Raw genomic sequence first — 113,840 nt, 5'->3', positions numbered from 1 at the left:
TGCCGGGCAGCCCGGCAGCGGGCGTGCATGCGATGGCGCTTGCCGGCGATGGCAGTGTGTGGCTGTCCGAAGAGGGCAAGCTGTCGCACTACCGATGGCAGGACGACCGGATGACCCTGCAGGAGGTGATCGGCAGCAGTGCCGGCTACCCGGCGATCACGGCGACCGGCCTGGTCGTGGATCTGCAGGCGGTGGTGTGGGCCGCGAACGCGCGCGGCCTGGTGCGGGTCGATCCGGATGCCGGCAGCGTGCGCCAGTACGGCGTGCACGATGGCCTGCCCAGCCAGGAGTTCCGGCGGCGTACGTTGACGCTGACCGCAAGTGGCCGCATCGTCGGGGGCACGCCGGCCGGCGTGGTGGTGTTCGATCCGGCCCAGGTCAAACCGGCGACGCGGCGGGCGCCGTTGGTGATCGAGCGGGTCGAGGTTCGCCGTGGCGAGCACGTCCTGGACCTCACCCATGCCGTGCCGCTGGACATCGCCGACGGCGACCGCGATCTGCGGATCGTGGCGCGGCTGCTGTCCTTCGCCGACTCCACCTCGAACAACTATCGTTATCGCCTGGCCGGCTACGACCCGGATTGGGTGGAAGTGGGGCCGGGCGGCGAGCGCCTGTTCTCGCGCCTGCCGCCGGGCCGGCATCGGCTGGAAGTGCAGGCGCGCTCGGCCGACCACATCTGGTCGCGGGTGCAGGTGCTGGAGTTCCGCGTATTGCCACCGTGGTGGCGCAGCCTCTCGGGCGTGTTGCTGCTGACCTCGGCGGTGTTGCTGTTGCTCAGTCTGTTCGCCTGGCTGTACCGGCGCCGGCTGCAGCGCCGGCATGCCTATCAGTTGGCACTGCAGAAACAGGAGCTGGCCGAGCAGGCCTCGATGGCCAAGACGCGCTTTCTGGCAAACCTGGGTCATGAGGTGCGCACGCCGATGACCGGGGTGCTGGGGATGAGCGAGTTGCTGTTGTCCTCGCCGTTGAATCCGCAGCAGCGCGGCTACACCGAGTCGATCCGGCATGCCGGCGAACATCTGCTGCATCTGGTCAACGACGCGCTCGACCTGGCCCGTATCGAGTCCGGGCGACTGGAGCTGCAGGCACAACCGTTCCAGCTGCAGCGGCCGATCGACGACGTCTGCGCGTTGATGGCCGCGCTGGCCGAGCAGAAGGGGGTGCGCTTCGTGGTCGACAATACGGTGCCCGCGGGGACCCGCACGCTCGGTGATGAACTGCGTGTACGCCAGATCCTGCTGAACCTGCTCGGCAATGCGGTCAAGTTCACCAGCCACGGCGAAGTGCGCCTGACCTTGCGGGCGATCACGCCCGGCCGCGGGCTGCACATCGAGGTGTCCGATACCGGGCCGGGCATCAGCAGCGATCAGCAGGAGCGGCTGTTCCGTCGCTTCGAGCAGGCCGATGGCGCCCGCACCGCTGCACAGTACGGCGGCAGCGGGCTGGGCCTGGCGATCTGCCGTGAGCTGGCGCTGGCGATGCAGGGGCAGATCGGCGTGCAGAGCCAGCTCGGCGTGGGCACGCGTTTCACGGTGACCCTGCCGTTGCCGCTGGAGCCCGGACTCGCCGGCACAGCCGGGGAGGGCGAGGGCGAGCAATGGGTGTTGCCGCCGATGCGGATCCTGCTGGTGGAGGACGATCTGACCGTGGCCGAGGTGGTCAGCGGGCTGTTGTCGGCGCGTGGCCACGACGTGGTGCACGCCGAGCACGCGCTGTCGGCGTTGCGCGAGGTCAGCGAGGCAGCGTTCGAGGTGGTGCTGATGGATCTGGATCTGCCCGGGTTGGGCGGGATCGCGCTGGCCGAGCATCTGCGCAGCCAGGGATTCGAGATGCCGCTGATCGCGGTGACGGCGCGCACGGACCCATCGATCGAGCAACAGGCACGCGACGCGGGCTTCGATGCGTTCCTGCGCAAGCCGGTGACCGGGGATCTGCTGGTGGAAGCGATCGCACGGGTACTGCGCGCCCCTCGTTAGCGGCGATCCGTTGCTCCGCTGCCCCGCTGTCGGCGGTTACTCGGCCACCTCTTCAACGTCGCGCGGCGAGGGCCGCGTGTCGGGCAGCTGCCAGAAGATCAGCGTGGAGGTGAGGGTGATGGCACCCACGCAGACGAAGGTGGCGTGCAGCGCGGCCGTGGCACCGTGCGAAGCATCGAGGTGATTGAAGGCCGCGAGCAGGCTGCCGGCGGCAGCGGCACCGAAGCCGGTGGCGAGCATCATCACCATCGAGAGCAGGCTGTTGCCGGCACTGGCGAAATCGCGGTCCAGGTCGCGCAGAGTCACAGTGTTCATGACGGTGAACTGCAGCGAGTTGACGGCGCCGAACACCGCCAGCTGCACGATGCGGATCCACAGCGGCTGGCCGGGGGTCATGAAGATGAAGCTGGCCATCGCCAGGCCGACGAGCACGGTATTGACCATGAGCACGCGGCGGTAGCCGAAGCGTTCGACCAGCTTGACCGCGTAGCGTTTGGAGACCATGCCGGCCGCGGCGACCGGAATCATCAACAGGCCGGCATTCATCGGACTCATGCCCATGCCGACCTGCAGCAGCAGCGGAATCAGCAGCGGCATGGCGCTGCTGCCGATGCGTGAGAACAGGTTGCCGAGGATGCCGATGCGGTAGCTGGGCACGTGGAACAGCGCGAGCGAGAACAGCGGCGCCGTGGAGTTGGCGGCGTGCAGCCAGTAACCGACGAGGGCGGCGAGGCCGGCGACGGTCATCAGCATGACCAGGGCATGGGGCGTGGCCATGCCGGAGATGCCGTCCAGCGCGAGGGACAGCACGACCATGCCGAACGCGAGCATGAGGTAGCCGGCGATGTCGAAGCGGGTGCGGTGTTCGGCGTAGTGGTCGGGCATGATCTTCATCGCCGCGACGTAGCCGATGATGCCGATCGGCAGGTTGATCAGGAACACCCAGTGCCAGGAGGCGACTTCGACCAGCCAGCCACCCAGGGTGGGGCCGATGAGGGGGCCGATCAGGGCGGGGATGGCGATGAAGCTCATGGCGCGAAGGAATTCTTCGCGGGAGACCGAGCGCATCACGGCGAGGCGGCCGACCGGCAGCAGCATGGCGCCGCCGATGCCCTGCAGGACACGTGCACCGACCAGTTGGTGCAGGGTCTGGGCCAGGGCGCAGGCGAGCGAGCCGAGGGTGAACAGGATGATGGCGACGAGGAAGGTGCGCCGTGTGCCGAAGCGGTCGGCGATCCAGCCGGAGGCGGGGATGAAGGTGGCGACGGCGAGGGCGTAGCTGAAGACGACGGACTGCATCTGCAGCGGGCTTTCGCCGAGGCTGCGGGCCATGGCAGGCAATGCGGTGTTGACGATGGTGGAGTCCAGCATCTGCATGAAGATGGCCAGCGATACGAGCCACAACAGGGGCCGGATCGAGGCGTAGCTGCTGGTCGTCATGGTGCGGGGCCTTCGTCAACGAGGGCGATATGATCGCCGATGTGGGATCAGGGTGTGGTCAAGAGCCGGAGCCGAAGCCGAAGCCGGAGCGAAGCCGAAGCCGAAGCCGAAGCTTTGGTGCGGTCGGTGTCGCGGAGAGGGTGCGGCACGGGTGGGTCGGCGGGACACGCCGTAAATCCGTCCATGGAGGCTCATGTCGCGCCATCCATGGCGCTCATGGTCCCGCCAACCCACCCGTGCCACACCCATGACCGTTGTCTGGCTGTCTGGGGAAGAGCGGAAATGCAGGCAATCAGGCGCTCGTTTGCCTGGAATGGACGTGTGTCGGAAATGACAGGGTAGATGCACGCCATGCGTGGATGGCCGCGCGCAGCGCGGCAATGATCGACCGATCGGGCACTCGACGGGAGGCTCACGTCCTTTCGATGTGCAAAAAAAGAAAGCACGCGTCCTGGATGCAGAACGCGTGCGTCGTCGGCCATGCCCAGGCAGTGCCGGCCGCTGGCCGCTGGCCGGCTACCTGGCGATGGCGATCAGCGTCGGCTCAAGCGGTGGACGGCGTCGACCAGCACCTGCACGTGCTCGGGGTTCATGTCCGGGGACATGCCGTGGCCGAGGTTGAAGACGTGGCCTTCGCGGGAGCCGCCGTTGCCTTGGGCGTAGCTGTCGAGCACCTGCCCGGCGGCGCGTTCGATGGCGGCCGGGTTGCCGTAGAGCGTGGTTGGGTCGAGGTTGCCTTGCAGGGCGACGCGGCCGCCGGTGCGGGCGACGGCGTCGGCGAGGTCGAGGGTCCAGTCGACGCCGAGGGCGTCGGCGCCGGTGTCGGCGAGGGCGCCGAGGTGCAGGCCGGTGCCTTTGCCGAACAGGATCAGCGGGGTGCGGTCGCTGCCTTCGCCGCGTTCGAGTTCCTGGGCGATGCGGGTCAGGTAGCGCAGGGAGAATTCGCGGTACATGCCGGGGCTGAGCACGCCGCCCCAGGTGTCGAAGACCTGCAGCACCTGCGCGCCGGCCGCGCGCTGGGCGGCGAGGTAGGCGATCACCGCGTCGGTGACGACCGAGAGCAGCTGGTGCAGGGCGGCCGGTTCGTTCAGGGCCATCGCCTTGATGCGGGCGAAGTCCTTGCTGCCGCCGCCTTCGACCATGTAGCAGGCCAGCGTCCACGGGCTGCCGGAGAAGCCGATCAGGGGCACGCTGCCGTTGAGTTCACGACGGATCACGCGCACGGCGTCCATCACGTAGCGCAGTTCGGTTTCCATGTCCGGCACGGCCAGCCTGGCGATGGCCGCAGTGTCACGGACCGGGTGGCGGAACTTCGGGCCTTCGCCTTCGACGAAGTACAGCTCCAGGCCCATCGCGTCGGGAATGGTCAGGATGTCCGAGAACAGGATCGCGGCGTCGAGGTCGAAGCGGCGCAGCGGCTGCAGGGTGACTTCGCAGGCGATGTCGGGGTTCTTGGCCATGGCCAGGAAGCTGCCGGCCTTGGCGCGGGTGGCGCGGTACTCGGGCAGGTAACGACCGGCCTGGCGCATCAGCCAGACGGGGGTGCAGTCCACCGGTTCGCGGCGCAGGGCGCGCAGCAGGCGATCATGGCGGGAGGGGCTGGTCACGGAACGCTTCCTTGGGATCTGGTGGCGCGGGGCCGAATGGGGCAGGGCAGAGCGGTGGTGGCCGCTCAGTGCGGCGGATCGCCGCTGGTGTAGGTCACTTCGTAGCCGCGGTGCAGGTGCGCATCGCGCGCCTTCTCGAACGCGGCCAGCGCCTGGTCTTCCTCCAGGTACAGCTCGCGGCGCAGCTGCCCGCGCCCGCCGATCGGGCCGGACTCCAGCAGCAGCTCCCAGCCACCGAACAGGTCCGGTTGCAGGGTGAGCTGGAGATAGCGGGCCGGATCGGCACCGCGGGCGTGTTGGTGCAGGAAGACGCGCATGCCCCGATTGTAGCCGTGAACGCCGCAGGCGGCCGTCGGCGACGCGGCAGGTGCGGCGGAACGTCGCAGGCTCAGCCGGCGGCGAGCACGTGCAGCACGTCCGCCTCGTCGACATCGGCGACCACTTCGGCGCGACCGACCCCGCGCCACAGCACCAGGCGCAGGCGGCCGGCGACGTTCTTCTTGTCCAGCCGCATCCGGGCCAGCAGGGCCTCGGGCTGCAGGCCGGCCGGAATCGCCACCGGCAGTTCGTAGCGCAGCAGCAGCTCGCGCAACTGCCCGGTGTCGGCGTCCTCGCTCATGCCCAGCCGGGCCGACAGGCGCGCGGCCAGCACCATGCCGACCGCGACCGCTTCGCCATGGTTGAGGTTGTCGTTGCCCGGCGCGCCGTAGCCTTGTTCGGTCTCGATCGCGTGGCCAAAGGTGTGGCCGAGGTTGAGCAGGGCGCGTTCGCCTTTTTCCAGCGGATCGCGCGCGACGATCTCGGCCTTGTGCTCGCAGCTGCGCGCGATGGCCTGGGCCAGCGCCGTGTCATCACCCGCCAGCAGCGCGCCGTGTTCGGCCTGCAGCCACTGGAAGAACAACGGATCGCGGATCGCGCCGTACTTGATCACTTCGGCCAGGCCGGCGCGCAGTTCCCGGGGCGGCAGGGTGCGCAGGGCAGCGGTGTCGGCGATGACGGCGCGCGGCGGGTGGAACGCGCCGACCAGGTTCTTGCCTTCAGGGATGTCCACCGCGGTCTTGCCGCCGACCGAGGAATCGACCATCGCCAGCAGCGAGGTCGGCAGCTGCACGCAGTCCACGCCGCGCATCCAACAGGCCGCGGCGAAGCCGGCCAGATCACCGGCGACGCCACCGCCGAGGGCCATCACGCAGGCATCGCGGGTGGCGCCGAGGGCGGCCAGCGCCGTGATCGCATCGCCGAAGTGGGCCAGGGTCTTGGAGGCTTCGCCGGCTGGCAGCACCAGCTCACCGATCAGCAGGTCCGGGCGCGTGGCCAGCAGCGCGGCCTTCACCCCGGCCAGATAGAGCGGCGCGACCGAGGAGTCGCTGAGCAGCAGCACATAGCGACCGCGCACATGGCGCGCCAGCAGCTCGCCCTGGCCGAGCAGGCCCGGGCCGATGTGGATGGTATAGGGGGTGTCGCCGCTGACGGCAACGGTACGCGGGGAGGGGGTCATTCGGGTGTTTCCTGTCGCTGCCACTGCGCGGCCAGGCGCAGCACCAGCTGCGCGGTGGCCTCGGCGGGCGTGTAGAGATCGGTATCCAGGGTAAGGTCGGCCAGGCCCTGGTAGAGCGGATCGCGGGCGGCGGCCATCGCGTGCAGCACCTGCTCGCGGTCCGGGCGCTGCAGCAGCGGGCGGCTGCGGTCGCGGGCCAGCCGCTCCAGCTGGGCCGGCACGCTGACCCGCAGGTAGACCACGAAGCCACGCCGGGCGATCGCCGCGCGGTTGTCCGGATCCAGTACGGCGCCACCACCGGTGGAGATCAGTTGGCCGTGGCCGTCCAGCAGGGCGTGCAGGACCTGGCGCTCGTGCTGGCGGAAGCCGGCTTCCCCGGCGTGTTCGAAGATCGCCGGAATGCTGGCCCCGGTACTGTCCACGATGGCCTGGTCGGCATCCACGAAGCCCAGCGTGAAGCGCTCGGCCAGCCGGCGCCCGATGCAGGTTTTGCCGGCGCCCATCGGGCCAATCAGGATGAGGTTCGGAGCGGGATTCATTACCCTCGATCCTAACATCTCCGTGCCATCGCCTTTACGCGGCGGCCCCCATGGTGGGGCGGCGCGGAGTGTCCCGCGCGCCACTGGAGCGACCCATGTCCGTAGCCAAAATCATCGAGATCAACGCCTCCTCCAAGACCAGCGTCGAGGACGCGGTGCGCAGCGGCCTGAAGAAGGTGTCCGAGACAGTCAAGGGCATCCAGGGCGCCTGGATCAATGAAACCAAGGTCGTCACCGATGGCGAGGGCAACATCACCGAGTGGCGGGTGAATCTGCGGGTGACCTTCCTGGTCAGCTGATCCGGGGCTCGCTGCGCTGACGCGATCAGCGCGTCGAGATGATCCGGCGTTGCTCGTCGAGCGCGATCACCGTGTCTGCCAGCGCAGGCAGGGTGCGCAGCGCCTGGCGGCTGACCCGCTCGTAGTACTGCACGAAGCGCTCCAGCTGGGCGCGGCTCATGCTGCTGCGGTCGGGCTGGGCCGCCTGCAGGTTCTGTTCCTGCTGCCAGCGCCAGCGTGGGATCACCGAGAAGTCCGGCGGCTGCAGGAACCAGAGCCGGTCGCAGCGCTGCCACAGCGCGGGATAGTCGGCCGCAAGCGCCTGGTTGCACCAGCGCCGCCAACGCCCATCCGTGTCCGCGTCGCGCTCGAGCGCGTTGAGCGGCGCCTCCAGCTCGGCGTCGTCCTGCGCCGGCGTGCCCAGGAACCAGCCTTCGAACACCAGCAGGTCGAGCGGACCGTCGACGTGTGTCCAGTCCTTTTCCGGCAGGCGCTCGTCGGCGAGCTTGTCGAAACGGGGCAGGGCCACCGGGCCGCCGGCTGCGACCGCATCCAGCGTGGCGTGGGCCAGGGCGAGGTCATGGGTGCCCGGCGGACCGCGGGTGAGCAGCAGCGGGTGCACCTGCCGGGCCAGGCGTTGTCGCTGGGTCCGGGTGAGGTAGACATCGTCGATGGAGAGCATCGCCGCACGCAGGCCGTGCGCGTCCGCCAGGGCCACCACCTGGGCGGCCAGCGTCGATTTGCCGCTCCCCTGCAGGCCGCTGATCGCCAATACTGGAATGGCGGCATCGCAGCTCAGTGCGTCGTCCAGCGCCTGTGCGACCAGCGCATCCGGGAATCCTTTCATCGGGGGCATGTACGCAGGTGCAGGCATGCAGCGACAATAAACCCAAACCGCGTGACAAGAAAACCGCCATGACCGATCTGTATGCCGAAGCGTTGTCCACCTTTGCCGGGCTGTTCGAAGAAGCCAAGGCGAGCCGCGAAGTCGAACCCAATGCGATGACCGTGGCCACCGCCGACCAGAACCGCCAGCCGTCGGCGCGTACCGTGCTGCTCAAGGCCTTCGATGAGCGCGGCTTCGTGTTCTACACCCACCTGGACAGCCACAAAGGCCGCGAATTGCAGGCCAATCCGCAGGCCGCGCTGCTGTTCCTGTGGCGCAGCCTGCGCGAGGCCGGCATCCAGGTGCGCATCGAAGGCCGCGTGGAGCAGGTCAGCGATGCCGAGGCCGATGCGTATTTCGCCTCGCGCCCGCGCATGAGCCAGATTGGCGCGTGGGCATCGCTGCAATCGAAGACGCTGGCCTCACGCGAGGAGTTCGATGCACGCGTGGCGACTACCGAGGCCAGCTTCGACGGCCGGGACGTGCCGCGCCCGGAAGGCTGGAGCGGGCTGCGCGTGGTGCCGCAGCGGATCGAGTTCTGGTATGGCGCGCAGTTCCGTCTGCACGAGCGCTGGTGCTACGAGGCCGGCACCGATGGCCGGTGGAGCAAGCGGATGCTGTTCCCGTAATCAGCCCGGTGTTGCCTCGCGCAGCCACCGCCACAGCGTCGTCCGTGACACCCCCAGCTGTGCGCATGCCCGCTCGCGGTTGCCGCCGCAGTCGGCCAGCAGCTGCTGCAGCACCTGCGCATCCGGACGCCCCGCCGCGGCACCGGCGATCGCCGCGGGCGCGGTGATGGATCGGCTCGCGGGCAGGCTGTGCACCGCATGCAGCTCCGGCAGCCATTGCAGCATCTGCGCCAACGTCAGTTCGCCGGGCTGCTGCCAGTGGATCCGCAGCCGGTCCACCATGTTGCGCAGCTCGCGCACGTTGCCAGGCCAGGGGTAGTCGCGCAGTCGTGCCAGCGCCTCGGCGGACAGCGGTGCCTCCGTGCCGGACAACTGCCGGAAGAAATGCCCGACCAGCAGCGGGACATCGTCACGGCGCGCGTGCAGCGTCGGCAGCGCGATGCGCAGCGCGGCCAGGCGGTAGTAGAGATCGCGGCGGAAACGCTGCGCGTCCACCAGCGTTTCCAGGGTCTGCAGCGTGGCCGCGACCACGCGCACGTCCACCGGGGTCGGCTCGGTGGCGCCGACGCGCAGCACTTCACGCTCTTCCAGCACCCGCAGCAACCGGGTCTGCAGCGGCAACGGCAGTTCGCCGATCTCATCAAGGAACAGGGTGCCGCCGTCGGCCGCTTCCACCAGGCCGACGCGCCCGCCACGACGCGCGCCGGTGAAGGCCCCTTCGTTGTAGCCGAACAGCTCCGCTTCGAGCAGGGATTCGCTGATCGCCCCGCAGTTCAGTGCCACAAAGCGGCCACGGCGGCCACTGCCGGCATGCAGTTGCCGCGCCACCAGTTCCTTGCCGGTGCCGGTGGCGCCGGTGATCAGCACGGTACTGTCGTAAGGCGCATACAGTGCGATGTGCTCGCGCACCTGCTGCATCGCGGCGCTGTCGCCGAGCAGGGCATGATCGGTATCGCGCTGCCTGGCCGGTGTCCGTCGCCGCGGTGACGGCGCGCCGGAGCGGGCCAGGGTCTGGGTCAACTCCAGCGCGTGTTCGAACGCGTGCCGCACCGAATCGGCCGAGTACAGCAGCACGCCGGGCAGACCGACCTGTTCGGCATGGTCGATCGCCATGCCGGTGCCGACGATCACTTCGATGCCATTGGCGCGCATGTCCGCGATGCAGTCGCGCGCGTCCTCGCGGGTGACGAAGCGGCGATGCTCGATGTCCAGCCCGAAGCTGTGCTGGAAACTGCCGAAGGTCGGCACATCGGTGGCGTGCGTGACCAGGCCGATCCGCGGGGCGATCCGGCGCGCGCGCGCGAGCGCTTCCATCAGGTCGAAGCCGTTGGCCTGGATCGGCACCAGGGGCACCTCCAGCCGGCTGCGCAGGTAGGCCGCATTCGAGCCGCCGGCGATCACCACGTCACAGTGTTCGCGGCGCAGGCGCTGGCCGATCACATCCACCGCCTCTTCGAAGCCGAGGTTGATCGGCACGATGCGGGCGCGGCGGTCGAATTCCGGGATCACATCGCCGAGCAACCCGGTCAGGCGCGACACGCTGACGGTCCAGATCACCGGCAGCTGTCCGGCATCCGGATCAGACGGGCGGGAACGGTGGCGGGGCAGGCTGATCGACATGGTGATGTTTCAACGTTTCAGTTGCAGCCATGTTACAGACGTTTCAATGTTTCAAGGTGAAACGTCCTGGGCCCGGTGTTGACGTAATGAAGTCAGACACTTGCAGGCTGGCACGGCCCTTGCGCTCATCAACCTGTCAACCACGATGGAATGCCGCATGAGCACCCCTGTTTCCTCCGCTGGCGCCCGTTTCCGCGCCGCACTGGCCGCCGAATCGCCGTTGCAGGTGATCGGCGCGATCAACGCCAACCACGCGCTGCTGGCCAAGCGCGCCGGCTACCGGGCGATCTATCTGTCCGGCGGCGGCGTCGCGGCCGGCTCGCTGGGCCTGCCGGACCTGGGCATCAACACCCTGGAAGACGTGCTGATCGACGTGCGCCGCATCACCGATGTGTGCGACCTGCCGCTGATGGTGGACATCGACACCGGGTTCGGCCCGAGCGCGTTCAACATCGCGCGTACCGTCAAGTCGCTGATCAAGGCCGGCGCGGCCGCCTGCCACATCGAAGACCAGGTCGGCGCCAAGCGCTGCGGTCACCGCCCGGGCAAGGAGATCGTGTCGCAGGGGGAGATGGTGGACCGGGTCAAGGCCGCCGCCGATGCCAAGACCGATCCGGACTTCTTCCTGATCGCACGCACCGACGCCATCCAGGTCGACGGTGTGGATGCGGCGATCGAACGGGCCATCGCCTGCGTCGAGGCCGGTGCCGACGGCATCTTCGCCGAGGCCGCCTACGATCTGGACACTTACCGCCGCTTCGTCGATGCGGTGAAGGTCCCGGTGCTGGCCAACATCACCGAGTTCGGTGCCACGCCGCTGTTCAGCCGCGATGAACTGGCCTCCGCCGGCGTCGCCATCCAGCTGTTCCCGCTGTCCGCGTTCCGTGCTGCCAACAAGGCGGCCGAGAACGTGTATGAGACCATCCGCCGCGAGGGCCACCAGCGTAATGTGGTGGAGGCGATGCAGACCCGCGAGGAACTCTACGACCGTATCGGTTACCACGCCTTCGAGCAGCAGCTCGATGCGTTGTTCGCCGCCAAGAAGTAAGACCGCACACTGTTTTCTGGAGGGATCATGAGCGACACCACTACCGCCTCCGGCTTCAAGCCGAAGAAATCCGTCGCCCTGTCGGGCACCGCCGCCGGCAACACCGCGCTGTGCACCGTCGGCCGCAGCGGCAACGACCTGCACTACCGCGGGTACGACATCGCCGATCTGGCCAACACCAGCGAGTTCGAGGAAATCGCGCATCTGCTGGTTCACGGCAAACTGCCGACCCGCGCCGAACTGGTCGCCTACAAGACCAAGCTGAAGTCGCTGCGGGGCATCCCGGCCGCGGTCAAGGCCGCGCTGGAAGAACTGCCGCCGTCGGCGCACCCGATGGACGTGATGCGCACTGGCGTTTCCGTGCTGGGCTGCGTGTCGCCGGAGAAGGACGACCACAACCATCCGGGCGCGCGCGACATCGCCGACAAGCTGATGGCCTGCCTGGGCTCGATGCTGCTGTACTGGTATCACTGGAGCCACAACGGCCGTGCGATCGACGTGGAGACCGACGACGACTCCATCGGCGGCCACTTCCTGCACCTGCTGCACGGTGAGAAGCCGCAGGATTCCTGGGTCAAGGCGATGCACACCTCGCTGATCCTGTACGCCGAGCACGAGTTCAACGCCTCGACCTTCGCCTGCCGCGTCATCGCCGGCACCGGCAGCGACATGTACAGCGCGATCACCGGCGGTATCGGTGCACTGCGCGGTCCCAAGCATGGCGGCGCCAACGAAGTGGCGTTCGAAGTGCAGAAGCGTTACGACAGTCCGGACGACGCCGAGGCCGACATCAAGGCCCGCGTGGAACGCAAGGAAGTCGTGATCGGTTTCGGCCACCCGGTCTACACCGTCAGCGACCCGCGCAACAACATCATCAAGGAGGTCGCGCGCGACCTGTCCGCCGAGCAGCAGAACGTCAAGATGTACGACATCGCCGAGCGTCTGGAATCGGTGATGTGGGACATCAAGAAGATGTTCCCGAACCTGGATTGGTTCAGCGCGGTCAGCTATCACATGATGGGCGTGCCGACGGCGATGTTCACCCCGTTGTTCGTGATCGCGCGTACCTCCGGTTGGAGCGCGCACATCATCGAGCAGCGCATCGACGGCAAGATCATCCGCCCGAGCGCGAACTACACCGGCCCGGAAGACCAGGCCTTCGTGCCGATCGACCAGCGCAGGTAAGACAGACGTACCGCACCCGTTCGCGGGTGCTTTGCGGAACAGGCCGGCGCGATGCCGGTCTGCTCCGTTGCGGCGTCGCTACTCCTTCTTCGCCGGTGTCACGACGCCCCGGCCCGCCAACAAGCAGCTATCGCCAGCCATGAATACTCAGTACCGCAAGAACCTCCCCGGCACCGCGCTGGACTATTTCGATACCCGTGCCGCCGTCGATGCGATCCAGCCCGGTGCCTATGCCACGCTGCCATACACCTCGCGCGTGCTGGCCGAAAACCTGGTGCGCCGCTGCGACCCGGCCACGCTGGAGCCCTCGCTGCGCCAGCTGATCGAGCGTCGCCAGGACCTGGATTTCCCGTGGTTCCCGGCACGCGTGGTGTGCCATGACATTCTCGGCCAGACCGCCCTGGTGGACCTGGCCGGCCTGCGCGATGCCATCGCCGATGCCGGCGGTGACCCGGCGCAGATCAATCCGGTGGTGCCGACCCAGCTGATCGTCGATCACTCGCTGGCGGTGGAATTCCCGGGCTTCGACAAGGCAGCGTTCGAGAAGAACCGCGCCGTCGAAGACCGCCGCAATGAAGACCGGTTCCACTTCATCAACTGGACCAAGAAGGCGTTCAAGAACGTCGACGTGATTCCGCCGGGCAACGGGATCATGCATCAGATCAACCTGGAGAAGATGTCACCGGTCGTGCAGGTGCGCGACGGCGTGGCCTTCCCGGATACCTGCGTGGGCACCGACAGCCACACCCCGCACGTGGACGCCCTGGGCGTGATCGCGATCGGCGTGGGCGGCCTGGAAGCGGAGAGCGTGATGCTCGGCCGTGCCTCCTGGATGCGCCTGCCCGACATCATCGGCGTGGAGCTGACCGGCCGCCCGCAGCCGGGCATCACCTGCACCGACGTGGTGCTGGCGCTGACCGAGTTCCTGCGCAAGGAGCGCGTGGTCGGTGCGTGGATCGAGTTCTACGGCGAGGGCGCCAATGCGCTGACCATCGGTGACCGCGCCACCATCTCCAACATGACGCCGGAGTTCGGTGCCACCGCGGCGATGTTCTACATCGACCAGCAGACCCTGGATTACCTGCGCCTGACCGGCCGCGAGGACGACCAGGTCGCACTCGTGGAAACCTACGCCAAGGCCACCGGCCTGTGGGCCGACGATCTGGTCACCGCGCAGTACGAGCGCGTGCTGCAGTTCGACCTGTCCACCGTGGTGCGCAACATGGCCGGCCCGTCGAACCCGCACAAGCGCGTGGCGACCACCGACCTGGCCGCGCGCGGCATCGCCGATGAAGGCAAGCTGGCCTCGGGCAAGCAGGAGCAGGCCGATGGCCTGATGCCCGATGGTGCGGTGATCATCGCCGCGATCACCAGCTGCACCAACACCAGCAACCCGCGCAACGTCATCTCCGCGGCATTGCTGGCCCGCAATGCCAACCGCGCGGGGCTGACCCGCAAGCCGTGGGTGAAGAGCTCGCTGGCGCCCGGTTCCAAGGCCGTGCAGCTGTATCTGGAAGAAGCCGGCCTGCTGACCGAACTGGAACAGATGGGCTTTGGCATCGTCGCCTTCGCCTGCACCACCTGCAATGGCATGAGCGGCGCGCTGGACCCGAAGATCCAGCAGGAAGTGATCGACCGCGACCTGTATGCCACCGCCGTGCTTTCGGGCAACCGCAACTTCGACGGCCGCATCCACCCGTACGCCAAGCAGGCGTTCCTGGCCTCGCCGCCGCTGGTGGTCGCCTATGCGATCGCCGGCACGGTGCGCTTCGATATCGAAAAGGATGCGCTCGGCCATGACGCCGACGGCAACCCGATCACGCTGAAGGACCTGTGGCCGAGCGATGCCGAGATCGACGCAGTGGTCAAGGCCTGCGTCAAGCCGGAACAGTTCCGCAAGGTCTACGACCCGATGTTCACCTTCAAGGTGGAACACGGTGCACCGATCAGCCCGCTGTACGACTGGCGCCCGCAGAGCACCTATATCCGCCGCCCGCCGTATTGGGAAGGCGCGCTGGCCGGGGCCCGCAGCCTGACCGGCATGCGCCCGCTGGCGGTGCTCGGCGACAACATCACCACCGATCACCTGTCGCCCTCCAACGCGATCATGGCCAGCAGCGCGGCCGGTGAATACCTGGCGAAGATGGGCCTGCCCGAGGAAGACTTCAATTCGTACGCGACGCACCGCGGCGATCACCTCACCGCGCAGCGTGCGACGTTCGCCAACCCGAAGCTGATCAACGAAATGGCCGTGGTCGATGGCCAGGTCAAGCAGGGGTCGCTGGCGCGCGTGGAGCCGGAGGGCGAGGTCACCCGCATGTGGGAAGCGATCGAAACCTACATGGATCGCAAACAGCCGCTGATCATCATCGCCGGTGCCGACTACGGCCAGGGCAGCTCGCGCGACTGGGCCGCCAAGGGCGTGCGCCTGGCCGGCGTGGAAGCGATCGCCGCCGAAGGCTTCGAACGCATCCACCGCACCAACCTGATCGGCATGGGCGTGCTGCCGCTGGAGTTCAAGGAAGGCGTCAACCGCAAGACCCTGGGCATCGACGGCACCGAAACCTTCGACGTGCTGGGCGAGCGCGTGCCGCGTGCCGAGCTGACCCTGGTCATCCACCGCCGCAACGGTGAACAGCTGCGGGTGCCGGTCACCTGCCGCCTGGATACCGCTGAAGAAGTCTCGATCTACGAGGCCGGCGGCGTACTGCAGCGGTTTGCCCAGGACTTCCTGGAATCGGCGCAGTCGATGTGACGGTATGCCAGGCCCGCCCGCGAGGTGCGGGCCTGGCGCGTCGCTGGCATGGGGCCATCGGCGCGTAGGTTCCACAATAACCGGGACAGGCGGCGACATGTTTTACACCGTGGCGGGCGCGATCAATACCGCCTTCATCCTGCTGAGCCTGGTGGGTGTGTGGGCCCAGCTGCGCAAGGTGTGGCAGCGCCGCGCGAGCGCGACGGCGGGCGCAATCGCCACCGATATCCTGTCGCTCAACCAGTTCACGGTCAGTTTCCTCGCCTACCTGTCGTTCTTCGTCTACGGCTACAGCATCCAGCCGTTCAACCACTTCATCGTGTGGCCGCGCCTGCTTGCCTCGGTGCTTGTGCTGCTGATCTGAGAGAGATCTGGACGGACCGGCGCAGCCGCGCTGCGACCGCCAGCCTTGTCCTGGCGTGCGTGGCGCTGTTGTGCGCACTGCTGGGCCTGGTGTGGGGGCAGCGTCACGTGGATGAGGGTCGCGTGCTCGCCTCGGCGATGATCGTGGCCGTTACCGCGCTGCTGGCCCAGGGCTATGCGCACCAGATCCTGCTGATCTGGCGCTCCGGCCGCACGGGCGCGGTGTCGCTGCGGATGAGCCAGCTGATCCTGCTGATGGACATCTCCACCATAGTGTTCGCCTTCGCCATGGGCCTGCGTCTGGGCTGGCCGTTGCTGCTGCTGGCCGTGGTCAGCGGAAGCACCAAGTTGATCATCCTGTGGCTGTTCCGCTGGGAGCGTCGTAGCGCGGTGGCCGAAATAGCGGAGCGGCGGGATGAACGAGGCGGAGTTGCGATCAATGAGATGTAGGCGCACACTTTTATGGCAAAAATTGCCAAAGAGGTCCGGTCATGGCCACGATGAACATCTCGCTCACCGATCCGCTCAAGCAGTTCGTCGATGAGGAAGTCAGCCAAGGGGGGTACTCCAGTACGTCCGACTACGTGCGCGACCTGATCCGCCAGCGCCAGCGGCAAAAGGCCGAAGAGCTGCTGCGCCGGTTGATTGCGGAGGGCTTGGCGTCTGGCCCAAGTGCCCCGGTCACCTCGGCAACTTTCGAGCGGATGCGCCGTGACCTGGCAGAGCGGTTGGACCGTGAAGCGGATTGAGTGGCGGCCACGCGCGGAACAGGACGTGGCCGACGCTGCGCTCTGGTTCGCGCGTCAGGGAGGGTTGGCGCTGGGCGAACGGTTCATCGCGACGGTGGATGCCACACTGCTGCGGATCGCGGCATTTCCTGGGGCAGGGTCCGCCCGGCACGCTTGGGTCAGCGATGACCTGCCGGTCGCACTGCGATTCGTGATCTTGCCCATCTTTGATCGCTGTTTGGTCTATTACCTTGACCTTCCGGACCGCGTTGACATCCTTCGCGTCTGGGATACCTCGCGCGGGCTCGATGCATTGATGGATCAGACGCCATGACCGTCCTCCGGTGCACGCAGCGCCATTCAAGCGGATGACGCATCCGCTCGTCCCCATCCATCCTGCACGGACATGATTTCATGACCCATCTCCCCCAGCTTCGCATCCCTGCCACCTACCTGCGCGGCGGCACCAGCAAGGGCGTGTTCTTCAAGCTGACCGACCTGCCTGCCGCCGCACAGCTGCCTGGCCCGGCGCGCGATGCGCTGCTGATGCGCGTGATCGGCTCGCCCGACCCGTATGGCAAGCACACCGATGGCATGGGCGGCGCGACCTCCAGCACCAGCAAGTGCGTGATCATCTCCGCGCCGTCGGTGCCGGATCACGACGTGGACTACCTGTACGGCCAGGTCTCGATCGATACGGCGTTCGTGGACTGGAGCGGCAACTGCGGCAACCTCAGCACCGCGGTGGGGCCGTTCGCGATCAGCAACGGACTGATCGATCCGGCCCGGATCCCGCACAACGGCCTGTGCACCGTGCGGATCTGGCAGGCCAACATCGGCAAGACCATCCTGGCGCATGTGCCGATCGTGGAGGGCCAGGTGCAGGAAGACGGTGATTTCGAACTGGATGGCGTGACCTTCCCGGCCGCCGAGATCCAGCTGGAGTTCCTGGATCCGTCCGATGATGGCGAGGGCGGGGCGATGTTCCCGACCGGCAACCTGGTCGATACGCTCGACGTGCCCGGCGTGGGCAGCTTCCAGGTGACGATGATCACCGCCGGCATTCCCACCATCTTCCTCAATGCGGCCGACCTGGGCTACACCGGCACCGAACTGCAGCCGGCGATCAATGAAGACAAGGCGGCGCTGGCACGCTTCGAGGCGATCCGCGCCCACGGCGCGGTGCGCATGGGGCTGATCGAGACCATCGAGCAGGCCGCGACCCGCCAGCACACGCCGAAGGTCGCGTTCGTCGCCCCGGCGCAGGACTACGTGTCCTCCAGTGGCAAGCAGATCGCGGCCGCTGCCATCGATCTGCACGCGCGCGCGCTGTCGATGGGCAAGCTGCACCACGCGATGATGGGCACTGCCGCAGTCGCCATCGGCACTGCCGCCGCGATCCCGGGCACGCTGGTGAACCTGGCCGCCGGTGGTGGTGAGCGCGAATCGGTGAGCTTCGGTCATCCCTCCGGCACCTTGCGCGTGGGCGCGCAGGCGGCCCTCGTTGACGGGCAGTGGACGGTCACCAAGGCCATCATGAGCCGCAGTGCCCGCGTATTGATGGACGGTGCCGTACGGGTGCCTGCCACGACGTTGTAACCCCAACAGGAGAATCACGATGTCCGGTCATGACAGCCACAGCAACCAGCGTCCCGCATGGGACACGGTCCTGACCGACATCGTCGATTACGTCCGCGACTACCAGGTCAGCTCGCCGCTCGCGTACACCACCGCGCGGCACTGCCTGATCGATACGCTGGGCTGCGGGCTGGCCGCGCTCTCGTTCCCGGCCTGCAGCAAGCTGCTCGGGCCGCTGGTGCCCGGGATGCGGGTGATCAACGGCGCGCGCGTGCCAGGGACGCGCTTCGAGCTTGATCCGGTGCAGGGCGCCTTCAACATCGGCGCGATGATCCGCTGGCTGGATTTCAACGACACCTGGCTGGCGGCGGAGTGGGGGCACCCATCCGACAATCTCGGCGGCATTCTCGCCACCGCCGATTGGCTCAGCCGCAATGCCGAGGCGCTGCGCCGCGCCCCGTTGACCATGCGCGATGTGCTTGCGGCGATGGTCAAGGCGCATGAGATCCAGGGCTGCCTGGCGCTGGAGAACGCCTTCAACCGGGTCGGGCTGGATCATGTGGTGCTGGTCAAGGTTGCCTCCACGGCCGTGGTATCGCACATGCTCGGGCTGGATCGCGAGCGCATGCTCAATGCGTTGTCGCTGGCCTGGGTGGATGGGCAGTCGCTGCGCACTTACCGGCACGCGCCCAACACCGGCTCGCGCAAGAGCTGGGCGGCGGGCGACGCCACCAGCCGGGCGGTGCGCCTGTCGTTGATGGCCGCGGCCGGGGAGATGGGCTACCCCAGCGCGCTGACCGCGCCGACCTGGGGCTTCTACGACGTCTCCTTCGGCGGGCAGCCGTTCCGCTTCCAGCGGCCTTACGGCAGCTACGTGATGGAGAACGTGCTGTTCAAGATCAGCTCTCCGGCCGAGTTCCATGGCCAGACGGCGGTCGAAGCGGCGATGCAGCTGCATGCCCGGATGCGTGCCGAGGGTCGGCACAGCGAGGACATCGCGCAGATCACCCTGCGCACCCAGCAGGCCTGCCTGCGCATCATCGATAAACCCGGCCCGCTGCATAACCCGGCCGATCGTGACCACTGCGTGCAGTACATGGTGGCGATCGGACTGATCTTCGGTCGGCTGGTCGCCGAGGACTACGAAGATGATGTGGCGGCCGATCCGCGCATCGATCCGCTGCGGGCGAAGATCACCTGCGTGGAAGCGCCGCAGTTCACGGCCGACTACCTGGACCCGGACAAGCGCAGCATCGCCAACGCGCTGCAGGTGACCTTCGCCGACGGCAGCACGATGGACGCAGTCGTCGAGTACCCGCTCGGCCATGCGCGTCGCCGGGCCGAGGGCATCCCGCTGCTGGAGGACAAGTTCCGCCGTCATCTGGCCGGGGCGTTTCCGACCGTACAGCAACGCCAGATTCTCGATGCCTCGCTGGATCCGGTGGCGCTGGAAGCGATGCCGGTGCACGAGTACATGGACCTTTACGTAGCCCGGTAGAGCCGAGCGTTGGTCGGCTGCCCGTTGCTGCGCCCTCGCTGCGCTCCTGCCCCGGCCAAGAGGCCGGGCAGCCCCGGCACCCGCCCCCGGGCGGACCGGGACGGCCCGTATACTGGCCGCCTTGTTCAAGGAGTGACGTCATGGCTAGCCGCAGTCGGTTCGGGCAGTGGAGCTGGAAGGGAATCGCGGGCCTGGCGCTGGTCGCCGGCCTGGCCATCGGCGCCGGGGGCTGCAAGCGCAACGACAGCGGCCAGCTGCCGGCACCGTCCGGTGCGCCGATCGCGGCCAAGGCCGAGGCCGTCACCGAGTTCACCCTGGTCCGGGCCTACCCCGACCAGAAGAGTGATGGCCTGTCGCTGGCGCTGGAGTTCTCGCGCCCGCTGGTCGGCACCCAGGATTTCGACGCGCTGGTCCGCTTCGCCGAGAAGGTCGGCACCGAGGACAGCAGCTGGTCGCTGTCCGATGACGGCAAGACCCTGCGCTATCCGTTCGTGGAGGCGGCCAAGGAATACTCGCTGATCGTCTCGCCGGATCTGCTCGCCGCCGATGGCAGCCGGATCGGCAAGGAGCTGCGCCAGAAGGTCTTCACCGGCGAGCTCAAGCCGGTGGCCGGCTTCGCCTCGCAGGGCAGCGTGCTGCCGGCCAAGGACAGCCGTGGCCTGCCGGTGGTCTCGGTCAACGTGCCGGAAGTGGACGTGGAGTTCCTGCGCGTGCGCGAGAAGGAACTGCCGAACTTCTTCAGCCAGTACCAGCGCGGCGGCCGCCGTGGCAGCTGGGAGCTGGACAGCGACTACGGCGACAAGACCCCGATGTCGCAGCTGGCCGAGCCGGTCTACGTCAACCGCTTCGTGATCGGCGGCAAGCAGAACGAGCGCGTGCTCACCTACCTGCCGACCCAGGACATCAAGGAGCTGCAACAGCCGGGCCTGTACTTCGCGGTGATGAAGCGCAGCGGTTCATTCGAAGGTGAGTACGACACCGCCTTCTTCACCGTCAGCGACATCGGCCTGCATACGCGCGCCTACAAGGACAAGCTGTTCGTGCACACCGCCTCGCTGCAGAGCGGAGCGTCGCTGAAGAAGATCGAGCTGCGCATCCTGGATGGCAAGGGCGAGGTGGTGCTCAAGGGCGCGACCGACGGCAACGGCAATGCGCTGCTGAACTACACCCTCGATGCCAGCCACGTGCTGATCGCCAGCAGTGGTGGCGATACCTCGATGCTGCCGTTCAACCAGCCTGCGCTGGACCTGAGCGAGTTCGCCGTGGCCGGGCGCGACAATGCCTGGTTCGACGTGTTCACCTGGTCCGGCCGCGATCTGTACCGCCCGGGCGAAACGGTGCGCATCTCCGCGCTGCTGCGTGACAACGACGGCAAGCCGGTCAAGCCACAGCCGGTGTTCCTGCGCCTGAAGCAGCCCGACGGCAAGACCTTCCGCGAGACCCGCCTGACCCCGGGCGAGCAGGGCTACTTCAGCTTCGAACAGCTGATTCCGGCCGAGGCGCCGACCGGGCGCTGGCAGGTGGAGTTCCGTACCAACCCGGCCAGCAAGGAAGCGATCCAGGGCATGACCCTGCGCATCGAGGAGTTCCTGCCCGAGCGCATGAAACTGGACCTGGACAGCGCCGAGAAGACGCTCAAGCCCGGCGAGCCGCTCAAGCTGCAGGCCAACGCTGCGTATCTGTACGGTGCGCCGGCCGACGGCAACCGCTTCACCGCACGCCTGGCCGTGGCAGCCGAGCAGTCGCCGGTCGAGTCGCTGCCCGGCTATTTCTTCGGCGACCCGACCACCGCGCTGCCGCGCGAGGCGCGTGACGTCATCGATACGGAATTCCCGGCCGACGGCAAGCTGCGCCAGGATGTGGAGCTGCCGGCCGAGGTGAAGCCGACCGCCCCCATCGCCGTGGTCCTGTCCGGCAGTGTGTATGAAACCGGCGGCCGCACCGTGACCCGCACCCTGAAGCGGGTGATGTGGCCAGCGGCCGCCTTGGTGGGCGTGCGTCCGTTGTTCGATCCCAAGGACGGCGCGGACGCCAACAGCAACGCGCGCTTCGAGCTGATGCGCGTGGACGCGGCGGGCAAGCCGCAGCCGGCCAAGGGCCTGAAGGTCACGCTGGTGCGCGAGCTGCGTGACTACCACTGGACCTTCAACGACAACCGCTGGGATTACGACTTCACCCGTCGCTTCGAGAACAAGGACACCCGCACCGTCGATGCCGGCAGTGCGGCGGTCGGTGTTGATTTCCCGGTGGAGTGGGGCGAGTACCGGCTGGACGTGTTCGACCCGGCCACCGGGCTGACCAGCCGCTATCCGTTCAACGCCGGCTGGAGCTGGAACGACGACAACCGAGGTCTGGATGCACGCCCGGACAAGGTCAAGCTGGCCCTGGACAAGACCGGCTACAAGGCCGGCGATACCGTGCGCGTCACCGTGACCCCGCCGCATGCCGGCAAGGGCGTGCTGATGGTCGAGAGCGACAAGATGCTCTACGTCCAGGATATCGACGCCAAGCCGGGCAGCACCTACGACATTCCGGTCACCGCCGAGTGGGAGCGTCACGACGTCTACATCACCGCGTTGGTGTTCCGCGGCGGCAGTGCGCCGAGCAAGATCACCCCGGCCCGGGCGGTTGGCGTGGTGCATGTGCCGATGGACCGCAAGGCACGCCAGATCGCGGTCGGCCTCGTGGCACCGAAGCAGATGCGCCCGGAACAGACCCTGCCGGTCACCGTGAGTGCCCCGCAGTTGGCCGGCAAGGTCGCGCACGTGACCGTCTCGGCCGTGGACGTGGGCATCCTCAACATCACCCGCTTCCCGGTGCCCGATGCCGCCGCGCACTTCTTCGCACAGCGCCGTCTCGGCGTGGATGCCTATGACATCTACAGCCGCGTGATCGAGAGTTTCGACGGCAGCAGTGGCAAGCTCAAGTTCGGCGGCGACATGGCGCTGGCGGCGATGCCGCAGGCCAAGCGCCCGACCGCGCGCGTGCAGACCGTGGACCTGTTCTCCGGGCCGGTGAAGCTCGACGCCAAGGGCATTGCCCGGATCGCGCTGAAAGTGCCGGATTTCAACGGCACCCTGCGCGTGTCGGCGCTGGTGTATGCCGATGATCAGTACGGCAAGCGTGACGTGGAGACCGTGGTGCGTGCGCCGATCCTGGCCGAAGCCAGCATGCCGCGCGTGATGGCCCCCGGCGACACCAGCACCGTGACCCTGGATGTGCAGAACTTCACCGGCACGCCGGGCGAGTTCAAGGTGCAGGTCGACGGCATCGGTCCACTCACCCTGGGCGAATCCAGCCGCACGCTCAAGCTCAATGCGGACGCCAAGAGCACGCTGAGCTTCCCGCTGACCGCGCGCGAGGGCTATACCGTGGCCAAGGTGCGGGTGCGGGTGGACGGCAACGGTTTCAAGGTCGATCGCCGCTATGACCTGCCGGTCCGCGCGGCGTGGCCGCAGGTGCTGCGCGCGCAGACCCGCACACTGGATCCGCTGGCCGCCGTCACCCTGGAAACCGGGCTGGCCGACGGTCTGATGAACGACTCGGTGACGGCGCGCATGCTGGTCAGCGCGCTGCCGCCGATTCCGTTCGCCAGTGCCTTGAACGGCGCGCTCAATTATCCGTATGGCTGCGCCGAGCAGACCACCAGCAAGGGCTACGCTGCGCTGATGCTGGATGAGGCGACCTCGGCCATGCTCGGGGCGGATGGGCTGGATGCCAAGACCCGCCGCGAGCGCATGGAGGGTGCCTTCGGCCGCCTGGCCTCGATGCAGGTCGCCAACGGCAACTTCTCGATGTGGGGCGACGACGGCTACATCAATCCCTGGCTGACCCCGTACATCGCCGAGTTCCTGCTCGATGCCAAGGACGCCGGTTTCGCCGTGCCGGACAACGTGCTGCAGAAGGCGCTGAACCGCCTGAGCGAAGACCTGCTCTCCGGTGGCAACCAGTTCTATGGCGAGGACCGCCGCGAGAACCTCAAGTTCGCCAACCAGGCGTATTCGGGCTACGTGCTGGCCCGGGTCAACCGTGCGCCGCTGGGGACCCTGCGCGCGCTGTACGACAACGAACGCAGCAAATCGCTGACCGGTCTGTCGCTGGTGCACCTGGGCATCGCGCTGTCGCTGCAGGGCGATCACAAGCGCGGTGATGCGGCCATTGCCGCCGGCTTTGCCAAGCGCGCGGACGACCGTCCGGCCTACTTCGGCGATTACGGCAGCGCCGTGCGCGATGACGCGCTGATGATTGCGCTGCTGCACGAGCGCAAGCTGTCCAAGCCGGCCTACGATGCACGTGCGGTCGATCTCGGCCGCGCGCTGGACGCCCGCCGCAACAGTGGCTGGATGTGGTTGAGCACCCAGGAGCAGGTGGCGCTTGCCCGCATGGGCAAGGCGCTGTCGGCCAACCAGAAGAAGCTGGTCTCCGGCGAACTGGTGGTGGGGGGCGAAAGCGAGAGCATCTCGGCACGCCGCATGTTCGGCCGCAGCTTCGACTACGCCGCGCTGGCCAAGGGCGTGCGCTTCACCCCGCAGGGGGAGCCGCCGATGTTCGCCAGCCTGGAAGTGGCCGGCATTCCGCGCAATCCGCCGGAACCGGACAGCCGCACACTGGGCGTGGAGCGCAGCTGGTACACCACCGATGGCAAGCCCTGGACGCCGCGGCCGCTGAAGGAAGGCGAGGCCCTGATCGTACGGGTCAGCGTCACCCCGAACGTGGACATGCCCGATGCGTTGCTGACCGATCTGCTTCCGGCCGGGCTGGAGATCGAGAACTTCAACCTGGGCGATGCCAAGCAGTGGGCCGATGTGGTGGTCGATGGGTTGAGCGTCAACGACCGCGGCGATGCGGCCAACATCAAGCATGAGGAGTTCCGCGACGACCGCTATGTGGCCGCGCTGAAACTCTCGCGTGGCAGCACCGCCAAGGTGTTCTACCTGGTGCGCGCGGTCACGCCGGGCACCTACCGCGTACCGCCGCCGCTGGTGGAGGACATGTACCGTCCGGACCTGCGCGGCGTTGGGCGCAGCCTCCCGGCATCGCTGACCGTGGTGCAGCCTTGATCGCAGGGCGGGCCGTCCCCGTGACGGCCCGCCCGCCTTGCTGCTGAACTGACATGACGTCTCTTTTTTCCAAGCGGTGGTGGGCGTCGGCGCTGCGCGGCATGCTGCCGTACCTGCGTTGGGGTATGGCCGCTGCGCTCACATTGCTGCTGGTGCTGGATCTCGCGTTTCCGCCACCGCTGCCCAGGCAGCGCGATACCAGTACCCTGGTGGTCGCGCGCGATGGCACACCGCTGCGCGCGTTCGCCGATGCCGACGGCGTGTGGCGCTACCCGGCCTCGGCCGACAGTGTTTCTCCGCTCTATCTGCAGGCCCTGCTGAACTACGAAGACCGCTGGTTCTGGCGGCATCCGGGCATCAACCCGTGGGGGCTGCTGCGGGCGGGCAAGCAATGGCTGTTCGAGCAGCGGATCGTTTCCGGGGGGTCAACCCTGACCATGCAGGTCGCGCGGATCCTCGACCCGCATACGCGTACGCCGTGGGGCAAAGCCAAGCAGCTGCTGCGCGCGGTGCAGCTGGAGCTGCACCTGAGCAAGGCGCAGATCCTGGCGCTGTACCTGGAGCGCGCGCCCTACGGCGGCACCATCGAGGGCGTGGAAGCGGCGAGCTGGGCCTATCTGGGCAAGCCGGCCTCGCGGCTGTCGCATGCCGAGGCGGCCTTGCTGGCGGTGCTGCCGCAGTCACCCAGCCGGTTGCGCCCGGACCGGCATCCCGAAGCCGCCCAGCGTGCCCGCGACAAGGTGCTGGAGCGGATGGTCTCGCTCGGCGTGTGGTCACGCGAGGAGGTCGACGACGCCCGCATAGAACCGGTGGTCACCCGCGCCTTGCAGCCGCCGCTGCATGCCGCATTGCTGGCCCAGCGCCTGCGTTCGGCGCAGCCGCGGGCGGCACGGATCGAAAGCACGCTGGACATCGGCCTGCAGCGCACGCTGGAAGAACGTGTGTCGTCGTACTTCTCGCAACTGCCCGAGCGCACCTCGGCGGCCCTGCTGGTGGTGGACAATCGCACCCTGGAAGCACGCGCCTATGTCGGCTCGGTAGCCTTCGGCGACAAGCAGCGTCTCGGCCATGTGGACATGGTGCAGGCGTGGCGCTCGCCGGGCTCCACGCTCAAGCCGTTCCTGTACGGCATGGCGCTGGATGACGGGTTGATCCATTCGGAAAGCCTGATGGTGGATGCACCGCAAAGCTTCGGTGGCTACCGGCCCGGCAATTTCGATGCGGCCTTCAACGGGCCGGTCAGTGCGGCGACGGCGCTGCGCTTGTCACTCAACGTGCCCGCGGTGGATCTGCTCGACCGGGTCGGCTCGGCCCGTTTCGCCGCACGCCTGTCGCATGCGGGCATCAACCTGCGCTTCCCGCACGGCAGTGCGCCCAATCTCTCGCTGATCCTCGGCGGCACCGGCGCGCGGCTGGAGGATCTGGTCGGCACCTTTGCCGCGTTCAACCGCAATGGCATCGCCGGGCGGGTGCGGTACACGGCCGAGGAGGCGGTGATCGAGCGGCGCCTGATGTCCCCCGGCGCGGCGTGGATCACCCGTGAGGTACTCGAGTCCAATCCACGCCCGGGCTATGGCACCGGCACCTTCGATGTCACCGGCCGCCCGCGCGTGGCCTGGAAGACCGGCACCAGCTACGGCTATCGCGATGCCTGGGCGATCGGCACGACGCGGCATTACACGGTGGGCGTCTGGGTAGGGCGACCGGATGGCACGCCGCTGCCCGGCCAGTACGGTGCGGTGACCGCGTTGCCGCTGATGTTCGAAGTGGTCGACAGTCTGCCGCGCCAGGCCGGCGATGCGAGCGCGGCACCGATGCCGGCGAGTGTTGCGCAGGCCGACATCTGCTGGCCCACCGGTGGCCTGGCCGAACAGACTGCAGCGACACTATGCCAACGGCAGATGCCGGCCTTCGTGCTGGATGGCGTGGTGCCGCCGACCTTTGCCGAGCGCGAGGCGCGGCTGTGGCAACCGGGGCTGCAGCGGTTCCAGGTGGATGCGCGCACTGGGCTGCGGCTGTCGCCGGAGTGCAGCCGGCCGCATGAAACAGCGCAGCGCGAGATCGCGCGCTGGCCGGCGCTGCTGTCCCCGTGGCTGCCGCAGGCCCAGCGCCAGGCCTCGCAGTTGCCTGGGTTGTCGCCGGATTGCAGCGACGATGGGCGCGAGAGCGGTGGCACCCTGCACATCGAAGGGCTCAACGACCGGGCGACCCTGGCGCGTGCACCGAATGCCGAACATGGCGTGCGCCTGCAACTGCGCGCGCTGGGCAATGAGACCACGGTGGACTGGTTGCTGGATGACCGCTGGATCGCCCGCACCGAAGGCGCACGTCTGTTCCAGCGTGATTTCGACGAGATAGGCGAGCACACCTTGACCGCGTTGGCCGCCGATGGTGCCTGGACGCAGGTCCGGTTCCGCATCCTGCGCTGACGTCGTGCCGCGCAGACCTGCAGTGCCGGCCGCTGGCCGGCACTACACGTGTGTTCGGATCCTGCGCGGAGCCGACACGCGGGCGGGGTTACTCCCCGATCCAGCCTTCGAGCAGGTCGGCGAACTCGTCGGCGTGTTCTTCTTCCTGCGCCAGGATCTCTTCGAGGATGCGCTTGGTCGTGGTGTCCTTGTCGCCCACGAAGTTGATCATCTCGCGGTAGCTGTCGATCGCGATGCGCTCGGCGATCAGGTTCTCGCGGACCATGTCGCGCAGGTCGCTGCCTTCCTTGTACTCGGCATGCGAGCGCGCGGTAAGCGTGTCCGGGTTGAGGTCCGGTTCGCCGCCGAGCTGCACGATGCGTTCGGCCAGCTTGCCGGCGTGCGCCTGTTCCTGCTGTGCGTGCTCCAGGAATTCGGCCTTGATCGAATCGGCGAGCATGCCCTTGGCCATGAAGTAATGGCGGTAGTAGCGCAGCACGCACACATACTCGGTGGCCAGCGCATCGTTGAGCAGCTTGATCACCGCTTTGCGGTCGGCGCTGTAGCTGTCGGTGATCGCGCCATCTTCGATGTCCTTGCGGGCCTTGGCGCGCAGGGTGGCGGTATCGCTGATGCCCGCGGGACGGGCGGTGTTCCCGGTGCTGCCGGGGGTGTTCTTGGCTGGCTTTGACATGGCTGGCCGGGTTCCTTTGTTGCGTGGGTCTAGCGGGGGAGATGCTCCAGCACGTACTGCGCTGAAGACACCTCGAATTTTCCGGGTTCCTCGATGAAGGTTTCGCGTACGACACCGTCTTCGACGTACAGCGCGAAGCGACGCGAGCGGATCCCCATGCCCGAGCTGCTGGCATCCATTTCCAGGCCCAGCGCACGGGTGAACTCCCCATTGCCGTCGGACAGCAGCTGCAGCCCGTCGGGCACCTGTTGGCTCTCGCCCCAGGCCTTCATGACAAACGGGTCGTTGACCGCCATGCAGAACACCTCGATGCCGCGGTGGCGGAATTCGGGGAACTGCTCGATGAAGCCGGGCAGGTGCCGGGCCGAACAGGTCGGGGTGAATGCGCCGGGCACGCCGAACAGCACCGCCTTGCGCGCATCGAACAGGGCATGGGTATCGATCGTCTCCATGCCCTCGCGGATGCGCTTGAGGGTGACTTCGGGAATGCGGTCGCCAACGTGGATGGTCATGCGGACTCCTTGGACACAGGCAGGGTAGTGAGGGGCATGGGATGGCCATGTCAACATGTTGAAAACCGGCCGTGCAGACCCATCTTCAGCGGGAAAGGCGGGCCACGGGGGCAGCGTAGCCGCCCGGGATGTCCGCCGCATTGCGCAGGATCATTCGCCCCCGGCGTCACGGTGGGCCGACCCGCAGCAGCTAGAATTGCGCGGACGGCGCCCGCCCACGCGGGTGGCCGAACTTAGTCGAGGTGTTTGGATGGAATTCAAGGATTACTACGCCACGCTCGGGGTGGAACCCACCGCGGGCGATGCTGAGATCAAGACCGCTTACCGCCGCCTGGCGCGCAAGTACCACCCGGATGTGAGCAAGGAAGCCGGGGCCGAGGACAAGTTCAAGGCGGTCAACGAGGCGTATGAGGCGCTGCGCGATCCGCAGAAGCGCGCGGCCTATGATCAGCTCAAGGCGCAGGGCTACCGGCCCGGTGAGGAGTTCCATACCCCGCCGAACTACGGCGGTGGGCAGGGCTATGATTTCGAGGAGGTGTTCGGGGGCGGCGCCGGTGGCGGCGGCTTCAGCGATTTCTTCGAAAGCCTGTTCGCGCGGCAGCGCGGCGGTGGCGGTGGCCGTGCCAGCGGCTTCGGCGGTGCCAGCCAGGGGCCGCAGCCGACCCGCGACACCCGCGCCAAGCTGTCGGTACCGCTGGAGGCTGCGTATGAGGGTGACAGCCTGCGCATCAACGTCAACGGCAAGCAACTGGACGTGCGCGTGCCCAAGGGCATCCGGCCGGGCCAGGTGATCCGCCTGGGCGGGCAGGGCACCGGTGGCGGCAATCTGCTGCTGGAAGTCGAATACGCCGAGCATCCACAATTCGAAGTGGATGGCCGCAACATTCTGTACACCCTGCAGGTCACCCCGTGGCAGGCGGCACTGGGCACCAGCATCAGCGTGCCGACCCTGGGCGGTGCGGTGGAACTGAAGGTGCCGGCCGAGTCCGATGCCGGCCGCAAGTTGCGCCTGCGTGGCCGTGGCCTGCCGGGCAACCCGGATGGCGATCAGATCGTGGAGCTGGAGATCGTCGCGCCGGCGCCGACCGATGAGGCGCAGAAGAAGGCTTACAAGACGCTGGCCAAGGCATTCGGCGAGAAGTTCTGATGGGGCAGGAGCCGACCGCGGGTCGGCTCCTGCCTGCCGGGATCAGCCCGCCGGCGGTTCCTGGTTGCTGAAGACGCGCTCCAGCACTTCCGACAGTTCGTCTTCGGAGAACGGCTTGGTGATATAGGCCTTGGCGCCCTGCCGCATGCCCCACATGCGGTCGGTGTCCTGGTCCTTGGTGGTCACCAGGATCACCGGGATGTGCTTGGTCGAGGCTTCGCGGGCCAGCGTGCGGGTCGCCTGGAAACCGTTGAGGTTGGGCATCACCACGTCCATCAGCACCAGGTCGGGCAGCTCGGCCTTGGCGGCTTCCACCCCGGCCGCGCCATCGGTGGCGGTCAGGATCTCGTGTCCGAGTTTTTCGACGATCCGCTGTATCCCCAACAGCTGCGACGGTGAATCGTCGACGATCAGAATGCGTGCCATGTTGTTCCCCGTGTGATGCCCGCAGTGTAGTGCGGGCCTCGCACCGTCGTGAAGCGTCGGGCGTGCCGTCCGTCGCCCGGCTGCCACGCTCAGTCGATCCGCACCACGGTACGGCCGCGGCCGCCGCCGGCGAGCAGGGCCTCGAACGCCGCCGGCAAGCCGTCCAGGCTGATCTCGCCGGTGCAGATCGTGTCCAGGTGCGCCGGCTTCCACTCGCCGCCCAGCTTTTCCCAGACCGCTTCGCGCAGGTCACGCGGGGCGCTGGAAGAGGACACCCCGAGCAGAGACACGCCGCGGATGATGAAGGGCATCACCGTCATCTCCAGCGTCAGACTGGCCGCCAGGCCGGCGCTGACGACCGACCCGTAGGGCACGGTCTGGGCCAGCAGGCTGGTCAGCATGCTGCCGCCGGCGTTATCCAGCCCACCGCCGAAGCGCGCCGACTCCATCGGCCGGGTGCTCGCCAGCACCTCACGCGGCAGGACCTCGCGCGCACCCAGCCCACGCAGGTAGTCGGCCTGGTCGGCCTTGCCGCTGATGGCATGCACCTCGAAACCGGCGCGGGTGAAGATGTCCACGGCCAGCGAGCCGACCCCGCCGGTGGCACCGGTCACCGCCAGCGGACCGTGGGCGGGGGTCAGCCGGTTGTCCTGCATCCTCAGCAGGGCCAGTGCGGCGGTGAAGCCGGCCGTGCCCAGGATCATCGCCTCGCGCGGGTTCAGCCCGGCCGGCTGGGGGATCACCGCACTGGCGGCCAGGCGCACATAGGGGCTGTAGCCGCCATCGCGGGTCTCGCTCAGCCCGCAGCCGGTAGCGAGCACCGCATCGCCCTCGCGGTAGGCTGGATCGGTCGAGGCCACCACGGTGCCGGCCACGTCGATGCCGCCCACCAGCGGGAAGCGCCGCAGGATCTTGCCCTTGCCGGTGCCGGCCAACGCATCTTTATAGTTGACCGAGGACCAGTGCGCGCGGATCACCACCTCGCCCGGATTGAGCTGCGCCAGCCCGATCGGTTCCAGCCCGGCGTGGTGGCCGGTATCGTCCTGGTGGATGCGGAAGGCGTTGAACCGGTCGGGAATTGCCATGAAGATGCCTGACGAGGGGGAAACCACCACCTTACCCGCTGCGGTTATGAATCGTTCCCCGAGATGCGTGACCCCTTCCAATCCTGTCGATCTGCCCCATCTAGTAGAATCGACAACGTTTTAACGGTTGACGGTGCGGGAGTGGCCCGCAGGCAACCTTACTTGATGGAGCGTGCATGGCCTGGAATACACCCGGCGGCAACAAGGGCGGACAAGGCCCCGACGAGAATCGACGTGGGCCGTTCGGTCCTCGCGGTGGCGGCAATGGCGGCGGTTGGGGCGGTCTGCCCGGTCCGCTCAAAGACCTGTTCGATGGCGGCATCCTGCGTTGGGTCGCAGTGGCTGCGGTGTTGCTGCTGCTGTTCTCCAGCTTCCAGCTGATCGGCGAACAGCAACGCGGCGTGGTCCTGCGCTTCGGCCAGTTCCACCGCATCCTGCAGCCCGGCCCGAACTTCAAGCTGCCGTGGCCGCTGGAATCGGTCACCAAGGTCAATGCCACCGAGATCAAGACGTTCAGCAGCCAGGTGCCGGTCCTGACCCGCGACGAGAACATCGTCAACGTCTCGCTCAACGTCCAGTACCGCATCGATGATCCGCGCCTGTACCTGTTCGGCTCGGTCGATGCCGACCAGGTGCTGGAACAGACCGCGCAGAGCGCGGTGCGTGAGCAGGTCGGTCGTGCCGACCTCAACAACGTGCTGAACAACCGTGGCCCGCTGGCCGTGGCCGCCGAAGAGCGCCTGCAGGCCTCGCTCGGCAGTTACCGCACCGGTCTGTCGGTGACCGGCCTGACCCTGCCCGACGCCCGCCCGCCCGAGGAGGTCAAGCCGGCCTTCGACGAGGTCAACGGTGCCCAGCAGGTCAAGGAGCGCCTGATCAACGAAGCCCAGGCCTACGCTGCCAAGGTGGTCCCGGAAGCACGCGGCCAGGCCTCGCGGGCCCGGACCACCGCCGAAGGCTACAAGCAGGCCGTGGTCGCCAAGGCCGAGGGTGACGCCGAGCGCTTCAGCCTGCTGCAGGCCCAGTACAAGGACGCCCCGGAAGTCACGCGCAAGCGTCTGTGGCTGGAAACGGTGCAGAAGGTGCTCTCGGAGAACCGCAAGATCATCGGTGGCGATGGCCGCCAGCTGATCTACGTGCCGATGCCGGGCGACAACCGCAGCAGCACCAATGCCGCCCCGGCGGTGACCCCGGAAGTCATGCTGCCGTCGCTGCCTGCCAGCACGGCCGTGGATGGCATTCGCAACACGGAGCGTCCGACGACGCGCCCGACCGGTCGTGAGGAGGGCAGCCGATGAGAAGTTCACTGTGGATTGGTCTGGCCGTAGCGGTCCTGCTGGGCCTGCTGGGTTCGGTCTACGTGGTCCGTGAGGACCAGACCGCGATGGTGCTGAACCTGGGCAAGGTGGTCCGGGCGGACATCAAGCCGGGCCTGCACTTCAAGGTGCCGCTGGTGGAAACGGTGCGCGTGTTCGATCGCCGCTTCCAGGTGCTCGATACGGCTCCGGCACGCTACTTCACCGCCGAGCAGAAGGACGTCAGCGTCGACTTCTTCGCCATCGGTTACATCTCCGACGTGCGCGCGTACTTCCGCGCGACCGGCGGCGATGCCCGCGTGGCCAACGCCCGCCTGGCTCCGATCATCACCGACTCGCTGCGCAACCAGATCAACTCGCGCTCGCTGCAGCAGCTGGTCTCCGGCGATCGCAGCGAACTGATCGCCAACCAGCTGACCGGCATCAACGAGTCGGTCAAGGCGCTCGGCATGCAGATCATCGACCTGCGCATCAAGCAGATCGACCTGCCGACCGACAGCCAGGTGATCAACGATGTGTACGAGCGCATGCGCGCCCAGCGTAAGCAGGAAGCGGCCAAGCTGCGCGCCGAGGGTGAAGAGCAGTCGCTGACCATCCGCGCCCAGGCCGACCGCGAGAGCACCGTGATCGTGGCCGAAGCCGAGCGCGACGCCCAGCAGCTGCGCGGTGCCGGCGATGCCGACGCCGCCCGCATCTACGGCAAGGCCGGCTCGGCCGACCCGTCGTTCTACGCCTTCTATCGCAGCCTGGAGGCCTACCGTGGCTCCATGACCGACGGCAACGGCGTGATCGTGCTCGACAAGAACGATCCGTTCCTGCAGTACCTCAAGAGCGATCGCTGAGGCCGCAGGCGGTCGTCATCCACGGGGACCCGGTGCAGACCGGGTCCCCGTTTTGTTTGTGGAGATGTCATGAAAGATCTGTTGTCGGCACTGTGTTTGGTCGCCGTGCTCGAAGGCCTGTTCCTGTTCGCCGCCCCGTTGGCCTGGAAGCGCATGGCCGAGCAGCTGTTGATGCTGCGCAGCAGCGCCCTGCGCGCCTGGGGCGGGGTGATCCTGCTGGCGGGGCTGACCACGCTGTGGTGGTTGAAGCATTGAGTGGGGTCCCGCCATGCGCTGTTGGGCAGTGCCGGCCGCTGGCCGGCTCCAGGCCACCCCGGGAGCCGGCCCGCGGCCGGCACTACCCCGGGCGGTCCTGACCGGCCGGTGAAGTCCGTCCGCCCCCGGGGTGGCAGCGGCCACCGGAAACCCGGATAATGCACAAAAGCCGGACGGGCACTCTGTTTCAGAGTCACCCGTCCGGCTTTTTCCGTGTCTGGGTACCCCAGCGTCGGCGCGCTCCCCGCTGGAGCCTGCCATCCCGCGCTGACCGGCCGCCCCGACATGGTCCCAAACCCGCGGCCCCGATGGCCGCACAAAACCAGGAGTTACCCGTCATGGGTCAGTCAGTTGTCGTGTTGGGTGCCCAGTGGGGCGATGAAGGCAAGGGCAAGATCGTCGATCTGCTCACCGAGGAAATCGGCGCTGTCGTGCGCTTCCAGGGCGGCCACAATGCCGGCCACACGCTGGTCATCAATGGCAAGAAGACCGTGCTGCACCTGATTCCGTCGGGCATCCTGCGTGAAGACGCGCTGTGCCTGATCGGCAACGGCGTGGTGATCTCGCCGGCCGCGCTGCAGAAGGAAATCGCCGAGCTGGAAACCTCCGGCGTGGAAGTGCGTTCGCGCCTGAAGATTTCCCCGGCCGCGCCGCTGATCATGCCGTACCACATCGCCCTGGACCAGGCGCGCGAACGCGCTGCCGGCGGCAAGGCGATCGGCACCACCGGCCGTGGCATCGGCCCGGCGTATGAAGACAAGGTGGCGCGTCGCGGCATCCGCATCGCCGACCTGCATTACCCGGCCCAGCTGGAAGAACTCCTGCGCACCGCGCTGGATTACCACAACTTCGTGCTGACCAAGTACCTCAATACCGACGCGGTCGACTTCCAGAAGACCTATGACGAAGCACTGGCCTTCGGCGAATACGTCGAGCCGATGAAGTCCGACGTCGCCGGCATCCTGCACGACCTGCGCAAGCAGGGTAAGCGCGTGCTGTTCGAAGGCGCCCAGGGCGCGCTGCTGGACATCGACCACGGCACCTACCCGTACGTCACCAGCTCCAACACCACCGTGGGTGGTGCGCTGGCCGGTGCCGGCGTCGGCGCGGATGCGATCGACTACGTGCTGGGCATCGCCAAGGCCTACGCGACCCGCGTCGGTGGTGGCCCGTTCCCGACCGAGCTGGACGATGAAGTCGGCCAGGGCATCCGCGACCGCGGTGCCGAGTACGGCGCCTCGACCGGTCGCCCGCGTCGCTGCGGCTGGATGGACATCGTCGCACTGAAGCGCGCCGTGGCCATCAACGGCATCAGTGGCCTGTGCATCACCAAGCTGGACGTGCTCGACGGCATGGAAAAGCTGAAGGTCTGCATCGCGTACGAATACCGTGGCAAGCGTACCGAGTACGCCCCGCTGGACGCGCAGGGCTGGGAAGAATGCACGCCGGTGTACCTGGAGTTCCCGGGCTGGACCGAGAACACCCACGGCATCACCAACTGGGATGACCTGCCGCCGGCCGCCCGCGCTTACCTGCGCGCGCTGGAAGAGCTGGCCGGTTGCCCGGTCAGCATCGTCTCGACCGGCCCGGACCGCGACCACACCATGGTCCTGCAGGACCCGTTCGCCTGATCAGGCGCAGGCGTGCCGGGCAGGCCTGGTAGTGCCTGAAGGTGCAGGAAGAGCCCCGCGAAAGCGGGGCTTTTTCGTGGCGGGCGCCTCAGCGTTGGCCGGCGCCCATCCGCACGTCGGACAATTCCAGGTTGCCGTCCTGGTTCGCGTCCAGCCGTTGGAAACGCATCTCCGAGGAGCGGTGCATCTCTTCGGCACTCAGTCGCTGGCGAGCTCAATGACCGCCTGGACGTGCTGCCTGGTCGTGCCTGGGAAACTGGCGCGGGCGATGCGGGACGCAGCCCCCGGCCCACGTTGATCAGAGCGCCTGCTGACCTTTCAGTACCGGATAGGGGTTGATGGATTCGCCCTTCCACCACTGCTTTTCCGGACCCAGTACGTGGATCTCGAAATGCAGGTGCGGCGCTTCGGGACTGGCATTACCGGTGCTGCCGACGTAGCCGATCACCTCGCCACGCTTGATCGTCTTCTTCTCGACCAGACCGTCGGCATAGCGGTCCAGGTGCGCGTAGTAGTAGCAGTAACGGCCGCTCGGTTCGAACTGGTACACGGTCAGCCCGCCGCGCACGCTGTCGAACAGCTTCTCCACCGTGCCATCGGCAACGGCCAGCACCGGCGTACCGTTCGGCGCCAGGATGTCGATCGCATCGTGCACGCGGCCTTCGCTGCGCGCATCGGTGAACGTGTCCTGCAGTTGGTCAGCACGGATGCCCTGGACAGGCAGCAGCAACGCGCCGGCCGCGTCCTCCGGTGCGGGTGCGGGCGCGGGTGCGGAACCGCCCGCGTCAGGCGCGGGCGGTGAGGGCGTGGTCTGGATCGGCGCCGGCGCGGGTGCAGGTGGCGGTGGCACGTCGAGTGCGGCGCGGGTGGAACTCGTGGCCGAGCCTACTTTGGCCGGCTCGGCGGCACCCAGGCGGGCAGAGGGGCCGGGCGCCAGCAGCCAGTACCCGACCACGCCGATCACCAGGCCTACCGCCAGCAGTCGCAGTGTCTTCATGTGCTTACTCCTGCATCACGACCGGCACGGAGGCATCCACCGCATCGGCCACCTGCAGCGCATCCCAGTTGGTCATGCGCACGCAGCCGTGCGATTCGGTCTTGCCGACATGGCCGGGCTCGGGGGTGCCGTGCAGGCCGTAATGCGGCTTGGAGATGTCGATCCAGACCACGCCGACCGGATTGTTCGGGCCCGGCGGCAGCACCGCCTTGCTATCGCCGGCCTTGGCGTCCCAGAACAGCTTGGGGTTGTAGTGGAAGGTGGGATCGCGCGAGATGCCGAGGATCGTCCACTTCCCGATCGGGAGGGGGTCATGCTTGCTGCCCGAAGACACCGGGAACTGCGCGTAGACGTTGCCATCGGCATCGAACAGTCGCAGCGTCGAGTCGGACTTGTCGATCACCAGCTTGCTGGCCTTGGCCAGCGGCGTCACCGCGATGTTCGGCACCTGGATCACGCTGCCGGCCTTGCCCAGGTCCACGCCCGGGTTGAGGGTTTTCAGCAGGTCCGGCGAGGCGTGGAAGCGTTCGCCCAGCGCCTCTTCTACCGAGCCGAAGCCCAATGCTTTCAACTTGGCCTGTTCGGCCGGGCCCTTCGGCACGGGGTGGAACGGGCCGGCGACGTCCTCGGCGGTCAGCGTGTAGCGCACCAGGGGCGGCGCGCTGTCCGGTTGCAGGGCCTGCCATGTCGCATCGTCCAGTTCGCCGGTGACCTTCAATCCGCGCGCGGCCTGGAACCCGGAAACCGCGCGCTTCTGGTTGGAGCCGACTTCACCATCGATCTGCCCGGGCGAGAAATGCGCCCGATCCAGCAGCACCTGCGCATGGAGATCCGAGCGTGGGCCGGTGGCCACCGGCGTCTCGGCGTCGATACTCGTCGCGGCCGGCGCGGGTGCCGTCTGCGCGATGGCCCAGCCTGAGGACGCCCCCAGGGCGAGGGCAAGCGTGGTGACGCGGGCGATTCGGTGCAGGCGAAGGGACATCGGCAACTCCAGCGGGAACGTGTTTCCACCATGCCTGCCCGGCGTGCGCACTCACCGTGAAAAGCCTGACGCGGGGCTGAGTGGCGGTGCAGAACAAGCTGCGCATGGCGCAGGGCGTTACGTGAATCCATTCACAGCGTGGTCACGCCCGCCGGTCAAGGCGCTGCATCCGGCGCCGATACCAGCCCACCCCCCCCCACGTTTTTTGGATGTCTCATGGATTTTTTGCGGAACGTCAGCGTTGTCTGGCGTCTAGGTATGGGCTTCGGCCTGTTGTTGCTGCTGGTGGCGGCCGTCGTGGCCACCGGCGCTGCCGGCAGTGCGGTGCAGAAGCGCGCGATGCAGCAGGTGGTCGAGGTCAACGTGGCCAAAGTGCGGCTGCTCTCGGACATGCTCGATGCCAATAACCAGATGATGGTCGTGCGCCGGGAAATGCTGATCCGCCAGGGCGACGGCCTGGCCGATGATGAGGCGCGCATCGCCGCGCTCGTCGCGCGCTATGAAGCGAGCTGGATGGCCTACCAGGCATTGCCGACGCAGCCAGGCGACCAGCCCATCGGTGAGGCCATCGCCGCCCGGCGCGCTGCGGCACGTCCGCTCAACAAGCAGATGAGCGAACAGATGGAGCAGGGCGACTTCGCCGCGGCCACCGCACTCACCCTGGGTGCGGTGCAGGAGGCGGCCAATGGGTGGAACCAGGCCCTCAGTGATGGCGTGGTCTACGAGGAAAAGCAAAGCCGCGAGGCCGCTGCCGATGCGATCCGGCTCGGCGAGCGCACGCTGCTGCAGCTGCTTGTATTGGGCGCGATTGCGCTGGTGGTCGGCATCGCCGCGTCCGTCCTGATCGGCCGCAGCCTGACCGGGCCGTTGGCCCGGGCGGTCGCCCTGGCGACGCGGATGGCCAAGGGCGACCTGGCGCAGGACGTCCAGCTGGGTGGCCGCGACGAAATCACCCAGCTCGGCAATGCCATGGCGACGGTCCGCCAGAGCGTCCAGGGCGCGATCGCCGCGCAGCTGGACATGGCGCGCCAGCACGACGCCGGCGCCCTCCGTCATCGCATGGATGAATCCGCCTTCCCGGGCGATTTCGGGCGGATGATCCGTGCCACCAACGAGCTGGTCGGTTCCCACGTCGCGGTGGAGTTCCACATGGTCGAGGTAATGCAGCGCTACGCGATCGGCGATCTGAGCCGCGATCTGGACAGCTATCCGGGCGAGAAGGCCGTGCTCACCAGCACCATGGCCACGGTCAAGGCCAGCCTGATGGCGATCAACCAGCAGATCGAGACGCTGGCCGCGGCCGCGCATGCCGGCGACTTTTCGGTGCGCGGCAGCGAGCAGGCGTTCCAGTTCCAGTTCCGGGCCATGGTGGCCCAGCTCAACGGCATGATGGCCAGTTCGCAGAGCAGCATCGCCGATCTCTCGCAGGTGCTGCGTGCGATCTCCACCGGCGACCTGACCGCGCGGATGGAGGGCGATTACGAAGGCGTCTTCGCGCAGATGCGTGACGATGCGACGGTTACTGCCGTGCAGTTGACCGGCATCGTGCAGCAGATCCAGGGCGCGGCCGGCAGCATCAACGATGCCGCGCAGGAACTGGCGGCCGGCCATCACGATCTGTCGCGCCGCACCGAGCAGCAGGCGGCCAATCTGGAGGAAGCGGCGGCTTCGATGGAAGAGCTGACCTCCACGGTGCGGCAGAACGCCGAGCTCGCCAACCAGGCTGACCTGGAAGCCCATGCGGCCGGCGCCGCGGTGAAGGCGACCGAGCAGGCGATCGCGCAGATGGCCGCGGTGATGAACGAGATCGACCAGTCCTCGGCGCGCATTGCCGAGATCTCGTCGGTGATCGACGGCATCGCGTTCCAGACCAACATCCTGGCCCTGAACGCCGCGGTGGAAGCGGCCCGCGCCGGCGAGAACGGGCGCGGCTTCGCGGTCGTGGCCACCGAGGTGCGTACCCTGGCCCAGCGTGCCGGGACAGCGGCCAAGGAGATCAAGGATCTGATCGACGACGCCAGCAGCAAGGTCAGGACCGGGCTGGATGTCACGGTGCAGTCCGAAGCGGCGATCGCCCGCCTGACCCAGGCCAGCTCGCGCACCAACCAGTTGATGAGCGACATCGCCGCGGCGACCAAGGAACAGGCGGCCGGTATCGAGCAGGTCAACCAGGTGGTGGTGCAGATGGACCAGGTTACCCAGCAGAACGCGGCGCTGGTGGAGGAAGCCACCGCAGCCAGCCGCGCGCTGGAGCAGCAGGCGCATGCCCTGACCGGGTCGGTGGCGGTGTTCACCCTGGAAACCGACGCCACGGCGCGGGTCCGGCCGGCGGCGTTGCAGGCAGCGTGACCGCGCTACCCGCCCGGTAAACCGGAAAGCCCCGCATCCGCGGGGCTTTCTACAGGTCGACCGATGCCGCCGGCGCATCGGCTCAGTCGTCGTTCTCTTCCGCCGCCTCGCGACCCTGCTGGCGGATCAGCGCTTCTTCGCGCGCATCGTTGATGGCATGGCGCACGCCATCCAGGTCGATGCTGCTTTCATCCTGTTCGAACTCGCCGGTCAGCACGCTGTCCGGCAGCAGGTCGCCGGCCTCGAACAGCGCCCACATCTCTTCGCCATACCAGGTCTCCAGCAGTTCCGGTGCCCAGCGGCCCAGATAGGCGGTGAGGTTGTTGACGTCCCGCAGCAGCATCGTGCGCGCGGCGTTGTTGCCCGCCGCACTGACCACCTGCGGAAAATCGATCACCACCGGGCCTTCCGGACCGACCAGCACGTTGTAGGGCGACAGATCGCCATGGATCAGGCCGCAGCACAGCATGCGAACGACCTGGCGTACCAGGACCTGGTGGAATTCGCGGGCCTGTTCCGGGCTGAGTTCAACCTCGCCCAGGCGCGCGGCGGAATAGCCCTCGGCATCGGTCACCAGCTCCATCACCAGCACCCCGTGGAAATACCCATAGGGTTCGGGCACGCGCACGCCGGCGTCACGCAGCTGGTACAGCGCCTCGACCTCGGTGTTCTTCCAGGCCGCTTCCTGCTGCTTGCGGCCGTAATTGCTGGCCTTGCCCACGGCACGCGCTTCACGGCTGCCACGCACCTTGCGGCCTTCCTGGTACTGCACGCGCTGCTGGAAGCTGCGCTGGGCCATGTCCTTGTAGACCTTGGCACAGCGCACATCTTCGCCGCTGCGGACTACGTATACCGCTGCTTCCTTGCCGCTCTTGAGCGGGCGGAGCACTTCATCGATCACGCCGTCGTCGATCAGCGCCTGCAAGCCTTGGGGGGTCTTCACGGTATCTCGGGAATCGGCTGGCGCGGGGCCTGCCCTGGAGGGGGAGGGATTTTCGCATCTTCGGGCCGAGTGAGCCATCGACACGGCACCTGGCGGCCAGGTTGTTCAGCTGCGTGCACGATGGCGACCGCTTGAAATCTGCTTCACATCCGCGCGGCAGGCTGTGGCCACTTTCCCAAGGAGTGCCTGCCCATGATGCTGACCCTGCTGCGCCGCACCGGTGCCGTGCTGGCCCTGTTGCTGGCCGTCCCCGTCCTGCACGCCCGCCCAGCGGCGGCCGATACCGTGCTGATCGTGGTCAGCGGCGAAGGCCGCGACCAGGGCAAGACCCGCCCTGGCTTCGAGATGGACGAGTTCGCACAGGCCTATCTGATCTTCCGCGACAACGGCCTGGCGGTGCAGGTGGCCAGCCCGCGCGGCGGACCGGTGGAGGCCGACAAGTTCGACGCCAAGGAGCCCTTCAACGCGCGCGTCCTTGCCGATCCCGTGGCGGGCGCGCTGCTGGCCGATACCCGCGCCACCGCGACGCTCAGCGCGGCCGACTACGCCGCGGTCTATGTGGTCGGTGGCAAGGGCGCGATGTTCGACCTGCCGGCCGACGTGGCACTGCGCGACCTGCTCGGCAGCATGCACGACCGCGGCGCCGTGGTCGCGGCGGTCTGTCACGGTCCTGCTGCGCTGGTGGATGTGCGGCAGGCGGACGGATCGCTGCTGGTGGCCGGACGTCGCATGACCGGCTTCACCAATGCCGAGGAAGGGGTGTTCGGCAAGCGCTGGGCGAAGGAGTTTCCCTTCCTGCTGGAGACGGCGCTGCGCGAGCGCGGCGCGCGCTGGGAACAGGCGCCACTGATGATGCCCAAGCTGGTCGTCGACGGCCGGCTGATCACCGGGCAGAACCCGTACTCCACACCGGCCGTCGCCGAGGCGATCGTGCGCGCCACCGGGCGCACGCCGGTGGCGCGCACGCCGTGGCGTGATGAGGCCAGCATGGCGCTGGTGCAGCGCCTGCTTGCCGGCGAGGGGGAGGCGGTCAAGCGCGAGCTGGCGAGCAACCGCACGGACTATCACGACCAGCTGATCGGCGTGCTCGGGTACTACCAGCTGCAGGCGGCGCAGGACGATGCAGCGGTGCGTGACGCGCTGGCGATCATGCAGTTGGCGGCGCCGTACATGAGCGAGCCGCAGCTGCCGCTTGGCATCGCGCAGGCGCATTGGCGCCTCGGCGAGGTCGCACAGGCGCGCAGGGTGCTCGGCAAACTGCTGGAAACCCACCCGGACATGGCCGAAGCTAAGCAGCTCAAGGACACGATCGAAGGCTGACCCCATGCACGACGGCCTGCACATCCTGGTGATCGAGGACAATCCGGCGCTGCGCGACGGCATGGCCACGCTGCTGGAGGCGCGCGGCCATCGCGTGGCCTTCGCCGCCGATGGCCGCAGTGGCCTGCAGATGGCGCTGGATGAACCGCCGGAGGTACTGGTGCTGGACCTCACTCTCCCGGGGATGGATGGCCTGCGCGTGTGCAGCCATCTGCGTGAGCAGGCCGACCGCCACATTCCCATCCTGATGCTGACCGCGCGCGACACGCTGGCCGACAAGCTGGTCGGCTTCCAGGCCGGTGCCGATGATTACCTGGTCAAGCCATTCGCAGGCGAGGAACTGCTGGCGAGATGCCTGGCGCTGGCCCATCGACACGGCCGACGCGATGGGCATGTGCTGCGCATCGGGTCGCTGGGCATTGATCGCCGCAGTGGCGCCGTGTGTCGCGGTGGGCAGGCGATCGCGTTGCCGCAGACCGCTTACCGGCTGCTGGTGCTGCTTGCCGAAGCCTGGCCGCGCACGGTCACCCGCAGCGAGTTGATTCGCCGTCTATGGGGCGATGAGGCACCGCCGTCGGATCCGCTGCGCTCGCACCTGTACCTGCTGCGCCAGGCGTTGGACAAGCCCTTCGAGCGGGCGATGCTCAGGACCGTGCACGATGTCGGCTTCAGGCTGGAGGCCGACGCATGACGGCGAGGGTGCATCGCCTGCGTAACCGGTTGATGCTGGCCTTCGCGGTATTCGCACTGGCGGTGGCCAGCCTGTTCGGCCTGTACGTGGCGGTGTTCGTGTACAGCGTTGAAGATCGCTTCTTCGATGCCATGCTCGAGCAGGAAGCGCAGCAGCAGCTGGATCATCGGGCCACCCGTGGGACGTGGTCGCCGCCGCGCAATGCCTTCATGACGATCCACGACAGCGCAGCCACGTTCCCGTCCGATCTCAAGGCCACCTTCGATGCCGAGCCAGACCGCCGCGAGATCGCCGGTACGCAGGGGCGGCACTATCACCTGCGGCCGGTGCAGCCGCAAGGGGCCGCCACGCCGGGGTGGCTGGTCGCCGAGGTCAGCCAACAGCTGGTGGTGCGGCCGATGCGCCGCCAGATCCTGGCGCTGCTGGCCTGGTCCGGACTGGCCGTGGCGGTGGTCGCCATCCTGGCCGGTGCATGGCTGGCCCGACGCACCACACGACCCTTGTCGAAGCTGGCGGCGCTGGTCGATGAGATGGCTCCGGACAGGTTGCCGGTCGGCTTCGCCAGGAATTTCGCCGATGACGAGGTCGGCGTGCTCGCCCGTGGCCTGGACAATCTGAGCGGGCGCGTGCGCGCCTTCATCGCCCGCGAACATGCCTTCACCCGTGACGCCAGCCATGAGCTGCGCACGCCATTGGCGGTGATCCGCAGCGCAACCGAACAGCTGGCCAGCGAACCGGGCCTGTCCGAGCGTGGGCGGCAGCAGCTTGAGCATGTGCAGCACTCGGCGCGACAGCTCGAGCAGACCGTGATCACCCTGCTCACGCTGGCCCGCGAAGAGAACGTGGACCAGGAGGCGACACCACAGCCGGTGCTGCCGATGCTGGAACAGGTGGTGGTCGAGCAGGCATCGCTGCTGGAGGGCAAGCCGGTGCAGGTGCGGGTCGATGTGCCCGCCAGCGCGTGCCTGGCGGTGCCTGGCCCGGTGCTGCACATGCTGCTGGCCAACCTGATCGGCAATGCGTTCGCGCACACGCGGGCGGGCGAGGTGTACATCGATGTCGCGGCCGGACGGCTGCGGGTCCGCAATACCGCGCCGGCTGGCGATCCCGATGCGATCATGCGGCCGTTCACCAGGGGCGAGGGCAGTGCCGGGTTCGGGCTGGGCCTGGCGATCGTGCAGCGGTTGTGCGACCGCTTCGCCATCGACCTGCGCATCGAAGGGACCGAGCACGCCACAGTGGCCAGTTTCAGCGTGCAGTAACGCTGCTGGGCTGGCCGGAACACGTGCCGGTGAAACCGGTACCACCCAGAACGATCACACCGTCGACGCAGTCCACCGCAGCCGTGGGACGATAAGCGCTACGTTTGCGTTCTACCGCGTGCTGCTTCAGGCAGCACGCGGCAAATGCGCGGCAGGTCCGGCGCGCAGGTCAGGCCTTGCCGGTCACTCGCTTGCGGGCGCCGGTCGTTGCCGTCTTTTTCGCAGGCGTCCGGGCGGCGGTTGTCGATGCGGCTTTCCGGGTGGCCTGCTTCGCGACGGTCTTCTTCGCCGCCTTCTTTATCGTCTTTTTGACCGCGGTCTTTGCTGTCGTTTTTTCAGCGGCCTTCTTCGCCGTCTTCTTTACGGTCTTCTTGGTGGCCTTCCCGGGCGCTGCTTTCGTAGCGGCCTTCCTGGCAGCGGTTTTCTTCACCGCCGCCTTCTTCGTCGCCGACGCTTTCGTGGTCCTGGTTGCGGTCTTCCTGGCGCTGCCGCTCTTTTTGCCGCCACCGTCCTGCTTGTTGACGGTCGCCCAGGCGATGCGCTCCGCCGCGGCCTCGCTGCGGCCCTGGTCCCTCTCGCTTTGCTCGATGTGCTCGGCGTTGCGCTTCTGCTTGTCGGTATAGCTGGATTTATCACCGCGCGGCATGGTCATGCTCCTGTCTGGTGACGAAGGTGGCGCCGCTCAGGAGAGCGTGCGCACCTTCGGTTCGCGGGCCCACTGCCGCGTAGCGGCGGCGGCAAGGAAGGCCTTGGCATCCTCGGCCTCGACCACCCCGGCATCGTTGCCGACCCGGGCGACCTTCAACAGCGCCTGTGCGCCGTCGTCGGCGGCGATCGCCTTGAGATGGGCCCAGGCATCGCTGACGAAGTCGATCGCGGCGGATTCCTTGCTCAGTTTCTTGGCGGCATCACTGCTGAGCACCACCGCGACCGCATCGAACACCACCGACGGCGTGCCGGCCAACTGGCCGTCCGCGGCGAGCGTCTTGCCATCGCTGAGCCTGGCGCCACCGATCTTCGGTGCGACCAGCTTCACGCTGGCCCCGGCCTTGTCGGCGGCTTTGCGCAGGTTGGCGATCAAGGCCGCATCGGAGCCTTCGTCGAACAGGATGCCGATGCAGCGGCCGGTGAGCAGGTCCTTGGTGCGGCCGATGATGCGTACCTCGGGTGCCTTCGGGAAATCCTGCGCCGGGGTCTGCGTGGCCGCCGGCTCGGGCAGGGCGGGCATCGCCAGACCGTCAGCGACCCGCTTGGCCAGTGACTCATCGATGTTGCGCAGGTGGCTCACGGTGCGCTCGCGCACCTTGACCGTTTCCACCTTGGACAGCTCGAATACCAGTGCGGAGGCAAGGTGCGCCTGCTCCGGCGCCTCCAGGCTGCGGAAGAACATCCGGGCCTGGCTGTAGTGATCGGCGAAGCTGTCCGCGCGCACGCGCCCCTTGCGGCCGTCATCCGGTGCGGTAGCGTGGCTGGGGAAGCCATCGGCCGTCTCACGCGGGCTGTCGCCCTGCAGCGAACTGGGATCGTAAGCGACCCGGCCTTTGGGGATGTTCATCTGCATATGACCGTCGCGTTGGTGATTGGCGAACGGGCACTTGGGCGCATTGACCGGGATCTGGTGGAAATTCGGGCCGCCCAGGCGGCTGAGCTGGGTATCCAGATAAGAGAACAGGCGGCCCTGCAGCAGCGGATCGTTGCTGAAATCGATACCCGGTGGCACGTTGGCCGGGCAGTAGGCGACCTGCTCGGTTTCGGCGAAGAAGTTGTCCGGCCAGCGGTCCAGCACCATGCGCCCGATCACGGTCAGCGGCACCAGCGATTCGGGAATGATCTTGGTCGAATCCAGATGATCGAACGGGAAGGCCTCGGCCTGTTCCTCGGTGAACAGCTGCACCGCCAGCTCCCACTCCGGGAAGTTGCCGGCGGTGATCGCCTCGAACAGGTCGCGGCGGTGGAAGTCGTTGTCCGCGCTCTGCAGCTTCACCGCCTCGTCCCACACGGTGGACTGGATGCCCAGCTTCGGCCGCCAGTGGAACTTCACGAAGGTCGACTCGCCGGCATCGTTGATCAGCCGGAAGCTGTGGATGCCGAAACCTTCGATGGTGCGCAGCGAGCGGGGAATCGTGCGGTCGCTCATCGCCCACATGATCATGTGCATCGATTCGGGCATCAGCGAGACGAAGTCCCAGAAGGTGTCGTGCGCGCTGGCGGCCTGCGGGAACGCCCGGTCCGGCTCCATCTTCACTGCGTGGATCAGGTCGGGGAACTTGATCGCGTCCTGGATGAAGAACACCGGGATGTTGTTGCCGACCAGGTCCCAGTTGCCTTCCTTGGTATAGAACTTGACCGCGAAACCGCGCACGTCGCGCGGGGTGTCGACCGACCCGGCACCGCCGGCCACCGTCGAGAAGCGGGTGAACAGCGGGGTGCGTACCCCCACTTCGCTGAGGATCCGCGCGCGGGTGTACTCCCCGAGCGAGCGGGTCAGCTCGAAGTAGCCGTGCGCCGCGCTGCCGCGGGCATGCACGATGCGCTCGGGGATGCGCTCATGGTCGAAGTGGGTGATCTTCTCGCGCAGGATGAAGTCTTCCAGCAGGGTCGGCCCGCGCGGCGTGGCACGCAGCGAGTTCTGGTTATCGCCGACCGGGATGCCCTGGTTGGTGGTCAGCACGGGGTGGCCGTTGCCTGCACGCTGGTGCAGTTCATCGCCTTCGCCGCGGACGTCGGTGGCAGGTGCGGGGGCATTCTTCGTGCTTTTCTTGCTGGCGGCCATGAGGCGACTCCGGGAGCTGGCGGGAAGGGGGACCGGCTCACACTGGCGGCCGGGGCGTTAATCGAGGGTGCGAATACGCGGCGCTGCTTGCACCCGCGCTTCACATGCGGGGCCCGGGCGCTGGGTGAGGCGCGTGCGGACAGGTATCCTTGGGCGCGTCTTCTCCTGTCTTTTCCAGCCGCATGCGCGTTGAACCCGCCGACATCGAAGCCCTGTTTGATGCGATCCCCGACGTCCTGTTCTTCATGAAGGACTGCGACGGGCGCTACACGCACATCAACCAGACCATGCTGCGCCGGCTGGGCCTGAAGTCGCGCAAGGACGTGATCGGGCGCACCGCGGCGGAGATCTATCCCACCGGATTGGGCGCGGACTACGCGACCCAGGACGAACAGGTGCTGGCCGGCAAGGTCATCGAGAACCTGATGGAACTGCACCTGTTCGCCAACCGCGAGCCCGGCTGGTGCCTGACCTGCAAGCGGCCGCTGCTGGTGGACGGGCAGATCCGCGGGCTGATCGGGATCTCGCGCGACCTCGGTCAGAAAGACAGCCTGGGGACCCAGTACGAACAGCTGCGCCTGGCCCTGGCCCATCTGAATGCGCATTACGCCGAGAACGTACGCATGCAGACCCTGCTCGACATCACCGGCTTCTCGCTGTCCAAGCTGGAGCGCACCTTCCGCAAGGTGTTCCAGATGACCCCGCAGCAGGTGCTGACCCGCCTGCGCATCCAGATGGCGGTGCATCTGCTGCACGGCCCGGACAGCATCGCCAGCATCGGCCAGGCCTGCGGTTTCACCGACCAGAGCGCGTTCACCCGCAAGTTCAAGGCCGAGGTCGGACTGTCGCCCCGGGCCTACCGCGCCCAGATCGGCGAGCGCGCCGCTGCCTGAGGCAGGTGGGGCTTCCGGCCTATGCCGCCGCGCGGCCGACAGGGTATGGTGTCGCACTTGTTGCCCGCCAATCGATTCCGATGCCCGCATCCCAGACTCCGGCTCCTGCCACTTCGCCCGCCGATACCCGCCTCGGGCACGCGCTCAAGCCCCGCCAGCTGATCATGATGGGCCTGGGCAGCGCGATCGGCGCCGGCCTGTTCCTCGGCTCCGGTGTGGGCGTCCAGGCCGCTGGCCCGGCGGTCCTGCTGTCGTACCTGGTCGCCGGCGCACTGGTGATCATCGTGATGAATGCGCTGGGCGAAATGGCCGCGGCCAAACCGACCAGTGGCGCGTTCTCGGTCTATGCCGCCGACGCCATGGGGGCTACTGCCGGTGCCACGGTGGGCTGGCTATGGTGGGTGCAGCTGGTGATCGTGATCGCCGCCGAGGCGGTTGGCGCGGCCGGCCTGCTCGCCACGGTCTGGCCGGCGATCCCGGTGCCGATGGCGGCGCTGGCCTTCATGCTGTTCTTCACTGCGATCAACCTGCTCGGGGTGAAGAACTTCGGCGAGTTCGAGTTCTGGTTCGCGATCCTGAAAGTGGCTGCGATCGTCGGCTTCATCCTGATCGGGGTGGCGTTGCTGATGGGCTGGCTGCCGGACGTGTCCTCGCCGGGCCTGCGCAACTTCACCGAGCACGGCGGCTTCATGCCCAAGGGTCTGGCCGGGATCGGCGCGGCGCTGCTGGTGGTGGTGTTCGCCTTCGGCGGCACCGAGATCGTGGCGGTGGCCGCGGCGGAAACCGAGGATCCCGAGCGCAGCATCGCGCGTGCGATCCGTACCGTGGCCTGGCGCATCCTGGTGTTCTACATCGGCTCGCTGAGCGTGATCATCGCGGTGGTGCCGTGGACCAGCGAGGCGCTGAAGTCGCCGTTCGCGGCGGTGCTGGAAGCGGCCAAGATTCCGGGCGCGGCCACGGCGATCACGCTGATCGCGGTGATCGCGCTGTTGTCGGCGCTCAATGCCAATCTGTATGGTGCGTCGCGGATGATGTATTCGCTGGCCCAGCGCCGCGAGGCACCGGCCGTGCTGGGCTGGACCGATCCGCGCCAGGTGCCGATCATCGCGGTGCTGGCCAGTGTGCTGTTCGGTTTCGCGGCGACGGTGATGGAGCTGCTGTTCCCGGACAGGGTGCTGCCGGTGCTGCTCAACATCGTGGGGTCGACCTGTCTGCTGGTGTGGACGATTTCGTTGTTGTCGCAGTTGATTCTGCGTCATCGGGCGAATCGGGATGGGACGCGGTTGCCGTTCCGGATGGCGGGGTATCCGTATCTGACGGTGATCGGGTTGGGGGTGCTGGCGCTGATCTTCGGTCTGTTGCTGTCCGAGGCGCACACGCGGGTGCAGTTCCTGTCGATGGCGGCGTTGACGGCGGTGATCGCGGCGAGCAGTGAGATTGCGCGTCGGGTGCGTGCTACAGCCAACAGCTGACAGCCAACGGCCAACAGCCAACAGCCAACAGCCAACAGCCAACAGCCAACAGCCAACAGCCGCAGGTTTGAGCCTCCGCTTGCCTGGGCGGGCACGGGTGGGTTGGCGGGACCCGCTGCAAGTACGTCCATGTAAGCTCGTATGCCGCCATCCATGGCGGCATACGGTCCCGCCAACCCACCCGTGCCCACCCTTTGACAGGGGGCTGGTGGACGAGGAAAGGTCCAAAGCAGAGCGCAGAACGCAGAACGCAGCCGAGCTGGTGCTGCGATGCTCGCAACTCGCAACTCGCAACTCACAGTTCGAAGCTCAGAGTTCGACGCCGGGTGCGCAATGCGAAATGCGCATTTGGCGCTGAGCAATGGGCAGTGAGCGTTGAACGTTCGACGCCGATGCTGACGCTATGGACAGCCATCCGATGACTGCATGAGGTGTTAGTGCTCGCCTCCGCTGCACGGCGATTGCGGTTGGTTTTCCAGAGGCGGCCGCCCCCCGCCCAGCCTGCAGAATCCGAAGGCGGCTTTCCTTCACGGCGCGCGGGAGCCGGGAGCCGGGAGGCGGGTAGTCGGCAGCAGCCCATAACAAAAACGGCCCGCTTGCGCGGGCCGTCTGCTGTTGCGTCAGGGCAGGGGAGGCTTAGACCTCCACGCCCTCGTCTTCCTTGTACGCATCGACCGGGATGCAGGCGCACATCACGTTCTTGTCGCCGTAGACATTGTCCACGCGCGCCACCGGCGGCCAGTACTTCTGCTGGCGCAGGCTGGCCAGCGGGAAGGCCGCCAGCTCACGCGGGTAGGCGTGGGCCCACTCGCTGGCCGACACCACCGCAGCGGTGTGCGGGGCGTGCTTGAGCGGATTGTCCTCGCGGTCCAGGCGGCCGTCTTCGATCGCGGCGATCTCTTCACGGATCTGGATCATCGCGTTGATGAAGCGATCCAGTTCGTGCAGCGACTCGCTTTCGGTTGGCTCCACCATCAGCGTGCCGGCGACCGGGAAGCTCAGGGTCGGGGCATGGAAGCCGAAATCGATCAGGCGCTTGGCCACGTCCTCGGCGCCGATGCCGGAGGTCTTCTCCAGCGGACGCACGTCCAGGATGCACTCGTGGGCCACCAGGCCGTTGCGGCCGGTGTACAGGGTCTTGAAGTGCGGGGCCAGGCGCTTGGCGATGTAGTTGGCGTTGAGCAGGGCGACCTGGGTCGCCTTGCGCAGGCCGGCGGTGCCCATCAGGGTGATGTACATCCAGCTGATCGGCAGGATCGAGGCGCTGCCGAAGCTGGCCGCGCTGACCATGCCCACATCGCCTTCGCCGCCCAGCACCTTCGGCAGGAACGGAGCGAGGTGCGACTTGACCGCGCACGGGCCGACGCCCGGGCCGCCGCCGCCGTGCGGGATGCAGAAGGTCTTGTGCAGGTTCAGGTGCGAGACGTCCGAGCCCCACTTGCCGGGCTTGGCCACGCCGACCAGGGCGTTCATGTTGGCGCCGTCGGTGTACACCTGGCCGCCATGCTTGTGCACGATCTCGCAGATTTCCACCACCTCTTCCTCGAACACGCCATGCGTGGACGGGTAGGTGATCATCAGTGCGGCCAGGCGGTCGCTGTACTTCTCCGCGTTGATGCGGATGTCGTCCAGGTCGACGTTGCCGTTGGCGTCGGTCTTGGTCACCACGACCTTCATGCCGCACATCTGTGCCGAGGCCGGGTTGGTGCCGTGGGCCGAGTCCGGGATCAGGCAGACGTCGCGATGGCCTTCGCCGCGCGAGCGATGGTAGGCGCGGATCGCCAGCAGGCCGGCGTACTCGCCCTGCGCGCCGGAGTTCGGCTGCAGGCTGACCGCGTCATAGCCGGTGCATTCGACCAGCATCGCTTCCAGGCCGTCGATCAGTTCCTTGTAGCCGGTGGCCTGGTCGGCCGGGGCCAGCGGATGGATGTTGGCGAACTCCGGCCAGGTCACCGGAATCATCTCGGCGGTGGCGTTGAGCTTCATGGTGCAGCTGCCCAGCGGGATCATGGTGCGATCCATGGCCAGGTCCTTGTCCGCCAGCGAACGCAGGTAACGCAGCAGTTCGTGTTCGCTGTGGTGGGTGTTGAACACCGGGTGGGTCAGGAAGTCGCTGGTACGCACCAGGCCGGCCGGCAGCGCATCGGCGGTGGCGGCGTCGAGGGCATCGACATCCACCGTGGCGCCGAACAGCTGGCCGAGCGCGACGATGTCGGCGCGGGTGGTGGTTTCATCCAGGCTGATGCCGACCGCATCGCTGTCGATCGCACGCAGGTTGATGCGCGCCGCGGCGGCCTTGGCGTGGATCGCCTTGGCGTCGACATCCTTGACGTGCAGGGTGTCGAAGAAGTGTTCGCCGACATTCACGCCGGCGCCGCGCAGTGCGGCGGCCAGGATGCTGGCCAGGCGATGGGTGCGGCGGGCGATGCGGGTCAGGCCTTCCGGGCCGTGGTACACGGCATACATCGAGGCCATCACGGCCAGCAGCACCTGCGCGGTGCAGATGTTGGACGTGGCCTTCTCGCGGCGGATGTGCTGCTCGCGGGTCTGCAGCGTCAGGCGGTAGGCGGCATTGCCCTGCGCATCGACCGAGACGCCGATCAGGCGGCCCGGCATCGAGCGCTTGTACGCATCGCGGCAGGCCATGAAGGCCGCATGGGGACCACCGAAACCGAACGGCACGCCGAATCGCTGCGAGTTGCCGACCACGATGTCCGCGCCCCATTCGCCGGGGGCGGCGATCAGGGTCAGGGCAAGCAGATCGGTGGCCACCGCGACCAGGCCGCCACGCGCGTGCACGGCATCGGCCAGCGCCTGGTAGTCGCCGATATGGCCGAAGGTGTCCGGGTACTGCAGCAGCACGCCGTAGGCCTCGGCTTCCATCGCCTCGGCCGGGGTGCCCACGCGCAGCACGATGCCCATCGGCTCGGCGCGGGTGCGCAGCAGTTCCAGCGTCTGCGGGTGCACGGCGTCGTGCACGAAGAAGGTGTCGGACTTCGACTTGGCCGAGCGCTTGGCCAGGGTCATCGCTTCGGCCGCGGCAGTGGCTTCATCCAGCAGCGAGGCGTTGGCGATCTCCATGCCGGTCAGGTCCGCGCACAGGGTCTGGAAGTTGATCAGCGCTTCCATCCGGCCCTGCGAAATCTCGGCCTGGTACGGGGTGTAGGCGGTGTACCACGCCGGGTTTTCCAGCACGTTGCGCAGGATGACGTTCGGGGTGAGGGTGCCGTAGTAGCCCTGGCCGATGAAGGTGCGGAACACCTGGTTCTTGTCGGCGATGGCGCGGATCTTGGCCAGTGCCTGCACTTCGGTCAGCGACTCGGGCAGGTCCAGCGGGGCCGGCGACTTGATCCCGGCCGGGACGATCGCATCGGTCAGCGCGTCCAGCGAGGCGTGGCCGACCACGTCGAGCATCTGCGCGATTTCGGCGTCGTTGGGGCCGATGTGGCGTTCGACGAACGCGTGGCTGTGTTCAAGCTCGCGCAGGGAGGGGGTGTTCTGGGACATGGCTGGCATCTCGGAGAGTGGGCACGCACGTTCGGAAGGCGGCCGGGCCAGGGCGCGTCGCGGGCGACAGCGATCCACCGGACCTTGCGGTCTTCCTGGGTGCCCCTCTGTCCTTTTGCCTGAGAGTTTAAAAGCGCGCATCGGCGTGCTTCGTGCCCCTTCGGCGCCGGCACTCGCCGGTCTCTCCAGAGTTTTGGTACGGGTGGTATCGGGCCTGAGCGATTACGGGCGTTGCGCCTTCGGCAGCGGGTGTCCGCTTCTCCCACCATGTAGCCCGGCGATTATAGCCCAGCGCTTTCGGCCACTGGGCCTTTCCGGCACATGAATACGGGGAGGCGCAGCCGCCGAAAGCCCTGTCCGGGCATGGTGCCGGCGGCGACAAAGGCCTATGATCACCGGATCCTCGTATTCATCTGGCGCCGCCCCTTCCGGGCTGGCGCCCGCCGTGCATTGCGCATGGCCGCTGACGGAAGCCCGCATGACGCCCGCCTCACCCTCGACCCGCCGTCTGGCCCTGCTGCTCGCAGGCCTGGCGATGTTCGGTCCGTTCTCGATCGACACCATTTTCCCGGCCTTCCTGCTGCTGGGCGACCGCATGCAGGTGGACCAGGTCGCGGTGCAGCAGACCATCAGCGTCTACCTGCTGTTCTACGGCCTGATGAGCCTGGCGCACGGCCCGTTGTCGGATGCGTTCGGCCGCAAGCGGGTGATCATCGGCGGCCTGGTGCTGTTCATCGGTGCCTCGATCGGCTGCGCGCTGTCGCGCGACATGACCACGTTGCTGGTGTTCCGCGCGCTGCAGGGCGTGACCGCCGGTGTCGGCGTGATCGTCGGCCGTGCGGTGATCCGCGATCTGTACCACGGTGCCGACGCGCAGCGGTTGATGAGCCAGGTCTCGATGATCTTCGGCGTCGCCCCTGCGATTGCGCCGATCATTGGCGGCTGGATCCTGCTCGGCGGTGGCGACTGGCCGCTGATCTTCTGGTTCCTGGTGCTGTTCGGCGTGGTCCTGCTGCTGGCCACGGGCAAGTGGCTGCCGGAAACCCACCCGGTGGAAGCGCGCACGCCGCTGTCGATGCGTGAGCTGCTGCGCAGCTATGCGCGCATGGGCTCCAACCCGCGCCTGTTGCGCCTGGCTGCGGCCGGTGCGTTCAACTTCTCCGGCATCTTCCTGTACATCGCCTCGGCGCCGGTGTTCGTGATGCAGCACCTGCAGCTGGGTGAGGGTGGCTTTGCGTGGTTGTTCATTCCCACCATCGGCGGCATGACCGTCGGTTCGTTCCTGTCCGGCCGTATGGCCGGGCGGATCGTGCCGCAGCGGCAGATCGCCATCGGCTTTGCGTTGTGCGCGGTCTCGGCGCTGCTGAACTTCGGCTATGTCGTGTCGGTGCCGCAGATCGCGCTGCCGTGGGCGGTCATGCCGATCTTCCTGGGCGGTGTCGGCATGGCGCTGATCTTCCCGATCCTGGCGCTGGCCGTGCTGGACATGTATCCGCATCAGCGCGGCCTGGCCTCGTCCATGCAGATGTTCATCCAGCTGATGATCAACACGGTGGTGGCCGGCGTGGTGTCCCCGATGCTCAGCAGCAGCCCGTTGCATCTGGCGCTGGGCTACGCGGCCTTCTTCGCCATCGGTGGCAGCTTCTGGTACTGGGAGCAGCACTGCGAACGCCGCCGCGACCTGCTGACACCCATTGAGTAAGGCGCGCGTACAGATAACCGTGGGCGGAACATTCAACCCACGACATGCGGATTCCACGTGTGGAATCCGCATGTCCAGCGCCGCTATCAGCCCGCACGCATCCAGTTCACTTCGACCTTGCACTTCGGATCCGCACCGGATTTATCGAAAACAAACTCGATCTGCCCGAAATAGTACGTGGCCTGCCTCAGATCGTGGCTCTCCGTGCCCATGTCCGTGTACCAGTTGCCGTTCTGGACCAGCGAGTCGGGCGTCTCGCCTTTTGTTGACCAGTCACCTTGGTGCTGGTTGATCCGGCTTCGGATCTTGATGTTCGCCTTGTTGCCCCCCTGCTGATTGTTGCTTTTGGTGATTCGGTAGCCGTAGGTCCGCATCACGAATGCCGTCTGGCCACTGTTCAGTTTCTCCCGGCCGTAGCCGAGCTCCACTTCACCGGTGAAATTGCCCTTCTTGCAGGTATAGATGTGGGTGCCCTTGCCGGTTGCTCGGGGCGCGAAGTAGTGGTCGGACACATCGTCAATGATGTCCACGGAGGGGAAGCTGGCCGCCATGCACTCAGCATAGGTGCCCTGCCGGGTTGTCGGGAATGCCGTCACGGTCGGGCCCACGCTGCAACGCGCTTCGGTCCACGACGCGCCGTTGGATGGGCGCTCCGGCGCCCAGTAGAGCGGCTTGTTGGTGGAAATGGGGTTGAGCAGTTCCTTCTCTAGATTGAGCAGGTCGGTCAACGACAGCTCGGGTTTCGGCGGCAGCAGGGTGTCGCCGATCGGGGGGACGAACTGTGCGAAAGCGGGCGAGCTCATCGTCGCGGCGACGGCCAGGGTCAGGGTGAGCATCTTCTTCATGGTTAACGGCACCTGTTGTGAAACCAGGCCGTACTGTGCGGAATGATGCACGCCACTTGTTAGGCAAAGTTGGAAATGGTGGACTGGTTACGTCACGGCAGTGATGAGTGTCAACTATCAGGTGGGGCGTGGGTCGAATGCGTCACGCTCAATAGTGTGCGGGGTATCACGGACTGCGCGATTTCAGCAGCCGCGTCGCGATCCCGTTGCATCAGCAGCGCCGCCATTGCGGGTGCACCCAGCAGCATACGCCTTGCCTGCACAGCGCGCAGGGTTGGCAGCATTGCCATTGCCTCACCGCAGCGTATCCTGTGCGCTCGCCAGCCAGTTCGTGCTCCACGACAGCCAATACGCTCCCCTGCGGACGCCGCGTCCGCGGCAATTCAGGGTGATTGCATGGCTGCCCAGCAGATCTACCGCCTGTTCGATGTCGCGCTCAAGCAGCGCACCGTTCTCTCTCCGTCGCTGACCCGCATGGTCTTCGCTGCGCCCGATGTGGCCAACATGAAGACCGACGGGCCGGATCAGCGCATCAAGGTGTTCTTCCCGCTAGCCGGCCAGGCAGCCCCCGAGGTGCCGCAGGGCGAGGACTGGTATGCGCGTTATCGGGCGCTGCCCGGCACCGCCCGGTGCACAGCTGTTCTGGCTGGCCCGCGAGGGCGCCGCGCATGGTCAGCGGCTGCAGGACGCGGTACGGGCCCGGATCGGTCTGTGGGAGCAGGCCAGTGCAGCGGGGGGCGAGCTGTATGCCTGGGTCGCCGGCGAGGCCGGCGCGGTGATGGCGATCCGCTGGCACCTGGTGAAGACCTGTGGGATCGACCGCCAGGCCATCACCTTCATGGGCTATTGGCGGCACGGCAAGGTCCTGGATTGAGCCGGCCTCAGCCGCTTCAGAGCGGGGCCGCCAGGGCCCGTGCGGTATTCTTGGCGCTTTGCCGCAGTCCGGATTTCCCCATGTCGACCACCTCCAAACTGCGCCGCGACATCCGCCGGCGCCGTGAAACCCAGGCCGCCAACCGCGAGCAGGACAATGCCACGCCGGTTGAGCCCCATGCCGAGCTGCGCGACCAGCAGCGCACGCTGCTGGCCGGCATTGTCCGCCGGGATGGCGAGTGGGTGCTGGGCATGGACGGCCGTATCGCTGGCCAGACCCCCAGTGCAGCGCGGGTGCTGGCCCTGATCATGCAGGCTGCTGAACTGCATGAACGCCAGGGCACGCCGGTGCGCCTGGTGTATTCGGACGCGCTTAAAGACGCGGCGCACGCCGAAGCCAAGGCCGACGGCATGGACTTCGAGCAGTTCAAGGTGGAACTGGCCGCCCAGCTGAAGCCTGCGTCCTGAAACAACACGGGGCGGCGCACCCGCGCCGCCCCGTTGTCCCTCAGCGACCGCGCAGGTCGTCGATCACGTCCACGTTATCGAACTTGTCGATGACGCATTTCACGTAATCGGCAGGCTTGAGCGCCGAATACGGGGTCTGGTAGGTCACCAGCTTGCACTGGTAGCTCTTGCCGCCGACGTTGCCTTCGTGCCAATCGTAGTTTTCCTCCCAGTAGATCGGCAGAGCGCCAGCGCCGCCCTCGTCGAACTGCTTCATGCCTTTGCAGCCCAGCACTTCATTGCCCGGCACCGGGACGTTGAAGTGAGCCGCCGCGGCCCGGTAGTACGTGATCCGGTTCTGCGACTGCAGGTGCTCGGTGCTGCCACCGCATTCCACACCACCATTGATGATCTGCGTGGTCACCCCGAAGCCAGGCACCAGACCATTGGCGAGGTCGCGTGCGTTGGGCTGCCAGGTGCCGTCGATCACATGCATCATCGAGGGCTTGGGCGGCTGCGGATACATGTAGAAGAACGCGGCGCTGGCCAGGTTCAACCAGGTATCGGCGACCAGCTCGGGCTTGTCGAGCAGGGTGCGCACGGTGCCGAACATCGCATCGGAGAACGGTCCGTAGTTGTAGTTGTAGGACAGTTGCTTGGCGCCCCGCCCGAAGTAGCTCTTGAAGCGGCCGGCGTGAGGGCCGCTCTCGAACACACCACACGGCCAGGTCTGGCCCTGCCAAGTGGCCGGGTTGCATTCGCCTGCGTAGCCATCGGGCGTTTCCTCGCTCCAGCCCATCTCGCGGACGTGCACCAGCGCCTGGCGCCACTCGGGAATCGGGCTGTGCGCATCGTGGCCGCCGGTTTCCTGCGCGAAGTGCGCCACCATCGTTGCCAACGTCCTGCGGCAGATGGCGTCGGCATCGCGGCCATCGGTGTAGGAGGCGCAGATCGCCGGGAACTTGGCGAACGCCTGCAGGAAGCCCCGGTAGGTGTACTCCGGTGCCCGCATCGGGAAGAGGGAGTCGAACTGCGCGGCATCCAGCAGCGCTTCGACCCGGCGCACGTTCTCGGGGTTGGCCGCGCGCAGTGGCTCGACGGCCTGGACCTGGGTGTTGGGCAAGGTACGAATCGATGCCAGTGTCTGCTGCATCAACGGGAAGTCGGTGAGGCGGGCTTCATCGGACAGCAGCCGGCTCAGCGGGATCTCGACCGGGTCAAGCGGATCGGGGTCGCCGGGGCCCGGACCGCCGGTGTCACCGTCACAGCCGGGTGCGGTTTCGGCAATCTCTTCCCAAGGCGACAGCCATGGTTGGGAAGGGTCGATGGCCGCGGGCGATTCGCCGACGTTGGCCCACCATTTCGCCTTGAAATAGCGCGACTGGAAGATCACCACGCAGCCGGCGACGTAGGTCTGGGTCGGGTCGTAGGTATCGTTGGCGGCGGGCATGGCGGCGGTGCGCAGCGGCGGGCGGGAGTCGGCATCCGCCGAGGCGGCGTTGCTGCCGTGGGCCGTGGCGCAGCCAAGTACGGCCAGCACCGCAGCGGCCAGAAGGGTGTGACTGGTCATGGGCAATCCAGAGCAAGGGAAAGAGCACCGACCGTAACGCTCTCACACCGGCATCACGTGTCGCGTTCTGCACGACGTTGTGAAAGCTTGAACTGCACCGGACCTGTCTATCGCATTGGATCGCTTTTTCACGCGATGGTTGTTGAAAGGCCCGCGAGCACGGACTGTGAACCGGCTCACGCGCTGCGCGGATGAGCGGACGGGGCGGAAGCAAAGAAAAAGGCCGACACCGCTGTCGGCCATTTCCTGATTGTCAGGTTTGCGCGTTGGATTACTGCTTGGTCGTTGCCGGTGCCGTCGTGGCTGCGGCCGTCGTGCTGGCCGGCACCTGCCAGCCACACATCTGGCCCTGGTTCTGCTGCTTGAGCCACTCGTTGACCGGGGTGAAGTACTCGATCATCGGGCCGGCATCGAGTTTGTCGCCGCCGGTGATTTCCTTCAGCGTGGCCTGCCACGGCTGGCTGGCACCCTTGCTCAGCATCGCCCAGAACTTCTGGCCGGCTTCCTTGTTGCCGTAGAAGCTGCACTGGTGCAACGGGCCCTTGTAACCGGATGCATCGCACAGGCCCTTGTAGAACTGGAACTGCAGGATGCGCGCCAGGAAGTAGCGGGTGTACGGGGTGTTGCCCGGCACATGGTACTTGGCGCCCGCGTCGAAGAATTCCTCACCGCGCGCGCTGGCGGGGGCCACGCCCTGGTACTTGGCCTTCAGGTCCCACCACGCCTGGTTGTAGTGGTCCGGGGTGATCGAACCGTCGAACACGCCCCAGCGCCAGCGGTCGATCATCAGCCCGAACGGCAGGAACGACACGCCGCTCAGGGCCATGCGCATCTGCGCGTTGATGGTCGCCTCGCGGCTTTCCTGCGGGGTGTCGACCAGGCCGATCGAGTTGAGGTACTGCGGGGTCATCGCCAGCACGATGGTGTCGCCGATCGCTTCGTGGAAGCCGTCGTTGGCACCGCCCTGGAACAACGGCGGCAGCGGGTTGTAGGCCAGGTCGTAATAGATGTGGCCGAGCTCGTGGTAGATCGTGGTGAAGTTTTCTTCATTCGGCTTGATGCACATCTTGGTGCGCACGTCGCCGTCCATGTTCATGTCCCACGCGCTGGCGTGGCAGACCACGTCGCGGTCCAGCGGCTTGATGAACTGCGTCTTGTCCCAGTACGACTTGGGCAGCGCCGGCATGCCGAGCGAGACGTAGAAGTCCTGCGCGCGCTCGGTCATCTGCTTGGCGGTGCGCAGTTCGGCCTCGCGCTGGGCCTTGTACAGCGCTTCGACGTTGGCGCCGCTGCCGGCCTTGGCCAGCGCGCCGCTCAGGTTGGTCTGGTACTGCTTTTCCAGCGCGGCGGTGATGTCCAGGTTGCCGGCACCGGGGTACGGTTCCAGCTGGTCCCACAGATTGGACCAATCCTGCTGCCACATGTTGCCGGTGAGGTGCGCAGCGATCAGCCCGCCGTTGACCTCGGCTTTGTCCTTGCCGTAGGTGGCATCGAGCTTGGTGCGCGCATAGCAGTGCAGCTGCTCGTACATCGGCTTGACCTGGTCCCACAGGCGATCGGTTTCCGGACCGATCTGGTCGGCGGGCATGTCATAGCCGCTGCGCCACATCTGGCCGGCATCGGCGAAGCCCATTTCCTTGGCGCCTTCATTGACCAGGCTGACGAAGCGCTGGTAATCGGCGCGCATCGGCTTGGTGGTGGCATGCCAGCCCTGCCAGGCGTCGAGTTGCTTGTCGTAGTCGCGGCTGCGCGCGAGCACCTGCTCCAGGTCGCCGAGCTGGCGGCAGGTCTGCGGGTTGGCTTCGTCGGTGCAGTACTTGCCGGAACCGTAGGCGCCTTCCATGCGGCTGGCGATGCGGGTCAGCTCGGAGAGCTTGGCCGGGTCGCGCGGGGCGGGCATGGAGGTCATCAGCTTGAGCAGGTGGATCTGGCGCTTGGTGTCTTCGCTCATGGGCTGGCCGTCGTACTGGCCGGCCTGGGTGATCCAGCCGTTGAGCACAGTGAGCCAGCGCTCGTTGGCCTTGGCCGCGACGCGCTCGGAATCGTCATTGATGTAGGTCGAGGACAGCCACTGCGCCGAAGTCATTTCCGGGTACATGGCTTTGTACTCGGCGTTGACGCGGGCGATGAACTGGTCCGCGGTCTCCTTGGACTGGGTGGTGCCCGTGGCCGGTGCATCGGCGGGGGAGGGTTCCTTCTGGCAGGCCGCCAGGGTCAGTGCGGCAGCACTGACTGCCAGGGCCAGCAGGAGCGGGCGGTGGTTCACGGGCACATCCTTGGGTGGTGACAGACCGGCGAAGGCTAGTGAAGCGCCGGGCGCACCGCAAGGGGCAGGGCAGCAAGCCCGGCCCTGATCAGACTTCGCACCCTGCAAACAGATCGCGGTCACGCTCATACACTGATGTCTTGACCTGCATCAGCCCCAGGACCGACGGGAACAGATTGTCGTGGTCGGTGTATCTGCCCGCGCGCTCACGCACGCAGGCCAGGTTGAGCCCGCGGTTGGCGGCGAACGACGGCGAGAACCACATCGTCATTGGTACGCGGGTCTGCTCCTGCGGGGCGATCGCGTACGGCACACCGTGCAGATACAGGCCCTTCTCGCCCAGCGATTCGCCGTGATCGGAGAGGTAGATCATCGCCGTGTCGTAGTCGTCCATGCCCTTCAGTGTGCCGATCGTGCGCGAGAGCAGGTGATCGGTGTACAGCAGCGCGTTGTCGTAACTGTTGGTGATCTGCTCGCGGCTGCACTTGCCCAGGTCCGGCGTATCGCAGGTCGGGGTGAAGCGGCGGAAGCGCGGCGGATAGCGTTCGAAGTACCTCGGCCCGTGGTTGCCCAGCTGGTGCAGGACCACCACGCGGTCACCGGACCTGGCGCGGACCTGGGTGGCCAGATCTTCGATCAGGATCTCGTCCATGCAGCGCCCGTTGGCGCACAGGGTCGGGTGCTTGGCATCGCCCAGCGCTTGCATTTCCAGGCCTTCGCACACGCCCTTGCAACCGGATTGGTTGTCGCGCCACAACGTGCTGATGCCCGCGTGGTCCAGCACGTGCAGCAGCGACTGGTGCGCGCGGATCTTCTTTTCGTCGTAGTCGTGCCGCCCATACGGCGAGAACAGACAGGGCAGGGAGACCTCGGTGCTGGTGCCGCACGAGTGCATGTCGGGGAAATTGATCACCCCGGCCTGGGCCAGTTCCGGCGTGGTCTGCTTGGCATAGCCGTTGAGCCCCCAGTTCTGTGCGCGTGCGGTTTCGCCCATCACGATCACTAACAGGCGCGGGCGGCTGCCGACCGCGCGCGGAGTAGCCTTGGCATCGGTCCCGATCGGCAGTTTCGGGGCGCGCTGGATCGGGTTGTCGCCGCGCAGCGCCTTGGGCAGGCCGAGCAGGAAGTTGCCCGGGGTGGCCAGATAGCGCACTTCGCGTTGGTTGCGCATCAGCGAGGACATCTCCTGGAAGGAGAGCATCGCCCCGCCGAAGGCGATCAGGGCCGACAGCAGCAGGAAGCCAACGCGCCACAGCAGCGCCCTGCCCAGGGTGCGCCGGCGCAGCTGCACGCGCCACAGCAGCAGCATCGGCGCCAAGGCCAACAGCAGCAGTGGGGCGATCAAGGTGGGCGTGATCAGTTCGCGGCTTTCCTTGTGGTCGGTTGCCAGCACGTTGCGCAGCATGTCCGCATCCAGATAGATGTGGTAACTGCTCATGTAGTGGGCCGCCAGTGCGGTGCCGATCAGCAGCACGCTCAGCACCACCTTGGCATTCCAGCGCCAGACCAGCAGCCCCATCAGCAGGCAGTGCGCCCCCACCAGGAACAGGAACAGCGAGACGCCGAAGCCGATGCTGCCCGGGTGGGTGGCCATCGCGCTGTGCCAGAACAGGCCGTTGCAGGCCACCGCGAAGAACACGCTGGTGAGCAGGATCAGGGTTTCGGTGGTGCAGTGCGGGCGCCAGGTACCCAGGGTGGCCAGCAGCGCAATGCGCCGGGTGCGCGGGAGGGTGGCGCTCATGCCGCTCCTCCCTGTGCAGTGACCGGCGCCGGGCTGTGGTCGCGCAGGCGCACCCGTTCAACCAGCAGGAACAGGCCAAGCGACACTGCCCAGCAGGTGGCCAGCGTCCACAGATCATGCGACAGGAAATGCGCACCGCGCAGCTGTTGCGAGAACCCGAACACCCCGCCGGCCAGCAGGCCGACCGCCAGGCCGCGCCAGCGCCACGCCGGTCGCATCATCAACGCGACGAAGTAAAGGCTGATCCAGGCAAAGCCGGCGCTGGAGTGCCCGCCGGGGAAGCACACGCCGCGCGGCATGCCCGGCGGGCGGGTGGCGAACAGGCCGATGAACTCGCGGGTGCCCCCATAGCGCGCCAGATCCCATGGGCAATCCATGTTGGTCAGCGACTTGAGCAGCGAGACCACGCCGGTGCCCAGCGCGACCGCCAGCACCAGGTACAGCAGCGGCCAGCGCCACCCGGCCGCGCGTTCGGTGCGCCAAGCGTGGCCGCACAGCACGATCGCCAGCAGCGCCGCGGCACTGCTGGCCCACTTGCCGGCCTGGTGGATCAGGTGGGTGGTGAGCCAGGCGTTCTGCAGCGCCCACTGCTGCCCTTCGAGCCGATACAGGCGGTCGGCCAGCCACTGGTCGCCACCGGCGCCCATGAGCACTGCACTGGCCAGCAGTGTCGCGCCCAGCGGCAGCCAGAGATGGCCGCGGAGAAAACCGGGCGAGACGGTGGCAGCCGACGCGGGGGAAAGGGCAACGGTGGACGCTGGGAACATGGACAGAGGGGCCGGCGGGAGATTCCGGCGCCATGGTCGTCAGCGGGTTGTCGGAGAGCGGTCGGAGCGGCGTTCGCCGCCGGTTAAGTGCGCCCTGTCGTTCAGTCTTCCTCGTCCTGCGCGGTGTCGCTGGCGGTCACGGCGGCGTGGCAGCCGGCCTGCCACGCAGTGCCCGGCAACAGCAGCCAGCGGTTGCGGTTGGCGCTGCCGATCTCGATCACCGCTGCGGGGTCCACGCAGGGGCTTATTGCTTCATCAAGGACCAGCAGCCAGCGCTGGCGCGGGGCCTGCGACAGCCACGGGCCCGCAGCCTGCCATTGCAGGTCCCAGGTCGTCTTGAAGCCGAAATCGGTCACCGGGCGGTCGGCCTGCAGCAGGTTCTGTTCGCGCCAGGCCACCACGCCGAGCTCGGCATCCGGCCCGATGCGGAGGCCAACCCGCTGCATCACCGCCGAGGCAGAGCTGTACGGGTCGAGGGTGGGCATCAGCACCCAGCCGTACAGGTTCCAGAGCAGGAAGGCAGCCGCGACCACCAGCGCGCCCGCCCGGCGCTGGCGCCACCATAGGGCCAGCGCCAACAGCACCACGCCGAAGGCGATCAGCCAGCCGCCGAGGACGGGCAGCAGCGTATCGGGCATGGCGCGCCGCGCCAGCTGCGCATGGGCCCATGCGCTCGCCGACCACAGTTGGGTGCCCACGTACAGAGCCGCTGCGCCGAGGACGGCGACATACGCCCACAGCAGCCAGCGCAGCCCGGCACGGCGCAGCAGCCCGGGCAGCAGGGGCGCCGCTGCCAGGCACAGCGCGGGCAGCATCGGGAAGATGTAGACCTCACGCTTGCCCGGGCTGGCGCTGAAGAACACCAGCACCAGCAGGGCCCAGCCCAACAGCAGCCATCCGCGTCCATCCAGGCGCTTGAGGCGGCGCCACCATGCCGGGATCAGCGCCGGCAGCAGCAGGCTGCCCGGCAGCCACAAGGTCGCCATCACCTGCAGGTAGTACCAAGCCGGCTTCACGTGGTGCCAGGCATTGGCGTAGCGGGTGCCGGTCTGCTTGAACAGCAGTTCGCGCGCATAGGCATGCAGGGCCGGGTCGGCCGAGTGCAGCAGAGCGACCCCCAACGGCGCCAGCCAGACGGCCGTGCCAAGCAGGAAGGCCGGCAGCAGCCACCACAGGTCACGGGCGGTGCCGGGGGGCAGCACGGTGCCGCGCGCGCGCCAGCGCCATGCAGCGAACGGCAGCAGCACCAGCAGCGGCAGGAAGCCCACGCCCTTGGTGACCGTGCCCAGGCCGGCGGCGAAGCCGGCCAGCCACAGCGCCGGCCGGTTGCGGCCTTCCAGCAGGTGCCGCAGCAGGCCCCACAACGACAGCGTGGTCATCGCCACCAGCACCATGTCGATCTGGGCGCGCTTGGCCATCAGGCCGAACTGCAGGCAGCTGAACAAGGCAAGCATGGCCCACCAGCCGACCCGGCGGTTCCACAGGCGCCGGCCGAGGTCCCAGGTCAGCCACAGGGTCAGCAGGGCCGCGAGCAGCGACGGCACCAGGAAGGCGATGCTCCAGCCGCCGAACAGCTGGTGGCTGGCGGCCTGCATCCACATGAACACCGGCGGCTTTTCCGCATACAACTCACTGCCCCGGTGCGGCAGCAGCCACTGCCCGGACTCGACCATGGCCCGCGCCGCCAGCACGAAGCGGGGTTCATCGGGCGGGGAAGGCTGGCGCAGGCCGATGCCGGCCGCCAGCGCCAGCAGCAGGGCAAGGCACACCAGCACGCGCGGCCACCGCCGCAGGAAGAAGGATTCGGTCACGCCCAGGCCCATCGGCAAAACAGCCACTGTCTCCCCGACAGCGTAGGAAAAGCGTCGTAACCACCCCGTTGCGACCGGATTCCGACACGGTTCCGGCTACCATGCGCCCAACCGTCAAGAGAGTGTCCCATGCGGCTGCTGGTCATTGAAGACAACCGTCAGCTGGTTGCCAATCTATTCGATTACTTCGAATCACGGGGCCATGTGCTGGACGTCGCGCCCGATGGCGTGACCGGCCTGCACCTGGCCGTATCGCAGCCGCATGACGCCCTGATCCTGGACTGGATGCTGCCGCGCATGGAAGGCCCGGAAGTGCTGCGCCGGTTGCGTGCCGACCATGGCTCGGAAGTGCCGGTGATCATGCTCACCGCGCGCGATGAACTGCCGGACAAGATCGCCGGCTTCCGTGCCGGCGCCGATGACTACCTGACCAAGCCGTTCGCACTGCCCGAGCTGGAAGTCCGGCTGGAAGCGCTGATGGTGCGCGCCAACGGGCGCAATCCGCGCAAGGTGCTGGAAGTGGCCGACCTCAAGCTGGATCTGGCCACGCTGGAAGCACAGCGCGATGGTAGGCCGCTGCACCTGTATCCGGCCTGCCGCAAACTGCTGGAGGTGCTGATGCGCGCCAGTCCTGGTGCGGTGACCCGGCAGCAGCTGGAATTCGCGCTGTGGGGTGATGAACTGCCGGATGGCGACCTGCTGCGCTCGCATGTCTACGAACTGCGCCGCAGCGTGGACGGCCCGTTCCAGCAGAAGCTGATCCACACTCTGCCACGGGTCGGCTATCGTCTCGGCGTAGCGGCGACGGACAGCAACGATGTGGAGGCGTAACCGCGTGCCTAGGCCTGCGCCCATGCACCGGCGCATGGTGTGGTGGCTGCTGGGCTATCTGGCGCTGATCTCGCTGGCGGTGTTCAGCGTGGGCAATTACGTGCATGAACATGCCGAGCACTCGGCATGGCGCGCGCTGCTCAACTCCGAGCTGGACAGCATCGTCAACCACATCGAACACGAGCCGCACTATCGCTGGCAGGATTCGGACACGCTGCGGCTGTTCTACATCAACGGCAGCGCGACCGTGCCCGAGAGCCTGCGCACGCTGCATCCGGGACTGCACGACGGCGTCGAGGTCAATGGTCGCGCCAGCGCCGTGATGGTGCGCGAAACCAGCCAGCTGGGGCGGCTGGCACTGGTGCTGGACATCAACGATTTCCACGAGCTGGAGCAGTTCGCCACGCGCTGGGTGCTGTTGGCCGGCGTGTTGATGATCATCGTCACCGTGCTGATGGCCTCGTTCGGTGTCGGCCGGCTGGTACGGCCGCTGAGCTCGCTGGCCCGGCGCATCGACGAACTGCGGCCCGGCGTTCCCGGGCAGCGGGTGGAGGTGGATCCGCGCGCCAGTTCCGAGCTGTACGTGATCGCCAATGCACTCAATGACTATCTGGCACGCAATGAGCAGTTCGTCGAGCGCGAACGCGTTTTCATCAGTACGGCCAGCCATGAACTGCGCACGCCGATCGCGGTGATCACCGGTGCCTCCGAGCTGGCACTGGGCCAGCAGGACCTCCCCGAGCGCGCCCGCCAGCAGATGCAGCGCGTGCACCGCACGGCCCAGGGGGTGGAACAGCTGATCCAGCTGTTGCTGGTGCTGGCGCGCGACCCGGCACGGCTGGCCGCGCTGGGCGAGCGCATTCCGCTGGACCTGCTGGTGCCGGACATCATCGAAGACCACCGCCACCTGATGGGCGACAAGGACCTGCGCATCGAGATCGATGGCCTTGCACGCGTGGACATCGTCGCGCCACTCGGCGTGGTCCAGGCGGCGATCGGCAACCTGTTGCGCAACGCGATCGAGAACAGCGGCCGCGGCACCATCCACATCCACGTGTCCGAGCAGGCCGTGGTGACGCTGCAGGATCCCGGACTGGGCATGAGCCCGGAGGAGATCGCAGCGGTGCATGCACGCATGGCACGCGGCGATCGCAATGAGCAGAGTGGCATCGGCCTGGAGCTGATCGCGCGGCTCTGCGAGCACCTGGGCTGGGCATTGCAGATCGAGCCCTGCGTGCCACGTGGCACCTGCGTCATTCTGGATCTGGGGGCCTCGCTGCCGGGCCGGGATGAGCGTGCGTCGCCGCCCGTGTCGTAAATGGCCTGCACGCTGCGCTGCGCCGCAAAGTGTGGTGGCGTGAAGACAATGTTAAGCTCCGGAGGCGCCGCTCTATGCGGCGCTTTTTTTTATCCCTTCGATCGACAGAGGATGGCTTGATGCCGACCGATCCCAGTACTGCCCTGATCACCAATGACATCGTCGGCCTCGGCCTGATCGCCGCCACCCTGGCCGTGATCTTCTGGGCCGCCAGTGGCCCGACCCCACTGCTCAAGAAGATTTTCGCGTGGGTGCCGGCGCTGCTGCTGTGCTACTTCATCCCGGCCATCTACAACACCGCCGGCCTCATCGACGGCCACAACACCTCGCTGTACAACCCGATCGCGCGTGACGTGCTGTTGCCGGCAGCGCTGGTGCTGCTGACGCTCTCGATCGATCTGAAGGGCATCATGAAGCTGGGCCCGAAGCTGCTGGCGGTGTTCTGCGCCGGCACGCTGGGCATCATCCTCGGTGCGATCGTGTCGTTCCAGACGATGTCCTGGATCCACCCGGCCACCGTGGCCGGTGACACCTGGAAGGGCATGGCCGCCCTGGCCGGCAGCTGGATCGGCGGCGGCGCCAACATGGTGGCGATGCGCGAAGTGTTCGGCACCGATGCGACCACATTCGGTCAGTTCGCCGTGGTGGACGTGGCCTGCGCGAGTCTGTGGATGGCAGTGCTGTTGTTCCTGGCCAACCGCGCCAAGCAGATCGATACCCGCAACGGCGCCGATACCCGCGCCATCGATGAAATGAAGGAGCGCATCTCCGCCTACGAGGCGCAGAACGCCCGTATCCCGAGCCTGACCGATCTGATGGTGATCGTCGGCGTGGCGCTGGGGGGCGTCGGACTGGCGCATGCGATCGCCGCGCCGCTGAGCGGCTGGTTCAAGGCCAATGTGAGCTGGGCGAGCCAGTTCAGCCTGGATAGCGCCTTCGTCTGGGTGGTGCTGTTGTCCACCGCCCTCGGCCTGTGCCTGAGCTTCACCCGCGCGCGCAGGCTGGAGGCGGCCGGTGCCTCGCGCCTGGGCACGCTGTTCCTGTACTTCCTGATCGCCTGCATCGGCATGCAGATGGACCTGCTCTCGCTGCTCGACCGTCCGTGGCTGTTCGCGCTTGGCGCGATCTGGATGCTGACCCACATCCTGGTCTTGTGGATCGCGGCCAAGCTGATGCGCGCGCCGCTGTTCTTCTTCGCGATCGGTTCGCAGGGCAACATCGGTGCGGCCGCGTCGGCACCGGTGGTCGCCGCGGCGTTCCATCCGTCGCTGGCACCGGTCGGCGTGCTGCTGGGCACCGTGGGTTATGCCACGGGTACCGGCCTGGCGTATGTGACCGGGCTGATCCTGAAATGGATGGCGGGCGCGTAAGCGGGCCATCCCTGTCGTGTTCCGGGGCGGCCTTGATGGCCGCCTCTTTTTTGGCAGCGGCGGTGAGCCGCCACCACTGATCCAATGCAGAACGGCGGCGCATTCGCGCCGCCGTTCTGCAGGGTCACCTGCCGCGGTCCCTCAGCAGCAACGCCCCCCGTTCTTGCCGCTGTACCGTGCCTCCTGGCGCTCGCGGAAGAACGTCTTGTAGTCCATCGGTACGCGGTCAGGATGCTTCTCCAGCACGTGGCGAACGTAGTTGTCGTAGTCGGGAATGCCGCAGCACAGCCGCGCGGTCTGCACCAGGCGCCGCCAGATGCGGCGGTGGGCCTGGTACTGACCGGCAGGAACGAGTTCGGTGCTCATCACAGGTCCGCCATCTGGTGCGGCTGCAGCGCCACGTACGGGGTTTCCTTGTCGGTGCGCTGCGGCGTGCGGCGGGCCATGAAGATGGTCTTGATCGCATAGAACAGGATCGAGAACACCACGAACAGGAACAGGACGGTCAGGCCGGTGTTGACGTAGGCGTTGACCACGATCTGATGCATCTGGCCGACGGTCTTGGCGGGGGCGGTCAGGGTGCCGGTGGCGATCGCATCCTGGTACTTGTGGGCCTGGGCCAGGAAGCCCTGCGCCGGGTTGCTGTCGAAGATCTTGATCAGGCCCGCATAGGTGGTGCAGATCAGCAGCCACACCGCCGGCACACCGGTGACCCAGGCAAAGCGGTCACGCTTCATCTTGAACAGCACCACGGTACCCAGCATCAGCGCGATACCGGCCAGCATCTGGTTGGAGATGCCGAACAGCGGCCACAGGGTCTGGATGCCGCCGAACGGATCGACCACGCCGGTGTAGAGCAGGTAGCCCCACAGTGCCACGCAGCCGGCCGTGGCGATGATGTTGGCCGTCCACGATTCGGTCTTCTTCAGGGCCGGGATGAAGTTGCCCAGCAGGTCCTGCAGCATGAAGCGGCCGGCACGGGTACCGGCGTCGACCGCGGTGAGGATGAACAGTGCTTCGAACAGGATCGCGAAGTGGTACCAGAACGCCATCATCGCGTTGCTGCCGCTCGGGATCGCCTCGTGCAGGATCTGCGCGATGCCTACCGCCAACGTCGGTGCGCCGCCGGCGCGGTGCAGGATGGTCGGCTCGCCGATCGCCGCGGCCGTGGCCTCCAGCTGCTCGGGCGTGATGATGAAGCCCCACGTATTGCTGATGTACGCCGCGGCGGACACCGCATCCGGGCCGATGACAGCGGCCGGCGCGTTCATCGCGAAGTAGATGCCCGGATCGATGATCGAGGCGGCCACCAGCGCCATTACCGCGACGAACGATTCCATCAGCATGCCGCCGTAGCCGATGTAGCGCATGTGGCGCTCATTGGCGAGCAGTTTGGGCGTGGTGCCCGAGGCGATCAGGGCATGGAAACCGGAGACCGCACCGCAGGCGATGGTGATGAACAGGAACGGGAACATCCCGCCCTTCCAGACCGGGCCGTCGCCGCTGGCGGCGAACTGGGTCAGGGCCGGCATCTTCAACTCGGGCATGACGATCAGGATGCCGATCGCCAGCGCCACGATGGTGCCGATCTTGAGGAAGGTGGACAGATAGTCGCGCGGGGCCAGCAGCAGCCACACCGGCAGTACCGAAGCGACGAAGCCGTAGCCGATCAGCATCCAGGTGATCTGGATGCCGGTGAAGGTGAAGGCCGGGCCCCAGACCGGATCGGCGGCGACCTTGCCGCCGAACCAGATCGCGGCCAACAGCAGGATCAGCCCGACCACCGAGATCTCACCGATCTTGCCGGGGCGGATGTAGCGCATGTACACGCCCATCAGGATCGCGATCGGCATGGTCGCGATCACCGTGAACATGCCCCAGGGGCTTTCGGCCAGCGCCTTGACCACCACCATCGCCAGCACCGCCAGGATGATGATCATGATCAGGAAGGCACCGAACAAGGCGATGGTGCCGGGTACCGGCCCCATTTCCTCGCGCACCAGGTCGCCCAGCGAGCGGCCGTTGCGGCGGCTGGACAGGAACAGGATCATGAAATCCTGCACCGCGCCGGCCACGACCACGCCCACGACCAGCCAGAGCAGGCCGGGCAGGTAGCCCATCTGCGCGGCCAGCACCGGACCGACCAGCGGGCCTGCGCCCGCGATCGCCGCGAAGTGGTGGCCGAACAGCACGTGTTTGTTGGTCGGGACATAGTCCAGGCCATCGTTGTTGATCACCGCAGGCGTGGCCCGGGTGGGATCGAGCTGCATCACCTTGTCGGCGATGAACAGGCTGTAGAAGCGGTACGCGATGAGATAGATGGAGACCGCAGCGACGACGATCCACAGCGCATTGATGGGTTCACCGCGGCGCAGCGCGACGGTGCCTAGACAGAAGGCGCCGAGCAGAGCGATGACTGCCCAACCCAGTTTCGAAAAACCTTTCATGAGATTGCGTCTCCCTGGAGATCGTCGTAAGAGTCCGCCTTGGCACTGACCGGGTCAATGCAATGGCGGGGGCTGGCCGCTAGTACTTTGGTCGTAGGGTGGGCGCGGCGCGTGGCCGTGCACGCCATCGGAACATCACGCTTGGAACAATCGGTTGCGGACGTGGCGGTTGGCCGCCGGGGCCTGCGCGCCCATCTTGTCGGGAGTTCCCCGAGCCTGGAGTCATCATGAGCAGCCCAACCCCGGTGCGCGTGCTGCGCACCATCCGTGGCATGGCCACCTCCGATGGCGCCGGCGTGCGCCTGACGCGCGTGATCGGTGGCCCCTCGCTGCCCGACCTGGACCCGTTCCTGCTGCTGGATGAATTCGGCACGGACCGTGCCGAGGACTACATCGCCGGCTTCCCCAGCCACCCGCATCGCGGGTTCGAAACCGTCACCTACATGCTGGATGGCCGCATGCGGCACAAGGACAACCACGGCAACGAGGGCCTGCTCACGCCGGGCAGCGTGCAGTGGATGACGTCGGGCCGCGGCCTGATCCACTCGGAAATGCCCGAGCAGGAATCGGGCCAGATGCGCGGCTTCCAGCTGTGGGTGAACCTGCCCGCGCGCGACAAGATGACCGACCCGAAGTACCAGGAGTTCGCGCCGGACCATATCCCGGTGACGGCGCCGGCCGACGGCGTGCAGGTGAAGGTGATTGCCGGCCAGGTGGGTGACACGGTCGGACCGATCGTGCAGCCGGCCACGGACCCGGTGTACCTGGACATCACCCTGGATGCGCGCGCGGGCTGGCGCTACACGCTGCCCGATGGGCACAACGCGTTCGCCTACGTATTCGAAGGCGGCCTGGAGATTGGCGAAGGCGACGACGCACGTCCGGTGGCCCGCCAGGAAATGGCGGTGCTGGGCGGCGGCGAGCAGCTGACCGTGCGTGCGGGCGACACCGGTGCGCGCCTGATCCTGGTGGCGGGGCGTCCGCTGCGCGAGCCGGTGATGCGGCATGGGCCGTTCGTGATGAACACCAAGCAGGAGCTGATGCAGGCGTTCGTGGATTTCCAGGAAGGCCGCTTCTGAGGCTCGCCCGCCCCGGGATCGCGGGGGCGGGACGAAGGTGGGGTATCGACGGGAATGCATGCCTGGCTGCATTCCCGTCATGCTCAGCGCCCTGCGGCGACGGCCGAAGGCGTCAGATTCATGCCCTGCGCCAGCGACTGCAGTGAACCGAGTTCGTTGGCATCACCGGCATACAGCGCAATCTGGGCGAAGCGGTTCTTGTCGAACTTGACCACGGTGATGCGGCGGGTGTCGTAGCCCGGCGGCTTCTGGCCGCCCAGGTCGGGCTGGTACCAATACAGCGTTTCCCCCGCGAAGCTGCCCTTTTCCTGGCGCAGTGAACGGTTCAAGGGCAGCTCGGGATTGCGCGCACTCAGGGTCAGGCTGAGCACCTCGCGCCCATCGGCGGTACTGGCCTTGCACAGGATCAGGTCACGCTGGGCCAGCTGCTGCCATTGCAGGCCGCTGCTGGCGGGCAGGGACGGACATTCGCTGGTCGACTGCGCCGTGACGGCGCCGGCAGACATCAGCAGACACACACATACGACAGCGCGCAGGACGTTCATGCATTCCCCCAGGGTCGATGATCGCGTCCGTCGCTGACAGGCGTTCCGGTGGCCGTCGACAACCCAGGCCGTGGTGGCGCATTCCCCGCGCGCGTACCGGATCACTCGCTGCCGTCAGCGTCGGACGAGTGATCGGGACCTTAACGGAATGTGACTCCGTGTACAAATAACGGTTTCAGCTGAATCTTTCATCCCAGGCCGGACGGGCCGATGCCCGCCCGGCCCTGGGTTCAGCGGGGCGCGGTGCCCATCCACTTGTAGACGATGCCGCCGATCAGTCCGCCCAGCAACGGCGCCAGCCAGAACAGCCAGAGCTGGCCCAGCGCACCGCTGCCGGCGAACAGGGCCACGGCCGTGGAACGCGCCGGATTGACCGAGGTATTGGTGACCGGAATGCTGATCAGGTGGATCAGGGTCAGGGCCAGGCCGATCGCGATCGGGGCGAAGCCGGCCGGTGCGTTGCCATGGGTCGAGCCCATGATCACGATCAGGAAGAACGCGGTGAGCACCACCTCGCACAGGAAGGCCGCGGCGACGCTGTAGCCGCCCGGAGAGAGCGCACCATAGCCGTTGCTGGCGAACGCGCCGGCCTGGCTGCCATCGATCTGGAAACCGGGCGCGCCGGAGGCGATCTGCAGCAGGATGAAGCCGGCCAGGGCGCCGCCCAGCACCTGCGCGACGATGTAGGGCAACAGGTCACGGGCGGGGAATCGTCCACCGGCCCACAAGCCCAGACTCACGGCCGGATTGAAGTGCGCGCCGGACACGTGCCCGAACGCATACGCGCCGGTCAGCACGGTCAGGCCGAAGGCCAGCGCCACGCCCAGAAAACCGATCCCCAGCGGATTGCCGTCGCCGCCGAACTTGGCGGCCAGTACGGCACTGCCACACCCACCCAACACCAACCAGAACGTGCCCAGGAACTCGGCGGCCAGACGCTTGCCCATGCTCATCGATGTGCTCCACGTTATGCCCGGGGTGGGCAGGCGCAACGTAGCTGAATCGGGGTTCATCGGGGTGACGGCGGCGTCAACACCCGACGAACGGTCGATGGCGTCGTTTCAGCTCAGTACGTGGGCAGGGGAATGAACTCTTTGTCGTCGCCGGGGATGGTGCCGAAACGACCCGATTCCCAGTCGTGCTTGGCCTGTTCGATGCGTTCGGTGGAGCTGGAGACGAAATTCCACCAGAGGTGGCGCGGGCCGTCCAGTGGTTCGCCGCCCATCAGCATCGCCTTGATCGGGGTCTTGGCGCGCAGGCGGCCGCGGGCACCGGGCTCGGGGATGATCAGGTGCTGCGCAGGCACGTCGACGCCATCCAGCTGGGCCTGGCCTTCGAGGATATAGAGCGACCGCTCGGCGTGGCCGGTATCGAGGTCGATTTCCGCATCGGCATCCAGGTCGATGGCGACGTTGAGAGTGTCGGCGAAGACCTTGACCGGGGATTCTTCGCCGTACGCGCGGCCGGCGATGACACGCAGCCAGGCGCCGTTACGGCGCTGCTGGGGCAGGGTGGCGGCAGCATGGTGGTAGAACGCGGGATCGGTCTCTTCGGCACTCTTCGGCAACGCGAGCCAGGTCTGCATCCCGTGCAACGGATGCTCGTGCTCGCGTTCGACGGCGGGCGTGCGTTCGGAGTGGGCGATGCCGCGGCCGGCGGTCATCCAGTTGACGTCGCCGGGGCGGATCACCTGATCCGAGCCCAGCGTGTCGCGATGGCCGATGGCGCCGGACCAGAGAAAGGTGACGGTGGCCAGGCCGATATGCGGATGCGGGCGTACGTCGATGCCGGTGCCCGGCGAGAGGACGGCCGGGCCCATCTGGTCGACGAAGACGAACGGCCCGATGCTGCGCGCCTGCAGGGTCGGCACGGCGCGGCGGACCTGCAGGCCACCGATGTCATGGATGCGGGGGGCGATGATGGTCGTCATGCGGGCGGTCTCGCTGGCGGGGACAGAGCGGGAGGATCGCATGCAGGGGGTGGGGGCGGGAGGCCTGTACCGGTAACAGGTTGTTCTGGTTTCACGCGCGAGCGGATGCAAAAAACAACGCCAGCATAAGCTGGCGTTGTTGCGGTCCTCAGATCACCGGCTCGCGCAGCACTGGCGAGTCCCAGCCCGGGCGCGGGGCGAAGCGATCGCCATGACGCTGCTGGAGGAGCTTGAGGCGTTCGACCAGCGCATCGGCGCCGGTGGCGCGGATGTACTGGATCGGGCCACCGCGGAACGGGGCGAAGCCGGTACCGAAGATCACGCCCGCATCGAGCAGGTCCGCGTCGGCCACGACGCCGTCGTGCAGGCAGGCCACCGCCTCGTTGAGCAGTGGCAGGATCAGGCGGTCTTCCAGATCGGCAGGAACCTCGTAGTTCGCGGGGACGTCGGGCTTCTGCGCGCGGCCATTCTCCCACTTGTACAGGCCTTGCCCGTCCTTCTTGCCGCGCTTGCCCGGTTCCACCGTCGCCAGTGCAGCCGGTACCTGCAGGCCGAGGAAGGGCGCCAGTTCCTTGCCCACGCCGGCCGCCACGTCCAGGCCGACGGTGTCGAGCAGTTCGATCGGGCCCATCGGCATGCCGAACTTGACCGCGGCCTTGTCCAGCACCGGGCCGGGCACGCCTTCGGCGTAGGCGGTGGCGGCTTCGAGCATGTACGGGAACAACACGCGGTTGACCAGGAAGCCGGGGGTGCCGGCGACCGGCACCGGGAATTTGCCCAGTGCCTTGCAGAACGACGCCAGGCGGCGCTCGGTCTCCGCGGCCATGCCATCGTGGTGGATGATTTCCACCAGCGGCATCTGCGCGACCGGGTTGAAGTAATGCAGGCCGGCAAACTGCGCCGGGCGCTGGATATGGTCGCGCAGGTCGTCCAGCGGGATCGAAGAGGTGTTGGTGGTCAGCAGTGCATCGGCCTTCATCTTCGGCTCCAGCGACTGGTACAGGTCGCGCTTGGCCTCCGGATTCTCGATGATCGCTTCGATCACCAGATCGGCCAGGGCCACGCCCTCGCCAGCGAGATCGGCTTTCAGGCGCGCGGCCACGGCCGGACGCTTGCTGTCGTCCTTGACCCGCTTGGCGAACAGCGCCTGCGCGCGCTCCATGGCCGGGTCGATGAAGCGCTGCTCGCGATCCTGCAGGGTCACGTTGAAGCCCTTGTAGGCCGACCACGCGGCGATGTCGCCGCCCATCACACCCGCACCGACCACGTGCACGTGCTGGATGCCATGGTCCTTGCCGCCAAGCGCCTTCAGGCGCTCGGTCAGGAAGAAGATGCGGATCAGGTTGCGTGCGGTCGGCGTGCCGGCCAGCTTCACCACCGCGCGGCGCTCGGCATCCAGGCGGGTCTGGATCGGACTGCCGCCGGTGCGTGCCCAGGTATTGATCAATGCATATGGCGCCGGGTAATGCTCCTTGCGCGCCTTGCGGGCCACCTGTTTGGCCATCTGCGGGGCGAGCAGCTTGCGTGCCGGCCAGGTGTTGGTGATCCATGCGGTCGCGCGCTGCTTGAACGGGCGGGTGGTCCCCTCCAGTGCGAGGGACACGGCGGTATCGAGCAGCACCGCCGGTGCCACGACCTTGTCGACCAGGCCGATGTTGCGGGCGGCCGGGGCCGACAGATTGCGGCCGGTCAGCATCATGTCCATGGCCGCCGGCGCACCGACCAGCTGCGGCAGGCGCGAACTGCCGCCCCAGCCCGGGAAGATGCCGAGTTGGGTTTCCGGCAGGCCGATGCGGGTGGACGGATCGTTGGAGGCCACGCGGTAGCGGCACGCCAGCGCCAGCTCGGTACCACCGCCCAGGCAGTGGCCATGGATGGCGGCCACGGTCGGGCAGGGCAGTTCGGCCAGCTTCTGGTAAGTGCTCTGGCCGCGGCGGATGGCGTCATTGACGGTGCCGCGGCGGTCGAATTCCTGGAACTCCTTCAAGTCCGCACCAGCGATGAAGCCGGCCGCCTTGACCGATTGGATGATCACCGCCTTGGGCGGGTCCATCGCGATCCGCTCGATCAGGTCACCCAATTCGAGCAGCACGTCCTGCGACATGGCGTTGACGCTGCTGTCATGGCGGTCGAGGCTGAGCACCACGACGCCATCGTCACGGATCTGCGGGTGCCAATGCGAGAAGCGGAGCCCATCGAAGCCTGAGAGCATGGGAACGTTCCATCCGGTTGTGTATGGAGAAGGGGGCTATGATCCAGAGGTTGTTTCCTCCCCGTCAAATCCCTATAGCTGGGGGAGAGATACCGCCGATTCATTGCCTGGATCGGAAACCTTAACGGAACGGTGGTTAAAAGCTGGTGCGGCGCTGCGTGATCAAGCGCTGAACTTTTCCCGGGATTGGCAGTCTCATTGCCCGACGTCGGTTGGGCTGACAGGAGTGCGGCCCCCCATGGCCGAGGTTGAAACACCACAGGAGCTGGACCTGGAGCTGGTCCGACGTGTGCAGCGTGGCGAGAGCGCGGCGTTCGATGTCCTGGTGCGCAAGTACCAGCATCGGGTCATCGCGCTGATCGGGCGCTACATCGCGGACTGGAGTGAATGTCAGGACGTGGCCCAAGACACTTTCGTCCGCGCCTATCGCGCGATCGGCAGTTTCCGTGGCGACGCCCAGTTCTATACCTGGTTGCACAGGATTGCCGTGAACACTGCCAAGAACCATCTCGCCGCGCACAACCGCCGTCCGCCCACCGATGACATCGAAATCGGGGACGCCGAGCAGTACGACAGCGGTACCCGCCTGCGCGATACCGACACGCCCGAACGCGAGTTGATGCGCCAGGAACTGGAACAGACGGTGATGAAGGCGGTCTCCGCGTTGCCTGAAGAACTGCGATCGGCCATCACCATGCGCGAGGTGGACGGCCTGAGCTACGACGAAATCGCGCAGAAGATGGGGTGCCCGATCGGCACCGTGCGGTCGCGGATTTTCCGTGCCCGCGAGGCGATCGACACTGAACTTCGGCCGCTGCTCGATGTGGGCAGCGCCACCCGCGAGAAGAGCCGCGCATGAGCCACGATATGTCCAATGATGCTTCCCGGGGCGCGTCCCCCGATAAATTCGACGCCCATTACCGTCAGCAGTTGTCGTCGTTGATCGACGGCGAGCTGTCGGCCGATGAAGCGCGTTTCATGCTGCGTCGGCTGGAGCACGACGAGGCCTTGTCCAGCTGCAACGAACGCTGGCAGATGCTGGGCGATGTGCTGCGCGGTCAGGCCTGCGCACCGGCCCCCGCCGATTTCGCCGACCGCGTGCGTCAGTCCGTGGCCGTGGAGCCCGCCCCGGCGACGCAGGCCCGGGTCGAGCGCAGCCAGGGAAGCGCCGAACGCCGTGGCGGCTGGCGACGCTGGGGCGGTGGCGCAGCGTTGGCCGCCTCCGTGGCCGCGGTGGCGATGTTCATGACCCGCGAGCAGCTGCCGGCCCCGGCCCCGCTGGACGCGCCGACCACCATCATCGCCAGCCAGGCCGAACTGCCGGCCGCCCCGGTCACCGAGGCGTCGGCCGCCGAACAGGCGCTCGCCGTGGCTGCGGTGCCGGCTGCCGCGGTGGCGGCGGCCAGCCGCCGCCAGGACGTGGCCACTGCCCGCCGCGCCAGCGCCACCCGTACCCAGCAGGCCGCGCGCAGCGCCGCGGAGCGGAGTGTCGAGCCGCAGCGGGCCGTCGCCAGCCAGGCGCCGTTGACCCCGGCCATGCCCGCGTCGACCGCGCGGCAGTTCCCGTTCGGTGAGGTCGGCAGCCTGCAGGCCAAGCCCTGGCCGCGGTCCAGCCTGGCGCCGGCCGCCGGCGGCGCGCTCAATGCTAGCTTCTCCACGCAGGCACCACAGGCGGCGTTCTATCCCTTCGAGCCGCGTCTGCAGGAGTCGCCCGAGGCGGCCGAACCCGCACGCCGGCACCGCGACTGAGCATCGTCGCCCTGACGTTCCGCTCCGGCCGCGTTGCCGGAGCGTCCCCCCCCTTTGTTCCCTGACCCGGAGGTTCGTGTCTGATGACCGCCCGTATCCGTACCCACGCCCTGGCGCTGATCGCCATGACGCTCCCGCTGGTGGCCTGCGCACAGTCGCCGTCGCCGGCCACCACTGCCGCCCCGGCGGCGGCCGCGCCGCGTGCGCCGGCCCCGCAGCTGGTCAGTGGCCTGCCGGACTTCACCAACCTGGTCGAACAGGTCGGTCCGGGCGTGGTCAATGTCGAGACCACCATCGTGCGCAGCAACCGCCAGGCGCGCATGGCCGGTCCCGCAGACCAGGACATGCCGGAATTCTTCCGCCGTTTCTTCGGGCCGGACTTCCAGATGCCCGGACCGGGCGCCGATGGCCCCGATGACGGCACGCCGAGCATCCGTGGCCGCGGCATGGGCTCGGGCTTCATCATTTCCGCCGACGGTTACGTGCTTACCAACCATCACGTGGTGGCCGACGCCAGCGAAGTGAAGGTGAAGCTGAGCGACCGCCGCGAGTTCACCGCCAAGGTGGTCGGCAGCGACCAGCAGTACGACGTGGCCCTGCTCAAGATCGACGCCAAGAACCTCCCGACCGTGCGCGTGGGCGATTCCAACACGCTCAAGCCGGGCCAGTGGGTGGTCGCGATCGGCTCGCCGTTCGGGCTGGACCATTCGGTGACCGCTGGCGTGGTCAGCGCGGTCGGTCGCAGCACCGGCGGCCCGGACCAGCGCTACGTGCCCTTCATTCAGACCGACGTGGCGATCAACCAGGGCAACTCCGGTGGCCCGCTGCTCAATACCCGGGGTGAGGTGGTCGGCATCAACTCGCAGATCCTGTCCGGGTCGGGCGGATACATGGGCGTGAGCTTCGCGATCCCGATCGACCTGGCCATGGGCGCGGTCGAGCAGATCAAGACCTCCGGCCGGGTCAGCCGTGGCCAGCTGGGCGCAGCGGTCGGCCCGATCGATGGGCTCAAGGCGCAGGGTCTGGGCTTGCCGGACAGCCGCGGCGCGCTGGTCAACGAGGTGGTCGCGGGCAGCGCGGCGCTCAAGGCCGGCATCGAGCCCGGTGACGTGATCCGCTCGGTCAATGGCAGCCCGATCAATACCTTCAGTGATCTGCCACCGGCCATCGGCGCGCTGCCGCCGGGCAGCAAGGTCCGCCTGAGCGTGCTGCGCGATGGCAAGGAACGGAAGATCACCGCCACCCTGACCGAGCTGGCCGAAGACGCCGAGCGTGGTCCTGCCCGTCCGGCCGCCGAAGCGGCCAAGCCCGAGACCGGCGCCAATGCCCTGCTCGGGCTGGAAGTGGCCGACCTGACCGCCGCGCAACGCCAGCAGCTGGGCCTGTCCGCCGGCGAGGGCGTGCGCATCACCCGGGTCAATGGCCAGTCGGCGCGGGATGCCGGTCTGTCGCCGGGCCTGGTGGTGCTGCAGGTCGGCCGGACCCCGGTCGGCAGCGTCGCCGCGCTGAACAAGGCGCTGGGCGGTTACCGCAAGGGGGACGTGGTCATGCTGCTGGTCCGCGCCAACGGCAACAGTGCCTTCGTGGCGGTCAAGGCCGGGCAGTAAGCCCGCCCCGCCTGCGTTTCCGGGCCCGCTTCGGCGGGCCCGGCCGTTTCTGGGGTGCCGATGGCGACAATCGCCCCCGGGCCCACGCGGGACCGGGCCGGCCATGCGATAATCCGCAGTCATCCTGACGACGCGACGCGCCGCCGCCACCTATGTCTTCTGATTCGATGCGGTTCATCCGCAACTTCTCCATCATCGCCCACGTCGACCACGGCAAGTCCACGCTGGCCGATCGCATCATCCAGCTTTGCGGTGGCCTCCAGGCCCGTGAAATGGAGGCGCAGGTGCTCGACTCGAACCCGATCGAGCGCGAGCGTGGCATCACCATCAAGGCCCAGTCGGTCTCGCTGCCGTACGTCGCCAAAGACGGCCAGACTTACCACCTGAACTTCATCGACACCCCCGGGCATGTCGACTTCTCCTATGAAGTCAGCCGCTCGCTGGCCGCCTGCGAAGGCGCGCTGCTGGTGGTCGATGCGGCCCAGGGCGTGGAAGCGCAGTCCGTGGCCAACTGCTACACGGCCGTCGAGCAGGGCCTGGAAGTGGTGCCGGTGATCAACAAGATCGACCTGCCCACCGCCGATATCGAGCGCGCCAAGGCCGAGATCGAGGCCGTGATCGGCATCGACGCGACCGACGCCGTGCCGGTCAGCGCCAAGACCGGCCTGAACGTGCAGGACGTGCTGGAGGCGATCGTGCATCGCATCCCGCCGCCGGTACCGCGCGATACCGACAAGCTGCAGGCGCTGATCATCGACTCGTGGTTCGACAACTACCTGGGCGTGGTCTCGCTGGTGCGCGTGATGCAGGGCCAGATCAAGGCCGGCGACAAGCTGCAGGTGATGTCCACCGGCCGCAACCACCAGGTCGACAACGTCGGCGTGTTCACCCCCAAGCGCAAGGTGCTGCCGGCCCTGCGCGCCGGTGAAGTGGGCTGGGTCACCGCCAGCATCAAGGACGTACATGGCGCACCGGTCGGCGATACCCTGACCATGGCCGCCGACCCGGCCGCCAAGCCGCTGCCGGGCTTCCAGGAAATGCAGCCACGCGTGTTCGCCGGCCTGTTCCCGGTCGATGCCGAGGATTACCCGGACCTGCGCGAAGCGCTGGACAAGCTGCGCCTGAACGATGCCGCGCTGCGCTTCGAGCCGGAAAGCTCCGAGGCGATGGGCTTCGGCTTCCGCTGCGGCTTCCTGGGCATGCTGCACATGGAGATCGTGCAGGAACGCCTGGAGCGCGAGTACAACCTGGACCTGATCAGCACCGCGCCGACCGTGGTCTATGAAGTGCTCAAGACCGACGGCACCATCATCAACATGGACAACCCGGCCAAGCTGCCGCCGGTGAACCAGGTCGATGAGATCCGCGAGCCGATCATCCGCGCCAACGTGCTCACCCCCGAAGAGTACATCGGCAACATCATCAAGCTGTGCGAAGAAAAGCGCGGCAGCCAGCTCGGCATCAACTACCTGGGCAGCCAGGTGCAGATCAGCTATGAGCTGCCGATGGCCGAGGTGGTGCTGGACTTCTTCGACAAGCTCAAGTCGGTCAGCCGTGGCTATGCCTCGCTGGACTACCACTTCGTGCGCTTCGATGCCGGCCCGTTCGTCCGCGTGGACGTGCTGATCAACGGCGACAAGGTCGACGCGCTGTCGCTGATCGTGCACCGCAGCCACGCCGATCGTCGCGGCCGCGAGCTGTGCGAGAAGATGAAGGAACTGATCCCGCGGCAGATGTTCGACGTGGCCATCCAGGCCGCCGTCGGCTCGCAGATCATCTCGCGCACCACGGTCAAGGCGATGCGCAAGAACGTGCTGGCCAAGTGCTATGGTGGCGACGTTTCGCGCAAGAAGAAGCTGCTTGAGAAACAGAAAGAAGGCAAGAAGCGCATGAAGCAGGTCGGCCGCGTGGAAATCCCGCAGGAAGCCTTCCTGGCCGTGCTGCAGATGGACAAGTAAGGCCGGATGGCTTTCCCGGCGGCGGCAGGCGGCACCGGATCGGTGTCGCCGGACGCGCAGGGGCACACCACACCGCTGCAATCGTTCCCAAGGACACTGCATGAAATTGTTTGAGCTCCTCCTGGTCGTACTGACGTTGGCCTCGGGCCTGATCCTGCTGGCCGAAAAGCTGTACTTCGCCAAGCGCCGCGCCCAGCGCGCCGGCCTGCTGGACACCGAGCCGGTGATGGTCGACTACGCGCGGGCGTTCTTCCCCGTGCTGGCGATCGTGCTGGTGGTGCGCAGCTTCATCGCCGAGCCGTACAAGATCCCGTCCAGCTCGATGATGCCCAACCTGCTGATCGGCGATTTCATCCTGGTCAACAAGTTCTCCTATGGCCTGCGCCTGCCGCTGAACAACGCCAAGGTGGTGCCGTTCGGCGAGCCCAAGCGCGGCGACGTGGTGGTGTTCCACTTCCCGGGCCACTCCGACAACGATCCGGCCAAGGGCGAGAATTTCATCAAGCGCGTGATCGGCGTGCCGGGCGACCAGATCGAGTTCCAGGGCAACGGGCTGATCCTCAACGGCGAGCCGGTCAAGTACGACAACAAGGGTCTGTATGCCGGCCACAATGGCCAGGGCGAGGGCAGCTCGCTGCTGGTCGAGCACCTGCCGGGCAGGACCCACACCGTGCTGGAGACCGACTACGCCCGCGGCGAAGGGCAGTGGACCGTCCCGGCCGGCAAGTACCTGGTCATGGGCGACAATCGTGACAACAGCGACGACGGCCGTTTCTGGGGCCTGCTGCCGGAAGAGAATCTCCGCGGCAAGGCTTTCCTGATCTGGCTGAACTGCTCGGGCTGGTTCTGCAAGGACGGCTTCGAACCGTCGCGGATCGGCACGGGTATCCATTGATTCATGGCACACGCGTATCTGGGGAGAACGCAATGAAGAACATGACATCGCAGCGCGGCATCACCTTGACCTCGTTCCTGGTGGTGCTGATCGTGGTCGCCTTCTTCCTGTACATCGGGATGAAGCTGTTCCCGATGTACCAGGAGTACTACGCCGTCCGGTCGGCGATGAAGAGCCTGGCCAAGGAGCCCGGGGTGGGCAACATGGAGCCGCGCCGCATCCAGGAGATGTTCTTCAAGCGCCTGTACATCAATTACTCCGAGAACGTGAAACCCGCCGACGTGAAGTTCGATCGCATCGATGGCGGCTGGAACATGAAGGTCTACTACGAAGTGCGCCGTGAAATGATCGGCAACCTGGACGTGGTGGGCAAATTTGATTCAAACCAGGAATTGACCCGTAGCGGTGCCGACTAAGACCTTCCAACGCGGTGACCTGATCGGTCACGCCTTCAACGATCCGGGCCTGCTCCAGCAGGCGCTGACGCATCGCAGCGCCGGCACGCCCAACAATGAGCGGCTGGAATTCCTCGGCGACAGCATCGTCAACATGATGGTGGCCCAGGCGCTCTACGAACGCTGGCCCAAGGCCGACGAGGGCGCGCTGACCCGTGCCCGTGCCGAACTGGTGCGCGAAGGCGCGCTGGCGGTGATCGCGCGCGAACTGCAGCTGGGCGACCGCCTGATCCTGGGGCCCGGCGAGATGAAGACCGGCGGCCACCGCCGCGACTCCATCCTGGCCGACGCGCTGGAGGCGGTGGTCGCGGCGATCTACCTCGATGCCGGCTTCGCCGCCTGCCGCACGGTGGTGCTGCCGTGGTTCAGTGCCTCGATGCAGGCCCTGCCGGCCACCGGCAAGCCCGAGAAAGACCCCAAGACCCGGCTGCAGGAATGGCTGCAGGCCCGTCAGAAGGCCTTGCCCCTGTATGAGCTGGTGTCAGAATCGGGTGACGATCACGCCAAGACCTTCCGGGTACGCTGCGGCGTAACCGACCCCGCTGTCAGCACCGAAGGCGAAGGTGCCTCGCGACGGCTGGCCGAACAACAAGCGGCTGCCGCCGCCCTCGAGCAACTGGATTCCAAGTGAACGAAGCTACCCCCCATCGTTCCGGCAGCGTGGCCGTCATCGGTCGCCCCAACGTCGGCAAATCCACCCTGACCAACGCCCTGGTTGGCGCCAAGGTCAGCATCGTCTCCAACCGCCCGCAGACCACGCGGCACCGGCTGCTGGGCATCGCCAGCTACCCGGAAGGGCAGATCGTGCTGGTCGATACCCCCGGCCTGCACCGTGCGCAGAAGCGCGCCATGAACCGGGTGATGAACCGCGCCGCGCGCGGCTCGCTCGAGGGCGTGGACGCCGGCATGCTGGTGATCGAAGCCGGCCGCTGGGACGAGGAAGACACCCTGGCGTTCAACGTGCTCAGCGACTCGGGCATCCCGGTGGTGCTGGTGGTCAACAAGATCGACCGCCTGAAGGACAAGGGCGCGCTGTTGCCGTTCCTGCAGCAGGTCACCGAGGGCCGCACGTTCGCGGCCGTGCACCCGATCTCGGCGCAGAAGCGCAACGGCCTGGAATCGCTGGTCCGCGACCTGCTGAAGCTGTTGCCGGAAGCCCCGCCGATGTTCGGCGAGGACGAGATCACCGACCGCAGCCAGCGCTTCCTCGCCGGTGAACTGGTGCGCGAGCAGCTGATGCGCCAGCTCGGCGAAGAACTGCCGTACGCCACCACGGTCGAGATCGAGCGCTTCGTCGAAGACGGCAACCTGCTGCGCATCGGCGCGGTGATCTGGGTCGAGCGCGAAGGCCAGAAGGCGATCGTGATCGGCAAGGCCGGCACCCGCCTGAAGGAGATCGGCGCCAAGTCGCGCCTGCAGATGGAGCGGCTGTTCGGCGCCAAGGTCTTCCTGGAAACCTGGGTCCGCGTGCGCGAAGGCTGGTCCGACGACGAGGCCGCGCTCAAGGCGTTCGGCTACGAATAAGCCGGCCACGCCAGCCCCGGGCGGTTGAATCATGCGCATCGACGATGAGCCGGCGTTCGTGCTCCACGCCCGGCCGTGGCGGGAAACCAGCCTGCTGGTCGAGGTGCTGACCGAGCAGTACGGCCGGATCGGGGTGCTTGCCCGAGGCGTGTCCAGCCCGCGCAGCCAAGCGCTGCGCGCGGCCCTGCAGCCGCTGCAGTGGATCCGCCTGACCGCCGTGCAACGTGGTGAACTGGCCCGGCTGCGCGGAGCCGAGGCGCTGGATGCCGCGCCGCGGCTGACCGGCGAAGCGATGCTGGCCGGGTTCTACATCAACGAATTGATGATGCGGCTGGCGCCACGCGAGGACCCGCTGCCCGAGCTTTACGATCATTACGCGCAGGTCAGGGCCCGGCTGCGCGACGGGCAGCCGCTGGCCTGGACCCTGCGTCGTTTCGAGCGCGATCTGCTGGAAGCGCTGGGCGTTGGATTCGACCTGCTGCATGGCAGTGACGAGGCGCCGGTCGACCCCGCGGCACGCTACGAACTGGACCCGCAGGAGGGGCCGCGCCGGTTGCTCAGCGACCGCGGCGTCGATCAGCGCCGCGGCACGGCCACCGGCAGTGCGCTGTTGGCGCTGGCGGCCGATGAGATGCCGGGGCCGGAAGACCTGGGCAGCCTGCGCCGGCCGATGCGTGCGGTACTGATGCACCATCTGGGCGGGCGGGGGTTGAAATCCTGGGAAATGCTGGAAGATCTGGCCCGGCGCCGCCCGTAACCCCGGACCTACTGCAGCAGTGCGTCGACCGCGACGCGGAAGCGGCCCTGGGCGGCGGTCGACTCCGGGGCCTGGTGCAACTGGCGGACCGCCCGGGCCAGCCGCGCAGCGCCCACGAACCCGCAGCTGGCCTGCAGCCGGTGCAGTTGCCCGCGCAGCGACCGTACATCGTGCTCGCGCAGCGCCTGGGCCACCGCATCGCGGACGCCGGGCAATTCGGCCAGGAACAGCTCGCGCAGCGCGATCAGGTGGTGGCGCTGTCCGTTCAGGGCCGCCAGGGCCGTGGTTTCATCCCAATCCTGGCGTGGATCCTCGGCGTCCTCGGCGTCCACATCGACCGGGGCCGACAGGCTGCCGGCGGTGTGGACCAGGGCGCGACGGACCGCCTTGAGCAGGTGCTCGCGGCTCAGGGGTTTGATCAGGGTCTCGCTGAAACCGGCATCGCGCAGGCGCGAGTGGATCGAGGTGTCGCCATCGGCGGTATGTGCCAGTGCCGGCGTGTCCGGCCGCGAGCGGCGCAGTTCCTGCAGCAGCTGGGTGCCATTGCCATCCGGCAGGTTCACGTCGATCAGCCACAGGTCGTGCTGGCTGCCGCGGGCGCGGTCCATCGCCGTGGCCAGGGAATCGGCGGTATCGACCTGGGCCGGCAGGGTCTCCAGCGCGGCCTTGAAGAAGCCGCGGCTGATGGTGTCGTCCTCGACGAGCAGGAATCGGGGCATGGGATCCCTCGGGGTCATCTGCATTGGGGCTGCCTCCATGTCAGCTGCCTCCATCTTAAACGTGAAGTGGCCCGCCGCAAGCCTCCCGGACGCATATCGGCTCAGCTTGGAGTTGGTATCTGCGACAATACGCACCCTTTTTGCCCGCAGCCTGTTGCCACGTGGCCCGAACCCGATCCCGCCTCGACCGTACCCCCTTCCAGACCGACATCCTCGACCTCAGCCATGATGGCCGTGGCGTTGCCCGCCGCGATGGCGAGGGTGGCAAGGTCACCTTCATCACCGGCGCGCTGCCGGGTGAAGTGGTGACCGCCGAGCCGACCGCACGCAACCGCCATTTCGATGAAGCGCGGACCGTGGAAGTGGTGCAGGCCTCGCCGCAGCGGGTGACCCCGCGTTGCCCGCATTTCGGCGTCTGTGCCGGCTGCGTGCTGCAGCATCTGGAAGAATCGCAGCAGATCGTCGCCAAGCAGCGGGTGCTGATCGACAACCTGACCCGGATCGGCCATGTCAGTCCCGGCAGCGTGCTGCCGCCGCTGGTCGGCGACAGCTGGGGCTACCGCCGCAAGGGCCGTTTCTCGGTGCGCCGGGTCGAGAAGAAGGACAAGACCCTGGTCGGCTTCCGCGAGCTGGACCCGCGCTTCGTCGCGGACCTGGGCCAGTGCCTGACCGTCATTCCGGAAATCGGCACGAAGGTCGGCGTGCTCGCCGAGTTCATCGAAACGCTCGATGGCAAACGCGATATCCCGCAGATCGAATTCATCGCTGGCGATGAAGCGATCATGCTGACCATCCGTCACATGCAGCCGCTCAGCGAGGCCGACCGGGCCGCGTGGATCGCCTTCGGGCAGGAACACGGTTTCGCGATCTCGCTGCAGCCCGGTGGGGTGGAGTCGGTGCAGCCACTGTGGCCGGCCGAGGTGCCGTTGTCATTCAAGCTGGCGCCGTGGGATGTCGAGCTGGCGTTCCGCCCGCTGGACTTCATCCAGGTCAATGCCAAGCTCAACGTGCAGATGATCAAGCATGCGCTGGCCCTGCTGGATGCCGGTCCGGACGAGCGCGTGCTCGATCTGTTCTGTGGGCTGGGCAATTTCACCCTGCCGCTGGCGCGCACCGTGCGCAACGTGGTCGGGGTGGAAGGCGATGCCGGCCTGGTGGCGCGTGCGCGTGAGAACGCAGTGCGCAACGGGCTGGAGAATGCCGAGTTCCATGCCGCCGATCTGACCCAGGACCAGCGCCAGGCCTCGTGGATGCGCCAGGGCTTCGACAAGCTGCTGCTGGATCCACCGCGCTCGGGCGCCATCGAAGTGCTGCAGCAGCTGCCGCTGAAGCAGTTCAAGCGCATCGTCTACGTGAGCTGCCATCCGGGCTCGCTCGCCCGCGACGCCGGTTACCTGGTCAACGAGCAGGGGTTCACCCTGGTCTCGGCCGGCGCGATGGACATGTTCCCGCACACCGCGCACGTGGAAAGCATCGCGGTGTTCGAAAAGCGCTGAGCAGCGCCCGTCCTCCGGCGCGGCATTCTGCCACTGGCCGTGTGCGTCGAACACATAGGTCTGTTGGTCGGTGCCGCGCTCGTTGTCATCCCCGGCGGTGACATCGCAGCGGATCTCCGGCACCTGCGTGCTGCGCAGTTCGCAGTCCTCGATCGTCAGGATCTGCAGCCGCTGCTGGAACGCGCGCAGTTCCTCGCGGGTGGCAGCGTCGTCGATGGACGCGGCACGACGATCAAGCTGCGCGTTGAGCAGCGTGCGGACACGCTCGCGTGGGGGAACCGGCGCGTCGACGTCGGCCCGCTGCATCGCCCAGCCCATGCCCTGCGGGACGAAGCGCAGCATCCGGTAGCGGTTCTTCAGGCCGATCTGCATACCGACCAGGCACTCGTAAGCGCCGGCGACCGCGGTGCTGGCAAAGCACGGGCCATGCTCGAACCCACGCGGGGTATACATCGACTGCAGCAACAGGTCCTGGGTGGAGGCGGTCGGTTTCTTCTCCACTTCGACCATCGCCATCACCGCCGCCTCGATCTGTGCAGGCGAGGGCGGCGTGGCGGCGAACGTGCCCAGCGGCAGCAGCGTCAGCAGCAGGGCAGGGAAGTGGGGCTTCATGGGGGCGTCCTTGCAGGGTAGCCGGGCAGTATAGAAGCCGGCCGTGGTCGCATTGCGGTGATCGCCGCATACTGTGCGCATGGGCATTGAAATCGAACGCAAATACCTCGTCACCGGTGAAGGCTGGCGGACCGCCGCGCACGCGGTGATCCCGATGGTGCAGGGCTATCTCAACGACACCGCTTCGCTGGACAGTGGCGCGCAGAAAGCCTCGGTGCGCGTACGCATCCAGGGCGAACAGGCGTTCCTCAACATGAAGTCGCGCGAGATCGGGCACACCCGGCAGGAGTTCGATTATCCGATCCCGGTGGAGGACGCGCGCGCGCTGCTGGCGCTGTGCGTCGGCGGGCTGATCGACAAGCGCAGGCACCTGGTCGAGCATGACGGGCTGCTCTGGGAGGTGGACGAGTTCCTGGGCGAGAACGCCGGGCTGGTGGTGGCCGAAGTGGAGCTTGAGCATGCCGAGCAGGCGGTCACGCTGCCCGACTGGGCGGGAGCGGAAGTCACCGACCAGGTGCGCTACTACAACCTGGCCCTGGCCGCGCACCCGTTTTCACGCTGGTCCAGCGCTGAACGCGGCTGACCTGCCGCCCTTGTAAACCTTCCTCCCGGCCCACAATCTGGCCAGATGAAAATCGATATCTGGTCGGATGTGGTGTGCCCCTGGTGCTGGATCGGCAAGCACCGGTTCCAGCAGGGGCTGGCGTTGCTTGGCGAAGACGCCCCTGAGGTGGAGGTGCACTGGCACCCGTTCCTGCTCGACCCCGACGCGGGTACCACCCCGGTCCCGCTGCGTCAGGCGTATGCGGCCAAGTTCGGCAGTGCCGAGCGCACCGAACAGATCCTCACCCAGACCCAGGCCGCGGCGCGCGCCGAAGGCCTGCCGATGGATTTCGACCAGGGCCAGGTCCGGGTCACCACGCTGCCGGCGCACCGCCTGATGTGGCTGGCCGGGCGTGAAGGCGTGCAGGCGGCCGTTGGCGAGGCGCTGTTCCGCGCGCATTTCGCAGAGGGCCGGAACTTGGCGGACCCGCAGACGCTGATCGACGCCGGCGCCGCCGGTGGCCTGGGCGCCGAACGGATCACCGCCCTGCTGGCCGGCGAAGAAGGGCTGGCGGAGATCCAGGCGCAGCTGGCACAGGCGCAGCGCTTCGGCATTCAGTCCGTGCCCACCTTTGTGATCGACGACAAGTACGCCATCCAGGGCGCCCAGCCACCGGAGGCGTTCGCCCAGGCCCTGCGCCAGATCGCCGCGGAAAGCACCCCCGCCGGTCCTGCGGCCCAGGCCGACGGCTGCGGCCCGGACGGCTGCAAGGTCTGACGCTGCGCGCGGGTTCTGCGACAATGCGGCAGTGCGCCATGGTGGCGCCCCGTATTGGAGACACCCCATGCTCGTGATCGGCGTTGCCGGGACCGAACTCACCGCCCAGGAACGCGAGTGGCTGCAGCACGACGCCGTGGCCGGCGTCATCCTGTTCAAGCGCAACTTCGCCTCGCGCGAGCAGATCGCCGCGCTGTCGGCGGCCATCCGTGCCGCCGCGCCGCGCCCGCAGCTGATCTGCGTGGACCAGGAAGGCGGCCGCGTGCAGCGCTTCCGCGACGGTTACAGCGCACTGCCGCCGCTGCAGGGCTTCGACGCGCTGTACGCCAGCGACCCGGAGGCCGCGCTGGCCCTGGCCGAGCAGCACGCCTGGCTGATGGCCAGCGAAGTGCGCGCCAGCGGCGTGGATCTCAGCTTCGCCCCGGTGGTCGACCTGGGCCGCGGCAACCTGGCCATCGGCGATCGCGCCTTCAGCGCCGATCCGCAGGTGGTCGCTGCCTTCACCGCGGCCTACGTGCGTGGCATGCACAGCGTTGGCATGGCGGCCACCCTGAAGCATTTCCCCGGGCACGGCACCGTGCTGGAAGACACCCATTTCCATGACGCCAGCGATCCGCGTTCGCTCGATGAACTGCGCGCGCAGGATCTGATCCCGTTCAAGGCTGGCATCGCCGCCGGCGCCGATGCAGTGATGATGGCCCACGTGGTCTACCCGCAGGTCGCGCCGGAGCCGGCCGGCTACTCGCCGCGCTGGATCCAGCAGATCCTGCGCGGGGAGATGGGCTTCCGCGGGGTCGTCTTCTCCGATGACATCGGCATGGCCGGCTCGTTCTCCGCCGGTGGGGTGAAGGCGCGCGTGGACGCGCATCTGGATGCCGGTTGCGACGTGGTGCTGGTCTGCCACCCCGAGCTGGTGGAAGAATCGCTGCGCGCGGTCGAAGGCCGCACCCTCAACACCGCTGCGCTGCTCGGCCTGATCGGCCGCGGCGCGCTGGGCTGGGACGGCCTGCTGGCCGATTCCCGCCATGGCACCACCCAATCCCGTTTGCTTGACACCCTTGGAAGAACCGTCTGATGCCCAACCTCACCATTTCCCAGGCCCTGGCCCAGGCCGACCTGCTGGTCGACCGTCCCACCATCGACAAGGCCATCGCTGGCATCGCCGACGCCATCGCGCGCGATTACAAGGGCGAGGTCCCGCTGTTCCTGTCGATCATGCACGGCGCGCTGCCGTTCGCCGGCCAGCTCGCGCTGGAACTGGGCGCACGCGGCCAGGACGTGCAGTTCGATTACCTGCACGCGACCCGTTACCGCGGTGAAACCACCGGCGGCGATCTGGTCTGGAAGCACAAGCCGGCCACCGCGCTGTTCGGCCGCCGCGTGCTGCTGGTCGATGACATCCTCGACGAGGGCTACACCCTGCAGGGCGTGCGCACCTGGTGCCTGGAGCAGGGTGCCACCGACGTGCGCATCGCGGCGCTGACGGTCAAGCTGCACGACCGCGCGCTGCCGGACGTCAAGGCCGACTACGCCGGCATCGATCTGCCGGATCGTTATGTGTTCGGTTTCGGCATGGACGTCAACGAGACGCTGCGCTGCGTGCCTGCCATCTACGCGATGAAGGAATGATGGAGCACATTTCCCTTGCCGTCATCGGCGGCACCGGCGTCTACAAGCTGGCCCAGCTCGACGACGTGAGCAGCCATCAGGTCGACACCCGCTATGGCACGCCGTCCGGCCCGATCCGCGTCGGCACGCTGCTGGGCCAGCGCGTGGCCTTCCTGGCCCGCCACGGTGAAGGCCACTCGCTGCCGCCGCACAAGATCAATTACCGCGCCAACCTGGCCGCCCTGCAGCAGATCGGCGCGCAGCGCGTGCTCGCGCTCAATACGGTCGGTGGCATCACCGAACAGTTCGGGCCGCGCGTGCTGGCCTGTCCGGACCAGCTGATCGATTACACCTGGGGCCGCATCTCCACCCTGTGCGAAGAGCCGGGCACCGAGGTGCTGCACGTGGACTTCGGCCATCCGTACACGCCGATGCTGCGCAGCAAGGTGCTGGCGGCGGCGAAAGTCACCGGCGTGCGCCTGCAGGATGGCGGCTGCTACGGGGCCACGCAGGGCCCGCGGCTGGAGACCAATGCGGAAATCGCGCGCATGCGCCGCGATGGCTGTGATCTGGTCGGCATGACCGGCATGCCCGAAGCAAGCCTCGCCCGCGAGCTCGGCCTGGACTACGCCTGCCTGGCGATCGTGGCCAACTGGGCGGCCGGTTGTGGCGATGGCGATGAGATCACGATGGCCGAAGTGCTGGCCAATGTGGACGCTGCCTCCTCCGGCCTGCCGGAATTGATCGGAGAATTGGCACGGGGGTGATTGTCATTACGGTACAAGGTTTGCATACTCCGCCAGTGCGCTGGTTGAGCGTACACCACCCATTCATAGAAGAAGGTCTCGCATTACCATGCCGAACGGTACCGTCAAGTGGTTCAACGACGCCAAGGGATTTGGCTTTATCTCGCCGGAGGACGGCAGCGCCGACGTCTTCGCGCACTTCTCCGCGATCAACTCCAAGGGCTTCCGCAGTCTGCAGGAAGGCCAGAAGGTCACCTATGACGTGACCCAGGGCCCGAAGGGCGCCCAAGCCTCGAACATCGTGCCGTCGGCAGAGTGATCTCTCGCGCTGCGCATTGAAAAACCCCGCTTCGGCGGGGTTTTTTTTCATCATCGAGTCCACGCATGACCTCTCGTCGCACCATCGCCATCGTCGGCTACGGCACCGCCGGCCAAGCTCTGTCGATCCTGCTTTCACGTGATCATCACGACGTCCACGTTTTCGAGCGCGCGGCGCAGCCGGGTCCGGTCGGGGCCGGGTTCCTGCTGCAGCCGACCGGGCTGGACGTGCTCTTCCAGATGGGATTGCTGCCTGCAGTACTGCAGCACGGTGCCGCCGTACGCCGGCTGTACGGCGAAACTCCGTGCGGGCGTGCCGTCATGGACATGCGTTATGCGCACCTGGATGGCGCACTGCACGGCGTGGGCATGCAGCGTGGTGCGTTGTTCTCGCTGTTGGCCGATGCCTGGGAACAGTCCGGCAACCTGCAGGCCGGCACCACCATCGTCGAGGTGGATACCGCGCAGGGGCGCGTGCGTGACGTCGACGGGCGCTGGCATGGTCCCTACGATCTGGTGATCGCCGCCGATGGCGCCGCCTCCTCGCTGCGCGCACAGGTGCAGGGCACCGCGCTGGACCGCGAATACCCCTGGGGCGCGCTGTGGTGCCTGCTGCCGCGCGGCGACTGGGCGCATGTCGACGAACTGCGCCAACGCTACGTGGCCGCGCGCAAGATGATCGGGCTGCTGCCGGTAGGCACGCGGCCGGGCAACGATGTTGCGCAGTTGAGTTTCTTCTGGAGCCTGCCACGCGACCAGTTCGTGCAGTGGGAGCAGGATGGCATGGCGCGATGGCTCGATGAGATCGCGACGTTGTGGCCGCAGGCGCACGAGCGGCTGGCGGGCGTGTGCGAAGCGGCGCAGCTGGCCCGTGCCGGGTATCGGGACGCAGTGCTCTCGCGCTGGCACCGCGAGCGGCTGGTGCTGGTGGGGGATGCCGCCCACGCAATGAGCCCCCAGTTGGGGCAGGGCGTCAACATGGCGCTGATGGATGCACTGGCGCTGCGCGACGCGCTGCGCGCGCATGCGGACCGTGACATCGCGCTGCAGGCCTACCAGGCCCGGCGACGCGCGCACGTAGCGATCTACCAGTACTGGAGTCGCTGGCTGACGCCGCTGTTCCAGTCCGAACGGGATGGCCTGGCACGCGCCCGCGATGTGCTGTTCCAGCCGATGGGCCGTCTGCCAGGCGGGCGTGGACACATGCTGCGCGTGCTCAGCGGAACGCAGCAGGGTTGGCTCGGCAGACTGCCCTTGTCGCCCGGGTTCATGCAGGCGATGCGCGCATGTGAAGGCGTGAATAACATTCATTGACGTTGGACTCACCGTCCACGTGGGACAACACTCAGGCAAACGCAGCGTGCGTGTGTTTCAACCATGCGCGACCTGCGGCTTCCGCGGCCTCGTGTCCGATGCCTGATCGCTTGGAGCCCCGCGACTGCGGGGTGGTAGGGTGAAGCTGCGTTTGCGACCTACGGTCCGGTGGACCGATCGCAACCCAAGGAGATTGAAATGCTGTTCTCGGCCGAAACTCTGGAAAGTGAAATCCGCAAACTGCGCGGACTCCTGCAGATGTTGCATGAGGATCAGCCGGACGTGATGGAAGACGTGTTCGAGTTCCATGTGACCAGCCTGATCACGCACGCTGCGCCGGAGCATCACCCGCGCATCCGTGCCGCTGCCCACGAGATGTTGGCCGCGATCCAGCGGCAACCGGTGCGGCCCAATCCGCACGCGCCGGACATCCGGCTGATGCCCGAGCTGTTGGTGTCCGCGGCCTGATCCACACGCGGTTGCTCTGGTTGCGCGCTGGTTGCGCTAGCGCGACGGCAACGCAATGGCCTGGTCTTCGACGCAGGCCACCAGACGTTCTCCCGCGCTGAGCACAGGTGCGATGCCGGCAGTGAATCCCGAAAATGCCGGCAGGATCGTCATTCCCTCGCGCAGCCAGAACGCTGGCCAACGGCGTTGCATGCCCGGCAACCGGGCCAGCGGATGCAGGTGACCGCACAGCACATGCAGCCCGGGCTGCGGCTGCGGTGCATGACGCAGCAGGAACGGCCCTTCCTGGATGCGTTCGCCCAGCAGCTCGATGCCCAGGTCGGCCTTGGGCAGTACACGGTCATGATTGCCTTCGAGTGCGCCGATCCACAGCTGTGGATGCTGCTCGCGCCAGCCCTGCCACTGGCGGTACCACGCGGCCCGGTGCGCGGCGCCGTGCAGCACATCGCCGAGTACCCACAGATGGCGGATGGCGTGCTGCTCAACCAGGGCGCCCAGACGCTGCAGATCATCGGAGGTGCCGCCGCTGGGCAGGCCGATGCCCGACCGGCGGAACAGGTCCGCCTTGCCCAGATGCAGATCGGCGATCAACAGCGCATCGCGCGACGGCCAATGCAGCGCCCGCGCGCCGAGCAGATGGACGGTTTCGCCGGCGAGGGTGATCGGCAGTTCAGGCGCCATGGCGCTTCTCCAGTTGCTGTGCAGCGCGCAGGACGCGGGTCTTCCAGTCTTCGTTGCTGAGCTGGCCGCGCAGGCGTTCGGCCCAGAGCGGGAAGGACAGCGGCCCCAGGCTGGTGGGGTGCTGCACGCTCAGCGTGCGTGCCTGGCAGGACGCCAACGCGCGGCCCAGGCTTTCAAGATCGAGTTGATCGTGCAGCACTTCGTGTTCGGCCAGCGTCAGCAGGATGTGATCCGGATCGTGCTGGCGCAGCACGTCGTACAGCAGCCCGCTGGAGGCCTGCAGTTGGCGCAGGCTGCGCGGTGTTCGGCCAGGCAGTGCGGGAACCAGCATGCCCGACACGCGCGCGATGTCGCGGAACTGGCGACGGGCCAGTTCGCCGAGGTTGAGGCTGTCGCGCAGATCGCTAAGCAGTCCCTCCGGTGCCAGCAAGGTACGCACGCGCGCCGCATCGATCTCGACCGGGCGCGCCGGTGCGAGTACGAACCCATAGTCGTTGGCCGCATAGCCGAACGTATTGGCCTGCAGGCGCGTCCAGCGCATCGCCATCAACGCGGCCAGCCCTTCATTGACCTGGCGCCCGGCGAAGGGATACACGAACACGAACTGGCCCTCGCGACGGCGCACGTGTTCGACCAGCAGCGCCGGGCCGGGCAGGGCCGACAGGCGCGTCTGCAGTGCCAGCAGCGGCGCCAGCCAGCGCATCTCCGGGCTGTCGGCGGAACGGGCCAGCACCGTCTCCATTTCGTGGCCCAGTGCGTCGGACAGCGGTAGCCGCCCCCCCTGCCAGCGCGGCACAACACCGTCTCCGCCCCGCGCCTTCCGCACGTAGGCGGTCAGATTCTCCAGCCGCACCAGTTCCAGCAGGCGGCCGGCGAACTGGAAGCGATCCCCGGGGCGCAGCCGGCTGAGGAACTGTTCTTCCACCGCACCCAGCCGGCCGCCGCGCAGGAACTGCACCATGACACTGCCATCGCTGGTGATGGTGCCGATGGACAAGCGGTGACGCAGCGCGACGCGACGGTCATGCACGCGGTAGAGGCCATCGCCATCGCGCACGACTTTGTGGAAATCCGGGTACTGCGACAGCGCGCGGCCGCCCTGCACGATGAACTCCAGCACGCCATCCCAGTGCACGCGGTCCAGACCGGCGAACGCGTGCGTGCGCCGCACCTGACCGAACAGCACGTCGGGATCGAAGCCGCCGCCGAGTGCACAGCTCACCGCATGCTGCGCCAACACATCCAGCGACAAGCGCAGCGGCCGGCGTGCCTCGATGTGGCCGTGAGCCAGTGCACGGCGCGCAGCCGCGTACTCGACCAGTTCCAGCGCGTGCGACGGCACGCACACGATGTGCCCGGATTCGCCGGGGCGGTGTTTGGCGCGTCCCGCGCGCTGCAGCAACCGAGCGATGCCCTTGGGGCTGCCGATCTGCAGCACCTGGTCGACACTGGGAAAGTCGACACCGAGATCCAGGCTGGAGGTGGCGACCACGCAGCGCAACCGGCCCTCGCGCAGCCCTTCCTCCGCAGCGCGCCGCAACGCGGGATCGAGCGAGCCGTGATGCAGGGCCAGCGTGCCCGGGTCTTCCGGCCACACTGCCGAGAGCGCCTGGTGCCAGAGTTCGGCATGGGCGCGCGTGTTGGTGAACAGCAGGCTGGTACGCACCGCCAGCAGTTTTTCCAGCACGCGCTGCAGCTGCGACAGACCCAGGTGTCCGGCCCACGGGAAACGTTCGCCCTGCGCGGGCAGCAGCGTTTCCACGCTGACCGGGCGCGGGCGCGCGCCGGCCACCAGCGGCGCGTCGGGCACGTCCGGCAGCAGCACGTCGCGCGCTTCGTCCAGGTTGCCCAGCGTGGCCGACAGCCCCCATACCTGCAGGGCGGGCAGGGCATCGCGCAGGCGGCGCAGGTTCAACTGCAGCAGCACGCCGCGCTTGTTGCCGAGCAGTTCGTGCCACTCGTCCACGACCACGCAGCGCAGGTGCTGCAGGCGCGCCATCGTGTCGGGATAGCTGAGCAGCAGCGCCAGTGACTCCGGCGTGGTCACCAGCACATCCAGCCGGCCCTCGCGTGCCAGGCGTTTATCGCGCGCGCTGGCGTCGCCGGTGCGCAGGCCGACCTGCCAGTGCAGCCCGAGCGCGTCCAGGGGCTCGCGCAGCGCGCGCGCGGTGTCGGCGGCCAGTGCCCGCAGCGGCGTGATCCACAGCACCTGCAGGACCGGCACCGGGGTTTTCGCGCGGCCCCGGGTGGTACGTGGTGGCGGGTCGTGCAGGGCCTGCAGCAGCGGCCCGCCGAACATCGCCAGCGTCTTGCCGCTGCCGGTGGGCGTGTGCAGCAGGCCTGAGTCACCGGCCAGGTAATGCTTCCACATCGTTTTCTGGAACGGCAGCGGCGCCCAGCCCCGGCTGGCGAACCACGCCGTCAGGCGGGCCATGGCCTCGCGTCGCGTCACCGCGCCAATGCCTGCAACTGCGCCAGCGTATCGGCCTCGCTGGCCGGTTTGTCCTGCCGCCAGCGCAGGATCCGCGGGAAGCGCACCGCGATGCCGGATTTGTGGCGCTTGCTGCGATTCACCGCTTCGAAGCCTAGCTCGAACACCTGCTCGCCGCGGACGCTGCGCACCGGTCCGAAGCGCTCGATCGTGTTCGCGCGGATCCAGCGGTCCAGCGCGAGGATTTCCTTGTCGTCCAGGCCCGAGTACGCCTTGGCCACCGGCACCAGCGTCTCGCCGTCCCACACGCCGAAGGTGTAATCGGTATACAGCGTGCTGCGCCGGCCATGGCCGGACTGCGCATAGATCATCACCGCATCGATGGTCAGCGGATCGATCTTCCATTTCCACCAGTCGCCGCGCCGGCGCCCAGCCTGGTAGACCGAGTCGCCGCGCTTGAGCATCAGCCCTTCCACGCCGCGCTCGCGGGCCAGGTCGCGCTGCAGGGCGGCCGCGTGCCAGTCCACCACGCGGACCGCCGGCGACAGCATCAGGCGCGGGTCGTCCAGCGTGGCGAGCACCTCGGCCAGCCGCGCACGCCGTTGCGTGAGCGACAGGGCACGCAGGTCGTCACCGCCCAGCTCGAGCAGGTCGTAGGCAAGCACGCGCACCGGGGTATCGCGCAGCGTCTTCGGGCCGGGCTTGAGCCGCTGGATGCGGGTCTGCAGGGCGGTGAAGGGCAGCGGCAGGTCATCGCCGTCGGCCCAGGCCAGCAGTTCGCCGTCGATCACGCAGCCATCCGGCAATGCCATCGCCGCCGCCTCGATCTCGGGAAAGCGTCCATCCAGCCGCTCCTCGCCACGCGACCACAGCGCGACCTCACCCTGGCGGCGCAACAGCTGCAGGCGAATGCCATCCCACTTCCACTCCAGCAGCCAGTCGTCGATGGGACCAAGCGTGTCGACGTCCGCCTCCAATGGCGAGGCCAGGAAGAACGGGTAGGGCTGCTGGCGATCCTCGGGCCGCTCTTCCGGTGTCAGCAAGGCGGCCAGCAGGCCCGGCGCGGGCACCCAGCTGCCGAGCATGCGCTGGGCGATGCGCGCGATATCGATGCCCGACCATTCGGCCAGCGCCTGCTGCACCAGCCGCTGCGACACGCCCACTCGCAACGCGCCGGTCAGCAGCTTGTTGAACACCAGTCGCTCATCGAAGGCGAGCTGTTGCCAGGCGCCGGTGACGGCCGCGTGGCGCACGGCTTCGGGTTGATTGGCAACCGGCAGCAGCGTCTGCTCGATCCAGTCGGCCAGGCCGATATCCGCACCGGTCTGCACCGGATCGTCCATCAGCAGGGTCAGCGTCTCGGCCAGGTCGCCGACCTGATCGTAGCTGTCGTCCACCAGCCACGCCGGCGTATCGGACATCTCGGCCACCCACGTGCGCAACTCGGCGTTGCCGGCGATCTTCCGCCGCGCGCTGGTGACCTTGCCGCCGGCCAGCAGGAACAGGGCCCATGCCGCATCGTGCGGGGGGGGCTGCTGGAAGTAGCGCACCAGCGCAGCACGCTTGTCGCCGGTGGCGGTGCTGCGGTCGAGCTCGGTGTAAAGCGCGGCGAAGCGTTTCATTCTTCGTCCCCGTAGCCGGTGGCGAAGGCCTCGGCGGCGACGCCGCGCTCGCGCAGGAAGCGGATCAGCGCGTCGGTGTTGCCGTGGGTGGCGATGACGCGGCGCGCACCGGTATCGGCGATGGTGCGCAGCAGATCGGGCCAGTCGGCATGATCGGAAACGACGAAGCCGCGGTCGTAGTTGCGCCGGCGGCGGTTGCCACGCACCCGCATCCAGCCGGACGCAAAGCCCAACTGCGCGCGCTTGAAGCGGCGCATCCACGCGCTGCCCGCCGCCGAGGGTGGGGCCAGGATCAGCTTGCCGGCGAATGCCGCGCCGCGTGCCTGCTCACTCACCGGTTCGGTGGCCAGCATCGGAATACCGGCCTCGCGGTACACCGCGACGCCGGTGGCGATCGCGCCATGCAGCAAGGCGGGCTGTGTCTCCAGCGGCAGCAGTTCGGCCAGGATCCGCTGCGCCTTGCCGAGCGCATAGCAGAGCAGCACGGCGGCTTCGCCACGCGCTTCGCATTCGCGACGCCAGGCCACGATGTCGGCGGCCACCCGGGCCGTGTCCGGCCAGCGGTACACCGGCAGGCCGAACGTTGCTTCAGTGATGAAGGTATCGCACGGCACCACCTCGAACGGCGCGCAGCTCGGGTCGTGCTGGCGCTTGTAGTCGCCCGAGGCCACCCACACCCGCCCCGCGTGCGCGATCCGCACCTGCGCCGAGCCGAGCACATGCCCGGCCGAATGCAGGGAGACCTCGGTGTCGCCGAGGATGAAGCGTTCACCGTAGTCGTGCGCGGTGCAGTCCACCTCGCCCAGCCGCCAGCGCAGGATCGGCAGCGTCTGCGAGGTGCAGTGGTAGTGGCCCATGCCGTTGCGTGCATGGTCGCCATGGCCGTGCGTGATCACCGCGCGCGGCACCGGCCGCCAGGGGTCGATGTGGAAGTCGCCGGCCGGGCAGTACAGCCCCTCCGGGCGCAGCACCACCAGGTCGTCGTTGTCGGCATCGGCGTTCATGCCTGCACTGTGCCGCCGCGCTCGTGCAGGAGGTGAGAATCCGCATGAACGGCGCCCTGCACGGGGATGCGGCAGAATCGGTGCATCTGTCTGCAAGGAGATCGCCGTGATCACGTCTGCATGGCCCGCGTTTGAAACGCACGAGGTGAGCAACCAGCCGCCGCCCTTCGCCGGCCGGAACCTGTGGGCCGATGACGTTGCACTGGTGGATGCCGTGCAGCGCGAGGGAGGCGGTGCCTTTGCCGGCCCGTTGGCGCGCTATGGTGGCCTTGCCGGTGATGAGCTGTACCGGATCGGCTTCGATGCCAACCGCGACCGTCCGCGGCTGCGCACGCACGATGCGCAGGGCCATCGCATCGATACCGTCGAATTCCATCCGGCCTACCACCAGTTGATGACCGCGGCGAAGACCCATGGCGTGGCCGGACTGTCGTGGCACGACGGCGGTCCAGGTGCGCATGTCGCGCGCGCGGCGTTGAGCTATCTGCATCACCAGGCCGAGGCGGGCACCAGTTGTCCGCTGACGATGACCCACGCGGCAGTCGCGGTCCTGCGCCAGCAGCCATCGCTCGCCGAGTGGGCGGACAAGGCGGCGGCCCCGCACTATGACCCGCGGGATGTACCGATCGCCGACAAGGCCGGCATCACCCTGGGCATGGGCATGACCGAGAAGCAAGGTGGCTCGGACGTGCGCAGCAACACCACCCGCGCCGAACCACAGGCCGATGGCAGCTATGCGCTGATCGGCCACAAGTGGTTCTTCTCCGCGCCGATGTCCGACGGCTTCCTGGTGCTGGCGCAGGCACCGGGTGGGCTGAGCTGTTTCCTCATGCCGCGGCGCCTGGCCGATGGCGATCGCAATGCGTTCCGTTTGATGCGCCTGAAGGACAAGCTCGGTGACTGGTCCAATGCGTCCAGCGAAGTGGAACTGTGCGGTGCCCGGGCGCAGCGTGTGGGCGAAGAAGGCCGCGGTGTCGCCACCATCATCGGCATGGTGATGATGACGCGGCTGGACTGCATGCTCGGTGCCGCGGCGGAGATGCGCATGGCGCTGGCACAGGCACTGCACCACACGCGGCACCGCCGCAGCTTCGGCAAGCGGCTGGCCGAGCATCCCTTGATGGCCAACGTGCTGGCCGACCTGGCGATCGAATCCGAAGCCGCCACGGTGTTCGCGATGCGTGTAGCGCATGCGGTGGACCAGGCGGGAACGGATCCGCGGCAGGCGGCGTTCGCGCGCATCAGCACGGCGGTGGGCAAGTACTGGGTGTGCAAGCGCGCCGCGGTGTTCGTCAATGAAGCGCAGGAATGCCTGGGTGGCGCAGGCTATGTGGAGGAGTCGATGCTGCCGCGCCTGTACCGGCAGGCACCGTTGAATTCAATCTGGGAGGGCAGCGGCAACATCCAGTGCCTGGACGTGCTGCGTGCGCTGTCACGCGAACCGCAGGTGCTGCAGGCGCTGGACGCCGAGCTGGATGCGGTGGCCGGCGTCGACGCGGTGTATGACGCCGCGCTGCGGGGGTTGCGCAGCCAGCTCGCGGCAACCCCGGGGGAGGCACAGGCGCGTCGCGTGACCGAGCGCCTGGCGCTGGTGCTGCAGGCCGCCGTGCTGCTGCGCGCGCAGAGCCCGAACGCATCCGCCTTCATCCGTTCACGACTGGATGCCGAGCATGGAATGGCGTTCGGCACGCTCCCGGTCGATCTGGATTTCGGGGGCATGCTGGGCCGCGCCCTGCCGTGATCGGCGCCCAATGAAAACGCCCCCTCCGGAGAGGGGGCGTTGCTGATGCCACGATGCGGCGTGAGTGACGCCGACTCAGCGCTTGGCTTCGTTGGCGTTCTTCTTGGCATCGTCGGCGACGTCGCGCGCCTTGTCCGCGACTTTCTGCGCGGCGTCGGCGGTGGAGTCACTGGCATGGGCAGCCGCATCCTTGGCGGCGACCTTGGCTTCGCCAGCGGCTTTGGAGGTGGCGGCGGCAGCGCGGTCGAGCGCCTGCTGGGTATCGGCGGCAGCGCGCTCGGAAGCAGCCGCGGCATCGTCGGCGGCACTGCGGGTCGCTGCAGCGGCCTTGTCGACCGCTTCACGCGCGGCCGCGTTGGTGCTGTCGGCCGCCTGGGCGGCATCACGGCGGGCCTGCTCGGCTTCCGGGCCCTTGCAGGCGGCCAGGCCGAGCAGCAGGGAAGCGGCCAGCAGGGAGGTGGTCAGCGGACGGATCTTCATGTGGCGCTCCAGAACGGCGATGGATGGGAGGCCAGCCTATTCATGCGTCTGTGAAGAACCGGTGGGTGGCCGCGCCGGCGAAAGACGCGCCCAAAGAAAAAGCCGCTGGCGAACCAGCGGCTTTTTCAGACTTGCTTGAAGAAAGAAGTTATTACTTCTTGGCTTCTTCAGCAGCGTCCTTGGCCTTCTCGGCGGTGCCTTCGGCAGCCTTGGCAGCGTCGGCAGCCTGGTCGGCAGCAGCGTCGGTGGCAGCGCCAGCAGCCTGGGCAGCGGCATCAGCCGAAGCGTCAGCAGCGGTGGTGGCGGTGTCGGCAGCAGCCTGGGCAGCGTCAGCAGCCGGGGCGCCAGCAGCAGCGGCCTGGTCAGCAGCGGCCTGGGCGTCAGCGGCGGCTTCGTTGGCCGAAGCGGCGGCGTCAGCAGCCTGCTCCTGCTTCGAGCAGGCGGTCAGAGCCAGGCCCAGGGCCATTGCGATCAGCAGCTTGTTGATGCTCATTGTTGTGAATCCTCGTCGTTAGATTAGGCAACGCGCTATTGCGCGCCCGGCAACATGATGACAAGCCACGATTGGCTGTCAAGCGATCGCGCATTCAGTTTTGAGAAATGCGCGTTAAACCAAATCAAATCAATTCGATAGCGATGGCGGTCGCTTCGCCGCCGCCGATGCACAGGGTAGCAATTCCGCGCTTGGCGTCACGCTTGCGCAATGCGTTCACCAGCGTGACCACCAGCCGTGCACCCGAGGCACCGATGGGATGACCCAATGCGCAGGCACCGCCATTGACATTGACCTTGTCGTGCGGAATGCCCAGCTCGCGGATCGGGGCCATCGCGACCACGGCAAAGGCTTCGTTGATCTCGAACAGGTCCACCTGGTCCAGCGTCCAGCCGGTCTTGTCCATCAGCTTCTGGATCGCACCGATCGGCGCGGTGGTGAACCATTCCGGCGCCTGCGAGTGGGTGGCGTGGCCGACGATGCGGGCCAGCGGCTGCAGGCCGCGGGCGGCAGCATCGTCCTCGGACAGCAGCACCACCGCAGCGGCACCGTCGGAGATGCTCGAGGAGCTGGCGGCGGTCACCGTGCCGTCTTTCTTGAACGCCGGGCGCAGGGTTGGAATCTTGGCGATGTCCGAGCGGCTGGGCTGCTCGTCCTGCGCGTACTCGACCTCACCCTTGCGGGTGGTGACCTTCACCGGCACGATTTCGCCATCGAAGGCGCCATTGGCCTGCGCGGCCTGTGCACGGCGCACTGATTCGATGGCGAAGGCATCCTGGTCCTCGCGGCTGACCTGGTACTTTTCCACGGTGCATTCGGCGAACTCGCCCATGGCCTTGCCGTCGTAGGCATTGACCAGGCCGTCGTGGGCCATGTGGTCGATCACCTGGAAGTTGCCGAAGCGGTTGCCGGTGCGCGAGTTGGGGATCATGTGCGGGGCGTTGGACATCGACTCCATGCCACCGGCGACCACGATGCTGGCCGAGCCGGCCTTGATCAGGTCATGACCGAGCATGATGGCCTTCATGCCCGAGCCGCACACCTTGTTGAGGGTGGTGGCGCCGGTGGAGACCGGGATGCCGGCGGCGATCGCGGCCTGGCGGGCCGGCGCCTGGCCGAGATTGGCCGGCAGCACGCAGCCCATGATCACTTCGGAAACGTCCGCAGCCGGCACCCCGGACTGCTCCAGGGCCGCGGCGATCACGGTGGACCCGAGGGTCGGGGACGGCACGCCGTTGAACTGGCACAGGAAGGAGCCGATGGCGGTGCGCTTGGCGGCGGCGATGACGATGTTGGACATGTGCAATCTCTTTGGTGCGTGAGCGAAGAGCGGAATGGGAACACGGGCGTTGGAAGCCGACGCATTTCCCGGCAGACTGCGTGGGGGTCGGTCCAGTATAGAGGGTCGGCATTGACTGCCGGTGTCTGCCCGGGGGGCAGGCAGGTGGGGAAGGTCCATTCACAAGGGGAGCAGGGATGAAGCAGGTTGTGATCGGCAGGTCGGCCTTGGCCGCGGCATTGGCGTTGGCACTGAGTGCCTGCGGGGGCGGCGGCAGCAATGTCCGCGGGGGCCTGGAACCGTCGCCACCACCGACGACACCCCCATCGCCTCCACCCACCACGCCCCCCACGCCGCCGCCGACCACGGCCCCACCGGCGCAGCCAGCCATCGATGCGCATCTGAGCATCGTCCAGGCCGGTCCGGCGCAGTCGGCCGGCTGGACCGGCGCCGGTGTGCGCATCGGCGTCGTCGATTCGGGCGTGAACCATGAGCATCCGGCGCTCAACGGACGGGTGTTGGCGAATTACACCTACGTCGATCCACGCGTGAACAACGTCAACGTGGACGACGTGGTCGGCCATGGCACCGTGGTGGCCGAACTCGCCGCCGGTCGCAGGGTGGGTAGCTGGCCCGGTGGCGTGGCCAGCGAAGCGCAGATCGTTTCGGCGCGCATCATCGCCGACAAGCGTCCCGTCGATGATGGTTCCGGCAATGGCAACGAGATCACCGGTGCGGTTGGCCTGGAGGGCGTGCACCAGGATCTGATCGCGGCCGGCGTCAAGATCATGAACAACTCGTGGGGCGGCCTGTACTGGACCAATCCCTCGGCCACTGCGCCGATCGCCCAGGAATACCGCCCCTTCATCATCAGCAACGGCGGCCTGGTGGTGTTTGCCACCGGCAACGAGAGCAAAGCCAATCCGTCCAGCATGGCGGCGCTGCCCAGCCAGGTGGGTCCGGGCGGGAGCCTGCCCGCCGCGGATCTGGAGCGTGGCTGGCTGAGCGTGACCGCGGTCGATACGGCGGACCCGGGCAAACTGGCGTCTTACGCGAATGCCTGCGGTGTGGCGGCACGCTACTGCCTCGCCGCACCGGGCACGGTGGCCTACGTCGATCCAGCCAACAAGGGGGGAACCCCGGAGTACTACTATGGCTCGGGTACGTCCTATGCAGCGCCGCTGGTCTCCGGTGCGGCGGCGCTGGTGTGGCAGAAATACCCGTACTTCACCAATGACCTGGTGCGCCAGACATTGCTGGGTACCGCCACCGATCTGGGTGCGGCCGGGGTGGACAGGACGTTCGGCTACGGCCTGCTCAACATCGCCAAAGCGATCAACGGTCCGGCCAGGTTCGACTGGGGCGATGTGACGGTGAATATCGGCACGTTGGGCCTGGATTCGGTATGGGGCAACGACATCAGCGGCAACGGCGGGCTGATCAAGCAGGGTGCGGGTGCGTTGAGCCTGGCCGGCGCCAATACCTACAGCGGCGACACCATCATCGAGCGCGGCACCCTCGCGCTGCGCGGCGGTGCGTCGCTCCGTTCCAACGTGCTCATCGCGCCGCAGGTGGGCAACCCCAACGCCGCCGCGCTGCAGTTCATGAACGGCACCACGCGGGTCAGCGGCAATGTGGACAACGGCGCCAGCGTGATCCTGCGCAGCGACAACATCGATGCCGCGATCGAAGGCAACTACCTCCAGCGTCCCGGCGCGCAACTGGTGGTCGCACTGGGGGCCAACGCGCTCATGGTGACCGGCACCGCCACGCTGGCCGGCACGGTCCGTGTGGACAGCATCATCGCCGGTTACGTCCCCCGGGATGGACGCACGCAGCCGCTGCTGCACGCCGATGGCGGGGTGACCGGCAGCTTCGACAGCGTCACCAACGGGCTGGCGCCAGGCACCTTGCTCCAGGCCAGCCTGCTGCACGCCAGCAACGACGTCACCATGGTCATCGACCGCGTCAGCGTGACCAGCGCCAGCGTCCAGGCCGGGCTGGGGGGAGCCGCGCTGGCCTCGGCGGCGCGGGTCGAATCTGCCTTCGAAGTGCTGGATCGCAACGGTGCGGCGCTGGACGGGTTTGCCGATGCGGCGGGGCAGCTGCAGCAGGTCGACGGCGCCAACGCCCTGCAGGCCAGCCTGGACAGTCTCTCCGGCAAAGCCCACGCGTTGGCCACGGCGGCCACCTTCGACAGCATCGACATGAACCGTCGTGCGCTGTCGGCCCGGGTGGGCGATGTGCAGGCCGCGCCGCGCCTGCGCGGTAGCTGGCAGAGCGTACTGGGCGAGGCAGGGCAGGGCAGCTTCGCCGGCAACGGGGTGGCAACCCGCGGTTGGATGATGGGCCAGGACATGGCACTCGGCAGCCATGGCGTGCTTGGTTTCGCGTTCGGCGAAACGCGCAGCTACGGCAGCCGCGAGTGGGGCAGTGACCGCGGCCGCGACCGTCAATCGCAGGCGCAGGTCTACGCGGGCTGGGGCACCGGCCGCGCGTATGCCATGGGCCAGATCGGCGCCGGCCAGTTCACCCGTGAGATCGATCGCCAGTTGCTGCTCGGTGCCGGCCAGTACGGCGTCAATGCACGCTACGGCGGCAGCTTCAGCGCGGCCAGCGTGGAGTCGGGCTACCGCTTCGGCGGCGCCACCGCCTCGCTGACGCCTTACCTGGGGGCCGAGTATGCCCGGGTGGACAGCGATGGTTTCAGTGAAGCGGGCGGCATGGGCTTCGGCCTGCGCGCGCAGGAGGCGGTGAGTACGCGCAGCCAGGCCTTGGCCGGCCTGCGCGCCGAGCGCCGCTGGGGCGGCTGGTCGCTGCGCGGTTACGCCGAGTGGCAACAGCAGCTGTCCAGTGATGGCCTTTCCTTGGACGCCAGCTTTGTCGGCGTCGAAGCCTGGGCACCCTTGGCGGGCCTGCAGCCGGCCCGCTCGGGCGGGTTGTTCGGGCTTTCGGTGGAATCCTGGCTGAGCCGCACCAGCCGCCTGGCGTTCGGCTATGACCAGCGCTTCGGCCCGCGCGGCGATCTGCGCCAGGTGCAGTTGCGCTACTCGGCCGGGTTCTAGGCGCGGGTCTTGCCGCAACGTCCGCGAAATGAAAGAGGGCGCGATCGATGATCGCGCCCTCTTCGTTTGCCACCGCAGCGCTCAGTTGCCGCGCAGCGTGCCCCGCCGCGGCGTGCTGCGGCCCAGCGGCATTTTCAGCTTGCCGATCGCAAGGATGCGCGACTCGGCGATCTGGTCGGCGGCGCGTTGCGGGGCGATGCCTTCGCTCTGCGACAGCGCGAAGATGCGGCCGAGGTTGTGGTAGATGCTGCGGATCAGGCGCATCGCGCGCTCGCGGTTGTAGCCATCGATCTCCAGCGAGACGTTCATGACGCCACCGGCGTTGACCGCGTAATCCGGTGCATAGAGGATGCCGCGCGCATGCAGCTCGTCGCCCACGTCCAGGCTGGAGAGCTGGTTGTTGGCGGTGCCGCAGACGATCTTGCACTTCAGGCGTGGCAACGTGTCCGGATTGATCGCGCCTTCCAGCGCGCACGGCGCGAAAATGTCGGCGTTGACGTCGTAGATGTCCTCCGGCTTCACCGCTTCGGCACCGTACTCGGTGACGGCGCGGTCCACGCGCGCGCTGTCCAGGTCGCTGACGTACAACTTGGCGCCACGATCACGCAGCAGTTTCACCAGTTCCATGCCGATGTGGCCCAGGCCCTGCACCGCGATGCTGGCCTTGCCCACTTCCTCATGCCCCAGCTTGTGCTGCATCGCCGCCATCAACGCCTGCAGCGCGCCATACGCCGTGAACGGGGCCGGGTCGCCGGAGCCCCCGTGCACCTGGTGTACGCCGGTGACGTACTCGCTTTCCAGGTAGATGTTCTCCATGTCGTTGACATCGGTACCCACGTCTTCGGCGGTGATGTAGCGCCCGCCCAGCGAATCGACATAGCGGCCGAACGCGCGGAACAGCACTTCGCTCTTGTCACGCTTCGGGTCGCCGATGATCACCGCCTTGCCGCCACCCACGTTGAGGCCGGCCAGGGCGTTCTTGTAGGTCATGGTGCGGCTCAGGCGCAGCGCATCGGCCAGGGCCTCGTCGGTGCTGGCGTAGGGACGCATGCGCACGCCGCCCAGGGCCGGGCCCAGGGTGGTGTTGTGGATGGCGATGATCGCCCTCAGACCGGCGTCGCGGCTGTGGCAGAACACCACTTGTTCGTGACCGGTGGTTTCGAGGGTTTCAAATAACATGGTGGCTCCGATGGTGCGAACGGTGGCGAACAGCGGCGAACGCGCCAGCAAAAGGTGGGTTGTAAAACAAAAAAAGCGACGTCGTCGGGTCTCGGACGGGTCGCGCGGCGCCATTCTAGTCCATTCCGATGGAGGGTGTTGTCAGCGGAGCGCCTGCCGCGCCGCCATTAAAGTTGCTGAAGCGCAGGCCGATGCCGTGGCAACGGTGTGGATGGCCGGTCATCGCAGGAAGGATCACGTGGGCGCAGTCGCAACAACGCAAGGGCGGGACCCGGTGCGTCCAGGACGACCGGCATGACCGTCGCGATCTGGATGGGCGCCGCGGTGCTGGTGCTGCTGGGTGTGGCCGTCCTGCTCCGCCAGCGGCGTGGCATGGCGGCGCCCGCGATGGACCGCGCCAGCGGACTGCAGGAGCGCAGCGCGGCCTTGCCGGCGGGGCTGCTGCCGCCGGGCACCGATCCGTTGGCGGTGCTGCAGGCCGGGCTGTACACGCTTGCGCTGGTGCCCCGCAGTGGCGATGCCGCCGACGCAGCGGCGCCGCATGCGGTTGAGCTGCGCGATGCCGTCACCGCCTCGCTGCTGGCGCGGGACTGGTCGGCCAGACACCTGCCGCGTCGGCCGCAGCTGCTGCCGCAGCTGATCCAGACCGTCAACGACAGCGACGCCTCGGCGCGCGCGATGGCTGGGATCATCAGCCAGGATCCGGTGCTGACCGGCAATCTGCTGCGCATCGCCAACAGCCCGGTCTACCGGGTGCAGGCGCGCCCGGTGGAGACGCTGCAGCGCGCGGTCACCCTGGTCGGTACCGATGGCATCCGCCAGATCATCAGCGCGGTGCTGGTGCAGCCGGTGATGCAGTTGCAGTGCGATGCCTTTCCGCAGTTCAGCGCCGTGATCTGGGAGCACGCGCTGCTGGCCTCGCGCGCTGCCGCCGATCACGCACGCACGGTCACCCATGAAGATGGCTTCGCCGCGCAGTGGCTGGGCCTGACCCAGGGCCTGGGCGCCGCGCTGGTGGTGCGCCATCTGCTGGATGCCTGTGCGGAGCAGGATGTGGCGGTACCGCCACGCGCGCTGGCGGCCGAACTGCTGGACAGCTGGACCCTGCCGGTGGCCAGCCGGATCGCCGCTGCGTGGGAGCTGCCCAAGGCGGTACACGATGCCCTGATCCGCCAGAGCGGCAGCGGGCTGGCGGCCAGCCTGCGCTTTGCGCGCGCGGCGGCGGCGGCCAGCCTGCTGTGCCGCCATGGCCAGATCGGCCAGGTCCAGGCGCTGGCCCTGCTGGAACAGCTGGACGACACACCGCCGCATGCCCTGCAGTGGATCTGGCGGCGCGTGCACGGGCGGGCGGTGGGTGAAGAGGCCGAACTCGAGGTGGCGCAGGCCGGCTGAGTCAGAGTTGCGACTCCAGCGGCAGCCAGCTGATCGCGCGCGCGCTGGCGCGCAGCCAGAACCCGGTATCCGGTTCGCTGTACAGCCAGTGCGGCGGCTGCGCATCCCGCTCCAGCCAGCGCACGTCGCCGTCCGGCCCCAGGGCCACCCAGTAACTCTGTTCCGGGCTGGCCAGGCGCAGATACTCGTCGCGCAGTTGCGCGGCGAGCGCCGGATCGTTGAACAGCACGCCCATCTCGGTGTTCAGATACGCCGAGCGTGGATCCAGGTTGAACGAGCCGACGAAGCCGCGTTGGTCATCGATCATGAAGGCCTTGGTGTGCAGGCTGGCGCCACTGCTGCCGAACAGGCCGCCGCCATCGACATTGCCGCGTGACTTGAGCTCGTACAGCTGCACGCCACCGCGCAGCAGCGGCGCCCGGTAGTGCATGTAACCGCTGTGCACGGCGGCCACGTCGTTGGCGGCCAGTGAGTTGGTGATCACCCCGACCTGGGCGCCACGCGCGACCATCGCGCCCAGCCCCGCCGTGCCGTCTTCGCCGGGCACGAAGTACGGCGAGATCAGCAGCGCCTTGTGCCGGGTGCTTTCCAGTTCCGCCACCAGGCGCGTCACCAGCCAGCTGGCCTGATCGTCGCGACGGTGTTTCATCGGTGGGTCCGAGGCGATCTCCACGTGCCGGGTCCAGTGCAGGTCGAGTGCATCGCGGTAGTACGATTTTTCCGCCTGCGAGCGCGCCACGCGCGCCAGGTAGGGCCTGGCGCTGTCCAGCCGTGCCTCGTGCTCGCTTTCGCGGATCAGCAGGCGCAGCTGTGGTTCGGTGTAGAACGCCAGTGCGCGGATCGGCGCCGCGGTATCGCTGTTCCAGTAGTCGTCGAAGATCGTGTTGGCCTGCTGTACCGCTTCGCCGGCGAGCAGCAGGTCCAGATCGCGGAAGTTCACGTCCGGGCGCGCGCTGAAATACGCTTCGCCGATGTTGCGGCCGCCGACGATCGCCACGCGCCCATCGGCGATCCACGACTTGTTGTGCATGCGGTGGTTGACGCTGAAAACGCGCTGCACCATCTCGACCAGGCGCCACAGCCCGCTGCGGTTGCGGAACGGGTTGTACAGGCGGATCTCGATGTTGGGGTGCGCATCGAGCGCCATCATCAGGGCATCCTTGTCCTGCGCGTTCATGTCATCGAGCAGGATGCGCACCCGCACCCCGCGCTCGGCGGCGCGGTACAGTTCGTTGGCCATGAGATGGCCGATCAGGTCGTCGTCCCAGATGTAGTACTGCAGGTCCAGGCTGCGCCCGGCGTGCTGGGTGATCACCGCACGCGCGGCATAGGCGTCCAGCCCATCGGACAGGAAGGCCACGCCGGTCTGGCCGGGGTGTTCGGCCTGCAGGCGGACCAGCTCGCGGTCGATCGCGGTCTGGTCGGCCTGCGCGGGCAGCACCGTGGAGCGTTCGCCCCGCGCCTGCGGGGTCAGGTGGTCGGCCAGCAGCACCAGCAATGCAACGACGATCCCCAGCCAGCGCAGCAGCCGTCGCCAGAACGGTTTTTTCTCGGTCATGCCCCGATCGTAAGCGGCGCGGCCGTGCAGCGCGAGCGGCGTTGCGGCTTAGAAGCGCTCGTCCGGTGCCAGGTACCGCCACTGGCCGGGGACCAGCTTGCCCATCGCCACGCGGCCGATGCGCAGGCGGCGGATGCTGACGACCTCCAGCCCGACCTGGCGGCACATGTCGCGCAGCTGGCCCGGATGCACCGGCTTGATCGCAAAGCGCAAGCGCGTTTCGTTCTGCCAGCTCACCTTGCACGGCGGCAGCGGCCAGTTGCGGAAGCTCAGGCCATGGGCGAGACGCTTCATGCCGTAGGGCGCCAGTTCGCCACTCACTTCCACCAGGTACTCCTGCTCCAGCGTCGCGCCGCGGTCCTTCAGGTGCGAAATGACGCGCCCGTCCTGGCTGACCACGACCAGGCCGCTTTCGTCATCAGAGAGCGGCATCACCAGCTGCAGCGCGTGGAAATGCCGCTGCAGCAGGGTTACACCGGTGGCGTTCAGCTCACTGCGGCTGTCCGGGGTCACCAGCGCGCACAGTTCCTCCGAACGCATGCCGGCCGGCTTGTGCAGCAGCATGCTCACGGTTTCGGTGCGGGTCGCTTCGGCGTTCTCACGCAGCACGATCGCCTCGTCGGTGACCATGGTCTGTGGCTGTTCGACCACCTGGCCATTGACGGTCACCCAGCCGCCCTCGATATAGCGCTGGGCGTCGCCACGGGAGCAGCCGATCAGGCTGGTCAGGCGTTTGTCGAGTCGGATCGGGTCGGTCATCGGGCAGGCAACATAAAGCGGGAAGCGGGCGGGGAGTGTACTGGCTGGGGCCCGGCGCTGCGCGATGACGACGGTCGCGGCTCAGCTCGCGGGGCGTTCCAGGTGGGTCAGGTACAGCCGCAGGTCGAACTCCAGCTGGTGGTAGTCCGCTTCCATGTGCGTGCACAGCTGGTAGAAGGCCTTGTTGTGGTCCGATTCCTTCAGGTGGGCCAGTTCGTGCACCACGATCATCTTCAGGAAGGGCGCCGGCGCCTCGCGGAACACCGTGGCGATGCGGATCTCGCGGCTGGCCTTGAGCCTGCTGCCCTGTACCCGTGACACCGTGGTGTGGGTGCCCAGTGCGTGCTTGAGCACCTGCAGCCGGCTGTCGTAGACCACCTTGGAGAGCGGCGCGGACTGGCGCAGGTACCGCTCTTTCAGGCCTTGGGTGTAGTCGTACAGCTGGCGGTCGTTGCGCACCGTGTGCAGCTCGGCGTAGCGGCATTCCAGCCACGGCCCCAGCCGGTCGCCCGCGATCAGCTCGCGCACCTGCTGCTGCAGGGCGTCGGGATAGCCGGCGAGGTACTTCAGGGCGGTCATGCGGGCGGTTGGGGCGGGGCGGGCAGACCAGTATGATGGCCCCCGGAATCCCGCAACAACAGATGCTAGGCGTATGGCGAAGGCAAACCCCCTGCAGGAGCAGCTGCTCAAGGCTGGTCTGGTCAAGAAATCCCAGGTCTCCCAGGCCGCCCGTGAGCAGGTGAAAGCCCGCCACGGCAAAGCCCCGGTCGCGCCCAGCGAGAGCCAGCGCGAGGCCGAGCGCCTGCGTGCGGAAAAAGCCGAGCGCGATCGCGCGCTGGAAGCCGAGCGCAAGGCCAAGGCCCACGCCCAGGAGCTGCAGGCCCAGGTGCGCCAGATCATCGAGGCACACAAGATCAAGCGTGAGGGCGAGAGCGAGTACCGCTTCAACGACGGCACGCTGATCCGCACCCTGCTGGTCAACAACGTCCTGCGCCGCCAGCTGGCCTCGGGCAGCCTGGTGATCGCCCGCCATGGCGACGGTTTTGAGCTGCTGCCGCGTGCAGCGGCCGACAAGGTCCGCGAGCGCGACGCCAGTGTGATCGTGCTCGACAACAGCCAGCCCGCCAGCGAGCCGAGCACCGGCAACGCCGAGGACGATGCGTACTACGCCCAGTTCCAGGTGCCCGACGACCTGGTCTGGTAAGCGCTGCCTGAAGCGTTTACCCGGCGCCGCGTGCGTTCAGCCCTGCGTTGGCTGGGCACGGTGGGCCGGGTCTATGCTGGTGCTCCGGCACCGGCATGGGAGACACATCATGGCGACAGGTTGGGCAGGCGACGGCGCCGTCCAGGATCAGATCGACGCCACCGTCGATGACGCCATCCAGCGGGCCCGCGCACAGCTGCGCGACGGCCCCGGACTGACCCACTGCGAACACTGCGAGGCGTCCATTCCCGAGGCGCGTCGAAAGGCCGTGCCCGGCGTACGCCTGTGCGTGCGCTGCCAGGAGGAAGAAGACGCCGCGCAGCAGGACGGCGGCGGCTACAACCGCCGCGGCAGCAAGGACAGCCAGCTGCGGTAGGTGCCGACCGTTGGTCGGCACGCAATAACGCATACCGACCAACGGTCGGTATCTACAACCGGCGTGGCACGCGCCCTCAACCGTCCCCCTGGATCCCGCCCGGCGCCTGCGACGGGTCACGCCAGCGACGTACCGTGCGCTGGAAGAACATGTTGTTGGGCATCTGCAGCACGGTGCCTTCATGGCCGCTGCCGGTTTCCTGCAGGGTGGTGTAGATCAGGTTGATGTCGATCACCCGGCCCTTGAGCCCGGGCTTTTCGCCGTTCTCCAGCAGCTCGATGTAATCGTGCAGGCGGAACGGACGCGTGGTGAAGATCAGCAGCGTGCAGAAGATGTTGGAGAGCACGCTCCATGCGGCGAAGAACGCCACCGCGCCGACCGCGGCGAAGCCGGTGAACGCCGTCCACAGCACGGTCGCCGAGACGCCCACGATGTTGAGCACGATCAGCAGTACGGTGAAATACACCACGAAGCTGAACACCCGGCGCGCGCCCATGATCATTTCCGGCGGCAGGGTGTAGTGCTCGCCGACGCGGCGGATCAGGCGCCGGGCGACCAGCCGCAGCAGCCACGCGGCCAGCAGGGTCACCAGGATCTGCAGGGCAGGGACCCCGTAGTGCAGCCATTCGTGGGTCCAGGCGGGCAGATGGTCTTTCATGGGGGACGGAATTCCTTTGCAGCGATAGTGCCGATCCCATCATGGTAATGCCGATGGGCGCCGCCGCATCGTGGTGCCGGCTTACTTCGGCGGCCTGCCGTACACATCGAATGCGGCGATCATCGCCGAAGCGCACAGCGGCGCGTTCTGCGCGTACTGCACGCACACATCGGGTGCTGCGGGCGCCAACGACAGCTGTATCTGCAGCGGGCTCCACGGCAGCGTGCAGCCGGTGGCCAGTGAGAGCAGCACGGCCAGACAACTGGATGACATGGGGATACTCCTTGGCGAGCGCCGGTAGTGACATGGGATTGGATGCCGCTGCCACCGGAAAGGTTTAAAGGCTGCAGAAAAATTCCGCTTTGCCGCATGAGTGCCACACCCGAGCCCCGCAGCGGCCTGCCGGTTGCTACGAGGCCATCAC

General features: G+C 67.5%; 99 protein-coding genes, 1 pseudogene and 1 riboswitch (1 of these 101 cut by a window edge). Of the genes and pseudogenes, 57 read left to right on the top strand and 43 right to left on the bottom strand.

The genetic code is table 11. The features are described from left to right. Positions 1-1,976, top strand: the 3' portion of a protein-coding gene (locus AC07WC_RS04910; RefSeq protein WP_495209000.1) for a hybrid sensor histidine kinase/response regulator. The gene continues 1,555 nt to the left of window position 1, outside the view; only the last 1,976 of its 3,531 coding nucleotides appear in the window; the start codon falls outside the window, past its left edge; its stop codon occupies positions 1,974-1,976. Between the two features lie 36 nt (positions 1,977-2,012). Here AC07WC_RS04910 and mdtD read toward each other — a convergent pair whose 3' ends face one another. The 5 genes from mdtD to AC07WC_RS04885 form a co-directional block, all read right to left on the bottom strand. Beyond that, positions 2,013-3,416, bottom strand: coding sequence for a multidrug transporter subunit MdtD (gene mdtD, locus AC07WC_RS04905; RefSeq protein WP_495208999.1), 1,404 nt, complete (start codon positions 3,414-3,416; stop codon positions 2,013-2,015). A gap of 533 nt (positions 3,417-3,949) precedes the next feature. Continuing rightward, the gene (hemE, locus tag AC07WC_RS04900; RefSeq protein WP_495208998.1) at positions 3,950-5,023 is read right to left on the bottom strand and encodes a uroporphyrinogen decarboxylase; all 1,074 of its coding nucleotides are present in this window, start codon (positions 5,021-5,023) and stop codon (positions 3,950-3,952) included. Positions 5,024-5,088: 65 nt separating this feature from the next. Continuing rightward, the gene (locus AC07WC_RS04895; RefSeq protein WP_495208997.1) at positions 5,089-5,340 is read right to left on the bottom strand and encodes a WGR domain-containing protein; all 252 of its coding nucleotides are present in this window, start codon (positions 5,338-5,340) and stop codon (positions 5,089-5,091) included. A 71-nt stretch (positions 5,341-5,411) separates the two neighbouring features. Next, a complete protein-coding gene (gene aroB, locus AC07WC_RS04890; protein WP_495208996.1) occupies positions 5,412-6,521 on the bottom strand; it encodes a 3-dehydroquinate synthase in 1,110 nt (369 codons plus the stop codon). Continuing rightward, the gene (locus tag AC07WC_RS04885) at positions 6,518-7,060 is read right to left on the bottom strand and encodes a shikimate kinase (RefSeq protein WP_495208995.1); all 543 of its coding nucleotides are present in this window, start codon (positions 7,058-7,060) and stop codon (positions 6,518-6,520) included. The genes aroB and AC07WC_RS04885 overlap by 4 nt, the downstream gene beginning before the upstream one ends. Positions 7,061-7,155: 95 nt before the next feature. Between AC07WC_RS04885 and AC07WC_RS04880 the strand changes: the two genes are divergently transcribed. After that, a complete protein-coding gene (locus AC07WC_RS04880) occupies positions 7,156-7,359 on the top strand; it encodes a dodecin family protein (protein ID WP_019186071.1) in 204 nt (67 codons plus the stop codon). A gap of 25 nt (positions 7,360-7,384) precedes the next feature. On the opposite strand, the gene AC07WC_RS04875 is transcribed toward AC07WC_RS04880, so the two are convergent. Then, positions 7,385-8,212, bottom strand: a complete 828-nt coding sequence (locus AC07WC_RS04875; protein ID WP_495208994.1) for a kinase — start codon at positions 8,210-8,212, stop codon at positions 7,385-7,387. Positions 8,213-8,253: 41 nt separating this feature from the next. Here AC07WC_RS04875 and pdxH point away from each other — a divergent pair, with 41 nt between their 5' ends. Beyond that, positions 8,254-8,853, top strand: coding sequence for a pyridoxamine 5'-phosphate oxidase (gene pdxH, locus AC07WC_RS04870; protein ID WP_495208993.1), 600 nt, complete (start codon positions 8,254-8,256; stop codon positions 8,851-8,853). Here the strand turns inward: pdxH and prpR are convergent, their stop codons facing one another. After that, positions 8,854-10,467, bottom strand: a complete 1,614-nt coding sequence (gene prpR / locus AC07WC_RS04865; protein ID WP_495209116.1) for a propionate catabolism operon regulatory protein PrpR — start codon at positions 10,465-10,467, stop codon at positions 8,854-8,856. It lies immediately after the preceding gene. A 163-nt stretch (positions 10,468-10,630) separates the two neighbouring features. Here prpR and prpB point away from each other — a divergent pair, with 163 nt between their 5' ends. The 11 genes from prpB (at position 10,631) to pbpC (ending at position 27,117) form a co-directional block, all read left to right on the top strand. Then, positions 10,631-11,521: a methylisocitrate lyase gene (prpB, locus tag AC07WC_RS04860; protein ID WP_070425708.1), complete on the top strand. Its 891-nt coding sequence runs from the start codon at positions 10,631-10,633 to the stop codon at positions 11,519-11,521. Between the two features lie 27 nt (positions 11,522-11,548). Next, entirely contained in the window at positions 11,549-12,706 is a 1,158-nt protein-coding gene (prpC, locus tag AC07WC_RS04855) for a bifunctional 2-methylcitrate synthase/citrate synthase (RefSeq protein WP_495208992.1), read from the top strand. Between the two features lie 139 nt (positions 12,707-12,845). After that, the gene (gene acnD, locus AC07WC_RS04850; protein ID WP_495208991.1) at positions 12,846-15,461 is read left to right on the top strand and encodes a Fe/S-dependent 2-methylisocitrate dehydratase AcnD; all 2,616 of its coding nucleotides are present in this window, start codon (positions 12,846-12,848) and stop codon (positions 15,459-15,461) included. 97 nt (positions 15,462-15,558) lie between these two features. Beyond that, a complete protein-coding gene (locus AC07WC_RS04845; RefSeq protein WP_495208990.1) occupies positions 15,559-15,825 on the top strand; it encodes a hypothetical protein in 267 nt (88 codons plus the stop codon). A gap of 59 nt (positions 15,826-15,884) precedes the next feature. Then, positions 15,885-16,274, top strand: coding sequence for a hypothetical protein (locus AC07WC_RS04840; protein ID WP_495208989.1), 390 nt, complete (start codon positions 15,885-15,887; stop codon positions 16,272-16,274). A gap of 41 nt (positions 16,275-16,315) precedes the next feature. Next, entirely contained in the window at positions 16,316-16,573 is a 258-nt protein-coding gene (locus AC07WC_RS04835; protein ID WP_019186079.1) for a type II toxin-antitoxin system ParD family antitoxin, read from the top strand. 25 nt (positions 16,574-16,598) lie between these two features. Next, positions 16,599-16,886: a type II toxin-antitoxin system RelE/ParE family toxin gene (locus tag AC07WC_RS04830; protein WP_495208988.1), complete on the top strand. Its 288-nt coding sequence runs from the start codon at positions 16,599-16,601 to the stop codon at positions 16,884-16,886. Positions 16,887-16,966: 80 nt separating this feature from the next. Next, complete coding sequence (gene prpF / locus AC07WC_RS04825) at positions 16,967-18,151, top strand: 2-methylaconitate cis-trans isomerase PrpF (protein ID WP_495208987.1); 1,185 nt, start codon at positions 16,967-16,969, stop codon at positions 18,149-18,151. Positions 18,152-18,170: 19 nt separating this feature from the next. Further along, a complete protein-coding gene (locus AC07WC_RS04820; protein ID WP_495208986.1) occupies positions 18,171-19,628 on the top strand; it encodes a bifunctional 2-methylcitrate dehydratase/aconitate hydratase in 1,458 nt (485 codons plus the stop codon). A 140-nt stretch (positions 19,629-19,768) separates the two neighbouring features. Then, entirely contained in the window at positions 19,769-24,688 is a 4,920-nt protein-coding gene (locus AC07WC_RS04815) for an alpha-2-macroglobulin family protein (RefSeq protein WP_495208985.1), read from the top strand. A 53-nt stretch (positions 24,689-24,741) separates the two neighbouring features. Next, the gene (gene pbpC, locus AC07WC_RS04810; protein WP_495208984.1) at positions 24,742-27,117 is read left to right on the top strand and encodes a penicillin-binding protein 1C; all 2,376 of its coding nucleotides are present in this window, start codon (positions 24,742-24,744) and stop codon (positions 27,115-27,117) included. Positions 27,118-27,205: 88 nt separating this feature from the next. On the opposite strand, the gene AC07WC_RS04805 is transcribed toward pbpC, so the two are convergent. Continuing rightward, positions 27,206-27,790: a ferritin-like domain-containing protein gene (locus AC07WC_RS04805; protein ID WP_495208983.1), complete on the bottom strand. Its 585-nt coding sequence runs from the start codon at positions 27,788-27,790 to the stop codon at positions 27,206-27,208. Between the two features lie 29 nt (positions 27,791-27,819). Then, on the bottom strand, positions 27,820-28,302 hold the full coding sequence (locus AC07WC_RS04800) for a peroxiredoxin (RefSeq protein ID WP_176990570.1): 483 nt from the start codon (positions 28,300-28,302) through the stop codon (positions 27,820-27,822). A gap of 250 nt (positions 28,303-28,552) precedes the next feature. On the opposite strand from AC07WC_RS04800, the gene AC07WC_RS04795 reads away from it, so the two are divergent. Continuing rightward, positions 28,553-29,449, top strand: coding sequence for a DnaJ C-terminal domain-containing protein (locus AC07WC_RS04795; RefSeq protein ID WP_495208982.1), 897 nt, complete (start codon positions 28,553-28,555; stop codon positions 29,447-29,449). Positions 29,450-29,491: 42 nt separating this feature from the next. Here the strand turns inward: AC07WC_RS04795 and pilH are convergent, their stop codons facing one another. Both pilH and AC07WC_RS04785 read right to left on the bottom strand, forming a co-directional pair. Further along, positions 29,492-29,875, bottom strand: coding sequence for a twitching motility response regulator PilH (pilH, locus tag AC07WC_RS04790; protein ID WP_495208981.1), 384 nt, complete (start codon positions 29,873-29,875; stop codon positions 29,492-29,494). A gap of 89 nt (positions 29,876-29,964) precedes the next feature. After that, complete coding sequence (locus tag AC07WC_RS04785) at positions 29,965-30,960, bottom strand: YhdH/YhfP family quinone oxidoreductase (protein WP_495208980.1); 996 nt, start codon at positions 30,958-30,960, stop codon at positions 29,965-29,967. A gap of 176 nt (positions 30,961-31,136) precedes the next feature. On the opposite strand from AC07WC_RS04785, the gene hflK reads away from it, so the two are divergent. The 4 genes from hflK to AC07WC_RS04765 all read left to right on the top strand — a co-directional run bounded on the left by hflK (position 31,137) and on the right by AC07WC_RS04765 (position 35,004). Then, complete coding sequence (hflK, locus tag AC07WC_RS04780; RefSeq protein ID WP_495208979.1) at positions 31,137-32,258, top strand: FtsH protease activity modulator HflK; 1,122 nt, start codon at positions 31,137-31,139, stop codon at positions 32,256-32,258. After that, positions 32,255-33,118, top strand: a complete 864-nt coding sequence (hflC, locus tag AC07WC_RS04775; protein WP_019186091.1) for a protease modulator HflC — start codon at positions 32,255-32,257, stop codon at positions 33,116-33,118. The genes hflK and hflC overlap by 4 nt, the downstream gene beginning before the upstream one ends. 69 nt (positions 33,119-33,187) lie before the next feature. Continuing rightward, complete coding sequence (locus AC07WC_RS04770) at positions 33,188-33,373, top strand: DUF2065 domain-containing protein (RefSeq protein WP_495208978.1); 186 nt, start codon at positions 33,188-33,190, stop codon at positions 33,371-33,373. A gap of 338 nt (positions 33,374-33,711) precedes the next feature. Next, positions 33,712-35,004 (top strand): adenylosuccinate synthase, encoded by a 1,293-nt coding sequence (locus AC07WC_RS04765; protein ID WP_019183490.1) that lies wholly within the window; start codon positions 33,712-33,714, stop codon positions 35,002-35,004. 298 nt (positions 35,005-35,302) lie between these two features. Here AC07WC_RS04765 and AC07WC_RS04760 read toward each other — a convergent pair whose 3' ends face one another. Then, positions 35,303-36,001 carry a M23 family metallopeptidase gene (locus tag AC07WC_RS04760; RefSeq protein ID WP_495208977.1) on the bottom strand — a complete coding sequence of 233 codons (699 nt, stop codon included), beginning with the start codon at positions 35,999-36,001 and terminating at the stop codon, positions 35,303-35,305. Between the two features lie 4 nt (positions 36,002-36,005). Beyond that, positions 36,006-36,983 carry a L,D-transpeptidase family protein gene (locus AC07WC_RS04755; RefSeq protein ID WP_495208976.1) on the bottom strand — a complete coding sequence of 326 codons (978 nt, stop codon included), beginning with the start codon at positions 36,981-36,983 and terminating at the stop codon, positions 36,006-36,008. Between the two features lie 216 nt (positions 36,984-37,199). Here AC07WC_RS04755 and AC07WC_RS04750 point away from each other — a divergent pair, with 216 nt between their 5' ends. Continuing rightward, entirely contained in the window at positions 37,200-39,332 is a 2,133-nt protein-coding gene (locus AC07WC_RS04750) for a methyl-accepting chemotaxis protein (protein ID WP_495208975.1), read from the top strand. A gap of 82 nt (positions 39,333-39,414) precedes the next feature. Here the strand turns inward: AC07WC_RS04750 and AC07WC_RS04745 are convergent, their stop codons facing one another. Then, complete coding sequence (locus AC07WC_RS04745) at positions 39,415-40,275, bottom strand: PA4780 family RIO1-like protein kinase (RefSeq protein ID WP_495208974.1); 861 nt, start codon at positions 40,273-40,275, stop codon at positions 39,415-39,417. A gap of 192 nt (positions 40,276-40,467) precedes the next feature. Between AC07WC_RS04745 and AC07WC_RS04740 the strand changes: the two genes are divergently transcribed. Genes AC07WC_RS04740 through AC07WC_RS04730 form a run of 3 tightly spaced genes read left to right on the top strand, consistent with a single transcriptional unit; the run spans position 40,468 to position 43,548 of the window. Further along, positions 40,468-41,595, top strand: coding sequence for a type 1 glutamine amidotransferase domain-containing protein (locus AC07WC_RS04740; RefSeq protein WP_495208973.1), 1,128 nt, complete (start codon positions 40,468-40,470; stop codon positions 41,593-41,595). A gap of 4 nt (positions 41,596-41,599) precedes the next feature. Further along, entirely contained in the window at positions 41,600-42,286 is a 687-nt protein-coding gene (locus tag AC07WC_RS04735; RefSeq protein WP_495208972.1) for a response regulator transcription factor, read from the top strand. Next, the gene (locus tag AC07WC_RS04730; protein ID WP_495208971.1) at positions 42,283-43,548 is read left to right on the top strand and encodes a sensor histidine kinase; all 1,266 of its coding nucleotides are present in this window, start codon (positions 42,283-42,285) and stop codon (positions 43,546-43,548) included. Before AC07WC_RS04735 ends, AC07WC_RS04730 begins: the two co-directional genes overlap by 4 nt. 169 nt (positions 43,549-43,717) lie before the next feature. Here the strand turns inward: AC07WC_RS04730 and AC07WC_RS04725 are convergent, their stop codons facing one another. Both AC07WC_RS04725 and AC07WC_RS04720 read right to left on the bottom strand, forming a co-directional pair. Continuing rightward, complete coding sequence (locus tag AC07WC_RS04725; protein WP_495208970.1) at positions 43,718-44,194, bottom strand: HupB; 477 nt, start codon at positions 44,192-44,194, stop codon at positions 43,718-43,720. 36 nt (positions 44,195-44,230) lie between these two features. Beyond that, positions 44,231-46,321, bottom strand: coding sequence for a catalase (locus tag AC07WC_RS04720; RefSeq protein WP_495208969.1), 2,091 nt, complete (start codon positions 46,319-46,321; stop codon positions 44,231-44,233). 182 nt (positions 46,322-46,503) lie between these two features. Between AC07WC_RS04720 and AC07WC_RS04715 the strand changes: the two genes are divergently transcribed. Together AC07WC_RS04715 and AC07WC_RS04710 are read left to right on the top strand one after the other, a co-directional pair. Then, on the top strand, positions 46,504-47,214 hold the full coding sequence (locus tag AC07WC_RS04715; RefSeq protein ID WP_179460368.1) for an AraC family transcriptional regulator: 711 nt from the start codon (positions 46,504-46,506) through the stop codon (positions 47,212-47,214). A gap of 80 nt (positions 47,215-47,294) precedes the next feature. Beyond that, positions 47,295-48,686, top strand: coding sequence for an amino acid permease (locus AC07WC_RS04710; RefSeq protein ID WP_495208968.1), 1,392 nt, complete (start codon positions 47,295-47,297; stop codon positions 48,684-48,686). Positions 48,687-49,322: 636 nt separating this feature from the next. Here the strand turns inward: AC07WC_RS04710 and gcvP are convergent. Beyond that, a complete protein-coding gene (gcvP, locus tag AC07WC_RS04705; RefSeq protein WP_495208967.1) occupies positions 49,323-52,193 on the bottom strand; it encodes an aminomethyl-transferring glycine dehydrogenase in 2,871 nt (956 codons plus the stop codon). A 97-nt stretch (positions 52,194-52,290) separates the two neighbouring features. Further along, a riboswitch (glycine riboswitch) is annotated at positions 52,291-52,392 on the bottom strand. Positions 52,393-52,671: 279 nt separating this feature from the next. Between gcvP and AC07WC_RS04700 the strand changes: the two genes are divergently transcribed. After that, positions 52,672-53,895: a multidrug effflux MFS transporter gene (locus AC07WC_RS04700; RefSeq protein ID WP_495208966.1), complete on the top strand. Its 1,224-nt coding sequence runs from the start codon at positions 52,672-52,674 to the stop codon at positions 53,893-53,895. 86 nt (positions 53,896-53,981) lie between these two features. Here the strand turns inward: AC07WC_RS04700 and AC07WC_RS04695 are convergent, their stop codons facing one another. After that, the gene (locus AC07WC_RS04695) at positions 53,982-54,740 is read right to left on the bottom strand and encodes a hypothetical protein (RefSeq protein WP_495208965.1); all 759 of its coding nucleotides are present in this window, start codon (positions 54,738-54,740) and stop codon (positions 53,982-53,984) included. 75 nt (positions 54,741-54,815) lie between these two features. Here AC07WC_RS04695 and AC07WC_RS04690 point away from each other — a divergent pair. The 3 genes and pseudogenes from AC07WC_RS04690 to AC07WC_RS04680 all read left to right on the top strand — a co-directional run. After that, positions 54,816-55,316 (top strand): annotated as a pseudogene (locus tag AC07WC_RS04690) (siderophore-interacting protein); the annotation flags it as partial. A gap of 19 nt (positions 55,317-55,335) precedes the next feature. Beyond that, positions 55,336-55,614, top strand: a complete 279-nt coding sequence (locus tag AC07WC_RS04685; RefSeq protein ID WP_495209115.1) for a siderophore-interacting protein — start codon at positions 55,336-55,338, stop codon at positions 55,612-55,614. Positions 55,615-55,694: 80 nt separating this feature from the next. Beyond that, entirely contained in the window at positions 55,695-56,081 is a 387-nt protein-coding gene (locus AC07WC_RS04680) for a hypothetical protein (protein ID WP_495209114.1), read from the top strand. 40 nt (positions 56,082-56,121) lie between these two features. Here the strand turns inward: AC07WC_RS04680 and AC07WC_RS04675 are convergent, their stop codons facing one another. The 5 genes from AC07WC_RS04675 to AC07WC_RS04655 all read right to left on the bottom strand — a co-directional run bounded on the left by AC07WC_RS04675 (position 56,122) and on the right by AC07WC_RS04655 (position 64,227). Continuing rightward, a complete protein-coding gene (locus AC07WC_RS04675; RefSeq protein WP_495208964.1) occupies positions 56,122-57,630 on the bottom strand; it encodes a glycoside hydrolase family 19 protein in 1,509 nt (502 codons plus the stop codon). Positions 57,631-57,901: 271 nt separating this feature from the next. Then, positions 57,902-59,896 (bottom strand): M2 family metallopeptidase, encoded by a 1,995-nt coding sequence (locus AC07WC_RS04670; RefSeq protein ID WP_495208963.1) that lies wholly within the window; start codon positions 59,894-59,896, stop codon positions 57,902-57,904. Between the two features lie 88 nt (positions 59,897-59,984). Further along, the gene (locus AC07WC_RS04665; RefSeq protein ID WP_495208962.1) at positions 59,985-61,637 is read right to left on the bottom strand and encodes a phosphoethanolamine transferase; all 1,653 of its coding nucleotides are present in this window, start codon (positions 61,635-61,637) and stop codon (positions 59,985-59,987) included. Beyond that, positions 61,634-62,410 carry a phosphatase PAP2 family protein gene (locus AC07WC_RS04660; protein WP_495209113.1) on the bottom strand — a complete coding sequence of 259 codons (777 nt, stop codon included), beginning with the start codon at positions 62,408-62,410 and terminating at the stop codon, positions 61,634-61,636. Before AC07WC_RS04660 ends, AC07WC_RS04665 begins: the two co-directional genes overlap by 4 nt. 95 nt (positions 62,411-62,505) lie before the next feature. Then, the gene (locus AC07WC_RS04655) at positions 62,506-64,227 is read right to left on the bottom strand and encodes a glycosyltransferase family 39 protein (RefSeq protein WP_495209112.1); all 1,722 of its coding nucleotides are present in this window, start codon (positions 64,225-64,227) and stop codon (positions 62,506-62,508) included. Between the two features lie 117 nt (positions 64,228-64,344). On the opposite strand from AC07WC_RS04655, the gene AC07WC_RS04650 reads away from it, so the two are divergent. From AC07WC_RS04650 to AC07WC_RS04640, 3 genes are all read left to right on the top strand, one after another. Then, complete coding sequence (locus tag AC07WC_RS04650; RefSeq protein WP_495208961.1) at positions 64,345-65,046, top strand: response regulator transcription factor; 702 nt, start codon at positions 64,345-64,347, stop codon at positions 65,044-65,046. A 22-nt stretch (positions 65,047-65,068) separates the two neighbouring features. After that, positions 65,069-66,364 carry a sensor histidine kinase gene (locus tag AC07WC_RS04645; protein ID WP_495208960.1) on the top strand — a complete coding sequence of 432 codons (1,296 nt, stop codon included), beginning with the start codon at positions 65,069-65,071 and terminating at the stop codon, positions 66,362-66,364. Positions 66,365-66,483: 119 nt separating this feature from the next. Next, on the top strand, positions 66,484-67,734 hold the full coding sequence (locus tag AC07WC_RS04640) for a DUF819 family protein (RefSeq protein WP_495208959.1): 1,251 nt from the start codon (positions 66,484-66,486) through the stop codon (positions 67,732-67,734). Between the two features lie 141 nt (positions 67,735-67,875). On the opposite strand, the gene AC07WC_RS04635 is transcribed toward AC07WC_RS04640, so the two are convergent. Then, the gene (locus AC07WC_RS04635; protein ID WP_019183464.1) at positions 67,876-68,100 is read right to left on the bottom strand and encodes a YbdD/YjiX family protein; all 225 of its coding nucleotides are present in this window, start codon (positions 68,098-68,100) and stop codon (positions 67,876-67,878) included. After that, positions 68,100-70,181 (bottom strand): carbon starvation CstA family protein, encoded by a 2,082-nt coding sequence (locus AC07WC_RS04630; protein WP_495208958.1) that lies wholly within the window; start codon positions 70,179-70,181, stop codon positions 68,100-68,102. Before AC07WC_RS04630 ends, AC07WC_RS04635 begins: the two co-directional genes overlap by 1 nt. A 227-nt stretch (positions 70,182-70,408) precedes the next feature. Here AC07WC_RS04630 and AC07WC_RS04625 point away from each other — a divergent pair, with 227 nt between their 5' ends. Then, complete coding sequence (locus AC07WC_RS04625) at positions 70,409-71,260, top strand: pirin family protein (protein WP_495208957.1); 852 nt, start codon at positions 70,409-70,411, stop codon at positions 71,258-71,260. An 83-nt stretch (positions 71,261-71,343) separates the two neighbouring features. Here the strand turns inward: AC07WC_RS04625 and AC07WC_RS04620 are convergent, their stop codons facing one another. From AC07WC_RS04620 to AC07WC_RS04605, 4 genes are all read right to left on the bottom strand, one after another. Next, on the bottom strand, positions 71,344-71,805 hold the full coding sequence (locus tag AC07WC_RS04620; protein WP_495208956.1) for a hypothetical protein: 462 nt from the start codon (positions 71,803-71,805) through the stop codon (positions 71,344-71,346). Between the two features lie 230 nt (positions 71,806-72,035). Further along, positions 72,036-72,758 (bottom strand): aquaporin Z, encoded by a 723-nt coding sequence (aqpZ, locus tag AC07WC_RS04615; protein WP_495208955.1) that lies wholly within the window; start codon positions 72,756-72,758, stop codon positions 72,036-72,038. Positions 72,759-72,871: 113 nt separating this feature from the next. Continuing rightward, positions 72,872-73,735: a pirin family protein gene (locus AC07WC_RS04610; protein ID WP_495208954.1), complete on the bottom strand. Its 864-nt coding sequence runs from the start codon at positions 73,733-73,735 to the stop codon at positions 72,872-72,874. Positions 73,736-73,883: 148 nt separating this feature from the next. Next, the gene (locus AC07WC_RS04605; RefSeq protein WP_495208953.1) at positions 73,884-75,947 is read right to left on the bottom strand and encodes a 3-hydroxyacyl-CoA dehydrogenase NAD-binding domain-containing protein; all 2,064 of its coding nucleotides are present in this window, start codon (positions 75,945-75,947) and stop codon (positions 73,884-73,886) included. Between the two features lie 238 nt (positions 75,948-76,185). Here AC07WC_RS04605 and rpoE point away from each other — a divergent pair, with 238 nt between their 5' ends. From rpoE to recO, 9 genes are all read left to right on the top strand, one after another. Continuing rightward, positions 76,186-76,806 (top strand): RNA polymerase sigma factor RpoE, encoded by a 621-nt coding sequence (gene rpoE, locus AC07WC_RS04600; RefSeq protein WP_313219082.1) that lies wholly within the window; start codon positions 76,186-76,188, stop codon positions 76,804-76,806. Next, positions 76,803-77,696: a sigma-E factor negative regulatory protein gene (locus tag AC07WC_RS04595; protein ID WP_495208952.1), complete on the top strand. Its 894-nt coding sequence runs from the start codon at positions 76,803-76,805 to the stop codon at positions 77,694-77,696. Before rpoE ends, AC07WC_RS04595 begins: the two co-directional genes overlap by 4 nt. A gap of 83 nt (positions 77,697-77,779) precedes the next feature. Then, a complete protein-coding gene (locus AC07WC_RS04590; RefSeq protein ID WP_495208951.1) occupies positions 77,780-79,303 on the top strand; it encodes a DegQ family serine endoprotease in 1,524 nt (507 codons plus the stop codon). Between the two features lie 167 nt (positions 79,304-79,470). Beyond that, the gene (lepA, locus tag AC07WC_RS04585; protein ID WP_019183453.1) at positions 79,471-81,261 is read left to right on the top strand and encodes a translation elongation factor 4; all 1,791 of its coding nucleotides are present in this window, start codon (positions 79,471-79,473) and stop codon (positions 81,259-81,261) included. A gap of 100 nt (positions 81,262-81,361) precedes the next feature. Then, a complete protein-coding gene (gene lepB / locus AC07WC_RS04580) occupies positions 81,362-82,156 on the top strand; it encodes a signal peptidase I (protein ID WP_495208950.1) in 795 nt (264 codons plus the stop codon). A gap of 32 nt (positions 82,157-82,188) precedes the next feature. Then, positions 82,189-82,572, top strand: a complete 384-nt coding sequence (locus tag AC07WC_RS04575; RefSeq protein WP_088434521.1) for a DUF4845 domain-containing protein — start codon at positions 82,189-82,191, stop codon at positions 82,570-82,572. Next, the gene (gene rnc / locus AC07WC_RS04570) at positions 82,562-83,242 is read left to right on the top strand and encodes a ribonuclease III (protein ID WP_088434520.1); all 681 of its coding nucleotides are present in this window, start codon (positions 82,562-82,564) and stop codon (positions 83,240-83,242) included. Before AC07WC_RS04575 ends, rnc begins: the two co-directional genes overlap by 11 nt. Further along, positions 83,239-84,135: a GTPase Era gene (gene era, locus AC07WC_RS04565; RefSeq protein ID WP_495208949.1), complete on the top strand. Its 897-nt coding sequence runs from the start codon at positions 83,239-83,241 to the stop codon at positions 84,133-84,135. The genes rnc and era overlap by 4 nt, the downstream gene beginning before the upstream one ends. 31 nt (positions 84,136-84,166) lie before the next feature. Next, positions 84,167-84,892 carry a DNA repair protein RecO gene (gene recO, locus AC07WC_RS04560; RefSeq protein ID WP_495208948.1) on the top strand — a complete coding sequence of 242 codons (726 nt, stop codon included), beginning with the start codon at positions 84,167-84,169 and terminating at the stop codon, positions 84,890-84,892. 8 nt (positions 84,893-84,900) lie between these two features. On the opposite strand, the gene AC07WC_RS04555 is transcribed toward recO, so the two are convergent. After that, entirely contained in the window at positions 84,901-85,635 is a 735-nt protein-coding gene (locus AC07WC_RS04555; RefSeq protein ID WP_495209111.1) for an Hpt domain-containing response regulator, read from the bottom strand. 137 nt (positions 85,636-85,772) lie between these two features. Between AC07WC_RS04555 and rlmD the strand changes: the two genes are divergently transcribed. The 10 genes from rlmD (at position 85,773) to AC07WC_RS04505 (ending at position 93,494) form a co-directional block, all read left to right on the top strand. Next, on the top strand, positions 85,773-87,107 hold the full coding sequence (gene rlmD, locus AC07WC_RS04550; protein ID WP_495208947.1) for a 23S rRNA (uracil(1939)-C(5))-methyltransferase RlmD: 1,335 nt from the start codon (positions 85,773-85,775) through the stop codon (positions 87,105-87,107). 39 nt (positions 87,108-87,146) lie between these two features. Further along, positions 87,147-87,740, top strand: a complete 594-nt coding sequence (locus tag AC07WC_RS04545; protein WP_495208946.1) for a hypothetical protein — start codon at positions 87,147-87,149, stop codon at positions 87,738-87,740. A 58-nt stretch (positions 87,741-87,798) separates the two neighbouring features. Continuing rightward, positions 87,799-88,302: a CYTH domain-containing protein gene (locus AC07WC_RS04540; RefSeq protein ID WP_495208945.1), complete on the top strand. Its 504-nt coding sequence runs from the start codon at positions 87,799-87,801 to the stop codon at positions 88,300-88,302. A 45-nt stretch (positions 88,303-88,347) separates the two neighbouring features. Then, a complete protein-coding gene (locus AC07WC_RS04535; RefSeq protein WP_495208944.1) occupies positions 88,348-89,040 on the top strand; it encodes a DsbA family oxidoreductase in 693 nt (230 codons plus the stop codon). Between the two features lie 67 nt (positions 89,041-89,107). Further along, the gene (gene nagZ / locus AC07WC_RS04530) at positions 89,108-90,115 is read left to right on the top strand and encodes a beta-N-acetylhexosaminidase (protein WP_495208943.1); all 1,008 of its coding nucleotides are present in this window, start codon (positions 89,108-89,110) and stop codon (positions 90,113-90,115) included. Continuing rightward, on the top strand, positions 90,115-90,669 hold the full coding sequence (locus AC07WC_RS04525; protein WP_019183441.1) for a hypoxanthine-guanine phosphoribosyltransferase: 555 nt from the start codon (positions 90,115-90,117) through the stop codon (positions 90,667-90,669). The genes nagZ and AC07WC_RS04525 overlap by 1 nt, the downstream gene beginning before the upstream one ends. Continuing rightward, positions 90,669-91,415 carry an S-methyl-5'-thioinosine phosphorylase gene (locus AC07WC_RS04520; protein ID WP_495208942.1) on the top strand — a complete coding sequence of 249 codons (747 nt, stop codon included), beginning with the start codon at positions 90,669-90,671 and terminating at the stop codon, positions 91,413-91,415. Before AC07WC_RS04525 ends, AC07WC_RS04520 begins: the two co-directional genes overlap by 1 nt. Before the next feature lie 88 nt (positions 91,416-91,503). Continuing rightward, a complete protein-coding gene (cspE, locus tag AC07WC_RS04515; protein ID WP_495208941.1) occupies positions 91,504-91,713 on the top strand; it encodes a transcription antiterminator/RNA stability regulator CspE in 210 nt (69 codons plus the stop codon). Between the two features lie 65 nt (positions 91,714-91,778). After that, the gene (locus AC07WC_RS04510) at positions 91,779-93,026 is read left to right on the top strand and encodes an FAD-dependent oxidoreductase (protein ID WP_495208940.1); all 1,248 of its coding nucleotides are present in this window, start codon (positions 91,779-91,781) and stop codon (positions 93,024-93,026) included. Positions 93,027-93,224: 198 nt separating this feature from the next. Continuing rightward, positions 93,225-93,494, top strand: a complete 270-nt coding sequence (locus tag AC07WC_RS04505) for a hypothetical protein (RefSeq protein WP_495208939.1) — start codon at positions 93,225-93,227, stop codon at positions 93,492-93,494. Between the two features lie 36 nt (positions 93,495-93,530). Here the strand turns inward: AC07WC_RS04505 and pdeM are convergent, their stop codons facing one another. From pdeM to AC07WC_RS04485, 4 genes are read right to left on the bottom strand one after another with little or no spacing between them, the layout of a single operon-like run. After that, positions 93,531-94,175 carry a ligase-associated DNA damage response endonuclease PdeM gene (gene pdeM / locus AC07WC_RS04500; protein ID WP_495208938.1) on the bottom strand — a complete coding sequence of 215 codons (645 nt, stop codon included), beginning with the start codon at positions 94,173-94,175 and terminating at the stop codon, positions 93,531-93,533. Further along, a complete protein-coding gene (locus tag AC07WC_RS04495; protein ID WP_495208937.1) occupies positions 94,165-96,609 on the bottom strand; it encodes a ligase-associated DNA damage response DEXH box helicase in 2,445 nt (814 codons plus the stop codon). Before AC07WC_RS04495 ends, pdeM begins: the two co-directional genes overlap by 11 nt. Positions 96,610-96,623: 14 nt before the next feature. After that, positions 96,624-98,228 (bottom strand): ATP-dependent DNA ligase, encoded by a 1,605-nt coding sequence (locus tag AC07WC_RS04490; RefSeq protein ID WP_495208936.1) that lies wholly within the window; start codon positions 98,226-98,228, stop codon positions 96,624-96,626. Then, positions 98,225-99,232, bottom strand: coding sequence for a ligase-associated DNA damage response exonuclease (locus AC07WC_RS04485; RefSeq protein WP_495208935.1), 1,008 nt, complete (start codon positions 99,230-99,232; stop codon positions 98,225-98,227). The genes AC07WC_RS04490 and AC07WC_RS04485 overlap by 4 nt, the downstream gene beginning before the upstream one ends. 109 nt (positions 99,233-99,341) lie before the next feature. Here AC07WC_RS04485 and AC07WC_RS04480 point away from each other — a divergent pair, with 109 nt between their 5' ends. Then, positions 99,342-100,973 carry an isovaleryl-CoA dehydrogenase gene (locus tag AC07WC_RS04480; protein ID WP_495209110.1) on the top strand — a complete coding sequence of 544 codons (1,632 nt, stop codon included), beginning with the start codon at positions 99,342-99,344 and terminating at the stop codon, positions 100,971-100,973. 75 nt (positions 100,974-101,048) lie between these two features. Here AC07WC_RS04480 and AC07WC_RS04475 read toward each other — a convergent pair whose 3' ends face one another. The 3 genes from AC07WC_RS04475 to AC07WC_RS04465 all read right to left on the bottom strand — a co-directional run bounded on the left by AC07WC_RS04475 (position 101,049) and on the right by AC07WC_RS04465 (position 103,246). Beyond that, positions 101,049-101,453: a hypothetical protein gene (locus AC07WC_RS04475; RefSeq protein WP_495208934.1), complete on the bottom strand. Its 405-nt coding sequence runs from the start codon at positions 101,451-101,453 to the stop codon at positions 101,049-101,051. A gap of 151 nt (positions 101,454-101,604) precedes the next feature. Beyond that, the gene (locus AC07WC_RS04470) at positions 101,605-101,946 is read right to left on the bottom strand and encodes a hypothetical protein (protein ID WP_088434503.1); all 342 of its coding nucleotides are present in this window, start codon (positions 101,944-101,946) and stop codon (positions 101,605-101,607) included. A 124-nt stretch (positions 101,947-102,070) separates the two neighbouring features. Then, entirely contained in the window at positions 102,071-103,246 is a 1,176-nt protein-coding gene (locus tag AC07WC_RS04465; protein WP_495208933.1) for a thiolase family protein, read from the bottom strand. A 176-nt stretch (positions 103,247-103,422) separates the two neighbouring features. Here AC07WC_RS04465 and AC07WC_RS04460 point away from each other — a divergent pair, with 176 nt between their 5' ends. Beyond that, positions 103,423-106,290, top strand: coding sequence for a S8 family serine peptidase (locus tag AC07WC_RS04460; RefSeq protein ID WP_495208932.1), 2,868 nt, complete (start codon positions 103,423-103,425; stop codon positions 106,288-106,290). An 81-nt stretch (positions 106,291-106,371) separates the two neighbouring features. Here AC07WC_RS04460 and AC07WC_RS04455 read toward each other — a convergent pair whose 3' ends face one another. Next, positions 106,372-107,469 carry a Glu/Leu/Phe/Val dehydrogenase dimerization domain-containing protein gene (locus tag AC07WC_RS04455; protein WP_495208931.1) on the bottom strand — a complete coding sequence of 366 codons (1,098 nt, stop codon included), beginning with the start codon at positions 107,467-107,469 and terminating at the stop codon, positions 106,372-106,374. A gap of 294 nt (positions 107,470-107,763) precedes the next feature. Between AC07WC_RS04455 and AC07WC_RS04450 the strand changes: the two genes are divergently transcribed. Beyond that, positions 107,764-108,861 (top strand): HDOD domain-containing protein, encoded by a 1,098-nt coding sequence (locus AC07WC_RS04450; protein ID WP_495208930.1) that lies wholly within the window; start codon positions 107,764-107,766, stop codon positions 108,859-108,861. Between the two features lies 1 nt (position 108,862). Here the strand turns inward: AC07WC_RS04450 and AC07WC_RS04445 are convergent, their stop codons facing one another. From AC07WC_RS04445 to AC07WC_RS04435, 3 genes are all read right to left on the bottom strand, one after another. Continuing rightward, positions 108,863-110,419, bottom strand: a complete 1,557-nt coding sequence (locus AC07WC_RS04445; RefSeq protein WP_495208929.1) for a phospholipase D family protein — start codon at positions 110,417-110,419, stop codon at positions 108,863-108,865. A gap of 48 nt (positions 110,420-110,467) precedes the next feature. Further along, positions 110,468-111,178 carry an rRNA pseudouridine synthase gene (locus AC07WC_RS04440; RefSeq protein WP_495208928.1) on the bottom strand — a complete coding sequence of 237 codons (711 nt, stop codon included), beginning with the start codon at positions 111,176-111,178 and terminating at the stop codon, positions 110,468-110,470. An 81-nt stretch (positions 111,179-111,259) separates the two neighbouring features. Continuing rightward, positions 111,260-111,757, bottom strand: a complete 498-nt coding sequence (locus AC07WC_RS04435) for a YgjP-like metallopeptidase domain-containing protein (protein ID WP_495208927.1) — start codon at positions 111,755-111,757, stop codon at positions 111,260-111,262. A gap of 73 nt (positions 111,758-111,830) precedes the next feature. Between AC07WC_RS04435 and AC07WC_RS04430 the strand changes: the two genes are divergently transcribed. Together AC07WC_RS04430 and AC07WC_RS04425 are read left to right on the top strand one after the other, a co-directional pair. After that, positions 111,831-112,382, top strand: a complete 552-nt coding sequence (locus AC07WC_RS04430) for a DUF2058 domain-containing protein (protein WP_495208926.1) — start codon at positions 111,831-111,833, stop codon at positions 112,380-112,382. 109 nt (positions 112,383-112,491) lie between these two features. Further along, complete coding sequence (locus tag AC07WC_RS04425; protein WP_495208925.1) at positions 112,492-112,758, top strand: DksA/TraR family C4-type zinc finger protein; 267 nt, start codon at positions 112,492-112,494, stop codon at positions 112,756-112,758. Positions 112,759-112,834: 76 nt separating this feature from the next. Here the strand turns inward: AC07WC_RS04425 and AC07WC_RS04420 are convergent, their stop codons facing one another. Further along, positions 112,835-113,416, bottom strand: a complete 582-nt coding sequence (locus AC07WC_RS04420; protein WP_495208924.1) for a mechanosensitive ion channel family protein — start codon at positions 113,414-113,416, stop codon at positions 112,835-112,837. 81 nt (positions 113,417-113,497) lie between these two features. Then, complete coding sequence (locus AC07WC_RS04415; protein ID WP_495208923.1) at positions 113,498-113,689, bottom strand: hypothetical protein; 192 nt, start codon at positions 113,687-113,689, stop codon at positions 113,498-113,500. Positions 113,690-113,840 lie beyond the last annotated feature (151 nt).

The sequence above is a fragment of the Stenotrophomonas sp. GW821-FHT01H02A genome (assembly GCF_059422145.1).
Note: the sequence above shows the minus strand (reverse complement) of the source record. Positions and strands in the feature narration are given on the sequence as shown.

Excerpts from the sequence above, each read along its gene's own strand:
- mdtD (WP_495208999.1), bottom strand. The coding sequence starts at position 3,416 with ATGACGACCAGCAGCTACGCCTCGATCCGGCCCCTGTTGTGGCTCGTA.
- AC07WC_RS04895 (WP_495208997.1), bottom strand. The coding sequence starts at position 5,340 with ATGCGCGTCTTCCTGCACCAACACGCCCGCGGTGCCGATCCGGCCCGC.
- aroB (WP_495208996.1), bottom strand. The coding sequence starts at position 6,521 with ATGACCCCCTCCCCGCGTACCGTTGCCGTCAGCGGCGACACCCCCTAT.
- AC07WC_RS04885 (WP_495208995.1), bottom strand. The coding sequence starts at position 7,060 with ATGAATCCCGCTCCGAACCTCATCCTGATTGGCCCGATGGGCGCCGGC.
- AC07WC_RS04880 (WP_019186071.1), top strand. The coding sequence starts at position 7,156 with ATGTCCGTAGCCAAAATCATCGAGATCAACGCCTCCTCCAAGACCAGC.
- AC07WC_RS04875 (WP_495208994.1), bottom strand. The coding sequence starts at position 8,212 with ATGCCTGCACCTGCGTACATGCCCCCGATGAAAGGATTCCCGGATGCG.
- pdxH (WP_495208993.1), top strand. The coding sequence starts at position 8,254 with ATGACCGATCTGTATGCCGAAGCGTTGTCCACCTTTGCCGGGCTGTTC.
- prpB (WP_070425708.1), top strand. The coding sequence starts at position 10,631 with ATGAGCACCCCTGTTTCCTCCGCTGGCGCCCGTTTCCGCGCCGCACTG.
- prpC (WP_495208992.1), top strand. The coding sequence starts at position 11,549 with ATGAGCGACACCACTACCGCCTCCGGCTTCAAGCCGAAGAAATCCGTC.
- acnD (WP_495208991.1), top strand. The coding sequence starts at position 12,846 with ATGAATACTCAGTACCGCAAGAACCTCCCCGGCACCGCGCTGGACTAT.
- AC07WC_RS04845 (WP_495208990.1), top strand. The coding sequence starts at position 15,559 with ATGTTTTACACCGTGGCGGGCGCGATCAATACCGCCTTCATCCTGCTG.
- AC07WC_RS04835 (WP_019186079.1), top strand. The coding sequence starts at position 16,316 with ATGGCCACGATGAACATCTCGCTCACCGATCCGCTCAAGCAGTTCGTC.
- prpF (WP_495208987.1), top strand. The coding sequence starts at position 16,967 with ATGACCCATCTCCCCCAGCTTCGCATCCCTGCCACCTACCTGCGCGGC.
- AC07WC_RS04820 (WP_495208986.1), top strand. The coding sequence starts at position 18,171 with ATGTCCGGTCATGACAGCCACAGCAACCAGCGTCCCGCATGGGACACG.
- AC07WC_RS04815 (WP_495208985.1), top strand. The coding sequence starts at position 19,769 with ATGGCTAGCCGCAGTCGGTTCGGGCAGTGGAGCTGGAAGGGAATCGCG.
- pbpC (WP_495208984.1), top strand. The coding sequence starts at position 24,742 with ATGACGTCTCTTTTTTCCAAGCGGTGGTGGGCGTCGGCGCTGCGCGGC.
- AC07WC_RS04805 (WP_495208983.1), bottom strand. The coding sequence starts at position 27,790 with ATGTCAAAGCCAGCCAAGAACACCCCCGGCAGCACCGGGAACACCGCC.
- AC07WC_RS04800 (WP_176990570.1), bottom strand. The coding sequence starts at position 28,302 with ATGACCATCCACGTTGGCGACCGCATTCCCGAAGTCACCCTCAAGCGC.
- AC07WC_RS04795 (WP_495208982.1), top strand. The coding sequence starts at position 28,553 with ATGGAATTCAAGGATTACTACGCCACGCTCGGGGTGGAACCCACCGCG.
- pilH (WP_495208981.1), bottom strand. The coding sequence starts at position 29,875 with ATGGCACGCATTCTGATCGTCGACGATTCACCGTCGCAGCTGTTGGGG.
- AC07WC_RS04785 (WP_495208980.1), bottom strand. The coding sequence starts at position 30,960 with ATGGCAATTCCCGACCGGTTCAACGCCTTCCGCATCCACCAGGACGAT.
- hflK (WP_495208979.1), top strand. The coding sequence starts at position 31,137 with ATGGCCTGGAATACACCCGGCGGCAACAAGGGCGGACAAGGCCCCGAC.
- hflC (WP_019186091.1), top strand. The coding sequence starts at position 32,255 with ATGAGAAGTTCACTGTGGATTGGTCTGGCCGTAGCGGTCCTGCTGGGC.
- AC07WC_RS04770 (WP_495208978.1), top strand. The coding sequence starts at position 33,188 with ATGAAAGATCTGTTGTCGGCACTGTGTTTGGTCGCCGTGCTCGAAGGC.
- AC07WC_RS04765 (WP_019183490.1), top strand. The coding sequence starts at position 33,712 with ATGGGTCAGTCAGTTGTCGTGTTGGGTGCCCAGTGGGGCGATGAAGGC.
- AC07WC_RS04760 (WP_495208977.1), bottom strand. The coding sequence starts at position 36,001 with ATGAAGACACTGCGACTGCTGGCGGTAGGCCTGGTGATCGGCGTGGTC.
- AC07WC_RS04755 (WP_495208976.1), bottom strand. The coding sequence starts at position 36,983 with ATGTCCCTTCGCCTGCACCGAATCGCCCGCGTCACCACGCTTGCCCTC.
- AC07WC_RS04750 (WP_495208975.1), top strand. The coding sequence starts at position 37,200 with ATGGATTTTTTGCGGAACGTCAGCGTTGTCTGGCGTCTAGGTATGGGC.
- AC07WC_RS04740 (WP_495208973.1), top strand. The coding sequence starts at position 40,468 with ATGATGCTGACCCTGCTGCGCCGCACCGGTGCCGTGCTGGCCCTGTTG.
- AC07WC_RS04735 (WP_495208972.1), top strand. The coding sequence starts at position 41,600 with ATGCACGACGGCCTGCACATCCTGGTGATCGAGGACAATCCGGCGCTG.
- AC07WC_RS04730 (WP_495208971.1), top strand. The coding sequence starts at position 42,283 with ATGACGGCGAGGGTGCATCGCCTGCGTAACCGGTTGATGCTGGCCTTC.
- AC07WC_RS04725 (WP_495208970.1), bottom strand. The coding sequence starts at position 44,194 with ATGCCGCGCGGTGATAAATCCAGCTATACCGACAAGCAGAAGCGCAAC.
- AC07WC_RS04720 (WP_495208969.1), bottom strand. The coding sequence starts at position 46,321 with ATGGCCGCCAGCAAGAAAAGCACGAAGAATGCCCCCGCACCTGCCACC.
- AC07WC_RS04715 (WP_179460368.1), top strand. The coding sequence starts at position 46,504 with ATGCGCGTTGAACCCGCCGACATCGAAGCCCTGTTTGATGCGATCCCC.
- AC07WC_RS04710 (WP_495208968.1), top strand. The coding sequence starts at position 47,295 with ATGCCCGCATCCCAGACTCCGGCTCCTGCCACTTCGCCCGCCGATACC.
- gcvP (WP_495208967.1), bottom strand. The coding sequence starts at position 52,193 with ATGTCCCAGAACACCCCCTCCCTGCGCGAGCTTGAACACAGCCACGCG.
- AC07WC_RS04700 (WP_495208966.1), top strand. The coding sequence starts at position 52,672 with ATGACGCCCGCCTCACCCTCGACCCGCCGTCTGGCCCTGCTGCTCGCA.
- AC07WC_RS04695 (WP_495208965.1), bottom strand. The coding sequence starts at position 54,740 with ATGAAGAAGATGCTCACCCTGACCCTGGCCGTCGCCGCGACGATGAGC.
- AC07WC_RS04685 (WP_495209115.1), top strand. The coding sequence starts at position 55,336 with ATGCGCGTTATCGGGCGCTGCCCGGCACCGCCCGGTGCACAGCTGTTC.
- AC07WC_RS04680 (WP_495209114.1), top strand. The coding sequence starts at position 55,695 with ATGTCGACCACCTCCAAACTGCGCCGCGACATCCGCCGGCGCCGTGAA.
- AC07WC_RS04675 (WP_495208964.1), bottom strand. The coding sequence starts at position 57,630 with ATGACCAGTCACACCCTTCTGGCCGCTGCGGTGCTGGCCGTACTTGGC.
- AC07WC_RS04665 (WP_495208962.1), bottom strand. The coding sequence starts at position 61,637 with ATGAGCGCCACCCTCCCGCGCACCCGGCGCATTGCGCTGCTGGCCACC.
- AC07WC_RS04655 (WP_495209112.1), bottom strand. The coding sequence starts at position 64,227 with ATGGGCCTGGGCGTGACCGAATCCTTCTTCCTGCGGCGGTGGCCGCGC.
- AC07WC_RS04650 (WP_495208961.1), top strand. The coding sequence starts at position 64,345 with ATGCGGCTGCTGGTCATTGAAGACAACCGTCAGCTGGTTGCCAATCTA.
- AC07WC_RS04645 (WP_495208960.1), top strand. The coding sequence starts at position 65,069 with ATGCACCGGCGCATGGTGTGGTGGCTGCTGGGCTATCTGGCGCTGATC.
- AC07WC_RS04640 (WP_495208959.1), top strand. The coding sequence starts at position 66,484 with ATGCCGACCGATCCCAGTACTGCCCTGATCACCAATGACATCGTCGGC.
- AC07WC_RS04635 (WP_019183464.1), bottom strand. The coding sequence starts at position 68,100 with ATGAGCACCGAACTCGTTCCTGCCGGTCAGTACCAGGCCCACCGCCGC.
- AC07WC_RS04630 (WP_495208958.1), bottom strand. The coding sequence starts at position 70,181 with ATGAAAGGTTTTTCGAAACTGGGTTGGGCAGTCATCGCTCTGCTCGGC.
- AC07WC_RS04625 (WP_495208957.1), top strand. The coding sequence starts at position 70,409 with ATGAGCAGCCCAACCCCGGTGCGCGTGCTGCGCACCATCCGTGGCATG.
- AC07WC_RS04620 (WP_495208956.1), bottom strand. The coding sequence starts at position 71,805 with ATGAACGTCCTGCGCGCTGTCGTATGTGTGTGTCTGCTGATGTCTGCC.
- aqpZ (WP_495208955.1), bottom strand. The coding sequence starts at position 72,758 with ATGAGCATGGGCAAGCGTCTGGCCGCCGAGTTCCTGGGCACGTTCTGG.
- AC07WC_RS04610 (WP_495208954.1), bottom strand. The coding sequence starts at position 73,735 with ATGACGACCATCATCGCCCCCCGCATCCATGACATCGGTGGCCTGCAG.
- AC07WC_RS04605 (WP_495208953.1), bottom strand. The coding sequence starts at position 75,947 with ATGCTCTCAGGCTTCGATGGGCTCCGCTTCTCGCATTGGCACCCGCAG.
- rpoE (WP_313219082.1), top strand. The coding sequence starts at position 76,186 with ATGGCCGAGGTTGAAACACCACAGGAGCTGGACCTGGAGCTGGTCCGA.
- AC07WC_RS04595 (WP_495208952.1), top strand. The coding sequence starts at position 76,803 with ATGAGCCACGATATGTCCAATGATGCTTCCCGGGGCGCGTCCCCCGAT.
- AC07WC_RS04590 (WP_495208951.1), top strand. The coding sequence starts at position 77,780 with ATGACCGCCCGTATCCGTACCCACGCCCTGGCGCTGATCGCCATGACG.
- lepA (WP_019183453.1), top strand. The coding sequence starts at position 79,471 with ATGCGGTTCATCCGCAACTTCTCCATCATCGCCCACGTCGACCACGGC.
- lepB (WP_495208950.1), top strand. The coding sequence starts at position 81,362 with ATGAAATTGTTTGAGCTCCTCCTGGTCGTACTGACGTTGGCCTCGGGC.
- AC07WC_RS04575 (WP_088434521.1), top strand. The coding sequence starts at position 82,189 with ATGAAGAACATGACATCGCAGCGCGGCATCACCTTGACCTCGTTCCTG.
- recO (WP_495208948.1), top strand. The coding sequence starts at position 84,167 with ATGCGCATCGACGATGAGCCGGCGTTCGTGCTCCACGCCCGGCCGTGG.
- AC07WC_RS04555 (WP_495209111.1), bottom strand. The coding sequence starts at position 85,635 with ATGCAGATGACCCCGAGGGATCCCATGCCCCGATTCCTGCTCGTCGAG.
- AC07WC_RS04540 (WP_495208945.1), top strand. The coding sequence starts at position 87,799 with ATGGGCATTGAAATCGAACGCAAATACCTCGTCACCGGTGAAGGCTGG.
- AC07WC_RS04535 (WP_495208944.1), top strand. The coding sequence starts at position 88,348 with ATGAAAATCGATATCTGGTCGGATGTGGTGTGCCCCTGGTGCTGGATC.
- nagZ (WP_495208943.1), top strand. The coding sequence starts at position 89,108 with ATGCTCGTGATCGGCGTTGCCGGGACCGAACTCACCGCCCAGGAACGC.
- AC07WC_RS04525 (WP_019183441.1), top strand. The coding sequence starts at position 90,115 with ATGCCCAACCTCACCATTTCCCAGGCCCTGGCCCAGGCCGACCTGCTG.
- AC07WC_RS04520 (WP_495208942.1), top strand. The coding sequence starts at position 90,669 with ATGGAGCACATTTCCCTTGCCGTCATCGGCGGCACCGGCGTCTACAAG.
- cspE (WP_495208941.1), top strand. The coding sequence starts at position 91,504 with ATGCCGAACGGTACCGTCAAGTGGTTCAACGACGCCAAGGGATTTGGC.
- AC07WC_RS04510 (WP_495208940.1), top strand. The coding sequence starts at position 91,779 with ATGACCTCTCGTCGCACCATCGCCATCGTCGGCTACGGCACCGCCGGC.
- AC07WC_RS04505 (WP_495208939.1), top strand. The coding sequence starts at position 93,225 with ATGCTGTTCTCGGCCGAAACTCTGGAAAGTGAAATCCGCAAACTGCGC.
- pdeM (WP_495208938.1), bottom strand. The coding sequence starts at position 94,175 with ATGGCGCCTGAACTGCCGATCACCCTCGCCGGCGAAACCGTCCATCTG.
- AC07WC_RS04495 (WP_495208937.1), bottom strand. The coding sequence starts at position 96,609 with ATGGCCCGCCTGACGGCGTGGTTCGCCAGCCGGGGCTGGGCGCCGCTG.
- AC07WC_RS04490 (WP_495208936.1), bottom strand. The coding sequence starts at position 98,228 with ATGAAACGCTTCGCCGCGCTTTACACCGAGCTCGACCGCAGCACCGCC.
- AC07WC_RS04485 (WP_495208935.1), bottom strand. The coding sequence starts at position 99,232 with ATGAACGCCGATGCCGACAACGACGACCTGGTGGTGCTGCGCCCGGAG.
- AC07WC_RS04475 (WP_495208934.1), bottom strand. The coding sequence starts at position 101,453 with ATGAAGATCCGTCCGCTGACCACCTCCCTGCTGGCCGCTTCCCTGCTG.
- AC07WC_RS04470 (WP_088434503.1), bottom strand. The coding sequence starts at position 101,946 with ATGAGCATCAACAAGCTGCTGATCGCAATGGCCCTGGGCCTGGCTCTG.
- AC07WC_RS04465 (WP_495208933.1), bottom strand. The coding sequence starts at position 103,246 with ATGTCCAACATCGTCATCGCCGCCGCCAAGCGCACCGCCATCGGCTCC.
- AC07WC_RS04460 (WP_495208932.1), top strand. The coding sequence starts at position 103,423 with ATGAAGCAGGTTGTGATCGGCAGGTCGGCCTTGGCCGCGGCATTGGCG.
- AC07WC_RS04455 (WP_495208931.1), bottom strand. The coding sequence starts at position 107,469 with ATGTTATTTGAAACCCTCGAAACCACCGGTCACGAACAAGTGGTGTTC.
- AC07WC_RS04450 (WP_495208930.1), top strand. The coding sequence starts at position 107,764 with ATGACCGTCGCGATCTGGATGGGCGCCGCGGTGCTGGTGCTGCTGGGT.
- AC07WC_RS04445 (WP_495208929.1), bottom strand. The coding sequence starts at position 110,419 with ATGACCGAGAAAAAACCGTTCTGGCGACGGCTGCTGCGCTGGCTGGGG.
- AC07WC_RS04440 (WP_495208928.1), bottom strand. The coding sequence starts at position 111,178 with ATGACCGACCCGATCCGACTCGACAAACGCCTGACCAGCCTGATCGGC.
- AC07WC_RS04435 (WP_495208927.1), bottom strand. The coding sequence starts at position 111,757 with ATGACCGCCCTGAAGTACCTCGCCGGCTATCCCGACGCCCTGCAGCAG.
- AC07WC_RS04430 (WP_495208926.1), top strand. The coding sequence starts at position 111,831 with ATGGCGAAGGCAAACCCCCTGCAGGAGCAGCTGCTCAAGGCTGGTCTG.
- AC07WC_RS04425 (WP_495208925.1), top strand. The coding sequence starts at position 112,492 with ATGGCGACAGGTTGGGCAGGCGACGGCGCCGTCCAGGATCAGATCGAC.
- AC07WC_RS04420 (WP_495208924.1), bottom strand. The coding sequence starts at position 113,416 with ATGAAAGACCATCTGCCCGCCTGGACCCACGAATGGCTGCACTACGGG.
- AC07WC_RS04415 (WP_495208923.1), bottom strand. The coding sequence starts at position 113,689 with ATGTCATCCAGTTGTCTGGCCGTGCTGCTCTCACTGGCCACCGGCTGC.